The 115,343-nt window shown below is 71.9% G+C and carries 87 protein-coding genes and 1 pseudogene (1 of these 88 running past the window's edge); 43 read left to right on the top strand and 45 right to left on the bottom strand.

The genetic code is table 11. The features are described from left to right. On the top strand, positions 1 to 18 hold the end of the coding sequence (locus AB0K92_RS17470; RefSeq protein WP_365923731.1) for a PE-PGRS family protein. It extends 630 nt beyond the left edge of the window; 18 of the gene's 648 nt are visible here — the last part of the coding sequence; its start codon lies off the left edge, out of view; the stop codon is at positions 16 to 18. 77 nt (positions 19 to 95) lie between these two features. Here the strand turns inward: AB0K92_RS17470 and AB0K92_RS17465 are convergent, their stop codons facing one another. Beyond that, positions 96 to 629 (bottom strand): 2'-5' RNA ligase family protein, encoded by a 534-nt coding sequence (locus AB0K92_RS17465; RefSeq protein WP_365923729.1) that lies wholly within the window; start codon positions 627 to 629, stop codon positions 96 to 98. Between the two features lie 715 nt (positions 630 to 1,344). Here AB0K92_RS17465 and AB0K92_RS17460 point away from each other — a divergent pair. Further along, positions 1,345 to 2,307 (top strand): YihY/virulence factor BrkB family protein, encoded by a 963-nt coding sequence (locus tag AB0K92_RS17460; RefSeq protein WP_365923727.1) that lies wholly within the window; start codon positions 1,345 to 1,347, stop codon positions 2,305 to 2,307. A 93-nt stretch (positions 2,308 to 2,400) separates the two neighbouring features. Here AB0K92_RS17460 and AB0K92_RS17455 read toward each other — a convergent pair whose 3' ends face one another. Continuing rightward, a complete protein-coding gene (locus AB0K92_RS17455; RefSeq protein WP_365923725.1) occupies positions 2,401 to 3,744 on the bottom strand; it encodes a polysaccharide lyase family 1 protein in 1,344 nt (447 codons plus the stop codon). Positions 3,745 to 3,980: 236 nt separating this feature from the next. Between AB0K92_RS17455 and AB0K92_RS17450 the strand changes: the two genes are divergently transcribed. Then, the gene (locus tag AB0K92_RS17450) at positions 3,981 to 5,417 is read left to right on the top strand and encodes an amidase (protein WP_365923723.1); all 1,437 of its coding nucleotides are present in this window, start codon (positions 3,981 to 3,983) and stop codon (positions 5,415 to 5,417) included. On the opposite strand, the gene AB0K92_RS17445 is transcribed toward AB0K92_RS17450, so the two are convergent. The 6 genes from AB0K92_RS17445 to AB0K92_RS17420 all read right to left on the bottom strand — a co-directional run bounded on the left by AB0K92_RS17445 (position 5,414) and on the right by AB0K92_RS17420 (position 11,900). Beyond that, entirely contained in the window at positions 5,414 to 5,947 is a 534-nt protein-coding gene (locus AB0K92_RS17445) for a GNAT family N-acetyltransferase (RefSeq protein ID WP_365923721.1), read from the bottom strand. The genes AB0K92_RS17450 and AB0K92_RS17445 overlap by 4 nt on opposite strands. Before the next feature lie 57 nt (positions 5,948 to 6,004). Further along, positions 6,005 to 6,178 carry a hypothetical protein gene (locus tag AB0K92_RS17440; protein ID WP_166003736.1) on the bottom strand — a complete coding sequence of 58 codons (174 nt, stop codon included), beginning with the start codon at positions 6,176 to 6,178 and terminating at the stop codon, positions 6,005 to 6,007. 679 nt (positions 6,179 to 6,857) lie between these two features. Next, positions 6,858 to 8,351 carry an SDR family NAD(P)-dependent oxidoreductase gene (locus AB0K92_RS17435; protein ID WP_365923719.1) on the bottom strand — a complete coding sequence of 498 codons (1,494 nt, stop codon included), beginning with the start codon at positions 8,349 to 8,351 and terminating at the stop codon, positions 6,858 to 6,860. Between the two features lie 156 nt (positions 8,352 to 8,507). Continuing rightward, positions 8,508 to 9,728 (bottom strand): glucose-1-phosphate adenylyltransferase, encoded by a 1,221-nt coding sequence (gene glgC, locus AB0K92_RS17430; RefSeq protein ID WP_166003732.1) that lies wholly within the window; start codon positions 9,726 to 9,728, stop codon positions 8,508 to 8,510. Between the two features lie 181 nt (positions 9,729 to 9,909). Beyond that, positions 9,910 to 11,073 (bottom strand): glycogen synthase, encoded by a 1,164-nt coding sequence (glgA, locus tag AB0K92_RS17425; protein ID WP_365923741.1) that lies wholly within the window; start codon positions 11,071 to 11,073, stop codon positions 9,910 to 9,912. Between the two features lie 32 nt (positions 11,074 to 11,105). Further along, positions 11,106 to 11,900 (bottom strand): (2Fe-2S)-binding protein, encoded by a 795-nt coding sequence (locus AB0K92_RS17420; protein WP_365923717.1) that lies wholly within the window; start codon positions 11,898 to 11,900, stop codon positions 11,106 to 11,108. Positions 11,901 to 12,107: 207 nt separating this feature from the next. Here AB0K92_RS17420 and AB0K92_RS17415 point away from each other — a divergent pair, with 207 nt between their 5' ends. Continuing rightward, entirely contained in the window at positions 12,108 to 13,649 is a 1,542-nt protein-coding gene (locus tag AB0K92_RS17415) for a DMT family transporter (RefSeq protein WP_365923715.1), read from the top strand. Here the strand turns inward: AB0K92_RS17415 and AB0K92_RS17410 are convergent. Continuing rightward, entirely contained in the window at positions 13,639 to 14,817 is a 1,179-nt protein-coding gene (locus tag AB0K92_RS17410; RefSeq protein WP_365923713.1) for a transglycosylase family protein, read from the bottom strand. The genes AB0K92_RS17415 and AB0K92_RS17410 overlap by 11 nt on opposite strands. Positions 14,818 to 15,147: 330 nt before the next feature. Here AB0K92_RS17410 and gndA point away from each other — a divergent pair, with 330 nt between their 5' ends. Beyond that, a complete protein-coding gene (gene gndA / locus AB0K92_RS17405) occupies positions 15,148 to 16,587 on the top strand; it encodes an NADP-dependent phosphogluconate dehydrogenase (RefSeq protein ID WP_166003723.1) in 1,440 nt (479 codons plus the stop codon). 607 nt (positions 16,588 to 17,194) lie between these two features. On the opposite strand, the gene AB0K92_RS17400 is transcribed toward gndA, so the two are convergent. The 5 genes from AB0K92_RS17400 to drmA form a co-directional block, all read right to left on the bottom strand. Next, a complete protein-coding gene (locus tag AB0K92_RS17400) occupies positions 17,195 to 17,539 on the bottom strand; it encodes a GNAT family N-acetyltransferase (RefSeq protein ID WP_365923711.1) in 345 nt (114 codons plus the stop codon). A 22-nt stretch (positions 17,540 to 17,561) separates the two neighbouring features. Then, positions 17,562 to 17,981 (bottom strand): aspartate 1-decarboxylase, encoded by a 420-nt coding sequence (gene panD, locus AB0K92_RS17395; RefSeq protein ID WP_365923709.1) that lies wholly within the window; start codon positions 17,979 to 17,981, stop codon positions 17,562 to 17,564. 307 nt (positions 17,982 to 18,288) lie between these two features. Next, positions 18,289 to 19,080: a DISARM system phospholipase D-like protein DrmC gene (drmC, locus tag AB0K92_RS17390; protein WP_365923707.1), complete on the bottom strand. Its 792-nt coding sequence runs from the start codon at positions 19,078 to 19,080 to the stop codon at positions 18,289 to 18,291. After that, complete coding sequence (locus AB0K92_RS17385) at positions 19,077 to 20,972, bottom strand: DUF1998 domain-containing protein (RefSeq protein ID WP_365923705.1); 1,896 nt, start codon at positions 20,970 to 20,972, stop codon at positions 19,077 to 19,079. The genes drmC and AB0K92_RS17385 overlap by 4 nt, the downstream gene beginning before the upstream one ends. Further along, on the bottom strand, positions 20,969 to 24,799 hold the full coding sequence (gene drmA / locus AB0K92_RS17380; RefSeq protein ID WP_365923704.1) for a DISARM system helicase DrmA: 3,831 nt from the start codon (positions 24,797 to 24,799) through the stop codon (positions 20,969 to 20,971). Before drmA ends, AB0K92_RS17385 begins: the two co-directional genes overlap by 4 nt. Before the next feature lie 182 nt (positions 24,800 to 24,981). Here drmA and AB0K92_RS17375 point away from each other — a divergent pair, with 182 nt between their 5' ends. Next, positions 24,982 to 27,153, top strand: a complete 2,172-nt coding sequence (locus AB0K92_RS17375; RefSeq protein ID WP_365923702.1) for a UvrD-helicase domain-containing protein — start codon at positions 24,982 to 24,984, stop codon at positions 27,151 to 27,153. Positions 27,154 to 27,216: 63 nt separating this feature from the next. On the opposite strand, the gene AB0K92_RS17370 is transcribed toward AB0K92_RS17375, so the two are convergent. After that, on the bottom strand, positions 27,217 to 32,916 hold the full coding sequence (locus AB0K92_RS17370) for an AAA domain-containing protein (RefSeq protein WP_365923700.1): 5,700 nt from the start codon (positions 32,914 to 32,916) through the stop codon (positions 27,217 to 27,219). A 367-nt stretch (positions 32,917 to 33,283) separates the two neighbouring features. Between AB0K92_RS17370 and AB0K92_RS17365 the strand changes: the two genes are divergently transcribed. The 4 genes from AB0K92_RS17365 (at position 33,284) to AB0K92_RS17350 (ending at position 38,163) form a co-directional block, all read left to right on the top strand. Continuing rightward, entirely contained in the window at positions 33,284 to 34,123 is an 840-nt protein-coding gene (locus tag AB0K92_RS17365; RefSeq protein ID WP_365923698.1) for a hypothetical protein, read from the top strand. A 45-nt stretch (positions 34,124 to 34,168) separates the two neighbouring features. After that, positions 34,169 to 36,715 (top strand): DUF262 domain-containing protein, encoded by a 2,547-nt coding sequence (locus tag AB0K92_RS17360; protein ID WP_365923696.1) that lies wholly within the window; start codon positions 34,169 to 34,171, stop codon positions 36,713 to 36,715. Positions 36,716 to 36,754: 39 nt separating this feature from the next. Then, entirely contained in the window at positions 36,755 to 37,363 is a 609-nt protein-coding gene (locus AB0K92_RS17355; protein WP_365923694.1) for a hypothetical protein, read from the top strand. Between the two features lie 125 nt (positions 37,364 to 37,488). After that, positions 37,489 to 38,163 (top strand): hypothetical protein, encoded by a 675-nt coding sequence (locus tag AB0K92_RS17350; RefSeq protein WP_365923692.1) that lies wholly within the window; start codon positions 37,489 to 37,491, stop codon positions 38,161 to 38,163. Between the two features lie 36 nt (positions 38,164 to 38,199). Here AB0K92_RS17350 and AB0K92_RS17345 read toward each other — a convergent pair whose 3' ends face one another. Continuing rightward, a complete protein-coding gene (locus AB0K92_RS17345; protein WP_365923690.1) occupies positions 38,200 to 39,255 on the bottom strand; it encodes an EcsC family protein in 1,056 nt (351 codons plus the stop codon). Between the two features lie 170 nt (positions 39,256 to 39,425). Then, complete coding sequence (locus tag AB0K92_RS17340) at positions 39,426 to 41,075, bottom strand: hypothetical protein (RefSeq protein ID WP_365923688.1); 1,650 nt, start codon at positions 41,073 to 41,075, stop codon at positions 39,426 to 39,428. A gap of 192 nt (positions 41,076 to 41,267) precedes the next feature. Between AB0K92_RS17340 and AB0K92_RS17335 the strand changes: the two genes are divergently transcribed. Continuing rightward, the gene (locus tag AB0K92_RS17335; RefSeq protein WP_365923686.1) at positions 41,268 to 41,636 is read left to right on the top strand and encodes a hypothetical protein; all 369 of its coding nucleotides are present in this window, start codon (positions 41,268 to 41,270) and stop codon (positions 41,634 to 41,636) included. 9 nt (positions 41,637 to 41,645) lie between these two features. Here AB0K92_RS17335 and AB0K92_RS17330 read toward each other — a convergent pair whose 3' ends face one another. Then, complete coding sequence (locus AB0K92_RS17330) at positions 41,646 to 42,116, bottom strand: ATP-binding protein (RefSeq protein ID WP_365923684.1); 471 nt, start codon at positions 42,114 to 42,116, stop codon at positions 41,646 to 41,648. Positions 42,117 to 42,371: 255 nt separating this feature from the next. On the opposite strand from AB0K92_RS17330, the gene AB0K92_RS17325 reads away from it, so the two are divergent. Both AB0K92_RS17325 and AB0K92_RS17320 read left to right on the top strand, forming a co-directional pair. Further along, entirely contained in the window at positions 42,372 to 43,199 is an 828-nt protein-coding gene (locus AB0K92_RS17325; RefSeq protein WP_365923682.1) for a helix-turn-helix transcriptional regulator, read from the top strand. Beyond that, the gene (locus AB0K92_RS17320; protein ID WP_365923680.1) at positions 43,196 to 43,402 is read left to right on the top strand and encodes a DUF397 domain-containing protein; all 207 of its coding nucleotides are present in this window, start codon (positions 43,196 to 43,198) and stop codon (positions 43,400 to 43,402) included. Before AB0K92_RS17325 ends, AB0K92_RS17320 begins: the two co-directional genes overlap by 4 nt. A gap of 85 nt (positions 43,403 to 43,487) precedes the next feature. Here AB0K92_RS17320 and AB0K92_RS17315 read toward each other — a convergent pair whose 3' ends face one another. The 4 genes from AB0K92_RS17315 to AB0K92_RS17300 form a co-directional block, all read right to left on the bottom strand. Next, positions 43,488 to 47,807, bottom strand: a complete 4,320-nt coding sequence (locus AB0K92_RS17315) for a DNA methyltransferase (RefSeq protein ID WP_365923678.1) — start codon at positions 47,805 to 47,807, stop codon at positions 43,488 to 43,490. Continuing rightward, positions 47,804 to 51,046, bottom strand: a complete 3,243-nt coding sequence (gene drmD / locus AB0K92_RS17310; protein WP_365923676.1) for a DISARM system SNF2-like helicase DrmD — start codon at positions 51,044 to 51,046, stop codon at positions 47,804 to 47,806. Before drmD ends, AB0K92_RS17315 begins: the two co-directional genes overlap by 4 nt. A gap of 138 nt (positions 51,047 to 51,184) precedes the next feature. Next, the gene (locus AB0K92_RS17305; protein ID WP_365923674.1) at positions 51,185 to 52,447 is read right to left on the bottom strand and encodes a serine/threonine-protein kinase; all 1,263 of its coding nucleotides are present in this window, start codon (positions 52,445 to 52,447) and stop codon (positions 51,185 to 51,187) included. Between the two features lie 178 nt (positions 52,448 to 52,625). Then, the gene (locus AB0K92_RS17300; protein WP_365764091.1) at positions 52,626 to 53,555 is read right to left on the bottom strand and encodes a serine/threonine-protein kinase; all 930 of its coding nucleotides are present in this window, start codon (positions 53,553 to 53,555) and stop codon (positions 52,626 to 52,628) included. 153 nt (positions 53,556 to 53,708) lie between these two features. Between AB0K92_RS17300 and AB0K92_RS17295 the strand changes: the two genes are divergently transcribed. After that, positions 53,709 to 55,694 carry an N-6 DNA methylase gene (locus AB0K92_RS17295; protein ID WP_365923672.1) on the top strand — a complete coding sequence of 662 codons (1,986 nt, stop codon included), beginning with the start codon at positions 53,709 to 53,711 and terminating at the stop codon, positions 55,692 to 55,694. Positions 55,695 to 56,075: 381 nt separating this feature from the next. On the opposite strand, the gene AB0K92_RS17290 is transcribed toward AB0K92_RS17295, so the two are convergent. The 7 genes from AB0K92_RS17290 to AB0K92_RS17260 all read right to left on the bottom strand — a co-directional run bounded on the left by AB0K92_RS17290 (position 56,076) and on the right by AB0K92_RS17260 (position 63,080). Continuing rightward, positions 56,076 to 56,993, bottom strand: coding sequence for an LLM class F420-dependent oxidoreductase (locus tag AB0K92_RS17290; RefSeq protein ID WP_365923670.1), 918 nt, complete (start codon positions 56,991 to 56,993; stop codon positions 56,076 to 56,078). Between the two features lie 304 nt (positions 56,994 to 57,297). Next, positions 57,298 to 58,467, bottom strand: a complete 1,170-nt coding sequence (locus AB0K92_RS17285) for an LLM class flavin-dependent oxidoreductase (RefSeq protein WP_365923668.1) — start codon at positions 58,465 to 58,467, stop codon at positions 57,298 to 57,300. Between the two features lie 27 nt (positions 58,468 to 58,494). After that, on the bottom strand, positions 58,495 to 59,691 hold the full coding sequence (locus AB0K92_RS17280) for an SfnB family sulfur acquisition oxidoreductase (RefSeq protein ID WP_365923666.1): 1,197 nt from the start codon (positions 59,689 to 59,691) through the stop codon (positions 58,495 to 58,497). Further along, positions 59,688 to 60,245, bottom strand: coding sequence for an NADPH-dependent FMN reductase (ssuE, locus tag AB0K92_RS17275; RefSeq protein WP_365923664.1), 558 nt, complete (start codon positions 60,243 to 60,245; stop codon positions 59,688 to 59,690). Before ssuE ends, AB0K92_RS17280 begins: the two co-directional genes overlap by 4 nt. Before the next feature lie 15 nt (positions 60,246 to 60,260). Then, positions 60,261 to 61,478: an acyl-CoA dehydrogenase family protein gene (locus tag AB0K92_RS17270; RefSeq protein ID WP_365923662.1), complete on the bottom strand. Its 1,218-nt coding sequence runs from the start codon at positions 61,476 to 61,478 to the stop codon at positions 60,261 to 60,263. Positions 61,479 to 61,661: 183 nt separating this feature from the next. Continuing rightward, a complete protein-coding gene (gene sfnG / locus AB0K92_RS17265) occupies positions 61,662 to 62,789 on the bottom strand; it encodes a dimethylsulfone monooxygenase SfnG (protein WP_365923660.1) in 1,128 nt (375 codons plus the stop codon). Between the two features lie 210 nt (positions 62,790 to 62,999). Continuing rightward, a complete protein-coding gene (locus AB0K92_RS17260; protein ID WP_365765822.1) occupies positions 63,000 to 63,080 on the bottom strand; it encodes a putative leader peptide in 81 nt (26 codons plus the stop codon). 138 nt (positions 63,081 to 63,218) lie between these two features. Here AB0K92_RS17260 and AB0K92_RS17255 point away from each other — a divergent pair, with 138 nt between their 5' ends. The 6 genes from AB0K92_RS17255 to AB0K92_RS17230 all read left to right on the top strand — a co-directional run bounded on the left by AB0K92_RS17255 (position 63,219) and on the right by AB0K92_RS17230 (position 68,574). Then, positions 63,219 to 64,127: a LysR family transcriptional regulator gene (locus AB0K92_RS17255; RefSeq protein ID WP_365923658.1), complete on the top strand. Its 909-nt coding sequence runs from the start codon at positions 63,219 to 63,221 to the stop codon at positions 64,125 to 64,127. 380 nt (positions 64,128 to 64,507) lie between these two features. Continuing rightward, entirely contained in the window at positions 64,508 to 65,368 is an 861-nt protein-coding gene (locus tag AB0K92_RS17250; RefSeq protein WP_365923739.1) for an ABC transporter permease, read from the top strand. An 86-nt stretch (positions 65,369 to 65,454) separates the two neighbouring features. Next, positions 65,455 to 66,507 (top strand): ABC transporter substrate-binding protein, encoded by a 1,053-nt coding sequence (locus tag AB0K92_RS17245; RefSeq protein ID WP_365923656.1) that lies wholly within the window; start codon positions 65,455 to 65,457, stop codon positions 66,505 to 66,507. Further along, the gene (locus tag AB0K92_RS17240) at positions 66,494 to 67,312 is read left to right on the top strand and encodes an ABC transporter ATP-binding protein (RefSeq protein WP_365923654.1); all 819 of its coding nucleotides are present in this window, start codon (positions 66,494 to 66,496) and stop codon (positions 67,310 to 67,312) included. The genes AB0K92_RS17245 and AB0K92_RS17240 overlap by 14 nt, the downstream gene beginning before the upstream one ends. Positions 67,313 to 67,377: 65 nt before the next feature. Further along, complete coding sequence (locus AB0K92_RS17235; RefSeq protein WP_365923652.1) at positions 67,378 to 68,262, top strand: TauD/TfdA family dioxygenase; 885 nt, start codon at positions 67,378 to 67,380, stop codon at positions 68,260 to 68,262. Positions 68,263 to 68,385: 123 nt separating this feature from the next. Beyond that, the gene (locus AB0K92_RS17230; RefSeq protein ID WP_365923650.1) at positions 68,386 to 68,574 is read left to right on the top strand and encodes a hypothetical protein; all 189 of its coding nucleotides are present in this window, start codon (positions 68,386 to 68,388) and stop codon (positions 68,572 to 68,574) included. Positions 68,575 to 68,610: 36 nt separating this feature from the next. Here AB0K92_RS17230 and AB0K92_RS17225 read toward each other — a convergent pair whose 3' ends face one another. From AB0K92_RS17225 to AB0K92_RS17210, 4 genes are all read right to left on the bottom strand, one after another. Next, complete coding sequence (locus AB0K92_RS17225; protein ID WP_166003697.1) at positions 68,611 to 69,060, bottom strand: response regulator; 450 nt, start codon at positions 69,058 to 69,060, stop codon at positions 68,611 to 68,613. After that, entirely contained in the window at positions 69,057 to 70,601 is a 1,545-nt protein-coding gene (locus tag AB0K92_RS17220) for an ATP-binding protein (RefSeq protein WP_365923737.1), read from the bottom strand. Before AB0K92_RS17220 ends, AB0K92_RS17225 begins: the two co-directional genes overlap by 4 nt. Positions 70,602 to 70,719: 118 nt before the next feature. Beyond that, a complete protein-coding gene (locus AB0K92_RS17215) occupies positions 70,720 to 71,943 on the bottom strand; it encodes a fused response regulator/phosphatase (RefSeq protein ID WP_365923648.1) in 1,224 nt (407 codons plus the stop codon). Positions 71,944 to 72,207: 264 nt separating this feature from the next. Beyond that, positions 72,208 to 73,041 (bottom strand): SigB/SigF/SigG family RNA polymerase sigma factor, encoded by an 834-nt coding sequence (locus AB0K92_RS17210; RefSeq protein WP_365923646.1) that lies wholly within the window; start codon positions 73,039 to 73,041, stop codon positions 72,208 to 72,210. Between the two features lie 269 nt (positions 73,042 to 73,310). Between AB0K92_RS17210 and AB0K92_RS17205 the strand changes: the two genes are divergently transcribed. The 3 genes from AB0K92_RS17205 to AB0K92_RS17195 all read left to right on the top strand — a co-directional run bounded on the left by AB0K92_RS17205 (position 73,311) and on the right by AB0K92_RS17195 (position 74,708). After that, positions 73,311 to 73,769: an ATP-binding protein gene (locus AB0K92_RS17205; RefSeq protein ID WP_365923644.1), complete on the top strand. Its 459-nt coding sequence runs from the start codon at positions 73,311 to 73,313 to the stop codon at positions 73,767 to 73,769. 200 nt (positions 73,770 to 73,969) lie between these two features. After that, entirely contained in the window at positions 73,970 to 74,383 is a 414-nt protein-coding gene (locus AB0K92_RS17200) for an SRPBCC family protein (RefSeq protein ID WP_365923642.1), read from the top strand. Positions 74,384 to 74,399: 16 nt separating this feature from the next. After that, on the top strand, positions 74,400 to 74,708 hold the full coding sequence (locus AB0K92_RS17195; protein ID WP_166003687.1) for a hypothetical protein: 309 nt from the start codon (positions 74,400 to 74,402) through the stop codon (positions 74,706 to 74,708). Between the two features lie 287 nt (positions 74,709 to 74,995). On the opposite strand, the gene AB0K92_RS17190 is transcribed toward AB0K92_RS17195, so the two are convergent. Together AB0K92_RS17190 and AB0K92_RS17185 are read right to left on the bottom strand one after the other, a co-directional pair. Continuing rightward, a complete protein-coding gene (locus AB0K92_RS17190) occupies positions 74,996 to 77,137 on the bottom strand; it encodes a SpoIIE family protein phosphatase (protein WP_365923640.1) in 2,142 nt (713 codons plus the stop codon). Between the two features lie 348 nt (positions 77,138 to 77,485). Further along, positions 77,486 to 79,588, bottom strand: coding sequence for an ABC transporter ATP-binding protein (locus tag AB0K92_RS17185; protein WP_365923638.1), 2,103 nt, complete (start codon positions 79,586 to 79,588; stop codon positions 77,486 to 77,488). 119 nt (positions 79,589 to 79,707) lie between these two features. Here AB0K92_RS17185 and AB0K92_RS17180 point away from each other — a divergent pair, with 119 nt between their 5' ends. Continuing rightward, positions 79,708 to 80,682 carry a lysylphosphatidylglycerol synthase transmembrane domain-containing protein gene (locus AB0K92_RS17180; RefSeq protein ID WP_365923636.1) on the top strand — a complete coding sequence of 325 codons (975 nt, stop codon included), beginning with the start codon at positions 79,708 to 79,710 and terminating at the stop codon, positions 80,680 to 80,682. Between the two features lie 837 nt (positions 80,683 to 81,519). Here the strand turns inward: AB0K92_RS17180 and AB0K92_RS17175 are convergent. Beyond that, positions 81,520 to 82,431 carry a ScbA/BarX family gamma-butyrolactone biosynthesis protein gene (locus AB0K92_RS17175; protein ID WP_365923634.1) on the bottom strand — a complete coding sequence of 304 codons (912 nt, stop codon included), beginning with the start codon at positions 82,429 to 82,431 and terminating at the stop codon, positions 81,520 to 81,522. Between the two features lie 137 nt (positions 82,432 to 82,568). Here AB0K92_RS17175 and AB0K92_RS17170 point away from each other — a divergent pair, with 137 nt between their 5' ends. Together AB0K92_RS17170 and AB0K92_RS17165 are read left to right on the top strand one after the other, a co-directional pair. Next, the gene (locus AB0K92_RS17170) at positions 82,569 to 83,189 is read left to right on the top strand and encodes a ScbR family autoregulator-binding transcription factor (RefSeq protein WP_365923632.1); all 621 of its coding nucleotides are present in this window, start codon (positions 82,569 to 82,571) and stop codon (positions 83,187 to 83,189) included. Positions 83,190 to 83,528: 339 nt separating this feature from the next. Continuing rightward, positions 83,529 to 84,338 (top strand): response regulator transcription factor, encoded by an 810-nt coding sequence (locus AB0K92_RS17165; RefSeq protein WP_365923630.1) that lies wholly within the window; start codon positions 83,529 to 83,531, stop codon positions 84,336 to 84,338. Between the two features lie 257 nt (positions 84,339 to 84,595). Here AB0K92_RS17165 and AB0K92_RS17160 read toward each other — a convergent pair whose 3' ends face one another. Together AB0K92_RS17160 and AB0K92_RS17155 are read right to left on the bottom strand one after the other, a co-directional pair. Then, positions 84,596 to 85,831: an acyl-CoA dehydrogenase family protein gene (locus AB0K92_RS17160; RefSeq protein ID WP_365923628.1), complete on the bottom strand. Its 1,236-nt coding sequence runs from the start codon at positions 85,829 to 85,831 to the stop codon at positions 84,596 to 84,598. A 191-nt stretch (positions 85,832 to 86,022) separates the two neighbouring features. After that, positions 86,023 to 87,198 (bottom strand): acyl-CoA dehydrogenase family protein, encoded by a 1,176-nt coding sequence (locus AB0K92_RS17155; RefSeq protein ID WP_365923627.1) that lies wholly within the window; start codon positions 87,196 to 87,198, stop codon positions 86,023 to 86,025. Between the two features lie 240 nt (positions 87,199 to 87,438). Between AB0K92_RS17155 and AB0K92_RS17150 the strand changes: the two genes are divergently transcribed. From AB0K92_RS17150 to AB0K92_RS17105, 10 genes are all read left to right on the top strand, one after another. After that, positions 87,439 to 88,593 carry an isopropylmalate synthase gene (locus tag AB0K92_RS17150; RefSeq protein ID WP_365923625.1) on the top strand — a complete coding sequence of 385 codons (1,155 nt, stop codon included), beginning with the start codon at positions 87,439 to 87,441 and terminating at the stop codon, positions 88,591 to 88,593. Between the two features lie 99 nt (positions 88,594 to 88,692). Beyond that, positions 88,693 to 88,881 (top strand): lysine biosynthesis protein LysW, encoded by a 189-nt coding sequence (locus AB0K92_RS17145; protein ID WP_351842288.1) that lies wholly within the window; start codon positions 88,693 to 88,695, stop codon positions 88,879 to 88,881. A 45-nt stretch (positions 88,882 to 88,926) separates the two neighbouring features. After that, complete coding sequence (locus tag AB0K92_RS17140; RefSeq protein WP_166003670.1) at positions 88,927 to 89,775, top strand: RimK family alpha-L-glutamate ligase; 849 nt, start codon at positions 88,927 to 88,929, stop codon at positions 89,773 to 89,775. Beyond that, positions 89,772 to 90,839: an N-acetyl-gamma-glutamyl-phosphate reductase gene (argC, locus tag AB0K92_RS17135; protein WP_365923622.1), complete on the top strand. Its 1,068-nt coding sequence runs from the start codon at positions 89,772 to 89,774 to the stop codon at positions 90,837 to 90,839. The genes AB0K92_RS17140 and argC overlap by 4 nt, the downstream gene beginning before the upstream one ends. Then, positions 90,836 to 91,639: an acetylglutamate kinase gene (locus AB0K92_RS17130; RefSeq protein WP_365923620.1), complete on the top strand. Its 804-nt coding sequence runs from the start codon at positions 90,836 to 90,838 to the stop codon at positions 91,637 to 91,639. Before argC ends, AB0K92_RS17130 begins: the two co-directional genes overlap by 4 nt. A gap of 11 nt (positions 91,640 to 91,650) precedes the next feature. Next, positions 91,651 to 92,214, top strand: a complete 564-nt coding sequence (locus tag AB0K92_RS17125) for a gamma-glutamyl-gamma-aminobutyrate hydrolase family protein (protein ID WP_166003663.1) — start codon at positions 91,651 to 91,653, stop codon at positions 92,212 to 92,214. 120 nt (positions 92,215 to 92,334) lie between these two features. Beyond that, complete coding sequence (locus AB0K92_RS17120) at positions 92,335 to 93,450, top strand: Glu/Leu/Phe/Val dehydrogenase (RefSeq protein WP_166003661.1); 1,116 nt, start codon at positions 92,335 to 92,337, stop codon at positions 93,448 to 93,450. After that, entirely contained in the window at positions 93,450 to 95,105 is a 1,656-nt protein-coding gene (locus AB0K92_RS17115; RefSeq protein ID WP_365923618.1) for an AMP-binding protein, read from the top strand. Before AB0K92_RS17120 ends, AB0K92_RS17115 begins: the two co-directional genes overlap by 1 nt. A gap of 49 nt (positions 95,106 to 95,154) precedes the next feature. Further along, positions 95,155 to 96,558 carry a pyridoxal phosphate-dependent aminotransferase gene (locus tag AB0K92_RS17110; RefSeq protein WP_365923616.1) on the top strand — a complete coding sequence of 468 codons (1,404 nt, stop codon included), beginning with the start codon at positions 95,155 to 95,157 and terminating at the stop codon, positions 96,556 to 96,558. 13 nt (positions 96,559 to 96,571) lie between these two features. After that, positions 96,572 to 97,465, top strand: coding sequence for a fumarylacetoacetate (FAA) hydrolase (locus tag AB0K92_RS17105; protein ID WP_365923614.1), 894 nt, complete (start codon positions 96,572 to 96,574; stop codon positions 97,463 to 97,465). Here the strand turns inward: AB0K92_RS17105 and AB0K92_RS17100 are convergent. Beyond that, a complete protein-coding gene (locus AB0K92_RS17100) occupies positions 97,444 to 97,872 on the bottom strand; it encodes a MerR family transcriptional regulator (RefSeq protein WP_166003653.1) in 429 nt (142 codons plus the stop codon). The genes AB0K92_RS17105 and AB0K92_RS17100 overlap by 22 nt on opposite strands. Before the next feature lie 64 nt (positions 97,873 to 97,936). Here AB0K92_RS17100 and AB0K92_RS17095 point away from each other — a divergent pair, with 64 nt between their 5' ends. Beyond that, complete coding sequence (locus AB0K92_RS17095; RefSeq protein ID WP_166003650.1) at positions 97,937 to 99,145, top strand: MFS transporter; 1,209 nt, start codon at positions 97,937 to 97,939, stop codon at positions 99,143 to 99,145. A gap of 129 nt (positions 99,146 to 99,274) precedes the next feature. On the opposite strand, the gene AB0K92_RS17090 is transcribed toward AB0K92_RS17095, so the two are convergent. From AB0K92_RS17090 to AB0K92_RS17080, 3 genes are read right to left on the bottom strand one after another with little or no spacing between them, the layout of a single operon-like run. Next, on the bottom strand, positions 99,275 to 100,492 hold the full coding sequence (locus AB0K92_RS17090; protein WP_365923611.1) for an FAD-dependent oxidoreductase: 1,218 nt from the start codon (positions 100,490 to 100,492) through the stop codon (positions 99,275 to 99,277). After that, complete coding sequence (locus AB0K92_RS17085) at positions 100,489 to 101,892, bottom strand: FAD-dependent oxidoreductase (RefSeq protein WP_365923609.1); 1,404 nt, start codon at positions 101,890 to 101,892, stop codon at positions 100,489 to 100,491. Before AB0K92_RS17085 ends, AB0K92_RS17090 begins: the two co-directional genes overlap by 4 nt. Then, the gene (locus tag AB0K92_RS17080) at positions 101,889 to 103,328 is read right to left on the bottom strand and encodes an FGGY family carbohydrate kinase (RefSeq protein WP_365923607.1); all 1,440 of its coding nucleotides are present in this window, start codon (positions 103,326 to 103,328) and stop codon (positions 101,889 to 101,891) included. Before AB0K92_RS17080 ends, AB0K92_RS17085 begins: the two co-directional genes overlap by 4 nt. A 259-nt stretch (positions 103,329 to 103,587) precedes the next feature. Between AB0K92_RS17080 and AB0K92_RS17075 the strand changes: the two genes are divergently transcribed. The 5 genes from AB0K92_RS17075 (at position 103,588) to AB0K92_RS17055 (ending at position 111,552) form a co-directional block, all read left to right on the top strand. Beyond that, positions 103,588 to 104,580 (top strand): hypothetical protein, encoded by a 993-nt coding sequence (locus tag AB0K92_RS17075; protein ID WP_365923605.1) that lies wholly within the window; start codon positions 103,588 to 103,590, stop codon positions 104,578 to 104,580. A gap of 32 nt (positions 104,581 to 104,612) precedes the next feature. Further along, on the top strand, positions 104,613 to 106,130 hold the full coding sequence (locus AB0K92_RS17070; protein WP_166003640.1) for an amino acid permease: 1,518 nt from the start codon (positions 104,613 to 104,615) through the stop codon (positions 106,128 to 106,130). Between the two features lie 907 nt (positions 106,131 to 107,037). Beyond that, positions 107,038 to 108,135 carry a mechanosensitive ion channel family protein gene (locus AB0K92_RS17065; protein WP_365923602.1) on the top strand — a complete coding sequence of 366 codons (1,098 nt, stop codon included), beginning with the start codon at positions 107,038 to 107,040 and terminating at the stop codon, positions 108,133 to 108,135. 303 nt (positions 108,136 to 108,438) lie between these two features. Further along, complete coding sequence (locus tag AB0K92_RS17060; RefSeq protein WP_365923600.1) at positions 108,439 to 110,658, top strand: NADP-dependent isocitrate dehydrogenase; 2,220 nt, start codon at positions 108,439 to 108,441, stop codon at positions 110,656 to 110,658. Between the two features lie 108 nt (positions 110,659 to 110,766). Continuing rightward, positions 110,767 to 111,552, top strand: coding sequence for an N-formylglutamate amidohydrolase (locus AB0K92_RS17055; protein WP_365923598.1), 786 nt, complete (start codon positions 110,767 to 110,769; stop codon positions 111,550 to 111,552). 18 nt (positions 111,553 to 111,570) lie between these two features. On the opposite strand, the gene AB0K92_RS17050 is transcribed toward AB0K92_RS17055, so the two are convergent. Genes AB0K92_RS17050 through AB0K92_RS17040 form a run of 3 tightly spaced genes read right to left on the bottom strand, consistent with a single transcriptional unit; the run spans position 111,571 to position 114,160 of the window. After that, positions 111,571 to 112,089, bottom strand: coding sequence for a hypothetical protein (locus tag AB0K92_RS17050; protein WP_365923596.1), 519 nt, complete (start codon positions 112,087 to 112,089; stop codon positions 111,571 to 111,573). A 5-nt stretch (positions 112,090 to 112,094) separates the two neighbouring features. Next, the gene (locus tag AB0K92_RS17045; RefSeq protein ID WP_206313174.1) at positions 112,095 to 112,733 is read right to left on the bottom strand and encodes a sigma-70 family RNA polymerase sigma factor; all 639 of its coding nucleotides are present in this window, start codon (positions 112,731 to 112,733) and stop codon (positions 112,095 to 112,097) included. Further along, a complete protein-coding gene (locus tag AB0K92_RS17040) occupies positions 112,730 to 114,160 on the bottom strand; it encodes a S8/S53 family peptidase (RefSeq protein WP_365923594.1) in 1,431 nt (476 codons plus the stop codon). Before AB0K92_RS17040 ends, AB0K92_RS17045 begins: the two co-directional genes overlap by 4 nt. Before the next feature lie 118 nt (positions 114,161 to 114,278). On the opposite strand from AB0K92_RS17040, the pseudogene AB0K92_RS17035 reads away from it, so the two are divergent. Then, positions 114,279 to 115,343 (top strand): annotated as a pseudogene (locus AB0K92_RS17035) (CHAT domain-containing protein); the annotation flags it as partial.

Below are 115,343 nucleotides of genomic sequence, written 5' to 3'. Positions count from 1 at the left end.
ACCCGCCTCCTTCAGTGAGCGGGGTGTCGTCCGGGTCCGGCTCACGGCGTTCGTGAGGGCGGGCAGCGCCGGGGGCGGACGAGGGTGGGGGCGTGTCAGGAGCGGGGTCCCAGTACCTCCAGGGCGCCGGTTTCGGTGTCGTAGCTGCGCAGGGTGGTGAGCCAGACCGACAGCGGCGGCGCCGGCAGCACCTCGCAGACCCGCCGGCCGGCGAAGGCACCGGCCCGCCGGGTCCGGCCGAGGGTGATGTGCGGGCTCCAGCGCCCGGGTGCGTGGAAGGGATTGAGGGTCTCGGGCGGGCTGTTCGAGGCCACCGCCTCCCACGCCCGGCGGTGCAGACCGGCCAGCGCCTCGTCGAGGTCCAGCGCCCAGGCCAGTACCGAGGTGGGCCGTGCGAAGCGGACCACGCCCGTACACCGCGCCGGCAGCGGCAGGGCGGCGGCCACATCGGCGAGTGCCCAGCGGATCGGGGCGGTCAGTTCCGGGCAGGCGGCCAAGGTGAGGTGCGGGCTGTTGGTCGGTGAGCGGTGGCGCGCCTGGCTGGGCAGCCCCGCGTCCGCCAGCCGTCGCCAGGCCTCCCGGACCGCCGCGTCCGCCGCCTCGTCCAGCAGGAGCTCGACCGTGCGCACCATGCCGAGCCTAGCCGCGATCGCCCGCGGTTTCGCCTCGGCGGTGGAGGGCCCACAGCGGCGGAGCGCCGTGCGGGCGGCGATACCGAGGGGACCGGTTCGGCCGGGGCGCGCAGCAGAGCAGCGGCGGCGGGCCGGACGGGGTCCGGCATACCGCCCGGTACGGCATCCCAGCGTGCCGACCGGACCGGCCGCGCCGGGCAGCCGGCCACGCAGGTACGCCGGAGCCGTGACGAGGAAGCCTTTCCGGCTGGGTTCCGGGGCGGACATACGGTCCCTGCGCAGGACGCCGGCATCGGTGCCGAGCAGGCGGTCCGCGGCACCGGCGGCCCTGACCAGCGGGGCCGCGGACGGGGACGGCATGGCGTTGACGCGGGGCAGGTCGGGAAAGCCGGGCGCGCCGCCAGCCGCGGAGCCGGCGCTGCGCTGGGCACCGCGGCGGTCCGGGGGGCGGGCAAGGCAGCGTCGAGTCGGGCCGTGGCGCTGTGGTCCGGCCGCAGGCGGGGCGCCGCGCGGTGCTCCTTCCCGGCTCGGGGCGACCGCAGGCGCGGGTGAAGGCCCGTCCCCGCCTGGTCGGCCGGTCCTCCGGGGCGCAACCGGAGCCGGGTCCCGGCGGCGGGGGCCGCCCCGGTGGGGCGCGCCGCGTCGTACGCCTGCGACCGGCGCGGCCGGGCACACGGTATCCCGGGGCCAGGCCGCGAGGGAGACGCAGACGATGGGGACAGTCGTACACGTTCCGCAGACACGGGACATGATCGGGGAGGAACTCTCCGGCGACGAGGCATTCACCGCGCTGCGCCGCTACGGCGGCGTGCAACTGCTGGTCGACGCGTTCGCGCGGTTCCGGTACGCCGACGGCTTCACCAACGCGCGCGGACTCGGTTTCCAGATCGTGCTCGGCATGCTGCCCTTCACCATCGCCCTGGTAGGGGTCGCCACCGCCGCGCACACGGAGAGTATCGGGCGGATCATCGAGCTGACCCTCGGCCGGATCGTGCCCGGAGCCAGCACCGAGGTGGTCGAGGAGGCACTGGCCGGGACCCGGCGCAACGCCCACTCCGATGTGTGGAGCACGGTCGCGCTCTGGCTCGGCCTCGGGTTCTCGGTGCTCAATCTGGCCTCCGCCATGGGGCAGGTGGAACGCGGCGCCAACCGCATCTACGGCATCGAACGCGACCGTCCCTTCCCGCTCAAGTACGGCAGGGCCCTGCTGCTCGCCTTCGCCGCGGGCGTCCCCATGGTGCTCGGCTTCCTCGTCCTGGTGGCGGGCGAGGCGGTGGGCGAGTCGACCGCCGAGGCCTTCGGCTGGTCACGGATGCCGGCGTGGTGGGCCGCCGTGCGCTTCCCGGTCGGCGCGGTACTCGCCTGGATCGCCTCCGCGGTCATCTTCCGCTGGTCACCGCGCCGCGATCAGCCCGGTTACACCTGGCTTGCCTTCGGTTCGGCCGTGCACCTCGTGCTGTGGGTCGGCGCCACCTGGCTGCTGACCCTGTACGTCGCCAGGAGCGGTTCCTTCGGCGCCGTGTACGGTCCCCTCACGGCGTTCGTGGCCCTGCTGCTGTGGGCCAATCTCACCGGCATCGCGCTGTTCCTCGGCATGGCCTTCGCCGCCCAGCTCGAGGCGGCGAGGGCCGGACTGACCGACCCGGTCCACCCCGACCCCGGATCGGGCCCTTGACGCCACACGCACCGTGGCGCCGCGGACGGCGGCGGGCAGCAGTACGCGAGGGCCGGGGGCTCGTGGTCTCCCGGCCCTCGCGTGTCCCGGGTGCTACTTGAGCACGCCCGCCCCCGTCGTCGCCGCCAGCGACGCCGGCAGGTCGCCCGCCGAGGCCTCCAGGCCCGCCGTGAGGGTCGGGGCCCAGTTGACCGTGGTCTTCAGGTCCTTGGACGAGGCGGCGTTGTAGGCGGCGACGAGGTCGGTCACGGTGCCGTTGACGAGGTTGCCGGAGCCCTTGACCGAGCCGGTGCCGTCACCGCTGAGGAGCTTGGCGGCCTTCGCGCCGGACGGCAGCTTCCAGTAGTTGTTCTCCGCGACGACCTGAGCCTTGGCACGGGAGTTGATGCTGTACTGCGGCGTGTACCCGTTGAGGGGCGTCACGTCGTAGTGGTTGTTGTAGATGTGGATCTGGCCGATGCGGGCCAGCGGGGCACGCTGCGTGATGCCCTTCCACACGTTGTGGTGGATGGAGACGCGCAGCTTGCCGACGCTGTCGGTGTCGCTGCTGCCGATCAGCATCGTCTTGTCGTGGTTGGTGAACTGGTTGCGCGAGACGGTCACCAGGTCGGATCCCTTGGTGATGTCGAGGGCGCCGTCGTGGATCTGGTACTCGCGGCCGAAGTACGCCGGGTTGGCGCTGTCGAAGTGCGGCGCGTCGGTGAACGTGTTGTGGTCCGCCCACACGTGGGTCGCGCCGCGCAGGGACACCGAGTCATAGTTGGAGTTCCAGTTGCCGTCGTCGCCGTCGGTCGGGTCCCACTGCGGGAAGCAGTCCTCGGTGGCGGCGAAGGTCAGGTTGCGGATGATGACGTTGTCCACGTTCTGGATCTGCAGCATGGCACCGGTGAGGCCCGCATTCGTGCCGGGGACTCCCACAATGGTCGTGTTGGCAGGCACCTTGAAGACGATGTTCCTGCCCTGCTTGGCCTGGGCGGCGGCGCGCGCCGTCTCCTGGGTGCCCGAGGGCAGCTTGGAGCGGCCGTAGGTGGCCGGGTCGTAGGCCTTGAGATAGGCCGACAGCGAGTAGCCGGTTCCGAGGGCGTAGTCGGCGCAGGTCAGCTTCTTGCCGCTGTCATCGGTATTCGCGTCGATCATGCCGTTGATCTTGATGATGCGGGGCGTGGTATCGGAGACCGAGCCCAGCGCCTTCACGAGCTGCGCGCGGGTGGAGACGGTGAAGGTGTGGGCGGCGTCGGCCTTCGTGCCACCGGTGGTCCCCGCACCGGAGGACGCCCAGCCGTCCTTCGCGGCGAGCGTCTGGTGGTACAGGTCGACGGTCCCGGCGTTGGCGTTCATCACGAGAACACCAGCGCCGACGCCCGCGGTCACGACGGCCGCGCAGACGACGGCGGCACGACGGGAGCGGAGGGACCGGCGGTGGGAGCGAGCAGCCACAGGGCTTCCTTACGGAGGAGGATCGAGGTTACGCCCTGACAGTGGCCGCCGACCCGTGAGAGGTTGCCGCGTGCCGGCACTTTTTCCGCTCCCGCCTTCGCCACGCGATGTCGTCCGTCCGCCTGCACGCCGCGACAGCCGGCCCGGGCGCCGCGCACCCTCGACAGGGCGCGGCGGGCCGGGGCAGAGTGCTCCCGTACTCGCCAGTAGGCCCACTCATCCGCCGAGGAGCGCCCGTGACCAACTGGGTCGGACGGACCGCCGTCGAGATCGCCGCCGCCGTGCGGGACAAGCAGGTCACGCCTCGGGAGGTGGTGGCGGAGCATCTGGCGCGCATCGAGCGGCTGGACGGACGGGTCGGCGCCTTCCGGACGGTGCGGACGGAGGCGGCGCTGCGGGAGGCCGACGAGGTGGGGGCGCGCGGGAATCTGGCCGGGCTGCCGCTCGCCGGGGTGCCCGTGGCCGTCAAGGACAATCTGGCGGTGCGCGGCGAGGCCACCAGGAACGGCTCGGCCGCGACCCCGGACACACCCGCCGAGCGGGACCACGTCACCGTGGCCCGGCTGCGCGCGGCGGGCGCGGTGGTCGTGGGGCTGACGAACGTGCCGGAGCTGTGCGTCTTCGGTACGACGGAGGGCGTGCACGGCACCGCCCGCAACCCCTGGGACCTGTCCCGCACCGCGGGTGGCTCGTCGGGCGGCAGCGCCGCCGCCGTGGCCGCCGGGATGGTGCCGATCGCGCTCGGCAACGACGGCATGGGGTCCCTGCGCATCCCGGCGGCCAACTGCGGCGTGGTCACCATCAAGCCGGGCCACGGCGTGATCCCGGCGGAGATCGGCCAGGGCGACTGGTTCGGCATGGCGGAGAACGGCCCGCTCGCCACGACCGTCGCGGACGCGCGGCTGATGCTGTCCGTCCTCGCGGACGGCGGCTTCGACGGCGTGCGCGTACGACCGGACGCGCGTGACACGCAGGACACCCAGGGCACGCCTACCACGGCGGCCACGGCGGCCACGGCGGCCACGGCGGCCACGGCGGCCACGGCGGCCACGTGCAGGGTCGCGCTGTCGCTGCGCGCCCCGATCGCCGGGGCCGTCGTCACCAAGCCGTACACCGCCGCCGCGCGGGAGGCGGCCGGACTGCTGATGAAGGCGGGGCACCAGGTGCGGCGCGCGGACCCGCCGTATCCGCGCTCGCTCGCCCTCACCGCGCTGGCGCACTGGACGGCCGGCACGTCGGTCGACGCCCAGGGGCTGGACGCCCGGCTGCTGACCCGGCGCACCCGCGTCCACGCGGCCGTCGGGAGGCGGTTCGCGGGGCGGGTGCGCGCCGGGTCGGCCCGGGAGGCGCTGCGCCGGCGGCTGGAGCCGTTCTTCGAGGAGTACGACGTGCTGCTCACCCCCTCGCTCGCCCGCCGCTCCCCGCGGGCGGTGCCGTGGCACGAGCGGGGCTGGCTGCGCAACCTCGTGGCCAACTCGACCTACGCGCCGATGACTCCGCCGTGGAACCTCACGGGACTGCCCGCGATGGCCGTGCCGCTCGGCACGCTGCCCTCGGGCGCCCCGTGCGCCGTCCAGCTGGTGGGCCGGCCGGGCGCGGAGGCACAACTGCTGCAGCTGGCAGAGCAGTTGGAGCGGCTGCGGCCGTGGGAGCGGACCGCGCCGCTCGGTTAGGTGCCCGGGGTGGCCCGCTCGTCCGGCCGGGGTGCCGGGCCGGCCGGCTGGAGGGCCTTGTACATGATGTGCAGGCCGACGAGCCCGTGCCGGGGGTGGTCGAAGGCCTCCGGCACCGTGCCGAGGATGGTGAAGCCGAGGGACGTCCACAGCGCGACCGCCGGGTTGGTCTCGACGACCGCGTTGAACACCATGCCCCGGAAGCCGTGCGCGGCGGCCGCGGCGAGGACGTGCTCGGCGAGGGCGCGGCCGATGCCCCGGCCGCCCTGGTCGGGGTCGACCATGAAGCCGGCGTTGGCGATGCCCGCGGCGGGGCCGCCGTAGTTGGGCGTCAGGTAGGCGGAGCCGACGACGGCTCCGGAGGGGTCCTCGGCGACGTAGACGCGCTTGGCCGGGCTCATCCAGAGCGCGCGGGCCGCTTCCTCGCCGGTGTCGGGATCCCAGCTGTAGGTCTCGCCGGCGGCGACGATGCGGTGCCAGAAGGGCCAGATGCGCGGCCAGTCGTCGGCGGTGGCTTCTCTGATCAGCATGGGCGTGAGTCTCGCACGCCCAGCTGACCGGTGATCGCGGCAGCACCGCCCAGGGTGTCAGTCCACGCTGGGCAGGATGTGCGGCTCGGCGAGGTCGTCCTCGTAGCCCGCCAGGCGGATCGGGGCCGAACGGGCCCACACGTCGAGGCTGCCGATCTCTCCGGGCCGGCGGCCCGCACGCTCGGTGCGTTCCTTGGGCCGCTGCTCGCGATTCTTCTTCTCCGGTGTCACCGCGCACTCCTTATGTGTCGGGTCACCCTCGGGCTCGCCGGCCGGTCCGCTGTCCGCGGCGCGACGCGCACTCAGGTCTGGGTCCAATGCGTCCGGACGCGGTGGCGTCGACAACTCACGGGAGGGCAGACCGCTGTGCGCCGGCTGGTCCCGGGACGGACGATGGGTGTGGGTAGGGACCCGTGCTGCTGTCCGCCGGCTTCAGATTAACCAAATGAGCAGGCTCGCGCTCGATGGCGTACGAAACTTGGGGAAGAACAGGGGGACTCCGCCAAGTCGCCCCGCATATACCGCACTACCCCTTGCACCCGTTTGCTCCACGATGCGCCGTTCGCGCTTCACCCGCTCGGCCTACTCGGCTGAACGGATGTGGGGGCCTGGACCCGGCCCACCCGGTTGTCACGGCCGCCGCCCGGTTGTCACGGCCGCCGCCCGGCTGTCACGGTCAGCGCCCGACCGTTGCCCGGCTGCTGGAGCAGAGTGGCCGGGGCAGGGGGCCGGGGCAGGGTGACCGGGGCAGGGTGACCGGGGCAGGACGGCCGGGCAGGGCGGTCGACGCCCCGGCAGGGGCCCGCGCCGCGCGGTGGCTCCGCCGGAACGGGCGACGGCGCGCCGGGCCCGCCGCGGATCGCGGGCTGACGCGCCGTCAACTACAGGCGACGAAGGGGGAGACGACGGGCTACCACTTGCCGGGCGCGTAGTCCTTCAGGAAGACGCCGTACAGGTCCTCGCCCGCCTCGCCGCGCACGATCGGGTCGTAGACCCGGGCCGCGCCGTCGACCAGGTCGAGCGGGGCGTGGAAGCCCTCCTCGGCGAGGCGCAGCTTGTCGAAATGCGGGCGTTCGTCGGTGATCCAGCCGGTGTCGACCGAGGTCATGAGGATGCGGTCGGTGTCGTACATCTCCTGGGCGCTGGTCCGCGTCACCATGTTCATCGCGGCCTTGGCGGCGTTGGTGTTCGGGTGTCCCGCGCCCTTGTAGCCGCGGTTGAAGACGCCCTCCATCGCGGAGACGTTGACGATGTAGGAGCGTCCGCTGGGCGCCTTCCGGGCGGCCTCGGCCATCACCGAGCGCAACTTGCTGATCAGGATGAACGGCGCGGTGTAGTTGCACAGCTGGGTCTCGAGCAGCTCCACCGGGGAGATCTGTTCGATGGTCTGGACCCAGGTGTTGGTGTCGACGACGTCCGGCACCAGGCCGCCGGCGTCGATGGCGGTGCCGTCGAGGTGGCGGGCGATGCTGGCGTTGCCCGCGACCAGGGCGAGGTCGGTGACCTGCTGGGCGTCGAGGCCGCTGGTCCCGAGGGGCAGCGCGGCGAGCCCGTCGACGGCGCCGGAGTTGAAGGCGCCGATGACGTGGTGGGCGGGGAGTTCCCCGGCGGGCAGCGGGGCGCTCTCGCCCTCGACCAGGGCGGCGTAGGCGGAGGGCAGGCGGCGCACGGTCTGCGTCGCGTTGTTGATCAGGATGTCGAGCGGACCGGCCTCGGCGACCTGGTCGGCGAGGGCCACGGCCTGGGCGGGGTCGCGCAGGTCGATGCCGACGACCTCCAGGCGGTGGATCCAGTCCGCGGAGTCCTCCATGGCCTTGAAACGGCGGATGGCGTCCTTGGGGAACCGGGTGGTGATCGTCGTGTGAGCACCGTCACGCAGCAGCCGCAGCGCGATGTACATGCCGATCTTGGCGCGGCCGCCGGTGAGCAGCGCCCGCCGGCCGGTGAGGTCGGCGCGGGCGTCGCGCTTGGCCCGGTTCTCGGCGGCGCACTTCTGGCAGAGCTGGTGGTAGAAGTAGTCGACCTCGACGTACCGCGCCTTGCAGACGTAGCAGGAGCGCGGGCGCTGGAGTATCCCGGCGATGCGGCCCGGCTCGATCTTGGAGGAGGGCAGGACGCCCTCGGTCTCGTCGTCGATGCGCTCGGCGGAGCCGGTCGCGGTGGCCTCGGTGACCTGCCGGTCGTGGGCGGTCTTGGCGGCCCGGCGCTCCTGGCGGCGGCGCTGCTTCACCGTCCGGTAGATGTGCGAGGTGGCCCGACGCACCTTGATCGCGTCGGGGTGGTCGACCTCCAGCTTGTCGAGCTCTTCGAGCACGCTGAGGCAGATCGCCAGGCGCTCGGGGTCGATGCCGGGCCCGTAGACCACCTCGTCCGGGGTCTGGGTGCCGTCCTCTGTGACCGTCATCGCCGCTGCGTTCCCTGTTTCTGCCCTGGCGGCGCTCCGACTCGCGCCCGCATTCGAACGGCAGATTTTACGGAGCACCGGGCCGCCTCGCCAAACCCGTCTTGATCAGGGCGTACGGGCCATGATCACGGGGCGGGGACCCGGCTCGCCGGGGCGCTACGGCACGCGCTGGCCCTTCCCGAGGGCGATCACCCCGTTCTTGGAGACGGTGTACAGCTCGGCGTCGCGCTCCGGGTTGACGCCGATGGTGGCGCCCGGCGGCACCTCGACGTTCTTGTCCAGTACGGCGCCCCGCACCACCGCGCCCCGGCCGATGTGCACGTTGTCGTGCAGCACCGACCCCTGCACCACCGCGCCGGGGTCGACCACCACCCCGGGCGAGAGCACGGACCGGGTGACCTGCCCCCGGATCAGGCACCCGGCGCTGATGATCGACTCGCCGGCGATGCCGCCCGCGTTGAAGCGGGCCGGGGAGAGCTGGCCGGAGTGGGTGTAGATGGGCCAGCTGCGGTTGTAGAGGTTGAAGGCGGGGCGCTCGGCGATGAGGTCCATGTGGGCGTCGTAGTACGCGTCGAGGGTGCCGACGTCCCGCCAGTACCCCTGGTCGCGGCTGGTCTCGCCGGGCACGTGGTTGTCGCCGAAGTCGTACAGCTGCGCCTCGCCGCGGTCGGTGAGCTGGGGCAGGATCGAACCGCCCATGTCGTGCGCGGAGTTCTCGTCCTCGGCGTCCCGGTGCAGGGCCTCGATCAGGGCCTTGGTGGTGAAGATGTAATTGCCCATCGAGGCGAAGACGCAGTCGGGCCGGTCCGGCAGTCCGGGAGGGTCGGCCGGCTTCTCCAGGAAGCGTTCCACCGTCCGGCCGTCCGAGCCGGGGGTGATCACGCCGAAGGACGACGACTCGGCGCGCGGGACCCGGATCCCGGCGACGGTGACCCCGGCGCCGGACTCGATGTGCTGGGCGAGCATCTGCCGCGGGTCCATGCGGTACACGTGGTCGGCGCCGAACACCGCGACGTACTCGGGCCGTTCGTCGTAGATCAGGTTCAGGGACTGGAGGATGGCGTCCGCGCTGCCCAGGTACCAGCGCGGGCCGAGGCGCTGCTGGGCCGGGACCGGGGTGACGTAGTTGCCGAGCAGGCTGGACATCCGCCAGGTGGTGGTGATGTGCCGGTCCAGGGAGTGCGACTTGTACTGGGTCAGCACGCAGATGCGCAGGATGTCGGCGTTGACCAGGTTGGACAGGACGAAGTCGACGAGGCGGTAGGTGCCGCCGAAGGTGACCGCGGGTTTCGCGCGGTCGGCGGTCAGGGGCATCAGGCGTTTGCCCTCGCCTCCCGCCAGGACGATTCCGAGCACCGAAGGACCCCCACGACGCATGGCCGCTCCCCTCACGCTGGTTGCCGAAGAACCTGCCCGTGCATCGGCGGAACATTCCTGTTCGAGGACCGCGACGGTGTGCGACCCGCCGCACGGCTCGTGGTGCCGCCTCGGTGCGCGGCCCGCCGCACAGCTGTCGTGGTGCCGCCCCGGTGTGCCGCCCGCCGCGCGGCTCGCTGCGCTACGTCCCCTTGACGACGTGTTCGTACAGCCGGACCGTCCGCCGGGCGACCGTGTCCCAGCCGAACTCGCCGACCGCCCGCTCGCGTCCCGCCTCCCCCATCCGCCGGGCGCCCTCCGGGTCCCCGAGCAGCGCGTCCAGGGCCTGGGCGAGGCCGCGTTCGAAGTCGTCGCCCACGGGCACCAGGAGGCCCGTCCTGCCGTCCGCCACGACCTCCGGGATGCCGCCGACCCGCGAGGCCACGACGGGCGTGCCGCAGGCCATCGCCTCCAGGTTGACGATGCCGAGCGGCTCGTACACCGACGGGCAGACGAACACGGCCGCGTGCGTGAGGAGTTGGACCACCTCGGGACGCGGCAGCATCCGCGGGATCCAGTGCACGCCCTCGCGCACCCGGCTCAGCTCCTGGTACAGCTCGCGGAACTCCCGGTCGATCTCCGGGGTGTCGGGCGCGCCCGCGCACAGTACGACCTGGGCGGCCGGGTCGATGTGCCGGGCCGCGCGCAGCAGATGGGGCACGCCCTTCTGGCGGGTGATGCGGCCGACGAAGAGCACGTAGGGGCGGTCCGGGTCGACGCCGAGGCGGTGCAGGACGTCGGTGGCCGGATCGGGCCGGTACAGCTCGGTGTCGATGCCGTTGTGGACGACATGCACGCGGGCCGGGTCCAGCGCCGGATAGCAGGCGAGGATGTCCTCGCGCATGGCGCCGGAGACGGCGATCACCGCGTCGGCCGCCTCGACGGCGGTGCGCTCCGCCCAGCCCGACAGGGCGTAGCCGCCGCCCAGTTGCTCGGCCTTCCACGGCCGCAGCGGCTCCAGCGAGTGGGCGGTGAGCACGTGCGGGACGCCGTACAGCAGCTTGGCGAGGTGGCCGGCCAGGTTGGCGTACCAGGTGTGGGAATGGACGAGGTCGCGGCCCTCCAGGGCCGCGGCCATGGCGAGGTCCACGGAGAAGGTGCGCAGCGCGTCGTTGGCGCCGTCCAGGGCGGACCAGGGGCGGTGGCGTACGACGCCCGCGGCGCGCTCGGCCGAGGAGACCTCGCCCCAGCAGTGCACCCGGAGGTCGACCAGGGAGCGCAACTCCCGGGCCAGGAACTCCACATGGACCCCCGCGCCGCCGTACACGTCCGGCGGGTACTCCCGGGTCAGCAGTCCCACGCGCACCCGCGGCTCCCTGTTCTCGGTGACTGATCTCCTCATGGTCCCCCGGATGCGGCGCGCGGGGAAGACCGCGGGGGGCGGGTGAAGCAGCAGTCGCCGCACACTCCCCCGCCGGGCACCCGGTAGTAGAGGCAGCAGCTGCGGCGCCGGAACGCGGTGCCGGTGAGGGTGCCGGTGTCCGCGAGGAGCGGGTGGGCGAGCAGGGCGGCGGTCAGGGAGCGGGCCCGGCCGGCGACGTCCGGGCGGCCGTGCGTCCGCGCCCAGGTGTCCAGGGTGCGCGCGGTGCCGGCCAGCGCGGAGGCGGCGTTGCCGCGCAGCAGACCGGGCGCGAGGCGGTAGCGGGCGCGCAGGGCGGCGGCCAGCGGGACGAGGTGGCCGTGCAGCACGGTGCCGGCGAGGGCCGCCGCGTCGCCCTCCCGGCCCGGCGGGCGCACCGCGGTCAGCCACAGGTCGTCGGGGGCGCTCCCGTCGGGGTCCCAGCACAGCAGTCCCGGATCGAGGTCGGGGACACGGCCGTACAGCACGGCGCAGCCCAGGGCGGCGGACCACAGCCGGGCGGCGAGGCCCAGGTGGGCCACGGAGGCGGCGATCCGCGGCTCGGGGGCGCGCAGGGCGTCCGTGACCTTTCGGACCCGGACGTCCAGCGGGTCGGCGCCGGACGCCTCCATCGGGTCGCCGCCGGACGCCTCCCGCGCGTGACCGGCGTACACGTGTGCGAGAGTCGGCAGGGGGCCGCGCGGCGGCGCACCCGTGCGCAGCGGGAAGAAGCCGCCGAGCGGGCGGAGCGCGGCGAGTTCGGGGTCGAGGTCCACGAAGAGCAGTAGTACCAAGCCCCCTAGGGGACGGTCGGGGGGCCGGGCGGGCCGGCGCCCGCCTTGGGGATGACCCCGTCCCTGCCGTACTCCATCGGCAGTAGGACGCAGTGTGTGCTCAAGGACGACGACGGGGAACAGGTCGGCGGGGGATCGTGTTGGCATGGAAGCCGACCGCTTGCCCCGCCGGGCCGCGCGCCCCCGCCTCACGCAGAGGAGCAGCCGATGAGCGCCCTCGCGTTGTCCGTCCTCCTGTCCCTCGTGTCCGCCGTCGCGTACGCCGGCGGGGCGATCGTGCAGGAGCGCGTCGCGGTGTCCTCGCCGGACGGCCGGCAGTACGCGCCGCTGCGCCGGCCGGGCTGGTGGGCGGCGGTGGCGCTGAACGGCCTGGGCGGACTGCTGCACGTGGTCGCGCTGGCCTACGGCCCGCTGAGCCTGGTCCAGCCGCTCGGCGCCCTCACCATCGTCTTCGCCCTGCCCATGGCCGCGCTGTTCGTGCGCCGCAAGGCCGGGGCGGCCGCCTGGCGGGGCGCGCTCATGGCGACCGTGGGCCTGGCCGGACTGCTGTCGCTCGTCGGCGCGGCCGACACCCAGTCGCTGCGCGGACCGCAGCAGATCACCGTCTTCCTGGTCACGGCCTGCGCGGTGACCGCCCTGATGATCGCGGGCCGCGCCGCCCACCGGCACCCGGCGGTGCGCGCCCTGCTGCTGGCCACCGCGTCCGGGATCGCGTTCGGCATGTCCTCCGTCTTCACCAAGACGGTCGCGGCCGACTGGACCGGCGGGGTGTCGGCGGCCGATCTGCCGCCCCTGGCCGCCATCGGCGTCCTCGCCACGGCCGGGCTGATGCTGTCCCAGGCCTCCTACCGGGGCGCCGGGCTCGCCGCCCCGCTGGCCACGCTCACGGTGGCCAACCCGGTGGTCGCGGCGGCCGTCGGCATCACGATGTTCGGCGAGAGCTTCCGCTACGGCACCACCGGCACCGTCCTCGCGCTGGGCTGCGCGGTGGTCGCGGCGGGCGGCCTGATCCTGCTGACCACGGAGCGCATCGCCCGCGACGAGACCCGGACGCGGCCGGAGCCGGCTCAGCCGGGACTCCCCGCCCCGGCGGCGGGCTCCGGAGTGCCGGTGCCGGTGCCGGTCACGGTGCCTGCCCGTGCCGGGTCCGGGACGGCCGTACTCGCCCCTGCCCCGTCGGTGAAGGCCGCGCCGGTCTCCGCCTCGTCCGGGGCGGCGCTGGCGGTGGCCGCCGGCCCCTCTCGGGCAGCCGTCGCGGTGGCCGCAGGCCCACCTCGGACGGCCGTCGCAGTGACCGACGGCCCACCTCGGACAGCCGTCGCAGTGACCGACGGCCCACCTCGGACAGCCGTCGCAGTGACCGACGGCCCTCCTCGGGCGGCCGTCGCGGTGGCCGCTGCCCCGGCCGCCGGCCCGGCGAACCCGGACCTGGTCACCGCCCGCGGCGCGGTCCCCGCATCCGGCCGGACGGCCGCCGTGCTCGCCGCCCGGCGGCGGGAACCGGTCCCCGTGACCGCCGCGCCGTCCGCGCGCGCAACGCCGTCCACGCAGTCCACGCCGTCCACGCAGTCCACGCCGTCCGTGCCCTCCGCGCCGGAGGCCGGCCCGGACGACGCGTACGAGAACCGGGTGGCGCCGGCCGGCGCGGGCCCGCTGCACCGGACGCCGTACCGGAACCTCCTGTGCGGCGTGTCCTACGTACCGCTGCCGGCCCTCGCCGACCGGCACCGGACACGCCTCACATCCTGACCCCGCCGGCCCGGAGATAGGCGATCGGGTCGACGTCCGTGCCGAACCCGGGCCCGGTCCGCACCTCGAAGTGGAGGTGCGGGCCCGAGCTGTTCCCGGTGGAGCCCGCGCGGCCGATGCGCTGACCGGCGCCCACCGTCTGCCCGGCCTTCACGGAGATCGCGGACAGGTGCGCGTACTGGGTGAAGCGGCCGTCGCCGTGCCGGATGACCACCTCGTAGCCGAAGGAGCCGCCCCAGCCCGCGCTCACCACCCGGCCCGCCCCGACGGCCTGCACCGAGGTCCCGGTCGGCACCGGGAAGTCGACGCCGGTGTGGTAGCCCTTCGACCAGCTGGAACCCGTCGCCCGGTACGGCGTGCCGAGCGCGCCGCTCACGGGGGCGACGAGGGAGCCGGAGGTCTTCTTCTCCGGCGACGCCTCCCTGGTCCGCTCCCGGGACTGCCTCTCGGGCTCCCTCTTCGGTGCCTTCCGCGCCTGCTCCTTCGGCCGGGGCGCGGCCGTCGCCGGGGCGCCGGACGCCTTGGCGCGCAGGCTGAGGCGCTGGCCGGGGACGATGAGGTCGGGGTCGGCGCCGATGGTCGAGCGGTTCGCGGCGTACAGGCCCTGCCAGCCGCCCCGGACGCGCTGTTCGTCGGCGATGGCGGAGAGCGTGTCGCCGCGCACCACGGTGTACATCTCGGCGCGGCCCGCCCGGGATTGGGGCGTGGTCTGCGGACGGACGTCCGCCACCGGCCGCGTGGCGGGCCGTGCCGACGTGCCGCCGTCGGGCCGGATGTCCGGGCTCCCGCCGCCGCGCGTCAGCCCGGCCTCCCGCGAGCAGGTGGGCCAGGCGCCGGGGCCCTGCCCGTCGAGCACCTTCTCGGCGACGGCGATCTGCTGGTCCTTGGTGGCCAGATCGGCGCGCGCCGCGTACGCCGTGCCGCCGTAGGCCTCCCAGGTGGACTGGCTGAACTGGAGTCCGCCGTAGTAGCCGTTGCCGGAGTTGATGTTCCAGTCGTTGCTCGACTCGCAGGCGGCGACCTTGTCCCAGGTCCCCACGTCGGCGGCCTGAGCGGCGCCGGCACCCACGAACGGGAGGGCCATCCCGGCCCCGCCCGCCGTGACGGTGAGTGAGGCGCGGTTGATCCTGTTCGGCTGATACCGGCGGTGCCGGCCGCGTACGGCCATGGAGTGCCCCCTCGACGAGCGTCAGGAGGGCCAAAAGTAGGCGGCCGTAACAGGCCATGACAAGACAGCTATCGGCCGCCTTGCGCACGCCTCGTCACCGCGTGGCGGAATCGGTTGACGACCCGTCACGCGGGAGTGGCCGGCGCGACCTGCCGGGTGGACTGAGTACCCCGGCCGCCGCATCCGTATCAGCCGACGCCCCCGCGAAAGGAGCCCGGTGTGCGCTCGGGGAACGGGCGCGTCAGGATGGCCCGAGGCAGCACACCGAGCGCGGAAGCACGTCGAGCACGACCGGCACCACCCGATACCGGACAGCTAGGAGCCCAGCGTATGAGCACGTCAGCCCAGATCGGCGTCACGGGACTCGCGGTCATGGGCCGCAACCTCGCCCGCAACTTCGCACGCAACGGCTACACGGTCGCCGTGCACAACCGGACGGCGGCGCGCACGCGCGCGCTGGTGGAGGAGTTCGGACACGAGGGCGAGTTCGTGGCGGCCGAGACGGCGAAGGAGTTCGTGGCGGCGCTGGAGCGGCCCCGCCGGCTCGTCGTCATGGTGAAGGCCGGAGAGCCGACCGACGCCGTGATCCACGAGTTCGCCCCGCTGCTGGAGCCGGGCGACATGATCATCGACGGCGGCAACGCGCACTTCGCCGACACCCGGCGCCGGGAGCGCGAACTGCGGGAGAAGGGCATCCACTTCGTCGGCACCGGCATCTCCGGCGGCGAGGAGGGCGCGCTCAACGGCCCGAGCATCATGCCGGGCGGCTCGAAGGAGTCGTACGAGTCGCTGGGCCCGATGCTGGAGCGGATCTCCGCGAAGGCGGCCGACGGGACGCCTTGTGTGACGCACGTCGGCCCCGACGGCGCCGGGCACTTCGTGAAGATGGTGCACAACGGCATCGAGTACGCAGACATGCAGCTGATCGGTGAGGCGTACCAGCTGCTGCGCGACGTCGCCGGGTACGAGCCCGCGCGGATCGCGGAGATCTTCCGCACGTGGAACACCGGCCGCCTCGACTCGTACCTGATCGAGATCACCGCCGAGGTGCTGTCCCACGTGGACGCCGCGACGGGCGAGCCGTTCGTGGACGTGGTCGTGGACCGGGCGGAGCAGAAGGGCACCGGCCGCTGGACCGTCCAGATCGCCCTCGACCTGGGCGTCCCGGTGTCGGGCATCGCGGAGGCGGTGTTCGCGCGGTCCCTGTCCGGGCACGCCGCGCTGCGTGAGGCCTCGCGCGGGCTGGCGGGCCCGGCGCCGTCACCGCTGGGCGAGGCGGAGGCGGCGGCCTTCGCCGACCGGGTGGAGCAGGCGCTGTACGCCTCGAAGATCGTGTCGTACACGCAGGGCTTCCACGAGATCGCGGCGGGCAGCGAGGAGTACGGCTGGGACATCGACCTCGGCGGGGTCGCGTCCCTGTGGCGCGGCGGCTGCATCATCCGCGCGGCGTTCCTCGACCGGATCCGCGCCGCCTACGACGCCCGTCCCGACCTGCCGAGCCTGCTCTCCGACGAGACGTTCGCGCGGGAGATCGCGGCGGCGCAGGACGACTGGCGGGACGTGCTGGTCGCGGCGGTGCGGCAGGGCGTGCCGACGCCGGGGTTCGCGGCGGCGCTGGCGTACTACGACGCGCTGCGCGCCGAGCGGCTGCCGGCGGCGCTGACGCAGGGGCAGCGGGACTTCTTCGGGGCGCACACGTACCGGCGGACCGACCGGGACGGGTCGTTCCACACGCTGTGGGGCGGGGACCGGTCGGAGGTGACCGCCTGAGCCTCGCGCCCCGGACACGAAGGCGGTGGGCGTGCCCCGCGGGACACGCCCACCGCCTTCCGTTATGCCGCTCGTCGCTCGTCGCTCGCCTCTGCCCTCTCAGCTCAGGGGCGGGCCGGGCTCCGGGTTCGGGACCGGCTCGGGGCCCGGCGGAATGGGCGACGGGTCGGGGCCCGGCGGGACCGGTGACGGGTCGGGCCCGGGACCGTAAGGCCCGGGGTGCGGGGGCGGCGGGGTCGGCTCGGGACCCGGCGGGGTCGGCTCGGGAGCCGGGGGCTCCGGCGTCGGCACCGGGTTCGGGGGCGGCTCGGGGTGCGCCGGGTCGGGGCCCGGGGTCGGTGGCGGCTGTACGGGATCCGGGTAGGGATTGGTCACGGTGTCCTCCGGCCAGTCGGTGAACGGTGGCTCTGGACTACTCCCCCGCGTACCCGGCGTCCCGTCCGGCACTCACCCGCGGGCGCCAATACGGCGGTCCAGGTGGCCTCACCCGGCGAGCGCGCCGCGCCCACCGCCGCTGCGCGCCCGCGGTGGCGTCGGCGCCCGGCCGCGGCGGGCTGGACCGCACCGGCACCCGGGTCGTGGTGACCGTCCGGCCCCGCGGTCCGGCTCAGAACCGGTCGGGGTGCGCGACCAGCCACTGCTTCGCCGCGCGCAGCAGCTCGGGGTCGGCCGCGGGTGCCTCGTCGGGGTGGCGTTCGGCCCACTTGACGACGTACGGGCACAGCGGGGCGACGGGGACGTCCTCACGGGCGGCGAGGGTGTACAGCTCACGGGCCAGGGAGCCCGCGATGCCCTTCCCCTCGTGGGCCGGCTCCACGATCGTGTGGACGGGGACCAGGGCGTGCGCCGGGGCGGCGAGGACGAAGTACTCGATGTGTCCGACGACCTCGCCCTCCGCGAGGGCTTCCAGGCGGCCCGCCGCCCGGTCGTCGCGGATCTCGATCTCGCTCATGGGCACGCTCCTGGTCCGTCGGTCAGGCCCGTACGGCCTGCGGGCTGCGCTGCTGGTCCGAGCCCGGCACCGGCTCCCCGGGGTCGCTGCCGAGGTCCACGATCCGGTTGTCGCGGTCCACGTGCACCACCCGGGGCCTGAGCACCCGCGCCTCGGCGTCGGTCACCTGAGCGTAACTGATGATGATCACCAGGTCTCCGGGGTGCACGAGATGCGCGGCCGCCCCGTTGATCCCGACGACCCCGGACCCGCGCTCCCCCTCGATGACGTACGTCTCCAGCCGGGCGCCGTTGGTGATGTCGACGACGTGCACCAGCTCACCGGGCAGCAGATCGGCGGCGTCGAGCAGATCCGCGTCGATGGTCACCGATCCCACGTAGTGCAGGTCGGCTTGGGTGACGGTGGCGCGGTGGATCTTGGATTTGAACATGGTACGGAACACGGAGGAACTCCCCATTTGTCTGCTCCCTGCCTGCCGTTGCAGGTCAAGGGCTGTCTCTGGAGACTACAACTACTCGCGTCTTCGGTCAGGTGTCGCCCGGTGTTTCAGGGCTCACACTCACCGATCTTCCAACGAAGCAACGAATCGACACGGCTCAGCGGCCTACCGCGCATCCTGCGCCGCTGACGACGGTAATCGCCGAGCGACGTTGATCACGGCGGCGAAAACGTTGCGCCGCCGGAAGACGATCAACAACCCGATACCGACCCCAAGGCCGTCGTCCCGGCGGCCGTAGGCAGGCAGCCGATCACCGGCGAAAAGGCTCAGCCGCCCGTTCATGCCGGAAAGGCCTCAGTGTCCCGAGACGCTGCAACTCCACGATGTGCTCTGCCACGCGCCGTGGTGCTTCCCCGCCTGTCACCAGCACACCGGCCTCAATGTTGCGCCGGACCGCAGACTCGGTCAGGTTGGCGCTGCCGAGGAAGAGGGTGCGGCGGTCGGCGACCGCCAGCTTGGCGTGCTGGCGTGAGCCGGCGTGTTCGGACGGGTTCCGGGCCCATTCCCACAGCAGCAGCCCGGGCACGGAGGCGAACGCGTCGGCGGGCTCTCTTCCCGAAAGAAGTCCGCCCGAGCCCGCCAGGGTCTCGACCACGACGTGCATCTCCACGCCCCTGTCCGCGGCCTTCCTGAGCGCTCGGGTCAGCGCCGGATACGGACGGGCCGCGTACGTCATGGCCAGCAGTTCGTGTTTCGCCCCGTTGATGACCTCGACAAGCACCTGGGCTGTGGCACGCACCGGTACAGCCGGTGTCGAAGGGCCGCTCCACACCGTGCGGACCCGGACCGTGTCCCGGGCCTGTCGTTGGGCGGCAACATAGCCGCGCACATAGGCGGCCGCCTCGGCGGGCGGCACCGACTCCGACTGCATCGCGTCGCAGAGTCGCGCAACGGCCTCGCCGACTCCCGGGGTCGCCAGTTCGGTCAGTATCCGTTCCCTGGAACGTGCCTGGGCCAACAGGCCGGCGAGGTCCTTGCTTCGGGAGAGTCCGAGAGCCGCGACCGCGGGCCCGACCGCGGCCTCGAACGCGGGGCGGCTCACGGCAGCAGACCGACCGGTGTCAGCACCGCTTCCTTGTCCCCGGCCAGCGGGACGAGGAAACGACGGTCCAGGAAGCGGTTGCCGCGTTCGCAGGTCGTCTCTGACACGAACAGGCAGACATGGCACGCGGCTCCGTGGAGGAAGTCGGCCGGGTCGTGCGGCAGGCGCTCAGCGCACAGCGGATCAGCCGAGCAGTGACCGGCATCGGTCAGGGCCCGACGCACGATCCGGTCGAACTCGCGCTCCTCGGCGAGGGAGACCAGACCGCCCAGGGTGCCCTCCGAGTCCGGGACCGCGGTGTAGATGAGGATGCCCGTCCTCGGGTTCTGCTCGTCTCCCGCGTAGATCCGCTCGGCGAGCGAGGCGGAGTTGTAGCCGCATTCCAGGGCGATGGTGCGGATCAGCAGGTGGGAGAGGGTGTGCAGGGCGATGTAGCGGGCTCCGGGCCAGCCGGAATAGGGGTCGAAGTCGCTCGTCTTGCGGTCCGACTTCCGGTTGGCGCGGAACCGCGCGTACGCCTCTCTGTGTGCCTCCATCTGCGGGGACTTCTCCATACGGGCGACCCACTCGCCCATCAAGCCGTCCCGCACCCGCAGGAAGACGCCCTCGCCGCGCACCTCACTCGCGGGCACCCAGTTGCGGGCCCCGCGGGACAGTTCGACGCGTGTGGCGATCTCCGGCGATTCCGGGTCCGGTGCGTCGAGCCGGGTGAAGCCGATCAGTGCCCGGGCCTCGCGCAGCCGCTCGACCTGCCTGATGTCGCCGAAGAACTCGCTGAGACGGGTCGGCACCGGGACCTGCCGCAGCGCGAAGTCGTCGCTGGGGGTGGGGACGGGCCCGGAAAGCGCGTCCCATTCCGGTCCGAAAAGGTCCGCCTGGACGTCGGGCGCGGAGGGAGCCGGGCCGGCCGCCCCCTGCTTGCGCGCTGTGATCGCCGCAACCACCGCGTCGGCGTCGAACTCCTTCAGGAAAGCGAACTTGGGCATGCGCGCCATGAAATCGAATTGCCCTCGATCCTCGATGAGTTCGAGGTCGGGCCAGTGATCGTCGAGGAGCTTGTCGATGTCTCCGCCCTGTGCCTTCGGCAGGGCCAGGGCGCTGAGGGTGAGCGGGAACCACTGGTTGGAGGCCCCCGCCACCATCAGGACCGGCTCCTGTACGCAGCCGTTCGGCTCGTAGGTCCCCAGGTGCGGGTGGCGTCCGCGGCACGCGGGCAGGTTGCGACGGCCCCGCTCGCCCATGGCCTCCCGGATGTTGCGCTTCACACCACAGGCGACGCACTCGATGGTGACGTTGGCGGCCTGGTTGCCGCCGTGATCCTTCATGCGCAGCTTCGGGCGCGGCGTCTTGCCGCAGGCCTGCCCGTGGTGGACGTACGCGGTGTACGGGAACTCGTCGAGATGGCCGGCGGTGCAGACCAGGGTGAAGCGCGCGGCCACGGCGAGCGGCTTGCCTCGCTTGCAGTCGTGGACGAACTTCGCCTCGTGCGGTGTCCGTGCGTTGGAGTTGACGAAGGCGAACTCACCGGAGTCGACGGCGGCCAGCACGTTGCAGGCCGTACAGCGCAACCACTGCGGAAAGGGCGTGACGGGCACGCCCACTCCCTGGGCCGCCCAGCCCTTCGGGTCAGCGTCGGCGCCCTCGAGCCACGGAGCGGCTCGCAGTTGTTCGATCTGTCCGCGTCCATAGCGCTGGAGTGAGCGGTTGACGGCGGCGCGGAGGCGGGGCTCGTCGATGTCGTAGTCGGTGACACCAGAGTGGCTCCAGGAGTCGATGCCCCGGATGAGCACCGAAAAGTTCGGCAGGTCGACAAGGGCACCGACACCGGCGGTGAACATGAGGTGGCTCGGTCGTACGGCACCGACCCTGCGGTTGCTGCCATGGGTGCTCATCTCTGTGCCTTCCTGACCGTGTTGGCCGTAACGGGCCCGTACTCGTCGCTGTCCACGGTGGTCGCCGTGTCGGGGTCGGGGTCGGAGTCGGTCGCGGACGTGCCGAAGTTCCAGTCAGGACCGCTGCTCGAGGGCTCTTCCAGGAACACCCCGCCGCCGGGCAGGAGCAGATTGATCTCGTTCTCCGTCTCACGCATCGACATGCCGACGGTGAGCTCGGTCCACCGGGATCCGTCCGCCCGCCTGAGCAGTCCGTTCACGACGGTCGTCTTGTGCTTCTCCTTGCGGTAACCGAGTGTCGATGTGCTCTCGTCCCGCTTCCGGCGCCATTCGTCCTTCAGCCGGTCCAGGCGTTCACTCAGGTACTGGCGGGGTCGGTCACCTCCCACTCGTTCCGCCCTTTCCAGCAATCGCCGTTCGACGTCCTGGGCGAGCGGGCCGTCGAGGTCGACGCGGTGGGCGTCAAGGTTGCGGGAAGTCTCGTACGCCGCGTGCCGCAGTGCGGCGACGTAGGTGGCGGCGACGCCCCGGTCGAGTGCGCGGCGGGTGTACGGGGTGACGGAGAGGGCCTCCACCTGGCGGTAGAACGTCGCGTGATAGTGCTCGAAGTCCTCGTAGTGCGCGAGGTCGCGGGGGCGAGACCAGTTGTAGAGGGTCACCACAAGGCCTGGACGCTTGGCGTCGCGGCCGACCCGGGAGGACGCCTGGATGTACTCGGCGGTGTTCTTGGGCTGGCCGACGACCAGCATCAGGCCGAAGCGAGAGACATCTACACCGACCTGCAGCATGGAGGTGGCGAGGACGACGTCCACGGCCTGCCGAACGGTCGGCGTCATGGAGGCGCGAGGTTCGCGCTTCTCCTTCACCGCGGCCGCGTACTCGCGCAGGAAAGCTCGCCGTCGTACCGAGGTGTCGCGCTCGGGGTCGAACTCGATCTCCAGCCGCTTCAGAGCGGCGCCGATGTCCGTCGAGGAGATGCGCGAGGTCAGCTCCTGGATGCTGAGCATCCCCGCCTTGCTCACGATGCGGTCCGAAAGCGTGTCCTGGCCCTTGCGACTGCCGTTGGCCCGAACTCGGGTGGTGATGTCGTCGTCCATATAGCGTCGCATACCGGCGAGTTCGCGGGTGGCGTTGAAGTAGCCCACGAGTGTCATGTACGGGTCCGCAGGCTTGCCATAGTCGTCGAAGAGCTGCTGTCCCGCGAGCAGGAGGATCTCCGCGACGCGGATCTCAGCGGCCTTCAGCCGTGTGCCGTGCGCGCACACGCCCAGGTAGCGGCGGCCGGGGTTCTCCCGGCTGAGGTCCACCTGCCGGGAAAAGAAGGTGTCGCCGACGTCCAGCACCTGGGGTGGGAAGACGGCGACCTCGCGGCCGAAGACACCGCGCACCTGGTCGGCGGCCCGCTTGGTGGTCGCGGTGGACGCGACGATCTTGGGACCGGTTTCCTGGCGCCGTCCGTGGGCGTCGGTGAAACTCCACGTGCACAACTGGTCGACGGCGGCTTCGAAGAGGCCCACGGTGGTGCCGAGCGCTCCGGAGATCAGGTGCAGCTCGTCCTGGATGATCAGATCCGGGGGCCGCAGGCGGGTGACGGGCTGGGCGGTGACGCCGGGCAGATCGCCTCTGGCGTTGTGCCGTCCCCCGCAGCCGGTCTTGGCGTCCAGGTCGTCATGGCGGTAGCCGTGGCGGGGGCACAGCTCGGTGACCCTGCCGAACAGCAGGCCCGCGTAGCCGTTCCACGGGAGCTGGGCGAACTTGTCGACCGTGGCGATCAGCATCGAGGGCGCAAGCCGGTAGATCTCCTCGTCGACCGTGAGGACGGGGATGCCCTCGCCGAGCGCTGCGCGACGGGAGAAGGGGCAGGAGTCCTCCCCTTCCCCGCGCGGGCAGTACAGCAGGATCCGCCGGCGCCCTTCGTCGTACTCCATGTTCGAGCGGGCGGTCAGTCCGCTGCCGCACCAGGGGCAGGTGAGGACCTGTAGGACGCGGGCGTGCTTGTCGCTGGCGCTCTCCTTGGCCTCTGCGATCTGGTCCTTCGCCTCCTCGAACCAGTTCGGCGAGACGGAGGTTCCCACCCAGAGTCCGATGCGGAACGGCGTGGAGCCCCAGCGCCGGTCCCGCGCGAACTCCTCGCGGCGCAGCACCTCACAGGCGCTCACCAGAGCGGCGGCGCGCTGGAACTGTTGGGCGGTCAGCAACCGCAGGGTGTAGCGCATGAGCACGCCCACTCCCGCCTCGCCGCTGCGGGCCTCGGTTCCCGAACCGATCGTCCCCTGAAGGCGCCTGAGCGCGAAGGTGTAGGCGGCAAGGCCCAGGTACGCCTCGGTTTTGCCACCGCCGGTCGGGAAGAACAGCAGGTCGACGAGGGCTTGACGGCCGGTGCCGCGGTGCGGGTGGCCGGGCTGGGTGAGGGAAGCGATGTTGAGCAGGACGAAGGCGAGCTGGAACGGACGCCAGCTAGCCCCAGCCTTACCCCTCCCGTGGACCGCTTCCCGGGCTTCCCGGTAGGAGAGGGGGTCGTTCTCACGACCGGCGCGAGCGGCGGCGATGGCGGTGTTGCGCCGCTGCAGGGACATGGCCCGGTTGGCGAACCGGAAGGCCGTGAGGGCCGTGTCGTCGGCCACGAGCCGGTCGATGCCCAGTGTGATGCGGTCGCAGACCTCGAGCGCCTGCTCGATCGCGACCTCGGCCGATTCCCGCAGGTCGTCGGGGAGCGAGCGAGCGGCCCTGCGCTGCTGTTCCAACCAGGTGCCGTACCCGTCGGCCAGCGGGGCCAAGGCGGCGCTGAGTTCGGCGCGACGGTCGGGCACGGCGAGTGCGGCCAGTTCGTCCATGCCCAACTCCAGTCCCCGGAGCAGCTCCTGCTCCTCGAGTGCTGGCGCGGTGGTGGCCCGCACGTCGTACTCGGGGAGCCAGACGGTGGTCAGACGGTGGGCGTTGCGTTCGCCGTCGCGGACGTGAGCGTGAACGGCGACATTGCGGCCCTTGGCGTGGCTGAGGCTGTTCCGGTAGAGGAGGCGCAGCCGCCGCTCCTCGGCGTCCTCAGGCGCGTTGCCGTGGCTTGCCGCGTCGAGAGGATCGTCGACGGGCAGGAAAACGGCGGCCTGGTCGTCAGGAAAGGCGGTGACGTCGATCTCGGTCTGGAAGAGCCAGTGGGCGTCGCGAGCATCCCGGCTGTCCGGCTGCCGGTTCACCAGGGCCAGCTCGACTATGCGGAGGTCCTCGGTGCCCGCGCGACCGGTGTGCCTGCGTACCTGTACGTCCAGAACCACGGCTTCGCCGTCGAGTTCGACGACCCGGTCGTTCCCGCCGGTCACGTCGATGTCCACCAGGTGTTCGACGGGCTCACGCGACCAGACCCTGCGGGTCGCCCCGCGGTCGGTGGCTTCCTCCGACTGCGTGTAGCGCCCCCAGCGCACGGTGGCGCTGAGTGTGCCCACGGAGGCCGGGACGGTGAAGGCCAATCCCATCGAGGACGCCCAGATGTGCCCGGCGGCCTGCGGGCTGAGCCGGTCCTGCAAGTCGCTGTCGTCGCCTTCCTGCTCGTCACCCGACTCACCGTCCGCGCTCTGGGCGGCCGCGCGGGCGATCCGGTCCGCGGTGACGGCCTCGGGGCGCGGGCCGAGCATCCCGACGAGGTAGCGGTCGCGTGGTCCGGAGGAGGCGATCGGCAGGGTTTCCGTCTCACCGTCCCAGGGACCCAGCAGATCCCGGCGGATGTAGGTGACGAGTGCGTCCCGGACCGCGTAGGAGTCCCCCGCACGGAAGGTCTGGGGAACCTCGTCGAGCGGGTGCGGGACAGCGGCCTGGGCAGGCTGGGCCGGCATGCGGTGGGTCCTTTCGGACAGATCCGTTGGAGCACGGTCGTGCGCCGATGGAGTGGCAGCGACAAAAATATAGATCGTTGACTCAGTTCACACAACGATTATGGGAAGCTCCGTCACACGGCGTCCCGATCAGTCTCTAGGCTGATGCTCGTCCACCGCCCGCCCACGACCCGAGGACGCCCATGCCCCGTCTCGCCCTCTCCGACGACTTCGTCGAGGATCTGATCTCCCTGCAGAGGCCTGTTCAGAAGGAGGTCAACGACGCCATCCAGATGTTCCGCAGCCTGACCGTACCTCAGCTGCATGCCAGTAAGGGAATGCACCTGGAGAAGCTCGAAGGGGCGCGCGACCCCCGGATCCGTACTATCCGGATCACCAGGTTCTACCGGGGAGTGCTCCTCGCCCCGGACGACGGAAGCGAGCTGTACACGCTGCTGCGGGTCGCTGCGCACGACGAGGCCATCAACTGGGCCTGCAAGCGCGCCTACTCGGTCAACGGCGCCACCGGCGGCCTGGAGGTCCGCAACGTCGAGGCCCTCGAGCAGATGGAGACCTATTTCGAGACGAAGGCGGTCGAAACCCCGGCGCGGCTCTTCGCCGGGCACTCCGACACCGTGCTGCGGGATCTGGGCATCGATGAACAGGTCTTGCGGCTGGCACGAGTGTGCGTCACGACCGAGGACCTGACGGTCATGGCGCCTCCCATGATGCCCGCCGACCAGTACGAGGTGCTGGAGTACCTGGCGGCCGGCTACTCGCCCGAGGACGTCTGGGAGCAGCTGATCGCCCCGCGCGGGCAGACGGTGCGCACGGCTGAGGACCGGCCGGCCGTCACGCTCAGCGAGGCGATCCTCAACACGCCCGACCGCATCGTGGAGGTCACCGGTCCCGGTGAGCTGGAGCGGATCCTCACCGAGGACTTCACCCGCTGGCGCGTCTTCCTGCACCCCGCCCAGCGGCGGTACGCCTACCACCCGGGCTTCAACGGTCCGGCCCAGGTGACGGGCGGCCCCGGCACCGGAAAGACCGTCGTCGCCCTGCACCGAGTGCGACATCTGCTGCGTACCGGAGGCGAGGGCGACCGGATCCTGCTCACCACCTTCACCAACGCCATGGCGGCCGCCCTGCGCGACAGCCTGGCCGTGCTGCTCGGCGACGCCGACGCCCACCTGCTCGACCGGGTCGACGTCACGACGGTGGACTCGCTCGCCGCCCGGGTCATACGGGAGGCGCGGGGCAGCTCGCCGAAGCCGTTGTCGGCGGCAGCCGAGAAGAGCGCCTGGACCCGTGCAGCCGCACGCGAGAACCTGCCCTGGTCGGAGCGCTTTCTCGCGCAGGAGTTCCGGAACGTCGTCCTCGCCCAGGGGCTGCGGACGCCCGAGGAGTACCTGCGGTGTGTGCGCAGGGGGCGCGGCACGCAGGTCGGACGGGTGCAACGGGCGCGGCTGTGGCGGGTCATGGAGCGGTTCACGGCGGACCTGGCCTCGCGCGACTCGGCGACGTACACCATGCTCTGTGACCAGGCCGCCCGGATCCTTGCGGAGCAGGGGCCGCGTTACCGTCACGTCGTGGTGGACGAGGCACAGGACCTGCACCCGGCCCAGTGGCGGGTGCTGCGCGCCTGCGTCGCCGAGCAGTCCGACGACCTGTTCCTCGTCGGCGACCCCCACCAGCGCATCTACGACTCCCGGGTTTCGCTTCGCTCGCTGGGTGTGGACGTGCGGGGGCGCACGTCCCGGCTGCGCGTCAACTACCGGAGCACGGAGGAGATCCTGCGTTGGTCGGCGTCACTCCTGGACGGTCAGCCGGTGGGCCGGCTCGGCGAGGACGACGACGATGACGGCGGCCGGGACTCGCTACGGGGCTACCGGTCGGAGTTGCATGGCCGCGTGCCGGTGGCCCGGGGCCACGCAAGTCAGGACGACGAACTGCGCGCGCTCGTGGAACAGATCCGGGTCTGGGTGGACCAGGACGGGGTCAAACCGTCCGAAGTGGCGGTGTGCGCCCGATTCAACACGCTGGTCGACGCCGTCATCGCACGTCTGCGCCGGGAGGGCGTCCCGGCGGTCGCCGTCAAGGACAACCCGGGGCCGGAGGTGTCGGGTGTGCGTGTGGCGACGATGCACGGGATGAAGGGACTGGAGTTCCGCTGCGTCGCCGTCGTGGGCGTGACGTCGAGCGTGCTTCCCTTCGCTCCGCAGGTGACGCCGGCCGACGAGGACGCCGTGCAGCACCGATCGGATCTGCTGGCCGAGCACTGTCTGCTCTTCGTGGCGTGCACGCGGGCGCGTGACGCACTGGCGATCTCCTGGAGCGGTGAGCGGAGCCGCCTGCTGGACCCGGTGGCCGGCTGAGACGCACAGGCCCTGTCACCCGGACCCGGCGGTACGGGGTGACAGGGCCGGTTGCCGGAGTGATCAGACCCGGATTTTCCGCACGACGACCGAGCGCGCCTTGCCCTGCGACGCGTCGTACGAGATCTCCCGTCCGGCAGGCTGCCACATCAGCGCATGGCCGAGGGGAGACGACGGGGAGACGATGTCCGCCTCCTCGGTGGGCAGTTCGGCGACGGTGTACAACGTGTCCTCGTCAAGCTCACCGTCGAACTCCAGGACCAGCAATGCGCCCGGGATCACGACGTCCGGCACGACCGGTTCCCGCCCTACGCTGACGGCGTCGAGGAACGTCCGCAGGAAGGCGAGGCGCTTCGTACGCCGGTCGCGCTGGTCGGCATGGGTCTTCCTGAGGAACACGAGCTGCGCCGCATCCGCCCCATCGGGGATCTCGTGGGGAGCGTCCAGGGCTGCCTGCAGTTGCTGCACCTCGCGGACCAGCCGCTGGAAGGCGGCGACAGGGATTTCCCGGACCGGCAGTGAGCCCCGAGCGATCGGGGCCGGCGCCGCCTCGGGCTCCGACGACCGTGTGGTGCCCGCACATGCTCCGGTGACGGGACGGTGTTCCGGAGGAACCGAGGACGGCGGCACGGTCACCGCGCCAGGAACGGCGGCAGTGTCGGCCACCGCTTCTGGGGTGTCCGTCAGCTCCCTACTGCGCGGCTCGGCCTCCTTCCTCATCGGCTCGATGCCCAGGCGATCCAGTTCGGCCCAGAGCGGCTCCAGCGCCTGCTCACGGTCGAGGTGGAACCGACTGCCCCGGATCCGGACGAACGTCCAGTCGACCCGTTCCAAGTCGCGTTGTCTGGCCGCCGCGGTGGAGGCGTCCTCGCCTTCGGTAAAGGCGTCTCCGTCGCAGGCGACCGCGAGCCGACGCGTGCCGCCTTCCACGACCAGGTCGAGGGTGTGACGGCCCACCTTGTATCCCGGACGGACTCGGAAATCCCGCGTCCTCAGTTCCAGGTACACCTGCTGCTGAAACAGACTGTCGAACGCTTGGTGCCTGACGTCGGGCAGGACGTCGCCTTCGACCGCGGCGGTGTCCTCCTCCACGGGCCTGGTGAGGTGATCGAGCCACCGTCGGCGCAGATCGTTCTCATGGAATTGCTCGGCGCGCGCGCTGTGGAACACCCACACCTGGTCCTGGGCGCGGGAGGCCGCCACGTTGATCCGCTGCTCGTAGGTCTTGCCGTTGAAGCCACCCGGGACGGAGCCGGCAGCGGTGGACGGCGAGTTGACGCAGGAGATGAACATGACGTGCCGCTCGTCGCCCTGGAAGTCCTCGGCGTCACCGACCCGGATGCGCCGCTCCTCGCGCTGCTCGTAGTCGAGACGCTCGGCGAGCAGGTTCTCCAGCTCCGTCAGATGTCCCTTGCTGGCGCGGAGACTGATGACGCCCATGGTCTTCCCGTCATAGTCGGGGTCGGCGCAGCAGCGCACGATCGCATCGACGAGGGCCTCGGCCTCGGCGGGGTTGGTCAGCCGGGAGTTCGCACCCAGAGCTTCGCCGTGCTCGACGAGGACGGTGCGGACCGGGGGCAGCCGGTCGGCACCGTACTGCCGTAGGGGCAGCAGATCACGGTTGTAGCAGAGGTCGTTGGAGAAGGAGATGATCTCCGGCATGCACCGGAAGTGCTCCTTGAGCATGAGCGTGCCACGGCCCGCCGAGAGCGCTTCGGTGAGGTCGAAGAAGCTCGAGTCGGGGCCGAACAGGCTGCGCACGTCCGGTTCCAGCGCGGTGAGCAGCCGGTCCCTGAGGTGGAAGTACTCGTCCTGCTTGAGGCCGACGTTGGACGGGCTGACCTGCTTGCTGTCACCGACGACGACCATCCGGTCGGCGAGCCAGCTCAGCAGCATGGCCTCCAGGCCGGACTGGCTGGCCTCGTCGACGATGACGACGTCGAACATGCCGGGCCGGTCCATGGGCACCGTTTCGGCGACCTGGTGCAGCGGCATGATCCAGGCCGGCACCGCCGTCTGCGCCTTGCGCAGGGCTGCCTGCGCGTCGCGCCGATAGCGGTGCTGGTACTTGCCCTTGATGCGCCGGGCGGCCTGCTGGTAGGCGCTGAGCGCCCGGGACTGGTCGCCGGTGAGCAGACCGAGGCAGCGGTGCCAGGCTCGGGCGGCGGCGAGCCGCGCGAGCATGATGCGGGCTTCGTCGTCGGCCTCCGTCAGCCGCTTGCGCAGGGTGCGCTCGGCCTCTGGGTCGGTCAGCCGTTCCATGCGCTCGCGCCACGCGGACCAGGCCCAGGCCTGGGCGAGCGAGGGCAGCCGGGTGTCCCAGGCGGTGTCCTGGTGCGTACCGGTGATCCGCTCGGCGAGGACCGGAAAGGCCTCGCGGACACGGGTGAGCGCCGCGTCCCGTTCGGCCCGCAGCCGGGCGGCCTCGCGCACCTCGGCCATCTCGTCGCTGAACGAGCGGTAACCGTCGGGGTCCCGTTCGCGTACGGCGTCCAGGGCGCGCAGAACCGCGGGCGCGACACCTGACCGGTCGCTCCAGGCCCGCAGCAGTTCCTCGGTGTCAGCGACGGCCTTACGGGACTGTTCGGCCGCGCGCAGTGTGGTCGCCGCGCGCAACAGGGTGCGTACGGCGTTCTCGACGGACGGGTCGTGCCAGGTGGCGACGGCGAGTGCCGGTGAGGTGGCCGCGGCGGCCAGGACGTCGGTACGCGCGGCGGCGACGGCGAGCAGCGCGTCGAGCACCTCGGCGTCCTGACGCAGCCGGGCAAGGCGCGGCCCGTGTCCGTGCCAGGCCGCGACGGGGGTGCCCCATTCGGACTCCACCTGTGCCAGGCGCAGTTCGAGCTGTACACGGGCGAGAAGGACGGCCGTCGTCGCGGTGTCCTCCGGTGCCCGCCCGTCCACCCGTACGGTCTCCACGAACGCGCCGACCGTTTTCGCCAGCTTAGAGCGCATGCCGAGGGGACCGCGCAGCTTCTCGCCCTGGCTGAGTCCGTCGTGCAGGGTGGTGGCCTGGGCGAACGCTGTGGCAGGGTCGTACTGCTCCAGGCCGCTGACCATGGACGTGCCCAGCGTGGCCAGTGAGGCGTCGACGGCTGCCAGGGTCTCGGTGACGGCGGCCCGACGGCTGCGTGCCTGCCAGTCCTGCCCCTCGGTCACCTCCTTCAGGAGTGCCGCGGCCCAGGCGCCGGCCGGGGCGGCGAGGGACGCGGCACGGGCGCGGGCGGCGGAGAACGCGTCCAGCGCCGAGGACAGCCGGTGCTGTTCGACCTCGTTGAGGCTCCGCACGGCCGTGTCGTACTCCTCGCACCGGGGGTCCTGGCGCGCGGCGGCGTGCGCTTCCTCGGCCGACCGTACGACCCGCACGGCCTCCTCGAAGTCACCGGGGCCCGGCAGTTCGGTGGGTCCGGGTACCTCAGCGGCCAGGGCCTGGTGGTGCGGGGTGTAGGCACGGGTGGTGTGCAGCAGGCGCAGGGCCTCGTCGGCACTCAGGCCGGGCTGTTCCTGCGGGACCGGACCGAGCCAGTCGTGTCGTCCCGCCTCCGCGGTGAGGCGCTCGGCGATCTCCTGCAAACTGCCGCTGTAGTCGCCGATCTCGGCGTCGAAGCGGTGGGTCTCCTGCTCACGCAGTACGGCGAGGTCGCGCAGCATAGCCTGCTGGGCGGCGCGCGCCTTGGCGAGGCGGGACTGGAGCGTCTCGATCTGCTTCCGGGAGGCCTTCTCGTCGTAGCCGGCGTACTCGCTGAGGATCCTGTGCACGGACGCCTCGAGCTCGCGCTGGGCGGCGGCGCCGTCCTCGGTGCGACTCACGCAAAGGTCACGGATCGACTCCGGCAGCTTGTCCCGCAGCACGCGCAGGGCGCGCGGGGTGTGGCTGGTGATGAGGACCCTTTTACCTTGTGCGAGCAGGTCCGTGACCAGGTTGGCGATGGTGTGCGTCTTGCCGGTGCCGGGCGGCCCCTGGACGACGACGAGCCGGTTCGCGCGCAGGCGTTCGGCGATGGTGCGCTGTTCCTCGTTGGCGGGCAGCGCGAAGTACATCTCGCCGCTGCCGTGCGCCGTGCCGTCCTCCTCCGCTGCGAGGTCGGCCGCGGTGAGCGCGCCGTCCCGGCCCGCGATGTAACGGAGCAGTTCGGTGGGCGGGGTGCCTGCGTCGATCTGCCGGGCGATGGCCTTGAGGGCGTCCATGGTCGAGCGGCGGCTGCGCTCACGCAGTACGAGTGCAGGCGTGAGCCCCACCTGCGGAACCTCGAGGCTGCGCGGCTTGGCGCGCTCCACGGCCGGCGTGTAGCTCCCCGCGCTGTGTGCGGCGTTCACCCAGCTGCGCAGGGCGGTGTGGACGGCGTCGAGGTGTTCGGGGTCCGTCACGTCCGAGGCGCCTTCCAGTACCTCGACGATCTCCTCCCGCACGGGGCCCGGCACGTGCTGGGCCCCTTCGAGCATGCCCTCTTCGAGTTCCAGGCCCGCGCCGGTCGGGTCCGGGGCGGCGGTGAGCGTGCCGGTGGACGGGTCGAGCCGGAGGGTGGCCCGGTGGGTGACCAGGTGCCGTTCCACCCGCTGGGCCGAGGTCGTCTGCCAGGTCAGTCGGCCCAGGCCGAGGACGAGTTCGTAGGCTTCGCCGAGGTTGGCGGCGTCCTCATGCATCTTGTGCAGCCGGTCGTACAGCCTGACGACGGGATCGATCGCGCGCCGCCGCTCCGCCCAGGCGAGCCATTCCTGTTCCCAGGCGGCGTACAGCTTCTCGATCTTCTCGCGCTGGGGGTGCTGGTCCAGCTCGTGGTAGGTCTTGTCGAGCGGGATGCCCTGCGACCAGTCGGGAAACTCGGGTTCGATGCGCCGGCGCAGGTGCGGGGCGCGGGTCTGCTTGAAGTCGCGGATGCGGGTGTCGTCCACCCAGGGGGCGAGCAGGGGCTCGGGGTGCGGCGTGTCCTCGCGTTCGGGGCGGGCGACGGTCAGCCAGGCCGGCTCGTCGGTGGCGAGTACGCCGTCGATCATCACGTCGACGCCGTCGTCGTCCGGCAGCTCGTCGAACCACACGGTGCCGGCCGCGCCGTCGAGCGTGCGCACGGGGCGGGTCTTGGACTCCTCCGCCTCGGCGAGGAAGCGGAAGATCTGCCGCACGCGTGCGGCGTCGAGCTCGTCCGCGGAGGGCTGCGGCAAGGGTTTCGGCGTGGCCTGCCGCCAGGGGCCGGCCGGCTGGGCGGGGACGGTGTCGAGCGTGCTGTCGGCGGTGCCGCCGAGGTCGCCCAAGGGCTCGGCCTCCAAGCCCTCGTCCACGGACAGGGGCGCGGCGCCGGTGCCGGTGCCGGCGCTCGTGGTGAGGGCGGCCGGCGCAGCGGCCGCAGCCGTGGTGAAGGTGACACTCTCCCGGTCGTGCGCGTACCGGAAACGGACCTCGATGTCGAGATCGCCGGCGGTGCCGGCCGGGATGCTGTAAGCCCACGTGGCGGAGAGCCTGCGTCCCGCGCGCAAGGTGCCCTCCAGTTCGTCGTCGAGCACGTCACTGCGGTAATCCTGTACCTGGCGTGCCGTCTTGCCGTACGGGCCGCCGCGCACCAGCAGAGTGATGCCATCGACGTCGATGGGCACTCCGGTGCCGTTGCTCAGCTGCAGGGTGCAGCGCACCAGGTCGTCGCCCGGCCGGTACCCGTGACTGTCGTCGGCGTCGGCCAGTTCGTATGGCACGACGTCGTCCACGCGCACATACAGGCCGTCGTCGTACTGGTAGACCGAACCGACCGGCCGCACACCGTCGACCTGCACGCTCTCATCCTGACTCACACGCCACCCCCACTGCTGCTGAGGGCCATCTGGTGGCCCGTTCCAGTGACATCGCGCCCGGCCGCCTCAAGCCGGCCACAAGGCGCCCCCCGGCGCGCGAACTTGAGTGTGAACTGAGCACACGCGGCGAGCGTATCAGTAAACCCGATACTTCACCCCGCCCGGGAGACCCGCCGACACATACCGCCTCCGATGAGTGATTCAGAAGCTCCTCCGATCCGCCATGGACGTCGCCATGGAGGCCACCATAAAGAGAAAAGCTGTTGACTCAGTTCACAAGGACACGGCAGGATGCTCATCGCGTCACCGCGCATCTCGTGACGCCACTCCGGAGGAAGGTACTCGCACCATGCACATGCAAGTGGTAGACGTCTCACCCCAGTTGGCGGCACAGTGGCTCACTCGCAACACCAACAACCGGCCGCTCAGCAAGAGCACGGTGCAGCAACTTGCCGCCCAGATCCAGCGCGGCGAATGGCAATTGACCCACCAGGGCATCGCCTTCGACGAGGACGGTGTTCTCATCGACGGGCAGCACCGCCTGGCGGCTGTCGTCAAGGCGGGCGTCACCGTGCAGATGACCGTCGCACACGGGGTGCCGCGCACGGCGTTCACCGTGATGGACACGGGCCGCAAGCGCACCGGCCGCGACGCGCTCGCCCTCGCAGGTGAGACCAACGCGACCCATTTGGCGGCCGCCCTGCGGGGACTGCACCTGTACCGAAACGCCCCCAACTCCTCATGGAGCGGCGGATCGTCGGTCACCAGCAACGACCAGCTGCTGGATCTGCTCGCCAAGCACCCCGGTATCCGCGAAGCCCTGCACCACGGCATCGCGCTGAACCGCGGGTGCCGCATCACCGTCACGGCGGCGACGATCGGCTGGTACGTCACCACCGAGGCCCGGCCCGACGTCGACCAGTCCGCATGGGAGGAAGGAGTCGTCACCGGCGCGCGCCTGGAGCCGGGCGACCCGCGTCTCACTCTGCGCAACACCATGCTCAACCTGGCCCTGGGCAACGCACACCGGCGCCGCGACGACTCACGCGAGCACCTTCTCTACTACCTCAAGGCGTGGAACGCCTGGGTCGAGGGCCGCAGCATCAAGTTGCTGCGTCGCTCCCCCAACGAGACGATGCCGCGCATCTCCAGCCGCTCACCCTTGACTTCGGCGGACAACACTGCCTGAAGAGGCATAGATTCAACGGACGGCCGCTCCTAGGAAAGGAGGCGCATGCGCGCCCAGGAGATCACCTTCCTCAAACTGGTCCAGGGGGACAAGCAGTTCCAGGTACCGCTCTACCAGCGCACGTACAGCTGGGGCAGGGAGCAGCTCCAGCGACTGTGGGAGGACGTCGGGGAACTCGTCGAGCAGCACCTGGCCGGTGAGACGGCGGCCCCGCACTTCCTCGGTTCGGTGGTGCTCGCACCGGGCCAGATCCAGGCGGGCGGGGTGCAGAGGTGGCTGGTGGTGGACGGACAGCAGCGACTGACCACGCTGATGCTGGCTTTCACGGCGCTTCGTGACCATTTGAAGGAGACCGGTAACGCGCGCGGTGTTGACCGGGTACACCGTCAGATACTGGTCAACGAGTTTCACGAGGGTGCGGACCACTACCGGTTGCTGCCCACGCAGGCGGACCGCGAGGCGTTCACCGCCTGTGTCCAGTCCCGCGCCGACGCAGGCGGAGGCGACAACATCGGTGCCGCCTACCGGTTCTTCCGCGGTGCGCTCGCCGAGGGCTGTGAGGGGGGTGACGAGCGCTGGACCGCCGCGGTCGAGACGGTCCTCAAGGATCTGCTGTCCATCGTGGAGATCACCGCCGAGCCCGGTGACAACGTCTACCGGATCTTCGAGTCCATCAACAACACCGGTGTCGGGCTCAGTCAGAGCGACCTGTTGCGCAACTACGTGTTCATGCTGCTGCCCAAGCGAGGCGAGCGGATCTACCAGGAACTCTGGCTGCCCATGCAGCAGAGCCTCGGTCCGAAGAACCTCGAGCTGCTGGTCTGGCTGGATCTGGTGGTGCGTGGCCACTACAAGACCAAGCAGAGCGAGATCTACCGCGAGCAGCAGAAACGGCTGCAGCCGCTGGCCGGTGACGAGGACGCGCTGCAGCGCGAGATCGAGCAGTTGGCCGAACGGGCCGGGAGGTTCCTGCGCATCGTCGACCCCGCCCGTGAGCAGTCCCCCGCTCTTCGCGCGGTCCTGGAGCGCCTTGCCTCCTGGGGCGGCCAGACGCACTATCCGCTCGCGCTGCACCTGCTCGACCTTCTCGCTGCCGGCCGGACGACGCCTGAGGACGCGGCGCAGGCGCTGGGCTACGTCGAGTCCTATCTGGTGCGGCGCCTGATCTGCCAGACCCCGACGACCGGCCTCAACCGCATTTTCATGGAGGCTCCGAAGGAGTTGGAGACCGACCGGCCTGCCGCCGAGGCGGTACGGCGGTTCCTTTCCGGCCGGCGCCGTCGCTGGCCCAGCGACGAGGAACTCCGCGAGGCGATCCGCACCAAGCCCTTCTACTGGAGCGGCCGTCCTCAGCAGAGAAGCTACATCCTGCGCCGCCTGGAGGAGAGTTACCGCTCGTCCGAGCCCGTTGACTTCGCCAAGGCGTCCCTCAGTGTGGAGCACGTCCTGCCACAGCGCCCCGCTCCGGCGTGGTTCGACCTCCTCGCCGAGGAGACGGAGCCGAACCAGACACCGCAGGAACTGCACGACCTGCTGGTGCACACGCTCGGCAATCTGACGTTGACCGGTGACAACGCCAAACTGTCCAATCACCCCTTCGAGCGCAAGCAGCAGATCCTCGACTCAAGCGCGCTGCGCATGAACCTCGAGATCTCCTCGGCACAGCGCTGGGGCAAGGCGGAGATCCTGCAGCGGGCCGACCGTCTGGCCGAGCGCGCGGTCGAGCTGTGGCCGGGGCCCATCGGCGGGGTCAAGCCGACCGGTGAGGAGTCCCCGGGCTGGGCCGAGCTGCGCGCCGCACTCGTGGTGATGCCGAGCGGGACATGGACCACGTACGGCGATGTCGCCGAGCTGATCGGCAGCCACCCGGTGGCCGTAGGCGCTTACCTGGGCGCCAACCCGACGGTGATCGGCGCGTACCGGGTACTCACCGCGGAGGGCAAGATCTCGCCTGCCTTCCGCTGGGCGGACGGCGACGACCGGCCACCACCGCAGAACCTGCTGACGAGTGAAGGAGTGCGCTTCGACTCCTGGGGCCGGGCGCATCGCTCGCAACGCCTGTCCGCCGCGGAGCTGGCGACGCTGCTGGGCAAGGACGTCGCACAGCAGGTGTCGTACGACCCTCTGCCCGAGGGCGAGGACTCGGCGGCGGCCGAGCGCTTCCGATCGCAGTTGCGGGATCACTGGCCGGACGCGTATCCAGGCGTCATGGCGGCCCTCGACTTCTGGCGCCGGCAGGGTGGTTACGTCAACTACGGCCGGTACGAGGAAACCAGTTGCTTCCCGATGCTGGACGCCGGGACCAGTCGTAGCCCCCATCTGCTCTGGCCGGTCGGCATCTACCCGGTGAGCGGGACGGTCGAGGTGGTTTTTCAGTACCTGAAGTCCCGCACCCCCTTCGATGACACGGAACAGCGCCGGGAGCTGCTGAACCGTCTGAACAAGATCGACGGCATCGACCTGCCCGAGGCGAAGTTGGAGCTGCGTCCTTCCTTCCCGGTGAATGTCTTCGCGGAGCACGGTGAGGAGATCTGCGAGGTGCTGGACTGGTTCGTAGGGGTGGCGGCGCTGGACCTGGCGCGGCGAGACTGAATGCGGTTGGGCATGTCGAAAAAACGGGGGAGATGAGTCGTGCAACTTTTGACCGATCTTGTATTGGTTCGCAACGAGGGAACGCGCAGAGACAAGACAGGCACAACTTGTTCCGGCGTGATGTCCCGAGCGAGCGCCATCGAGTGGGAGCTACGGCTCCCCGAGCAACCCACGCTGACGGTGCACGACAACCGTTGGGTGAACGGCGAGCGGGATCTGGTGCTCTACAAGCCCACGGTTGTCCCGGAAATGCCCTCCGCCCTCTCAAATCTGCACAACAGGCTGCGCTCGGGCATCTCCGACGGCGCAAAGCATGGGGAACGGCGCGTCATGGTGTACCCCACGTACGTCGACGCGCATGACAGGCCACGGATCAAGAAGTCGCTGACGATAGCAGACATCGCGGACCAAGTGGGGCTACGCCATCTCAGGGAGCTGACCTCCCGAGAGGGGGTCAGGCTGGAAAGCGCGTTCGACCGACCCGATCTACCTCCGGTGGACCTGGACGACCCACAGGACGAGAAATCCCTTCAGCACGCCTTGTTTTTTCCCGCCGCGGATGATGAGACACCGGTGGTCGCCTTCGTCTGCTTCCGGATCGTGCCCGTGCTGCGGCACATCGGCTGGCTGTCTCCGGACGACGACTGAGGGAGGGGGCAGCTTTACCAGACCGACTCTGCACAGGGACAGTTCGAGGGCTCAAGGGCTAGGTGTTCCGTCTTGGGAGGTTGGATACAGCGTTGCGGAACATTCGGAGCCTGACGGCGGCCAGGATGAACTTCGCGCCCACCGGGACTCCAGTCCCTGACCGTGACGAGGTGCTCGGGCAAGCGATTACGTTCGACCGGGCCCGTTGGCTGTCTCTTCTGCCCAGCGCCGACTGGTGGCCGCCGGAGCTCGACGACTGCCCGATGGTGGCCGGTCGGCGGCGAGTCGATCGCAGGACGGTCTTCGGTGTCGCCCGCCGATCGGGCACCGTCGAAGGCCGTCGCCGCTTGCTGACCGTCGCGCTCGTGTGGGGCACAGGAACAAGAGGCCGTTCGGTCACACGTCGCGCACGTATCTTCGCGGCCGCCTCCGGCGGGGACATCGACGCGCGCCTGGAGGCAGGATTGGTCACGCTCCGGGAGGAGGGGCCCGTCGCGGCGTACTACGCCTTCAACAACGACCAGCACATCAAGCACCTGGGTCCGGCGTTCTTCACGAAGGTGCTCTACTTCGCCGGTCCCGAGCAGGGCGAGGGAGCGTGGCGTCCGCTGATCCTGGACCGTTTCGTCGCCCTGGCGCTGCGGGCCGCCGACGCCGGCGAGACGTGGCCCACAAGCGGTTGGACGACGCGGTGGTACCGCCGGTATTTGCTCCTCACCCACGAGCACGCGCAGAAAGCGGGTGTCTTCCCGGACCAGATCGAAGCCGCGTTGTTCGCCCGCGGCAAGCAACTTGCGTGATCTCCAGGAAGTGCCTCTTGCGGTAATACACCGAGTTCAGTTGTCCGGCTGCTCCGCGGAGTCGGACGGGGTGGACCTCGGCAGCGCATCCTCCTCCCGGAGCAGTTCGATCACGCCGATCGCGTCATCGTCCTGCGCGAGGTCTGCGTCGCCGTAGTCGAGGTCACCGGTCAGGTCGCCACCCGATTTCTCGATCAGGAAACGTTCGCGATACGCGTCGCGCGCCGAAACGGCAATCCGATCGATGAGCAGGTAGCTCAGCCCCGCGCCGACAGCCATGCCGGCGACGGGCACGAACTGCCCGAGCTTTTTCTTCGGTAGCTGCTGCGTGAACTTCGCCGCGAAGGCCTGGGCGATCTTGGTGAGGACCTTTTCGTTCAACTTGGCCCATGGAGCGTTCCTCACCAGCAACTGGGTGAGTTGAGACAGTTCGACGTAAGCGGCCGTCTTCGCCGATGTTCCCGTGGACATCCCGAGAGCGATCACGGACATCACGAAGATTTCCTCTTCGGGATCGCTCGGGTCGTAGCCGTAGTGGAGAGCTGTGGCGGCGACGGTTCGAGTGGAGAGGGCGAGCATCATTGCGGTGTCGGCGGCCATCGCCCCGGCCACGGTTCCGAACCCGGGTGCGGCACCCGCGCCTGCGCCGGCGATCGTTCCGGCGCTGGCGAGCACCTCGCCGCCCGTCACGGCCGCGGCGGAGCCGAGGCCGGTTGCTGCTGCCGAGAGCGCGTGGCCGTACCGAAGCAGGTTGTGCCTGGTGACCTCATCGACGACACGCAGGTCGAGCTCTCGGATCCCGTCCAACCCGGCGACGTCGTGTCCGGCTCGTCGATACTGTTCGACGACACGTTTCTTGCTCACGGTCCGGCTTGCGGTGTCTCCCACAGCCTTGCCGAGACCCCGTGCCGCTCCGCCGTAGGCGGCAGCCACTTTGTCGGCGCCCGGGGCGCTCTTCACCTTCTGGCCGAGCGAAGCGAGTCGGTCCCGGGCCGACTGCGGAAGGATATTCCTCGCCTCCTTGCCGAGGGAAGCCGCCTTTCGCTTCTGGAGTTTGTCCCACTCCTGCTGTTCGTAAGCAGAGAGAGTCATGTCATAGCCCCCGTTGCCAGAGTGTTTGAAAGCAGTAGCACATGATCGCGGCCATGAGGCAGCGCCGTTGGGCGAGAAAATTCTTACAGCTTCCTGCCGTGACCTCAGCCGGATTCGCCGGCCGCACAGCTTCGGAGCCCCGGAGCCAGCGGTTCGGCCGGGTACGGCGCTCACTTCGGCCTCTTCTTCGGTCCCCCGTCGCCGACTCCGGGCAGGGGACGTGCACCTTGCAGAGGGTTCTTCGTCTTCTTGCCCCGCCGCGTCTTCTGTATCAGATCCAACTTCTTCGTGGCCGCCGTCCTCTTCGCGTCCCCCGCTTTCTTGGCACGCCGGCTCTTCCTCGGCTTCCGCGCCGGCGTGTCCGGTCGGCTGTCCAGCCAACGGCGGGTGGCGGCCATCTCTGCGACAAGTTCGGTGCGTTGCGGTTCCGGCAGCCTCGTCAGCGCCTCCTCCGCCCGTGCCATGAGAGCCGCGGCATACCGGGGCCTGGGGCCGCGTCGCTGCCGTGCGCTGCGCAGGGCGTGCCGAATCTCCGTGTCGCGGAGGAGGGGGACACCGACGTGCCCCTTCGACTCCGGCTTCGGCCGGGCCGTGGACTGTCGGACCGGGCCGCCCTGGACATGCACGATGGTCTGGTGCTGGGCGGGCTCGGCACTGTGCTGTGGGGCGAGCTGACCGTCCGCGGTGAGCGGCAGCCGCGGCGGGGCCGTGCGGGACGGTACCCCGTGCACGGCGAACGCCCGGTCCGCCTCACGCTGGCACCACCGCTTGAGCACCGCCGCCGTCGCAGGAACCCCGCAACCGGCAGCGGCGACCACGTTCCCCACGTAGGCCGGCGGGTCGCTCTCCCCTGTTCTGATCAACGCCGACAGCAGCGGACCCCCCTCACCGCCCCCGGCACGCTCCACGGCGACCAGCAGACCGACGCGGTCCGGGACGGACAGCCCGAGCAGGTCGCTTCCGGCGGTTCGGGCCAGCGCCTCCCAGGTGGGCCGGGTCCGGAACCTCGCGGCGCTCACCAGTGCCTCCCTCAGCGCGAGCACCTGCTCCTCCCGGGACCGCCGCACCGGCACCGCACCGCGTCCGTCTCCCGCCTCGGCGGCCGGGCCGGCACCCGAACGGCGGCGCGGCTCTACTCCCGGGACCCGGAGCCCCGCAGGGGTCATCGCGCAGGCGTCCAGGGGCACCCAGTCGGTGCTGCGCCGGGGGTCCTCCGCCCTGAGTCGGATGCGCCGTACCGCGCCGTGTGTCTCGAAGCGGAAGCGGAGCAGGTATCCGTACTCGTCGTACAGCTCCTCCATGGTCTCCGGTTGGGCCGTGCCCGGACCGAAGACCCAGTCGAGGGTGGCCGATTCACTGGAGAGCCGCCGGCGGGCTTGCTGCCACTCGGCGTGCGCGAGCCTGCTGAACTGGAAACGCACGTGCTGCTGCCTGGTGGTGCCGACCCTGAAATCGACGGCGTCACCGGGGCCGGATCCGAGGTTGCGTGCAACGGCCCGCCCCTTCAGCCTGTTGCGTCCGGCCCATGCGGCGAGGTCGTCCTTGATGAAGAGGTGGTCCGCGCTCGCCGCACCGGTGGCCGTGCGGTGGCAGGAGGTGTGGGGCCGGTGAGCGAAGTGGCAGACCTTGTCGCGGTACAGACGGTCCGACAGCTCATTGCCGCAACCACCGAGCTGGGTGCCGCACCAGTAGGTGTAGGCGGGGTGACGCTTGCGCCAGCGGGTCAGTTCGTCCGCGTCCGCCGGCAGGATGATCGCGCGTCCGGAGTTCGGGCCCCCGATCACCGCCGTCTGCACGAGACGGCCGTCTGAACCGTTCACGAATACTCCCCGCCCCTGGGCCACGCGCGCCTGCCTGCCGAAGAGCGGGCGGGTGGCGATTGATCGACACCAGTATGTTCTCCGTGCACTGAGTTCACAAGAGGTGAAGGCAATCTTCGGACTTTCGGGCCGCAGCCGCGCCGTCGGTGGCATAGGTTCAGCAGTCGTCGGGGTCCGAGAACGGGAGGGCACATGCAGAAGGGCACACAGGAGTACGAAGAGGCTCTGGAGGCCGTGATCGAGATTCTGCGCTCACGGGCACGCCAGGGCGCGGCGCCGATTTCGTACGGCGACCTCAGCGGCGAACTGGCGCGGCGCGGTCATCACGTCCCCGCCCACGACGGCCCCATGCCTTACCTCTTGGAGGACGCCTCGGTCCGGGAAAGCCCGGACGGATCGCTGCCCCTGCTGTCGGCCCTCGTGGTGCTGAAGGACACCGGCTGGCCGTCCGGCGGCTTCTTCAAGCTGGCCCGGCGCGCACCGTACAAGCGGCTAGGCGACGACGTAGTGCTGTGGACCCGGGAGATCGAGAAGCTGGCGGAGCACTACGCCACTCGTTGACCGTCTCCTTCAGCCCGTGGGGTGGGTCTGCACTTCCGCCCAGACCGTCTTCGTGTAGGCGTCGCGGACCGTGCATCCCCAGCGGTCGGCGTAGGCCTGGACGAGGAGCAGTCCCCGGCCCGACGCGTCGTCGACGGCCTGGGGTGTCGTGCGCGCTGGCAGGCGCTCGGGGCGGGTGTCCGTCACCTCGATACGGAGGGCGTGCGGCAGGAGCAGCAGCGCGAGGCGGAAGTCGCGGCCGGGAAGGCTGCCGTGGCGGATGGCGTTGGCCGCGAGTTCGGCCGTGACGAGGGCGACGGTTCGGGCGGCGTCGGAGTCGTGCGGGAGGCCCGTCCACTCGGTGAACTGCTGGACGGCGAGTCGGCGGGCCAGGCGGGCACCGCGTCTGGTGCTGCTGAAGCGCAGGGTCAGGTGATGGGTGGGGTCGGGGGTGGGAGTGTGGGGCGGTCGCGCCTCGTCGGTGAGCTGATGCTGTGTCACGGCTCCACGTTGGGGCGGCGAGCGGTCCGCCGACCAGGTACGACGGCCGTACGTCGGTGACGTCGTACGGGGTGGAGGCCGGTCCTCTGCTTCGTTGTACGGGTCCTGTACGGGGGTTGTACGGGTTCTGCTCGTGTCCCCCTCGCGACGGGCCGCGTTGAACACGGCCCAGTGGGTGGATGGTGCAGCGGGGTGCGCTTCGGGACGGAAGGGCGTGGGCGCGTGAAGACGGTACGGGACGGGCGGAGCGGGCGGGTGTCGTCGAAGAACGAGGAGGAGGCACCGGACCGGCCTGGCGTGTGGGTGGCGTACGGCGTGCTCCTCCAGCATCTGCGGAAGCGGGCCGGGCTGAATCAGCAGCAGCTCGGGGACGCCATCGGTTACTCGCTGGAGCAGGTCGCCTCGGTCGAGCAGGGGCGGCGGCCGGCGAAGGCGGCGTTCACGGCTGCGGCGGACCGGGTGCTGGATGCGGGTGGGGCCCTGCTGGTGCTCCAGGACGAGGTGGACCGGGCGAAACTGCCGCGCTTCTTCCGCAACTTCGCGCTCATCGAGGCGGAGGTCGTCAGCCGCTTCTCGTACGATCCGCTGCTGGTGCCGGGACTGTTGCAGACGGAGGGGTACGCCCGTGCGGTGTTCGCGGGGCACTGCCCGCCGCTGAGCGAGGAGATCATCGACCAGCACACGGAAGCGCGGTTGAGTCGGCAGAAGCTGCTGACCAGGGTGCCGCTGGCGGAGCTGTCGTTCATCGTGAGTGAGGAGGCGTTGCGCGATCCGGTGGGCGGCCCGGAGGTCATGGGCGAGCAGTGGCAACGTCTGATGGAGGTCAGCACGTTGCGGAACGTGGAGGTACAGGTCATGCCCGCCGGGCGGGGTTTCCACCCAGGCAAGAACGGTCCGTTCGTGGTGGTGGAGTCACACGAACACCGGCTCCTCGGGTACTTCGAGTCTCAGGGGGTCGGGTGCGTCGTCACGGATCCCGCCGAGGTCAGCGCATTCTCATTGCGATATGGCAAGCTGCGATCGCAGGCCCTGAACGTCGAGGAGTCTGCACGACTCATCGAGCGGATGGTGGGAGAAACGTGAGCGTGGAGCGGGTGACCGACAACGTGGACGGGCTGCACTGGTTCAAGAGCAGCTACAGCGGATCGGACGGCGGCGACTGCGTGGAGGTGGCTACCGGCCTCGACGCCGTATACATACGGGACTCTAAGACCATGGGCGACGGGCCGGTGCTGCGGGTCAGCCGGGGCGAATGGGCGGCGTTCGTCGCACTCACTGCGGGATAGCGTCGCTCAATATTCCTAAACGGAACGACGGGCTGGTTCGCGTCATCTGCGGTGACGCGAACCAGCCCGTCGTCATGCCATCGGCTCAGAACAGGGCGCCCTCAGCGCCCTCCCCGAAATCCGACCCACCTCGCGCAGCCAGCTGCTCCTTGCGCTTCCGGATGACTTCGGGAGAGGGAGGGGGGAGATCGGGGTGCTTCTCCCTCACATTCTTTTCGGTCACTCCCTTGTGCAGCCCGAGGTGGACCTCGTCAGCATATGCCTGATGATTCAGTTGCCGCAGACGATCAATGATTTCTGTTCGGGCCAGGAGGCCGATTGTGTAGCGAGGGCCCTGGTCGGTCTCATGGAAGCCGTTGTCGAGCGGCACGGTCTTATAAGTCGGATCCGTGGCCGGGTTCTGCCCGGAGCCGTCCAACAAGTCATGCCAACCGTAGGCTTCGATAGTGGCCTTATCGATATCCTGATGGATTCGGCGCAGCTCGACAATATCTTCGTCGCAGCACTCAGAGTCGTGAAGGAGATTATACGTAGCGGTAAGCCCTATACCGCGAGTGAGCATCAGTTGGCGACGATAGGCATGAAGTCGAGCACCAGTAGCTCGAAGTGAATCAGTCAATGGCGGACGAACCAAAGTTTCGAAAACGTCAGTGGGGCTATAGTTGAGATCCGCCTTCATCGTCGAACTACGATCAAGGGCCCACCAATAATGCACTGAGCTTGAAAGTACCGCTAGAAGAGCCGGGTCTTCAGAAGCGAAGACGCCCAGCTTGTGCGCAAAGACAGGACCTGTCGGCACCATCACAGGCATGACAGCTTTGCTAACCAGAGTGATCACAATGCAAGAATTCAGCGGCGCCAGGGCCTCAACCATGCTAGACCCCTTTGAAGCGTAACGCCACCAGTATTCACGATAAGCCTTAATATTCTTCCGTTCCCGTTCAGGCTTAACTTCCCGAACCACTCGATCAAAGGCCTTGGGATACGCTTGCGCCTTTACTAGGTCCCAGTCATGGAAGTTGATAACCCAGCGATCAGTACTGTGGTCCGGGCGACCGTTGACGTCTTGCCCGATCAAGTAAGGGAAAAGGACTTCCGCATACCGTGAATCCTCATCAATCCAGGACCGCGCCTCCGCCTCAGAGAGAGTGAACCCCAAACCCAGAACATTCGATCCCATGAACGCAATCTTGCGATTTCTGAACAGCGACTCTGCCCAGGAAGTGACCCTGGACGCGGGATTCAGGGATGTGGAAATTCCATTTGGCACGGGAACTCCGCTAAGCACCCTCACTGCCGACTTTGCCGTCGGCAGGCCACTGGTCCACACGGCACAATATTCAAGCTGAGCTGACCTTGACGGCCACGGCTCGCTTTTCACGGCGCGACGGATTTCCACGCCACTGCGCTCCAATTGATCGAGGCTTACCTCCCTTGTATCCCCCTGCGCAAGTGTGTTAGTCGCGATCAGTCCGGACTGACCCTTCGAATTCAAAAGCGCGTGAACCCGAAGCTCGAAATACGCCACCAAGTCGGCATTTCCACGCTGGCCTGCCGAGACATAATCTACCAAGTGCTCTCTATATGAGGAGCCCATTGCGAGGGACACCTTTTTCGCCCCCAAAAAGGGGGGGTTACCAACAATTGCATCGAACCCGCCTCGCAGAGAGAATACCTCTGGAAAAACCAACGGCCAATGCACCGGCCGCCGTTCCAGCGCCCCCTCCGGCAGCTCAATCGCCAGCCACTCTTCTGCAGTAGCCCGCGCTTCCTTCACCACTTCGGAGTCGTCCTCAACCCCCTCCTCCACGATCTGCCGCACGATCCACGCAGCCCGCGGAAACAGGTCCCTGACCCTCTCCCCGCCCTCCTCCTCATACCAAGGCACCCGCCCCGAAGCACACGTAGCCAGCGCCGCCCCCGCGATCAAGTCCCCCACCAGCCGCAGCCGCCGCGAATGCCGGTTGACGGCCTCCAACCGCTCCCGCTTCTTCTGCAGCGCCGGCAGATCAACACCCTTGATCGCAGTAATTGCCAACCGCTCACGCGTCAGCTGGTCCACCAATTCCCGTGCCTGCTCGGCCAGGATGTCGGTCTGCCGGCCCGGCTTCATGTGCACGGACTGGATCTGCTCCATGCTGTGCACGCCCAGCAGCGAGTCCCCGCACACCAACCGGTCGTCCAGGAACGTGAACGGTCGCCCCGGGTCCATCGACACCAGCCACAGTGACAGCTTGGCCATCTCCACGGCCATGGGGTTGATGTCGACGCCGTACAGGCAGTGCTCGATGATCTGGCGCCGCGCCTCGACGACCACCGGGTCCTGCTCCGCGTCCGCCGCGGTCACCGCGTCCACGGCACGCCCCGCGCGGTACGTCATCGCGTCCGCGCGGCCCTCGGACTCCCACGCCTCGATCAGGCGGTCCGCCAGGTAGCGGCAGGCCGCCACCAGGAACGCCGCCGAGCCCATCGCGATGTCCGCGACCTTCAGGTCGAGGATCTGCTCGGAGGACTTCAGCCGCCACTCCTCCGTGTTCGCCGTCTGGAGCGGACCCGGCTCGTACACCAGCGGCTCCAGCGCGTGCAGCACGACCTCTTCCGCCAGGAAGCGGGGCGTGTAGTGCGTGCCCGTGTTCTTCCTCAGGGAGGACTCCGTCACGTACAGCGCGCCGTTCGGGATGACCGTCGGCAGGCCCCGCAGGTCCTCCCGGATGATGCCGACGAACGGCAGCAGCCGCTCCGTGAGCGCCGGGTCCTTCGTCACCGCGTTCAGCCGGCGGCGCGCCTCGGCCGCGTCCTCCGCGCCCAGCGGGGCGAGCCTCTTCTCCAGCTGGCCGGCCGTCGCGGGAGGCTTGGGATCCTTCCACTTCTCGTGGATGGACTTCGCCAACGTCTTCAGCGAGCCTCCCGCCTTCGCCGCCAGGGACTCCAGCTCGCGCAGCGGGACCTCGTGTTCCAGGCCCTCCGGGCCGATCAGGCCCACCATGTGCTCGGTCGCCCTGCGCCCGTCGTACGACAGCAGGCCCTCGTACACGTAGCCGATCTGCTCGACGTCCAGCGCCCGGAAGCTGAGCGTGCGGACCTCGCGGTCCTTGCCCTTGCCGACCCGGACCTCCTGCACCGCCTGGAGCATGTGCAGGACCGTGCGGTCGTCGATGGGGAGGAGCGGGGTGGTGCGCTCCAGCCACGGGTACTTGTCCGGGTCGAAGATCGAACCGTCGTACGCCGGGAGGTGGAAGCCCGAACCCGGGTGGTCCACTCCCCCGTGCACCGCGTGGAACAGGGCGATCAGGCGGTGCCAGGCCGACGTCGTGTGCTCCAGCGACGTCTCGCCCTCCTCGTCCGCCCGCGCCTTCAGCTCGTCCCTGAGGAAGCGGGCCGAGTAGGAGCGCGCGTACACCTCGTTGTCCGCCGGCAGCAGGCCCCGTTCCTCCGCGAACAGCAGGAAGACGATGCGCATCATCACGGCCACCGCGCCCCGGTAGACCTCCCCCGCGCTCACGCCGGACGCGTGCAGACCCGGCGCTCCGTGCTCGACCGCCCGGACGTCCGCCCGCCCGATGGCGTCCACGAGGAGCTCGACCGCCTGCCGGACCTGGACGCCCAGCGCCTCGGTGACGTCCTCGCCCGCCGCCAGGCTGGCCTTCAGCAGGCCCACCAGCGTCTCGGCGTCGTCGTACTCGAAGAACCGGCGGCGGCGCAGCAGTGAGACGAACGCGCGCACGACGTTGCGCTCCGCGGCCTCGTTCCAGCCGATCGCGTCGAACACGGCCGTGGTCGTGACACCGCCCAGTGGCGCCCAGACCAGGCACCACCAGCGGCCGTCGGTCACCAGGCCCAGCGGTACGCCGTGGTGGCGCAGGAGGCGGGCCAGGCGGTCGGCGGGGGCCGCGGACCAGTCGCCGCCACCGCCGACGCGGGCCGTGGGCGCCGTACCGGCCGGGACCGTCATGCCCAGCAGCCGTACCCGCTTCGCCGCGGACTCCGCGTCCGGCTCGGCCGCCAGGTCCGTGCCCGGTTCGACCAGGGCGAAGTCGGGGCGGACCTCGGTGTTGTGCTCCGCCACCCGCAGGGTCAGGCGGTCCAGGCCGTCGTGCTCCGACTCGCCCTGGCGGAACACCAGCGCGTCGCCCCACTCCAGCAGGCGGCCCAGGACGTACGCCACCCACTCGTCGCGGCCCGCCGTCGTGTCCGTCTGCCAGTCGGCGTGCCGGGCGCGCAGCCTTGCCCGCTCGTCCTTCTCCAGGGTGTCCAGCTGGGGCCAGGCGCGCAGCAGGACCGGCATGGTCAGGAACGGGCCCGAGACCTCGGTCAGGTCCAGCCACTCCTGGTGCTGCCGGCGGCCGTCGGTGGCCTGGGCCTTGGCGGCGGCTGCTCCACGGCTCATGGTGCGGCGGGGGCTCATCGGCGGGCTTCCTTTGCGGGGATCACGAAGACGACGGCGGCGGGGAAGAGATGGGAGCGGGGCTCGCGGTAGCGGGCGGCGATGGCGGCGAGTTCGCGTTCGCGCTCGGCGGGGAGGCCGTCGAGGCGCTCCTGCCAGCGTCGGCGGTCGTCCTCGAACTGGCGGCGCTCGTGGCCGGTCAGCTCGTGGGTCGACAGCAGGGCCAGCTGCTCGCCCTCCCCCTCTCCCTCTTCCTTGAGCTTGGCGCGCAGGGTGGCCTCGAAGCGGTCGAGGGTGGCCGTGATGCGGCGCTCCTCCTCCGCCCGGCGGTCGGCGAGCCTGCTCTCCAGCTGGCGGCCGAGTTCACCGGCCCGGGCCTCCAGGGAGCGGTAGAGGGGGTCGCGGAGCCTCGGCCAGGCCTCCGTCAGCTCCTTGCGGAGGTGCGGGGCCGCCTCGACGCCCTCGGTGAGCGCCTGGGACAAGACCCTGCCCTGCTCACCCACGGACTCCCAGCGGCGGAAGCGGCCCGTGTCGCCGAACCAGCCGCCCGCGTACAGGACTTCCTCGTGCAGACGGGTGCCGTCGGTGCCGACGAGGACATAGCGCGCGTACGCGGAGACCAGGGTCGTCGTCACCGCCGGGTCGTCCGAGACGACCGCCGTGACGCGGCTGAGGCCGATCGAGTCCGCGTTCCACACGGCTGCCGTCAGCAGACGCGTCGAGAGGGCCACCAGCGGGTGCTTGAGGTGGGCGAGGACCACGTCGTCCTTGGCCTGCGCGGCCACCGACGGGGAGAAGGTGAGCGGGCGCTGCTCGCCCTCGCGGAGCTTGTGCGCGAGGCCGCGGGTCGCCCGCTCCCAGCTGCCCGACAGGGGCTGGACCTCGAACAGGTCGCCCGGTTCGAAGTCCTCGGCCCGGAAGGTGGAGGGCAGGAGCGGCGGCTGGTTGTCCAGGGCCAGGGCCGTGTCGACGACCCGCTTGACGTTCGCCGGCGTCAGACCCAGCGTGGTCACCGTCTCGTCGTACTGGTCGGCGAGCCGCTTCGTCTGCGCGGTGACGTTCTGTTCCGGCGCCACCTCGCCACCGGTGCGGCGGCCCTTGATCGGCTTGGGCCTGGCGTTCTCGATGTCGACCGGTGCGGTGTCGCCCGTCATGCGGCGCTGTACGGCGTCGGCGAGGACGGCGTTGACGGAGCCGAGGTCGTGCTCCATGCGCGCGACCTTCTTGGCCACGCGGGAGAGGAACTCCAGGTCGGCCTCGTAGGAGCCGGCCTGGGCCTGCTGCCAGCCGGCACCGATGAAGTGGGTGATCTCGGGGTCGTGCTTCTGGCCCCAGCGGTCGATGCGGCCGATGCGCTGTTCAAGCTTGTTGGGGTTGAAGGGGATGTCGTAGTTGATCAGGCGGTGGCAGTGGTTCTGGAGGTCGATGCCCTCGCCGGCGGCGTCGGTGGCCAGGAGGATGCGGACCTTGCCCTCTTCGCGGGACGGGTCGGTCTGGAAGCCGAGGCGGATGCGCTCGCGTTCTTCCGCCGACAGGCCGCCGTGCAGGCGCTCGACACGGCCGCCGTCGGTGAGTTCTTCCTGCTGGAGGAGGTCGTACAGCCACTCCTGTGTGTCGCGGTACTCGGTGAACACCACGACGCGTTCGTTGGTCCACCTCTTGCCGTCGGGGCGGCAGATGGCCTTGAGTTCGCGGATCAGCGTCTCCGCCTTGGAGTCGGGTGCCGCCTCGTGCGTGAGGGCCCAGCGCTCCATCTGCTGGAGGAGGTCCAGTTCCCGGCCGTCCTCCGCCGGGGTGAGCGAGGTGGAGCGGGTCAGCGCGTCGTCCTCGGCGTCGACCAGCCCGGTGTCGTCGAGGTCGGCGACCAGGTCGGCGAACTCCTCCAGCCACTCGGGGACCTCGGCGGCCGCGGAGCGGCCCCGTGCGGGGCCGGTGTCCTCCAGGTGGGACAGGTAGACCCGGACGGTGTGCAGGAAGGCCGCCGGGGAGGAGAACAGGCGCTTCTTCAACAGCAGGGTCACCAGGTCGGCGGCGCGGCGTCCGCCCCGAGCCTTGGGTGTCAGCTTCTTGCGGCGCAGCTCGGCGAACTCACCGAGCAGACCGTGGATCTCGCGTTCCTGGGGGGTGTACTCGACGGGGAGTTCGAGGGTCTTGCGGGTGCGGAAGCGGGGCGTGCCGTCCGCGTTGGTCACCGTCGACTTCAGGCGTCGTACGACGGTGTCCTTGAGCGCTTCCTTGTCGGGGTCGACTCCGCGTGCGAAACGCTGGTCGTCGATCAGTTCCAGGAGCGCCGTGTAGGACTCGGGGTAGCCGTTGTGCGGGGTGGCGGAGAGGAAGAGGCGGTGCTCGAAGTGCGGGACGAGGCGCCGGATCAGCTTCGTCTGCTGGGAGTCGACGGCGTACACCTGCTTGGGCGCGGCCGGCGCCACGTGGTGGGCCTCGTCGAGGACGAGCAGGTCGAAGAAGCGCTTGTGCTCGCCGTCGGGGCTCTCCTCGGGGGCGCCGATGACCTCGTCGAGGAGGCGCTGGGCCTTCTGTCCGCGCAGCCAGGGCAGGGAGACGATCGTGAGCGGGTGGACGCGGAAGGGATTCGCCGCCGTGCCGTGAGTGCGGCGCAGGCGGGCGCAGTGCTCGGAGTCGACGATGGTGAACTCCAGGCCGAACTTCTCGGCCATCTCGTCGCGCCACTTGAGGGTGAGGCCGGCCGGACAGACGACCATGGTGCGGCGGGCCCGGCCGCGCAGCAGCAGTTCCTGCACCACGAGGCCGGCCTCGATGGTCTTGCCGAGGCCGACGTCGTCGGCGAGGAGCAGGTTGACGCGGGGCGCGCCGACGGCGCGGGAGACCGGCTCCAGCTGGTACGGCTCGACGGCGACGCCGGAGCGGAAGGGGGCCTGGAGGGTCTTGGCGTCTGCGGAGGCTACGGCGGACCAGCGCACGGCGTCGAGGAACGCGGCGAGGCGGTTCGGGGAGTCGTAGGTGCCGGTGGAGGCGTCGGGGAGGGAGCCGGCGGGCAGCACGCGACGGCCGGGCTCGACCTCCCAGATCACGGACAGGGTGTCGCCGAAGCGACCGTCGGCCACGGACTGGAGGTGGACCAGGGTGGCCGGGCGGCGGTTCCGGTGGCCGTCGGGGGCAGGCGGGGACGGCTCGACGCGGGCGACCACCCAGGACTGACCGCGCACCTCGACCAGGTTGCCTTCCTCGGGGAGTGTCTCCGATCCGGTCCGCTCGGTGTCGCGCTGAGCTGCTGGCGTCATGGGTGCTGTTCCCCTCGCTGTTCTCCGCCGCCGTCCGTAGACAGTTTCCTGTCTCCCCTCCGGAACGACGCGACCGCAGGCTAACACGAGCCATTAAGTGTGAACACAGATCACAAAACATCGACCGAAGGCTCCGCCTCAGCCCATCCGGCGCAGCCGCTCAAGCAGTGCCCGGCTGCGCCCGTGCCCGGTGTCCCTGTCGGACAGGATGCGGTCTTCTTCGTCGATGAGGCGACGCAACAGCTCCTCGGCAGCACGTCGCTCCCCGGCGCGGATCAGCAGGACGGCGATCTCGTAGCGGGTGTCCAGCACGGCCGGGTGCCCCGGCCCGAGCAGACTGCGCTGTTCGGCGAGGACCGACCTCAGTTCGTCCAGGGCATCCCGGGTGCGCCCGAGCGCGCCGATGCACAGGGCGGCTCCGGCCCTGGCGGTGAGGGCGCTCGCGCGGTCGAGGCCACCGACGGCCATCAGCTCCTGGTACTCCTCCAGGGCGCGGGCTGGACGGCCCGCCCGGCGCAGGGCCTCGATCTCGGCCAGACGGGGATGAGCGGGCATGTCCTCGGCGACGGGAGCCGGCCCAGGCGCCCATGCGGCGAGCAGGGCGGCCACCTCCGCGGCGGAGGCGGGCCGGTCCTCGGGCTTCTTCTCCAGCAGCCGCTCGACCAGCGTCCGCAGGCCGTCCGGTACGTCGGGGCGGCGGTCGGCGAGCGGCGGGACGGGTTCGTTGGCGTGCCGGTGGTAGAGCATGAAAGGGCTGCCGTCGGTGAAGGGCGGTGCTCCGGTGAGCAGCTCGTACAGGACGCAGCCCAGCGAGTAGAGGTCGCTGGCGGGCACGGTCCGGCCGACGGCCTGTTCGGGCGCCATGTAGACGACGGTGCCAGGGGTGGCGTTGGAGGCGGTGAAGCGGGTTTCTCCTGGATGGGGCTCGAGCGCGGCGGCGACCCCGAAGTCGAGGACCTTGATCCCACCGTCCGGGGTGATCATCAGATTGGACGGTTTGAGGTCGCGGTGCACCACGCCCTGAGCATGGGCGTAGGACAGCACCTCGGCCGTGCGGCGGGCGACGTCCGCCGCCTGCTCGATGGTGAGCGGGCCGTCGTTCTTGAGGACGGCGTCCAGTGCGCGGCCCGGGACGAGGTCCATGACCAGGTACAACTCGCCCTCGTGGGTGCCGTGGTCGTGAACGGTGGGGACACCGGGGTGGCGCAGGCGGCCGGTCAGGCGGGCCTCGCGCAGGAAACGGCGTTCCAGGGTGGTGAGTTCGGTCCCGCGGCCGCGGGGTGCGAGCACCTTGACGGCCACCTCTCGATGGTGGTCGCGGTCGTGGGCCGCCCAGACGACCCCCATGCCGCCCCGGCCCAGTTCGTGCGTGAGCTCGTACCGTCCAAGGCTTCGCCGCATCGCGCCCCGTCCCCAGTTCCAGCGCCTGCCGCGCCCGCCACCTCTTGACGGCCGGGAACGCACGGCCCCCAGCCGACGAGACCATTTTGTCACTGACACGGCATGCCTGTGCTCCATGCGACCAGAAAGATGGGCGTTGCAACCACCTCCCGTCTCCAACCAGGTCGCGCGGGAGAGATCACAGGGGAAGCGGACCGTGGGGGACGAGGAAGGGGCGTCGGGGGTCCTCGGGCACAGTACGCCTGACAGCCAGCTCAGGGCGCGGGTCCGGCAGGTGGGGTGCGAGGGCCGCGTACACCTCTGCAGCAGAGGAGGGGCGGTCTTCCGGCCGCTTGGCCAGCAGGGCCGTGATCAGGTCCTGGAGGTCGCCGGGCACGTCCACCCCCGCGTCGGCGACCACGGGCGGGGGTGTGGCGAGATGGTGTGAGGCGAGGAGTGCCGGCTGGTGGGTCGGGAAGGGGGGCGCACCCGTGAGCATGTGGTGTAGCAGGCAGCCCACGGCGTACAGGTCGCTGCGGCCGTCGAGCCGGTCCCGGTCGGCCAGGAGCTCGGGAGAGGCACAGAGAAGGTTGCCGATACCCTCGCCGGTCGCCGTGAGTCGCGGATCCACGTCACTGAGCAGCTTAACGAGCCCGAAGTCCAGAATCTTCACGATCCCGTCGCGCCGGATCATGATGTTCTGCGTCTTCAGATCACGGTGGACGAAACCGGCCGCATGGACCGCGGACAGTCCCGCGCAGATCTGTGCACCGACGGCAGCCGCGGAGGGGACGTCGAACCGCCCGTTGTCGTACTGATCGAAGAGGTACTCGAGGGTGGTGCCTTCGATCAGCTCCATCACCAGGCAATAGGTGTCATCCGTGAGCGACGCATCGAAAACGGTGGCAACGTTGGCGTGGTTCAGACGCGCGGCCGCCCTCGTCTCACGGTGGAACCGCGCCAGGGCCGCATCGCGGCCGCCCGCCACGGCCAGCAGTTCCGTGGCGACGGTCTTCACCGCGACGGGCCGGTCGAGGGGCAGGTCACGCCCCCGCCACACCTGCCCCATCACGCCCCGACCCAGGACCGACTCCAGTCGATAACGGTCACAGAGCACGATCCCCGGCATCGGACTCGACATATTCCTTGACCTCCACACTTTCTGCACATCATGGTGGAACGCGGGCTCTGTGAACAAAGTCAATAAGCGTAGTAGCCTCTCAGCACTACGGCCGCTGGGACGCCGACCAGCCCAGCCGCCAAGTACCTCGGAGACTGATCGATGAGCAATCCGGACGTCGTACCCGTCAGCCTGGCCGAGATCGCCCGGATCGCCGGCGTCGGGCGAGCCGCGGTGAGCAACTGGCGGCGCCGCCACGACTCCTTCCCCACCCGGATCGGGGGAACCGACGTCAGCCCGCAGTTCTCGCTCGCGGAGGTCGAACAGTGGCTTCGGGAGAACGGCAAGCTCAACGACATCGGCCGCAAGGAGCTTCTCTGGCCACGTTTCGAGGTACTCGGCAGCCGGAACGAGTCGGGTCTGGCCGTGGCCGAGGCCGCCCGCCGGATGCGTTCCCCCAAAGCCCGGATCGCCCATCCAGAACTGTCCGCACAGGCTCGTGACCTGGTGGCCCAGGCGGCGAGGCTGGGACGGGAGGAGGGACCGCGCGAGACCTTCGAGTTCCTGCTCCAACGGTGGCTGGAAACCCATGTCCGGCAGCTCAGCACCACGCCACCGCCACTCGCCGCACTGATGGTCCGGATCGCCCTCGCAGTCCGTCTCGGTTCCAAGGACGGCGGACTGACATTCCTCGATCCGGCCTGTGGCACGGGGCACCTGGCCGCCGCAGCCGCGCAGGAGTACGACGGTACGGGGCTCGAACTGTTCGCGTGCGAGCGGGACAAGGCGCTGGCCGCGCTGGCGTCCGCCCGGCTCGACTTCATCGCGGAGGACCGTGACATCCGTACGCGGATCGCCATGGCCGACGCACTGCGGGAGGATCCCTTCGGCGACATACGAGCCGACATCGCGGTGTGCAACCCGCCCTTCAACGAACGGGATTGGGGATACGAGGAGCTCGCCACCGACCAGCGTTGGACCCATGGTCTGCCTCCGCGGACCGAACCCGAGCTGGCCTGGGTGCAGCACCTCCTTGCTCACCTCAAGCCCGGCGGTGCCGCCGTGGTCGTCCTTCCCCCGGCGGTCGCGTCACGCAAGGCGGGCCGCCGCATCCGTGGCTCCCTGCTGCGCACCGGGGCGCTTCGGGCGGTCGTGTCCCTGCCCCCGGGCAGCGCGCAGCCGCACAGCGTGTCCCTGCAGTTGTGGATCCTCAGAGCGGCGACGGACAGCCCGACGGCCGCTCCCCCGGGCCAGGACGCCCTCCTGGTGGACGCCACACGCTTCGCACGACCGGGAACGCGCGAGCCGAGCCCCGACTGGGATGCTCTCGGTTCGTTCGTCCTCACCGCGCTGGCGACCCTCGACCATCCCGGCAAGGGGTCACCGGAGGGAGCCGTTCGCGTTCCCCTGCTCGACCTCCTGGACGACGAGGTGGATGTCACCCCGGGACGCTATACCGCCTCCGTGTCGGAGCCCTCCCCGAAGGAAATCGCGGCGAGGTGGGATGAGTTCAAGTCACTGCTGACCGATCTGGCCGATCAGGCGCGGCATCTGTCCCTTCTCGAGGTCGAGGCCGGTACCCAGCAGGCCATGACGACCCTCGGAGACCTGGTCAAGGCGGGCGCGCTGACGCTGCGCGCCGGCCAACAGCCCCCGGAAGCGACGGTACCGACCCGTGGGGCCACCGTGCCGCTCCTCACCATCGCAGACCTCCTGCACGACGGCAGGCCGGGCCAGGTCCTGTCCACCGACTCGGCGCATGCCCTCGCCGAGGAGGGTGATGTCGTGGTCGCCGGAGTGATCCGGGCCTTCCGAGCCTGGGTCCACCAAGGACCTCCGATGGCCGTCGGTCCGCAGCTCTACGTCCTGCGGGTGGACTCCGAGAAGCTGGACGCCCACTTCCTCGCTGGTTGTCTGCGTGCGCCGGCCAACGGGCGCCAGGCAGGCACCCACGCCTCCAGCTCATCCCGGGTCGACATCCGGCGTCTCCAGGTGCTCCAGCTTCCCCTGGAGAAGCAGGTGGCGTATGCCGAGACGTTTCGCCGCCTCAGCGCATTCGAGACACTGCTCACCATGGCTGCCGGTCTGGGTAAGGGGCTGGCTGGCGACATGAACGACCATGCGGCAGCAGGAGGGCTGACCACCTGACGTGCCAACGATGTCCAGTCGCGGATCAATGCTGCAGCGCATCGCAGTTGACGTGGTTCCGCCTCCCGAACAGGACGCCGGGCAGCGCGGCCCTGCCATGGGTCCAGGTCACCAAACCGGGAACCGTGCGGCCCCACGCTGACCCGTATTCCAATCATCAGGGTTCTGACGAGGGGAAACACCCAGATACTAGATCCTGTAGTTGCACATGGTACGGAACACGGAGTCTCCCGAAGTGTCTGCTCCCTGCCTGCTTAGGCCAGGTCAAGGGCGGTCCTCGGCAGGGTTTCAACCGTGGGCGCGTCCGGTCAGCGCTCGCCCGGTGTCTCGCGGCTCACGCCGGCCGGAGACCGCGGATCGCGCCGGCCGGACGCCCCCGGCTCAGCCGGTCGCCAGTTCTCCGAGGAGTTTCCAGGTGCGGCGCCGGTCGGCGTCGCCGGTCAGGTCGGTCGTCGTGAACACCACGTCCGTCGCCCCGGCCGCCCGGTAGCGCGCGACCTCGGCGGCGACGGTCTCCTCGTCGCCGATCACCGCCAGGTCGGCGGCGCGGGTGCCGCCGGACAGGCGGATGACCCGCTCGTAGGAGGGGAACCGCTCGTAGAACCCGAGTGCCTCGACGGCCTTCTCCCGGGCGGCTTCGACGTCGGCGGTGACCACGCCGGGCACGAACGCCACGATGCGGGGTGCCGGCCGGCCCGCCGCCTCGGCGGCCGCGGTGACGGCCGGGACGATGTGTTCGGCCAGGGCACGCGGGCCGGCCAGGTAGGGAAGGATGCCGTCCGCGAGTTCACCGGAGACGCGCAGCGCCTGCGGTCCCATGGCGGCGACCAGGATCGGCACGGGCGGTACGGCGCCCGGGACCGCGGCGGGCAACGGCGTGTGGGCGGTGAGCAGTTCGCCGCGGAAGTCGGCGCTGCCGGTCTCGACGAGTTGGCGCAGGGCGGTGAGGAATTCGCGGAGCAGCCGGACGGGGCGCTCGTGCGGAATGCCGAAAGCCGTCTCCGTGACGTACTTGGTGCCCAGGGCGAGTCCGAGGTGGTACCGGCCGCCGGTCGCCGCCTGCGCGGTCTGCGCCTGGCTGGAGACGAGCAGCGGATGGCGGCCGAAGACGGGGATCGCGGCGGTCCCGACGTGCAGCCCGGGGACCTCACGGCCGACGACCGCGGCGAGCGTGGGAGAGTCGTAGGAGAGGGTCTGCCCGAACCAGACGGAGCGCAGTCCGGTGTCGTGGGCCTCCCGTGCCAGCAGCACCGTGCGGTCGATGTCCTGTTCGAGGGCGAGCGCTAATCCGAGAGTCATACCCACACCAACCGGCGTGCCCGGGACCGGCATTCCGGGTGGTGTATGACGAGTTCGTGGCGGGCGTGTGACGGGCTTCGGCGCGACCGCCCCGCTTCAGGCTTCGGGGCCTACCGCGTCCCGGCGTCCGGCTTCGGGGCCTACCGCGTCCCGGCGTCCGGCTTCGGGGCCCACCGCGTCCCCGCGTCCGGCTTCGGGGCCCACCGCGCCCCGCGTCCGGCTTCGGGGCCCACCGCGTCCCCGCGTCCGGCTTTGGGGCCCACCGAGTCCCCGCGTCCGGCTTCGGCGCGACCGCGTCCCCGCGTCAGTGCCGGGGGGTGCCGCCGGTGCCGGCGAAGGGGACCTGGGCGGCGGGGCGTGCGTCGGCGGGGTCGCGGAACGGGTGGGTCCACAGTCCTCGCGCTTCGAGCCTGGGCAGGACTCCCTCGCCGAACCAGTACGCCTCCTCCAGGTGCGGGTAGCCGGAGAGGACGAACTCGTCGATGCCGAGCGCGTGGTACTCGGCGATCCGGTCGGCGACCTCCTCATGGCTGCCGACCAGGGCCGTGCCCGCGCCGCCGCGCACCAGTCCGATGCCGGCCCACAGGTTGGGGTGGATCTCCAGGTTGTCGCGGCTGCCGCCGTGCAGGGCGAGCATGCGGCGCTGGCCCTCGGACTCGCTGCGGGCCAGGCCCGCCTGGACGGCCTTGACGGCCTCGGGGTCGAAGCCGTCGAGCAGCCGCCGTGCCTCGGCCCAGGCCTGCTCGGCGGTGTCGCGGGTGATGACGTGCAGCCGGACGCCGAAGCGGAGGGTGCGCCCCTCCTTCTCGGCCAGCGCGCGGATCCACGCGATCTTCTCGGCGACGGCGGCGGGCGGTTCGCCCCAGGTGAGGTAGACGTCCGCGTGGCGGGCGGCGACCTCGCCTGCGATCGGCGACGAGCCGCCGAAGTACACCTCCGGGACCGGGTCGGGGACGCGGGCCAGCGTGGCGCCCTCGACCCGCAGGTGCTCGCCGGTCAGGTCCACGGTCTCGCCGTGCCACAACCGCCGCACCACCTCCAGGAACTCGCCGGTGCGGCGGTAGCGGGCGTCCTTGTCGAGGAAGTCGCCGTAGGCGCGCTGTTCGTGGCTCTCCCCGCCGGTGACGACGTTGAGCAGCAGCCGTCCGCCGCTGTGCCGCTGGAAGGTGGACGCCATCTGCGCGGCCAGCGTCGGGGAGACGAAGCCGGGCCGGAAGGCGACCAGGAACTTCAGCCGCTCGGTGTGGCGGCTGACCATCGCGGTGGTCAGCCAGGCGTCCTCGCACCAGGCGCCGGTCGGGGTGAGGGCGCCCGTGAAGCCCAGGTCCTCGGCGGCGCGGGCGATCTGGCTCAGGTAGGCGACCGTCGGGGGCCGGTCGCGGCCGGCGGCGCCGGCGGGGGTGCCGTGGCCGCCGCCGACGACGTGCCGGCTGTCGCCGTTGGTGGGCAGGAACCAGTGGAAGGTGAGGGACATGGGGGGTCTCCGTTCGGGGGCGGGCGTCTACAGCAGTCCGTGCCGGGGCGGGCGGGTGCCGTTGAGGGTGTACCGGCCGATGTGCTGCACCTTCCAGCGGGCCGGGTCGTGCAGGGTGTGGGTGCGGGCGTCCCGCCAGTGGCGGTGCAGGTTCAGGGAGTCGAGCGCGGCGCGGGTGCCGGCCACCTCGAAGAGGGCGCTGCCCGCCTCCACCGCGGCCTCGGCCGCCGTCACCTTGGCCGCGGCGACCGCGATCGAGGCCTCGGCGGCCGTGTCGTCGGTCAGGTCGGCACGGGCGGTGTCCACGGACCGCGCCGCCGTGGCGAGCAGCGCCTCGGCGGCCCGCACCCTGATCGCCAGTTCGCCGAACCGCTGGATCAGCAGCGGGTCGTCGGCGGCGGTCGGGTGTCCCTCGTCGACGCTCTCGAACCAGGGGCGGCTTCTGGTGCGGACGAAGTCGGCCGCCTCCGCCAGTGCGCCGGAGGCGATCCCGGCGTCGATGGCGGCGTGCAGCAACTGGGCGACGGCGCCGTGGAGTTGCGGTCCGCGGAAGGTGAGGTGGTGCGGTACGACCCGGTCGGCGGGGACGGGCACCGACTCCAGGCGGACGGTCCCGCTGGCGGTGGTGCGCTGGCCCATGCCGTCCCAGTCGTCGACGACCGTGAGCCCCGGCGCCTCCCGCGGGACGAACGCCACGTGCAGGTTGTCGTCGTCGGCGCGGGCGAGGACGGGGATCCAGTGGGCGAAGAGGGCGCCGGTGGAGTAGTGCTTGACGCCGTCGAGGAGGTACGAGCCGTCCGGCCGGCGGGTGAGGCGGGTGCGGATGTCCTGCACGTGCCGGGTCCCCGCCTCGGACTGGGCGTTGCCGAAGCGCTTGCCGCGCAGCACCTCGCCGAAGAGGAACCGCTGCTGGTCGGGGGTTCCCTGCCGGCGCAGGACGTTGACGTACACGAAGTGGCTCTGCGGGATCTGGGCGAGGCTGGCGTCGGCGGCGGCCAGCCGCCGGAAGATCTCGGCGAGGGTCTCGGTGCGGACGTCGGCGCCGCCGAACCCGGCGGGCACCGTCACCCCGAGCAGCCCGGAGGCGGACAGCCGTTCCAGTTCCGCGCGCGGCAGCCGGCGCAGCGCGTCCCGCTCCGCGGCGCCCTTGCGGAAGTCCTCGGCCAGCTCGCCGGCGACGTCGAGGGCCTCGGCGTCGCCGGCGATCACGTGCGGGGCGCTCATCCGGTGGCCGCCAGCAGGGTCGTACGGCCGCCCAGGGCGAGTGAGAACTGGTCCGTGACCTGGGCGAGGGCCTCGGCGGAGGCGGGCGCGACGGTCAGCGAGCCGTCGTCGGTGACCGTGATGTCCTTGTCGAGGGTGAACCAGCCAGGGGTGATGTGCGCGGCTCCCAGGGAGGCGAGGACCGGGCGCAGGGCGTAGTCGATGGCCAGGACGTGGGCGGTGGTGCCGCCCGTGGCGAGCGGCAGCACGGTCTTGCCGGCCAGGGCGTACTGCGGGAGGAGGTCGAGCAGTGACTTCAGCAGCCCGGAGTAGGCGGCCTTGTAGACCGGGGTGCCGATCACGACGCCGTCCGCCTGGGCGAAGAGCGCGGTGGCCTCGGCGATCGCCGGGTGGCCGAGGTGCGCGTGCAGCAGGGCCTCGGGCGGGAGGGTGCGGACGTCGAGGGGGACGACCTGGTGCCCCTGGGCGACGAGCCGGTCGTCCAGGTGGCGCAGCAGGCGGGCGGTGCGGGAGGTGGCGGAAGGGCTGCCGGAGACGGAGAGGACGGTGGCCATCGGAGCGTGGACCTTTCAGGAGTACCAGGTGGGCTGCGGCAGTTCGCCGGTGAGGACGTGGCGGCCGACCTCGCGCCGTTTGTAGGCGACCGGGTCGTGCAGGGTGTGGGTGCGGATGTTGCGCCAGAAGCGGTCGAGGCCCTCCGCGGAGGCGGTGGCCCGTGCGCCGGTCACCTCGAAGATGCGGTTGGTGACCTCCAGGGCCACGTCGGTGGCGCGGGCCTTCACGGCGGCCACCCGGACCTCGAACTCGCCGCGGGTCTTCTCGGTGACGGCGTCGGGGTCGTCGTGCAGCTTCTGGCCCTCGGCGGCCACGGCGTCGGCGAGTGCCTCGACGGCCCAGAGCTTGGCGGTGAGGTCGCCGTAGATGTCGATGACGTACGGCTCGTCCACGGCGCGCTCGTGGCCGCCGTGCAGCCAGGGCCGGGACTTGGTGCGGGTGTAGGCCGCGGCGGTCTCCAGGGCGCCGGCGGCGATGCCGAGGTAGAAGTTGACGAAGACCAGCTGGATGGTCGGCACGTTGAGGGTGTTGTAGACGCGCGGCCGGAACCGCTTGTCGACGTAGCCGGCCGCGGCCGACCAGGGGACGCGGACGGCGTCGAGGGTGACGCCGCCGCTCTCGGTGAGGCGCTGGCCGATGTTGTCCCAGTCGTCGTGGAAGGTGAGGCCTTCGCTGTCGGACGGGACGATGGCGAAGACGTGGTCGTCGGTGCCCTCCAGGACGCCTTCCAGCACGGTGACGTCGGAGACCTTGCTGCCGGTGGAGAACGACTTGCGGCCGGTGAAGGTGAGGGTGTCGCCCTCGTCGCGCACCACCACGTCGTCGTCGCGGGGGTTGACCGCGCCGCCGAAGAACCACTGGTTGCGGGCGGCCTCGGCCTCGACGTGTTCCCACTGTTCGCGGGTGCCGACCAGCCGGGCGGCCCAGTTCCACAGGTAGTGGTAGCCGAGCAGCTGGCCGATCGAGCCGTCGGCCTTGGCGACCTCGCGGACGACGCGGTAGGCGGTGGTCCAGTCCTGGCCGGCGCCGCCGTGCTCGACGGGCCCGAGGAGGGTGACCAGGCCGGCCTCCTTCAGCAGCCGGACCTCGGCGTACGGGGTGGCGCCCGCCTTGTCGCGGGCCGCGGCGTCGGAGGCGAGGACGGCGGCGACCTCGGCGGCGCGGGCGATCCAGCCCTCGGCGTCGCTCGGGGCGGGGACGGACTTCCAGTCGGCCGGTGCGGTGATGCTCATGGGGATTCCTCTCGGTGCGGTTCACGCCGCGTGCGGGTGCGGTTCACGCCGCGTGCGGGTGCGGTCGCGTGCGGGGTGCGGGTGTGGTGCGACGGTGGTGACGGTGGGGACGCGTGCGCCGGCACGTCGCGGGCGGAGGCGCGTTGCGGGCGGAGGCGCGTCGCGGGCGTACGGGCCGGCCGGTCAGGAGTGGGCGGGGACGGGCTCGGACTGCGGCTGCTGCGCCTCCAGTTCGCGGACGAGAGGCAGCACGCGCTTGCCGAAGTACTCGACCTCCTCCAGGTAGTGCAGGAAGCCGAGGAGGAAGAGATCCACGCCGAGCCGCTTGTAGGCGACGATCCGCTCGGCGATCTGCTCGGGGGTGCCGATCAGGCCGGTGCGGAAGCCGTCGTTGTACTGGACGAGGTCCTCGAAGCTCGAGTCCTGCCACATGCCCTTGCCGTCGGCGGTGGACGGGCCGGCCTGCTGGACGGCGTCCCGGAAGCCGTGGACGGCCGGGGTGTCGGCCTTGGCGACGATCTCGCGGAGCGTGTCGCGGGCCTCGGCCTCGGTGTCGCGGGCGATGAGGAAGCCGTTGAGGCCGAACTTCGGCGGCGTGCGGCCGGCCCGGGCGGCGGACGCGCGGATGTCGCCGAGCTGTTCGGTGACGCCGTCGAAGTCCTTGCCGTTGCTGAAGTACCAGTCGGAGACGCGGCCGGCCATGGCGCGGGCGGCGGTGGAGTTGCCGCCCTGGAAGATCTCCGGGTGCGGGCGCCCGGGGACGGCGACGGGCTTGGGCTTGAGCGTGAAGTCACGCAACCGGTAGAAGTCCCCGGCGAGTTCGGTGTGGTCCTCGGTCCAGATCTGACGCAGGGCGCGGATGAACTCCTCGGAGCGGCGGTAGCGCTCGTCGTGCTCGAGCCAGGGTTCCCCGAGGGCGGTGAACTCGCCCTTGAACCAGCCGCTGACGACGTTGACGGCGAACCGGCCGCCGGACAGGTGGTCGGCGGTGGCGCCGAGTTTCGCGAGGACTCCGGGGTGCCACAGACCGGGGTGGACGGCGGCGATCACCTTCAGCCGCTGGGTGGCCAGCAGCAGGGCCAGGCTGAAACTGGTCGACTCGTGCTGGAACTCGGCGCCGTAGCTGGCCATGTAGCGGACCTGGCTGAGGGCGTAGTCGAAGCCGCTGTTCTCGGCGAGGACGGCCAGTTCGCGGTTGTAGTCGTAGCTCCAGTCGGTGCGCTGCTCGATGGTGCTGGTGACCAGGCCGCCGCTGACGTTCGGCACCCAGTAGGCGAAGCGGACGGGATCGGATCCGGGCGGTACGGACATGGGGAACTCCTGGCATGAGAACGCCCGCGGAAAAAGGCACGCAGGCGTGCGGGGAAAGTGTGCGGTGGCCGGGACGCGGGCGTGCGGGGACGGCGTTCCCGGGAAAGCCGCGAGCGTTACGGCAGACGGCTCGCGGGAGAATTCACAAGGGCGGACTCGAAAGGAGACCGGTGCGAGTGCGAGGGTTTCCCTCGGGTGAGCTCGGTGGCCTCAGACCCGGCGGCGACAGCAGGAGCTGGAGACACGCGCGAGGTCGACGTGGCGTCGCCGCGTGAGATCCTGTCGCTTCATGTCATCGATCAAAGCAGCGGCACGTCGGGCGGGTCAAGATTGCCCGGAGCCGTTTCCGCGTACTGACAGAAGTTATTCACGAGGTTGTGACAGGGATTCCCTTGAACCCGCCCGGCGGCCGGCGGCAGTCTCACGGTCGTGCGTATCGAACAGCTCGAATACATCGCGGCCGTCACGCGCTCGGGTTCGCTGCGGCGGGCCGCCGAGGAGCTGCACCTGTCTCAGCCGGCGCTGAGCGAGACCGTGCGCAATCTGGAGCGGGAGCTGGGCGTGGACCTGCTGGAGCGCAAGCGGTCCGGGGCGAAGGTCAGCGACGAGGGCCGGGAGCTGCTGCCGTACATCATGAGCGTGCTGGACGCCGTCGACCGGCTGCGCGGCGCGGCCGGTGACCAGCATCGCATCAGCCGTATGGTCCGGCTCGGCACGGTCAACACCGCCACGGTGCCGCTGGTGATCCCGACCGTGCGGGAGTTCCGGTCCGCCCACCCGCGCACCCAGGTGGAACTGGTCGGCGCGCAGCAGTCCGAGATCCACCGGGGGCTGCTGGAGGGCGCGTTCGACCTGGGGCTGGTGAACTACCTCGGGGGCGACGACATGCCGCCCGGCTTCGAGACGACGGAACTGCTGCGCGGCCGCCCGGTGGTGTGCGTGCGCGCGGACAGTCCGCTCGCCGCCCGGGAGGCGGTGGACGTGGACGATCTCCTGGCCCAGCCGCTGATCGTGATGCGGTCCGGCTATGTGATGCACCGGTTCGTGCACCGGCTGCTGGGCGGCCGTACGCCGTCCTTCTCGTACTCCACCGACGGCGCCGAGATGGGCAAGCTGATGGTCGCCGAAGGACTGGGGGCGACCGTGCTGCCCGACTTCAGCGTCATCGGTGACCCGCTGGAGCGCCGCGGCGCGATCACCGTACGGCCGCTCGCGGGCGACGCGACCGATGTGCTGCTGGTCCTGCAGAGCCGCCCCTCCGGGCGGGTTCCCCGGGCCGTCCGGGCGCTGCACACCCTGTTCGTGCGCAACGCCCGCGCGTACGGCGGCGTCGCGTGAGCACGCCGGGCCGGCGCGCCGCGTTCCGGAGAGTGGACGCCCATTGGTGCGGAGCCGGGACTGAGGTAGAAATAGGACTCATGAATTCCGAGCCCTTGGTGCGACGCCTGGTCATCGACCTGTGCCGGCGCCCGGGTTCGTGTTGTCGCTGACCCCTTTCTCCTGACGCGCCCTGCCGTGCGGTGACATCACCCGCACCGGGCGGTCGGCCCGCGCCCTCTCACCACGGCGCGCGCTTCCCCCCTTTCTTGCTTCGGCTTTCCCCTTCCCCTTCGGCTTTCCCCGGCCTCTCCGGCCGGCATGACTTCCGGCCGGGACCGGCCGCCCTCTGATCGCGGCGGCCGCTCACGTTCCGGCGCCCCTGGAGGACGTCCGTGTCCCTGACTCCCACCCTGCTCGAATCCGCCGACCCGGCCGGCGCGCCGCCCGAACCCCGGCGGCGGGCCCGGAAGGCGGCGGCGCGCGTGCGCCGTGCCGCGCTGCCGCTGGGCTCGCTCCTGTGCTTCCTCGTCCTGTGGCAGCTGCTGGCGGCGAGCGGGACGTGGAGCGAGACCCTGGTCCCGCCGCCGGCCGCGGTGTGGGACGCGTTCGTCGACGTGTCCACCACGCACGACGGCGTACGGGGCTACAACGGCACCACGCTCGTCGAGCACCTGGGCATCAGCCTGCGGCGCATCGCCATCGGCGCCGGCATCGGTGTCGCCGCCGGGGTGGTGTTCGGGCTGCTCATGGGCACCGTCGGCCGGCTGCGCGCCCTGTTCGAGCCGTGGATCACGTTCCTGCGGACCCTGCCGCCGCTGGCGTATTTTTCGCTGCTGATCATCTGGCTGGGCATCGACGAGGCGCCGAAGGTCACGCTGCTGGCCGTGGCCGCGTTCCCGCCGGTGGCGGTGTCCACCACCACGGCCGTCACCGCCGTACCGAAGAGCCTGATCGAGGCCGCCCGCGCGCTCGGCGGCTCGCGGTGGGACGTCGTCCGGGACGTCGTCGTGCCGTCCGCGCTGCCGGAGACGCTCACCGGGATCCGGCTGGCCGTCGGTGTGGCCTACTCCTCCCTGGTCGCCGCCGAGCTGGTCAACGGTCTGCCCGGGATCGGCGGCATGGTCAAGGACGCCGCCAACTACAACAACACGCCGGTGGTGCTCGTCGGCATCATCGCCATCGGCGTCTCCGGGCTGATCATCGACGGCTTGCTGCTGCGGCTGGAACGCGCGGTCGTTCCGTGGCGCGGTCGCGCGTAGCCCGCACCCCGACCTCTCCCGTTCCCTCTCCTCCCATCCCCTCTTGCCTCACCCCTTTCCCTCCCCTGCACAGAAACGGTTCCACCATGTCCCCTGCCTCACGAGGCCCGTCCCGTCGTCTCCTCCTCGCCGGCGCCCTGGCGACCGTGTCCGCGGCCGTCACCGGCTGCTCGTCCGACGGCGAGGGGTCGGCGTCCGGCGGCTCCAAGCGGCTGCGCATCGGCTACTTCGCCTTCCCCAGCGGCGACCTGCTCGTGAAGCACGGGAAGCTGCTGGAGAAGGCCCTGCCGGACCACGAGATCACCTGGATCAAGTTCGACTCCGGTGCCGGGGTCAACCAGGCCTTCATCGGCGGGTCCCTCGACATCGCCGCGCTCGGCTCCAGTCCGTTCGCCCGCGGGGTGTCCGGCGACTCGCCCATCCCGTACAAGGTCGCGTGGATCCTCGACGTCGCGGGCGAGAACGAGGCCCTGGTGGTGCGCAAGGCCACCGGCATCACCGACGTCGCCGGGCTGAAGGGCAGGAAGATAGCCACGCCCTTCGCCTCCACCTCCCACTACAGCCTGCTGGCGGCGCTGGAGAAGGCGGGCCTGCGGCCGTCGGACGTGCAGCTCATCGACCTGCAGCCGCAGCCGATCCTCGCCGCGTGGCAGCGCGGGGACATCGACGCCACGTACGTCTGGCTGCCGACCCTCGACGAACTGCGCGCGACCGGCACCCAGCTCACCAGCAGCAAGGAGATCGGCGCGGCGGGCCGGCCGACCCTCGACCTGGCCGTCGTGTCGGACGACCTGATCGCGCGGGACCCGAAGGCCATCGACGTCTGGCGCAAGACGCAGGCCGAGGCGCTGCGCCTGCTCAAGTCCGACCCGGACGGCGCGGTGCGGGCGGTCGCGGCGGAACTCGGCATCGGCGCGGCGGACGCCAGGGCGCAGCTGTCGCAGGGCGTGTTCCTCACGCCGGAGCAGGTGGTCTCCGCCGACTGGCTGGGCAGCGAGGGCCGTCCGGGCAAGCTGCTCGGCTACGTCACCGACACCGGCCGGTTCCTGGCCGGCCAGCGGCAGATCGCCGCCGCGCCGTCCGAGGACGTCGTCCGCAAGGCGTTCTACCTCAAGGGGCTGCCCGATGTCGTCCAGTGAGACCGTGGTGGCCCCCGCCGGAGCGGGCGCGGCGGCCGAGGGATCCGTCCGCCTCGACGACGTCGTCCACCGCTACGGCCGGGGCGGCGAGACCTTCACCGCCGTCGGGCCGGTCGACCTGACCGTACCGGCCGGGGAGTTCCTGGTCCTCGTGGGTGCCTCCGGCTGCGGCAAGAGCACCCTGCTGCGGCTGATCGCCGGTTTCGAGCGGCCCACGCGCGGATCGGTGCGGGTGTCCGGCGCGGAGCCGCGGCCCGGCCGGGCAGCGGGGGTGGTGTTCCAGACTCCGCGGCTGTTCCCGTGGCGGACCGTGGGAGGCAACATCGACCTGGCGCTGCGGTACGCGGGAGTGGACCGCGCCCGCCGGCCGGAGCGGCGCGCGGAGCTGCTGGCCCGGGTCGGTCTGGAAGGCGCGGAGAAGCGGCGCGTCTGGGAGATCTCCGGCGGCCAGCAGCAACGTGTCGCGATCGCCCGCGCGCTCGCGGCCGAGAATCCGCTTCTCCTGCTCGACGAGCCGTTCGCGGCGCTGGACGCGCTGACCCGGGAGCGGCTCCAGCAGGACCTGCGCCGCATGACCGACCGGACCGGGCGGACGGCGGTGTTCGTGACGCACTCCGCGGACGAGGCGGTGTTCCTCGGCTCCCGCATCGTGGTGCTGACCAAGGGCCCCGGGACCGTGGCCCTCGACCTGCCGGTTCCGCTGCCGCGCGGCGAGACGGACCCCGAGGAGCTGCGTCGCTCCGAGCGGTTCGCCGAGTTGCGCGCGCAGGTGTCCCACGCGGTCAAGGCCGCCGCGGCGGCCTGACCCCTCACCCCCACCTCACCCACCCAACCTCACCCCCACCCGCACACCCAGGAAAGGAAATTCACGTGAGCGTTCTCAGCGAGCGGCCCGCCCTGACCCGGCTGCCCCTCACCCCACTCGGCCCCCGCTTCGGCGCGGAGATCGACGGTCTGGACCTCGGGCGCCTCGACGACGACCAGGTCCTCGCGCTGCGCGAGGCACTGGTGACGTACAAGGTGCTCTTCGTGCGCGGTCAGCACGGCCTCGACGACGCGGCGCAGATCGAGTTCGGCAGGCGCCTGGGCGAAGTGACCGTCGGGCATCCCGTGCACGACTCCGGTGACGTGGCACCCGAGGTGTACTCCCTGGACAGCCAGGACAACGGGTTCGCCGACGTCTGGCACACCGACGTGACGTTCGTACGGCGCCCGCCGGCCATCTCGGTCCTGCGTGCCGTGGTGCTGCCGCCCAACGGCGGCGACACCAGCTGGGCCGACAGCCAGCTCGCCTACGAGTCGCTGTCGCCGGGCCTGCGCGCCCACGTCGACACGCTCACCGCCGTCCACGACGGCAGCCGGGAGTTCGGCTACTACCTCGCCCAGCGCCGGCAGGGCCGGGGCAACGTGTGGGAGGGCGAGGTGTTCACGGAGCTGAAGCCGGTGGAGCACCCGGTGGTGCGGGTGCACCCGGAGACCGGCCGCAGGGGCCTGTTCGTGAACCCCGGCTTCACCTCCCACATCGTGGGTGTCTCGGAGCACGAGAGCCGGGGCCTCCTCGACATCCTGTACGCCCACCTCACCAAGCCGGAGCACGTCGTACGGCACCGGTGGCGGCCGGGTGACGTCGCGCTGTGGGACAACCGCAGCACGGCCCACTACGCCAACCGCGACTACGGCGACCAGCACCGTGTCATGCACCGCATCACGCTGCGCGGGGACGTCCCGGTCGGCCCGGCGAGCGCTCACGACTGAAGGGCCGCGCGCCCGCATCCGCCGGTCAAGCTCTGAAGTCGCTCAAGTGAGGATTGGCGAGGTGATCATTAGGGGCATCCCCCACGCACATGCACATCGGCACGGCAAACGGGGGTGCGGACCATGGAGTTCCTGACGATCGCGGTCGTCGTCCTGATCGCGGTGATCGCCGTCTCCGGCCGGGGCGGGCGCCGGTCCTCGCGGCGGGGCGGGTCCTGGTGGGACGGCGGCCACGGCGGGAGCGGCGGTGGCTGGTCCTGCGGAGGCGGATCGTCCTGCGGCGGGTCCTCCTGCGGGGGCGGGGGCGACTGAGGCGTCCCCGCCCCCGCCCCCGCCTGAGGCGCCGGGTCAGCCGGTGCGGCCGGGCAGCCGGACGACCTGGACGAAGAAGTCGTCGATCTGACGGACCGCGGCGATGAACTGGTCCAGGTCCACCGGCTTGGTGACATAGGCGTTGGCGTGCAGCTTGTAGCTGCGCAGGATGTCCTCCTCGGCCGCGGAGGTGGTGAGGACGACCACGGGGATGAGGGACAGATCGGGGTCGGACTTGATCCGCTCCAGGACCTGACGGCCGTCGTACTTCGGCAGGTTCAGGTCGAGCAGGATCAGGTCGGGCCGCGGCGCGTCGGTGTGGTCGCCGCGGCGGTAGAGGAAGTCCAGTGCCTCCTCGCCGTCGCGGACCACGTGCAGCGTGTTGCCGATCTTGTTGTCCTCGAACGCCTCACGGGTCATCAGCTCGTCGCCCGGGTCGTCCTCGACGAGGAGGACGTCGATGGGGGTGGCGGCGGGGGTGCTCATGTCAGGGCCTTTTCCTCGGTGCGCGTGCCGGCCGGAACCGGCGTGTCGGCGGTGACCCGCAGAGTCAAGCAGAAGCGGGTACCGCCCGTGTAGGCGGTGTCGATCCAGATCCTGCCACCATGGTGTTCGGCGATCTTCTTGCACAGGGCCAGACCGATGCCCGTACCACCGTAGGCGTCCCGGCTGTGCAGCCGCTGGAAGATGACGAAGACCTTCTCGGCGAACTCCTCCGGGATGCCGATGCCGTTGTCCGTGACGGTCAGCCGCAGGCTGTCCTCCTCCTCCGGGTCGGGATCGCAGGTGACGGTCACGTGCGGGGCCGTCTCGGGGCGGCGGAACTTCAGGGCGTTGCCCACCAGGTTCTGCCAGAGCATGGTGAGCAGGGTCGGGTCCCCGACGATCTCGGGCATCCGCTCGGGGCGGTCGACGCGGGCGCCGGTGTCCTCCACGGCGCCGGCCAGGTTCGCCAGGGCCTTGTCCAGCGCCTGGTCCAGGGAGACGGGCACGCGCGCGTCGTTGAGGCGGCCGACCCGGGAGAAGGTCAGCAGGTCGTTGATGAGCACCTGCATCCGCTTCGCGCCGTCGACGGCGAAGTCGATGTACTGCCGTCCGCGCTCGTCCAGTTGGTCCCCGTACCGCTTCTCCAGCAGCTGGCAGAACGACGCGACCTTGCGCAGCGGCTCCTGGAGGTCGTGGGAGGCGACGTAGGCGAACTGTTCCAGTTCCACGTTGGAGCGGCGCAGTTCGACGGCCTGCGCGTTGAGGTCGGCGGCCTGCCGGGTGAGCACCTGCTGCTGCTGGCGGGAGGCGTCGAGTTCGGTGACGATGCGCCGGCGCATGCCCTCGACGTCGCCGGCCAGCGCCGTCACGTCGACGGGGCCGCCGCCGGTGATGACGTACGAGAACTCGCCGCCGGCCACGCGGCGCGACGCGGTGCGCAGCGCCTCCAGGGGACGGGTCACGAGGAGCCTGACCAGGACGGCGAGCGCCACTCCGGTCAGCAGGAAGACGACCACCATGCCGGCCAGCACGGAGTCGCGGACCGTGCGCTCGTGGGCGAGGCGGTCCCGGTCGTCACGGACCGTCTCGGCCAGCCGGGCGCTCTGTTCGGCCAGCCGGGCGCGCACCTCGTCGAACTGCTGCTTGCCGCGCTCGGCCGCCCGCGGGTCGATCCGCCGGGGCTCGCCGGGCCGGACGGAGTCGGCGAGGGGGTCGGCGTAGCCGCGGCGCCAGGCGGCCGCCTGCCGTTCCACGGCGCGCAGGTCGGCGAGGAGTTCGGGCCGGTCGCCGAGGAGCGTGCGCAGCCGGGCGGCGGCGGCCGCCTCGTCCCGCTTGCCCTCGGTGTACGGGAGGAGGAACTGCTCGTCGGCGGTGATGGCGTAGCCGCGGATGCCGCTCTCCTGGTCGACGAGGGCGGCCTGCAGCCGGTAGGCCTCGGTCTGGGCCGGCTGGACGCGCTGGAGCAGCCGGTCGGACACGTCGGCGGTGCGGTCCAGCAGGTTCGTGCCGACCACGGTGCCGAGCACGACCAGCAGCGCCATGAGGGCCAGCACCAGGTAGAACCAGCCCTGCACCGTCAGTTTGCGGCCGCTCCACACATCGGCTCTGCGTTCCGTCACCGTGTTCCAGGTCGACACTCGTCCCACTCGTCTCACTTGTTCAGTTCCAGCTCAGATGGACAACGGCCACGTCGTCGGCCAGACCGCCCTGCTCCTCGGCGAGCTCCTCGGCCTTGCCGATCAGACGGTCCACGAAGGCCTCGGGGGGCAGGCCGGCCGCGCTGCGGGCGAGCGCCAGCAGGCCCTCCTCGCCCAGGCGCTGCGGGCCGCGGCTGACGTGTCCCTCGAACAGCCCGTCGGTGAACAGGACCACCGAGTCGCCCTTGGGCACCGGCAGTTCCGCGATCGGCCAGGTCGCGCCGCCGGGGAGCATGCCGAGCGCCGGCCCGCCGGGTACCTCGATCCACTCGACGTGCTCACGGCCGCGCCGGAGCAGCCCGTGGTGGCCGGCGCGGACGACGTGGGCCCGCTGTTCGCCCGGTACGACGGCCAGGCTCACGAGGGTGGCGAAGACCTCCTCGCGGGCCCGTTCGGCGACCAGCAGTTCCTCCAGCCGGCTCATCTGCTCGGAGCCGGCGACACCGCTGAGCACCAGGGTGCGCCAGGCGATCCGCAGGGCGACGCCGAGCGCCGCCTCGTCGGGGCCGTGTCCGGAGACGTCGCCGACGATCGCGTGCACGGTGCCGTCCGAGTCCTGGACGATGTCGTAGAAGTCGCCGCCGAGCAGCGCCTGGGCCCGGCCGGGGCGGTAGCGGGCCACGACGTGGACGCCCTCGCCGCGCAGCAGCGGGCGGGGCAGCAGGCCGCGTTCCAGACGGGCGTTCTCCTGGGCCTGCATCTGGCTGGCCTGGAGGGCGACGGCCGCCTGCTCCGCCTGCTTGCGCTGGATCGCGTACCGGACCGCCCGGCCGAAGAGTTCGGGCTCGACGCGGCCCTTGACCAGGTAGTCCTGTGCGCCGGCCGCGACCGCGGCGAGGCCGGTCTCCTCCTCGGCGAGCCCGGTGAGGACGACGATCGCGACCTGCTCGGCGCGGGCCCGCAGCAGGGAGACGGCCTCCAGGCCGCGGGCGTCCGACAGATGCAGGTCGAGCAGGACGCAGTCGGGCGTCTCGGTGGCGAGCACCTCGGCGGCCTCGGTCAGCGACCGGACCCAGCGCAGCCGTATCTTCAGGGCGCTGTCGGCGACCAGTTCCTCGACGAGCAGCGCGTCACCCGGGTCGTCCTCCACGAGGAGGACGGACGGCTCGGGCCGTTCCCATTCCGCCTCGGCTCCCACCCGGGCCGCTCTGATCAGCTCGGCAGCGCGAGCCTGCGACGTCACCATCGTTCCGACCTTCCCCGCCCCGTATCCGCCGTCCGCCGTCCGCGCGTCACCGCGCCACGGCGGCCGGCCGTGGGTGCGACGGCTTCCGGATCTTCACCATTCACCCGCAGGATGCCCCAAGGGCCCCCACATGTTCGCAGCCGGGGTCCGGGCGACGAGGTCGCGGACCCGGCCGGGGCCGGCGGCGGGGATCCCGGCGTACCCCTCTGTGCGGCGGCGGCCCGCCGGAGCCGGCGGGCCGCCCGGGCCGGGCGGGCGCGTCCGTCACGGTGCGGGCAGCAGGTCCGCGCGCAGCCGCGCGAGCAGCCTGCTGAGCAGACGTGAGACGTGCATCTGGGAGACGCCCAAGCGCTCGCCGATCTCCGCCTGCGTCCGTTCCTCCACGAAGCGCAGGTGCAGCAGGAGACGTTCACGTTCGTCCAGTTCGGTGATGCGCGGTGCCAGGGCGTGCAGGTCCTCCACGAGGTCGAAGGCCGCGTCCTCGCTGCCGACGAAGTCGGCCAGGGCGGACTCCCCGTCCTCGCTCTGGCCTATGGCCGCGTCGAGCGAGGCGGAGGTGTGGCCGTTGGAGGCCAGCATCGCCTCGACGACCTCGTCCTCGGACAGGCTCATCAGCTGGGCGAGTTCCCGGACCGTGGGGGTGCGGCCCAGCCGGCCGGTGAGCTCCTCGGTGGCGCGCGCGAGGTGGACGCGGGCCTCCTGCAGGCGGCGGGGCACGTGCACGGCCCAGGTGGTGTCGCGGAAGAACCGCTTGATCTCGCCGACGATGTAGGGGATCGCGAAGGTGGTGAACTCGACCTCGCGGGAGACCTCGAAGCGGTCGATGGCCTTGATGAGCCCGATGACGCCGACCTGGACGATGTCCTCCATGTCGTCCTTGGCGCGCCCGCGGAACCGGCCGGCCGCGAACCGCACGAGCGACAGGTTCATCTCGATGAGCGTGTTGCGCGCGTACTGGTACTCGGCGGTGCCTTCCTCTAGTACGGCCAGCCGCTGCAGGAACAGCCGGGTGAGCTGCCTGGCGTCCCCCGGCGCCACCTGGGCGGGGTCGTCCAGCTCCGGAAGCGTGGTCGCATCCGTACCCGTGTCAGTCGTCACCGACGTCGTCATCGTCCGCCCATTCCCGTGATACCGGCAGTCCTCGTCGGCGCTTACCCGCAACTTCCCGAGCCATGCCTCCGACTTTTCCGGCCGTGCCGTCCGGCCCCCGCGGTGCCGTCCGGCCCCCGCCGTGCCGCCCGGACGGGGGAGACGAGGCACGATTCCCCGCCCGGTACCTGTGGGTCGCGCAGTCCTGGGTATGCGGATAGGACGGCACAGCGATCGCGCAGACGAACGAGCCATCACCCGCACACGAGGAACCCTGCATGGAGAACTCGCTCAAGTACCAGGCGAGGGACATCCGGACGGCGGACCACAGCACCCGCTCCTGCCTGACCCGCACCTGGGATCCCACGGTCCCCGACATCGCAGAGGCACGCCGTGCCGTCATCGACCTGCTGGAACGTCTCGACCAGCCGCCGTGCGGCCGGTCGGTCCAGGACGCCTGCCTGGTCGTCAGCGAACTCGTCACCAACGCCGTCCGGCACGCCCCCGGCCCCTGCACCCTGGAGCTGGACGCCGGCCCCGACGGCCGGGCGCTGCGGATCACCGTGCGGGACACCTCCCGCCGGCTGCCCCGGCTGCAGCCCCGCGATCCGGCCCGGATCGGCGGACACGGACTGCATCTGGTGCGGTCCCTGAGCCTGCGGCTGGAGGTTACCCCGCGGGCGAGGGGGAAGGACGTCACCGCGACGGTTCCGCTGGAGCCCGCGGACGGTCGCTGAGCCGCCCTCCGCCACTGGGTCCTCCCCCGCTGGAGCCTTGCCCGCCGCGGCCTCCCCCGCTGCGACCTTCCCTCGCCGCGTTCGGGGACCGGGCCCGGATGCGCGCCTTCGGTCCGCTCGGCGCCCGGTCGCACGCTTATTCACGGGCAACCCGGGCACGCGGTGGGCTGTACCACCCCGAGCCGAGGACGGTGCCGCCGATGACCGAGTACGAACGTTCCCGCACGATGCCCGCGCAGCCGGAGCAGGTGTTCGACCAGGCCGCCAACATCGGTCAGCTCGACACCTGGCTGCCGTCCGAGCTGCATGTCCGGGCGGAGGAGCTGCCCGCCGTCACGGTCCATGAGGACCGCACCGACGAGGACACCTCCGCCCTGCTGCGGAAGCGGCCGGAACAGATGCGGCTGGAGTGGGGCACCCGGGACCAGGGCAGCTACGCGGGCTGGCTACAGGTCGCGGGGATCGGCAGCGGGGCCAGCGAGGTGACCGTGCACCTGTCGTTCTTCGACGACAGCCACGACCCCGGCGAGCAGGCCGTGGCCGACGCCCTAGACGGCAGCCTGCGGCGGCTGGAGGAGCAGGTGCGGCTGCGGGTCGACAACCCCGCCGGCTGATCGGAGGACCGTCGTCATGCCACGCGCCACGTCGTACGCCGTCGCCGCCTCCGGTCAGTGGACGGACGAGGAGGAGGGCCGCCGCCGGCTGCCGGCCGGGGAGGTCCACGCCTGGGAGCCCGGCCGCAACGAGACGGTGTGCGGGCTGTCGCTCAGCCGGTCCCGGCTGGGCCGTTTCCCGCACGTCACCTGGCCGGACGTCCTCCCGGAGTCCGGCGGGGCGGCCGACGAGGTACGGCGGGTGTGCCCGCGCTGCGCGTCCGTGGCGGGGCGGCGTGGCGGTGACGCGCGCCCGCGGTGGCGGCGGGTGAATCCGCGTCCGTGAGCGGGTGGCCGGCCGGCGGTCTGCGATCCGCGATCGGCGGCCTGTGGTCCGCGGCCTGGAGTCACCGGTCGGCGGCCCGTGGTTCGCGGCCCGAAGTCGGCGGTCTGCGGTCGGCGGTCTGTGGTCTGCGGTCGTCGGCGGTCTGTGGTCTGTGGTCTGCGGTCGTCGGCGGTCTGTGGTCTGTGGTCTGTGGTCTGTGGTCTGCGGTCGTCGGCGGTCTGTGGTCTGCGGTCAGCGGTCAGCGGTCAACGGTCAACGGTCAACGGTCAGCGGTCAGCGGTCAGCGGTCAACGGTCAACGGGATGGTGGCCGGGGTCGTGCCGCAGGGCCAGGAGGGCGATGTCGTCGGCCCGCTGGCCGGTGGTGCCCTCTCTGCGCAGCAGCTCGTCGATGAGGCCGTCCAGGTCCTGGTCCTCGGCCTCCGCCTCGGCGAGATGGCGGGCGAGGCGAGCGATGGCGTCGTCGAGGTCGGTGCCGGGCGTCTCGATGAGGCCGTCGGTGTAGAAGAGCAGGGTCAGACCGGGGGTGAACGGGATCTCGGTCACCGGGTAGACGGCGTCGGGGTCGATGCCGAGCAGCGGTCCGGGCCGGACGACGACGGGGCGGGTGGTGCGGTCGGGCAGGCGCAGCAGCGGGGGCGGGTGGCCCGCGGCGGCCAGGGTGACCCGCCCGGCGGCCAGGTCGAGGTGGGCGTAGAGGCAGCTGGTGAACAGGTCGGGGGCGAGGTCGATGAGGAGCCGGTTGGTTCCGGCGAGGACCTGGTCGGGGGCGCTGCCGGCGGCCGCGTGGGCGTGGACGGCGGTGCGGACCTGGCCCATGAGCGCGGCGGCGGCGACGTTGTGGCCCTGGACGTCCCCGATGACGGCGGCCGCGGAGGTCTCGCCGAGCCGGATCAGGTCGTAGAAGTCGCCGCCGATGTCCATGCCGCGGGTGGTGGGCAGATAGCGGGCGGCCACCCCCAGGCCTCGCACCGTGGGCAGGGTGCGCGGCAGCAGCGCCTGCTGGAGGCCGTGGGCGAGTTCCTGCTTGGTGTCGTACAGGCGGGCCCGGTCGAGGGCGTGGGCGACGAGTCCGGCGAGTGAGGTCATGACGGCGCGTTCCTCGGCCGTGAACTCGTGCGGATCGTCGTACGACAGCACCCAGCAGCCGACCGGCCGGCCGGAGATCACCAGCGGCAGGAAGGCCCAGGCGTTCTTGCCGCTGATCATGGGGGCGTCGGGGTAGATCCGCCGCATCTCCTGCTGGCTGGCGAAGAAGGCGGGGATGCCGGAGGCGATGGCCCGCCCGGCCGGGGTCAGCCGGGTGTCGAGGGGCAGCGCGTCGAGCTGCCGGATCGCCTCCGGGGTGTAGCCGCGGTAGCCGGTGATGCGCAGCCGGCCCGCGTCGGCGGCGGACAGCACCAGGCCCTGGGCGCCGAAGGCGGGCATGATCTGGTCGGCGATCAGGTCGATGACGTCCTGGACGCCCACGACCTCGGTAAGCGCGGCGGCGAGGTGCATCAGCTGGTACAGCCGGCCGGCGCGGGTCGGATTCACGCTGCGGGTGGAGCCACGCGGCGCCGGGGCGGGCGGGGGCTGGGCGCCGCTGGGCACGATCCGGACGCTGATGCCGCTGGCGTCCGGGTAGAGGTGCAGTTCCAGCCAGGTGTCGGGTGGGCGGCAGGCGGTGAAGGAGACGGGTTCGCGGCTGAGCACGGCAGCCCGGTAGCGGTCCTCGTAGGTGGGGTCGTCGAGCCAGCGCAGGGACTGCCAGGGCCGGGTGCCGAGGAGCTGGTCGGCGCTGCGGCCCAGCAGTTCGCAGGCGCCGGAGCTGAGGTAGGTGAAGCGCCCCTCGAGGTCGAGGGAGCAGCTGCCGCCGGGCAGCCGTTCGATGAAGTCGGCGGCGGCCATGGTGGGGCCGGCGGAGTCGCGGCCCACGACGGCGGGCACGACGTGGGGGCCGCCGTCGCGCGCCGGGGCCCGGCCGTGCGCGCCCCCTTCGTCCAGCAGGCGGGCCAGCCGGCGGCAGCTGGACTGGATGTACCGGCGCTCCCGGCCGGTCATGAACGCGGGCCGGTTGGCGGGCCACATCAGCAGCAGGGCCCCCCAGCGGCGGACGCCGTCGACCGGCGCGGCGGCGAGCGCCAGGGGGTAGGGCAGGGCCATCGCGGTGCGCGGGTAGGAGTGGGTCATCTCCTCCTGGCTGCCGATCCACACCAGGCGGTGCAGGCGGACGGCGTCGGCGACGGGGGCGGGCGCGGCGAGCGCCACCCGTGCCCACGGGGCGGCCAGCTCCGCCGACGCCCCGGACAGCAGCTCCAGGCAGAGCACCTCCTCGCCGGGTTCGAGGAGGTAGAGGGCGCCGATGGACGCGCCGATGTGGCGCACCGTCTCCGCGAACGCGGTATCCAGTTCGTCGCGCGTGGCCGGTTCGTCCGTGCTGCCGCCCATACCGGGACGTTACGCCCGCGGACCGGGATCGGCACGTGTTGCGGGCGGGCGGGGGTGGCTCCGCCGGTGTGACTGCGCGGAGGACGCCTGTCGCGGGCCGACGGGAGACGCCCGCGAGGAATTGGCGCGAGACACCCGCCGCGAGCCGGCGGCAGACGCCCGCGAGGGATCGGCGCGAGACACCCGCCGCGAGCCGGCGGCAGACGCCCGTGACGGGCCACGGATGATCACCGCGGCCGCTCGGCGGCCGCTCCCCCGGCCCGCGACGGTTCCCCGCCCGCGACGGCTCTCCTGCCGCCGCGACGCCCCCCACCCCCGGCCGTTCGTGACGGCGCGCCGGTGTCCCGTTCAGGCTGTTGCCGCGCCGACCGGGCCGCGTTCCCCGGCCTCCGTAGGGCCCTCGGACCCGGCGCGACCCTCGGACGCCGTGCCACCCTCGGACCCCGTGCCACCCTCGGATCCGGTACGTTCCTCCAGCCCGGCGCGTCCCCCGAACCCGGTGCCACCCTCGGACCCGGTACGTTCCTCCAGCCCGGCGCGTCCCCCGATCCCGGCGCTTTCCTCGCCGGGGCGGTGCTCGTCGAACCGGTGGCGTTCCTCGAACTGGGTGCGGTACAGCTCGGCGTACCGGCCGTCCGCCGCGATCAGCTCCTCGTGGGTGCCCTGCTCGACGATCCGGCCGTCCTCCAGGACGAGGATCCGGTCGGCGGCGCGGACCGTGGAGAGCCGGTGGGCGATCACGAGGGCGGTGCGGTCGCGCAGCGCCTCGGTCAGCGCCTCCTGGACGGCCGCCTCGGAGGTGTTGTCGAGGTGGGCGGTGGCCTCGTCGAGGACGACGACCCGCTGGCGGGCCAGCAGCAGCCGGGCGATGGTCATGCGCTGGCGTTCGCCGCCGGACAGGCGGTAGCCGCGTTCGCCGACGACCGTGTCCAGGCCGTCGGGCAGGGCGCGCACGAGGGAGTCGAGGCGGGCGCGGCGCAGGGCGTCCCACAGGTCGTCGTCGGTGGCGTCGGGGCGGGCGAGCAGGAGGTTGGCGCGGACCGTGTCGTGGAAGAGGTGGCCGTCCTGGGTGACCATGCCGACGGTGGCGCGCAGCGAGGCGGCGCTCAGGTCGCGTACGTCGACGCCGCCGACGCGCACGGCGCCCGCGTCGACGTCGTACAGCCGCGGCAGGAGCTGCGCGATGGTGGACTTGCCGGCGCCGGAGGAGCCGACGAGCGCGATGGTCCGGCCGGGTTCGGCGCGGAAGGAGATGCCGTGCAGGACCTCGGCGCCGCCCCGGGTGTCGAGGGTGGCCACCTCCTCCAGGGAGGCGAGGGAGACCTTGTCGGCGGCCGGGTAGCCGAAGCGGACGTCGTCGAACTCGACCGCGACGGGGCCGTCGGGCACGGGCCGGGCGTCGGGGCGGTCCTCGATGAGGGGTTTCAGGTCCAGCACCTCGAAGACCCGCTCGAAGCTGACGAGGGCGCTCATCACCTCCACCCGGGCGCCCGCGAGCGCGGTGAGGGGGGCGTAGAGCCGGGTGAGGAGCAGCGCGAGGGCGACGACGGCGCCGGGTTCCAGGGTGCCGCGCAGGGCGAGGGCGCCGCCGAGGCCGTAGACGAGGGCGAGGGCGAGGGCGGAGACCAGGGTGAGGGCGGTGATGAACGCGGACTGTGCGGTCGCGGTGCGGATGCCGATGGCCGCGACCCGGCGGGCCCGTTCGGCGAACTCGCGGGACTCCTCCTCGGGGCGGCCGAACAGTTTGACGAGGGTGGCGCCGGGCGCGGAGAACCGCTCGGTCATGCGGGTGCCCATCGCCGCGTTGAGCGTGGCGGCCTCGCGCTGCATCCGGGCCATCCGGCGGCCCATCCGGCGCGCCGGGATCACGAACACCGGCAGCAGCACCAGCGCGAGGAGGGTGACCTGCCAGGACAGGGTGAGCATGACGGCGAGGGTGAGCACCAGGGTGACCAGGTTGCTGACCACGCCGGAGAGGGTGTTGCTGAACGCCCGCTGCGCGCCGATGACGTCGTTGTTGAGCCGGCTGACGAGCGCTCCGGTGCGCGTGCGGGTGAAGAACGCGACCGGCATGCGCTGCACATGGTCGAAGACGGCCGTGCGCAGGTCCAGGATCAGGCCCTCGCCGAGCGTCGCCGACAGCCGGCGGGCGAGGATGCCGAGCCCTGCCTCGACGACGGCGATGACCGCGATGAGCAGGGCGAGCCTCACGACGGTGGCCCGGTCGCCGCCCGACACGATCGCGTCGACGACCCGGCCGGCGAGCAGCGGGGTGGCGACGGCGAGCAGTGCGGTGGCCACGCCGAGCAGCACGAACAGCGCGATCCTGCGGCGGTGCGGGCGGGCGAAGGCGCCGATGCGGCGCAGGGTGGCGCGGGCGAAGGGGCGGCGTTCTTCTTGGGCGTTGAGGACGCTGTGCAGCTGCGTCCAGGCCGTGGTCTCCATGCTCATGTGCCGACCGTAGAACCTCGACCAATATTGAGGTCAAAGGTCGCCGGTCGGGTGTCCGTCATCCGGCGTCCCCGCGTGCGCAACCCCCGGTTGGGGCGGCGCGGCGACTCTCTGCGGGTGTGACAGCGATACGGCTTCCCCGGCGCGTCCCGCTACGGCTCCCCCGGCGCGTCCCGCTCCGCACGGCTGTGTGCCTGCTTCCGCTCGCGTTGGTCGCCGTGGCGGCGGTGCGCCACCGGGAGGTGCTCGCCGAGGGGTTCGGGCACCTGGCGACGGCCCGGCCGGCCTGGCTGCTGGCGGCCGCCGGCGCGACATGTCTGACCTGGGTGGCGGCGGCCCTCACCCGGCAGGGCGCGGTCGTCGAGCGGCTGCCCGCGCGCCGCTTGCTCGCCACCCAGTTCGCGGCGGGCGCGGCCAACCACCTGCTGCCCGGCGGGCTGGGGGCGAGCGCGGTGAATCTGCGGTTCATGACGGTGTGCGGGCTGCCGCTCGCCCGCTCCTCCGCCGCGCTGGCGCTCTACCTGCTGGCGGAGGGCGTCGGCCGGGTGGGCCTGCTGGCCGCCCTGCTGCTCGCCTTCCCGGGGGCGCTGCGGCTCGGACCGCTGCTGCCCGCGGGGGTCGCCGGGCCGCTGCTGCTCGCCACCTGCGCGGCGGCCGTCGGGGTGGCGGCGGCCCTGCTGTGCGTACGGCGACTGCGGGCGGCCGTGGGTTCGTTCCTGCGCACCGCGCTCGGCGAGGCCCGCTCGGTCCACCGCCGGCCGGCGCGGGCGCTCGCGCTGTGGGGTGGCTCGTTCGCCTTTCCCGCGCTGCAGGCGTCCGTCCTGGTCGCGGTGGGGCGGGCGCTGGGGCTGGGGGTGCCGCCGTGGCACATGGCGGTCGCGTATCTGGCGGCGACCGTCGCCGTCGCGCTGATCCCCACGCCGGGCGGGGTCGGCTCGGTCGAGGCCGCGCTGATCGTGGCCCTGGTGGCAGCGGGCGGACCGGCCGCGGTGGCGACGGCGGTGGTGCTGGCCTTCCGCATCCTCACGGTGTGGCTGCCGCTGCTGCCGGGGGCGCTGACGCTGGGGGTGCTGGTGCGGCTGAAGGTGATCTGAGGAGGGCCGGCCGTGTCCGCCTTGCCGCTCTTCCGGCCGGTGTGCGCCTTGCAGGGCGTCCGGCCGGTGGTCGTTTGCCGGCCGTTCGGCCGTGGCCGTCTGCCGGCCCTCCGGTCGGCGGCCGCTTGCCGGTCGTTCGGCCGGAGCCCTCTGCTGTACGTCTGCCCGGTGGTCGTCTGCCGGCCCTCCGACCGATGGTCGTCTGCCGGCCCTCCGGCCGGTGGCGCTCCGCCAGTCGTCCGGCCGGTGGCCGTCTACCGGTCCCCGGCCGGTGCTCGCCTGCCGGTCCTCCGGCCGGTGGCGCTCCGCCAGTCGTCCGGCCGATGGCCCTCGGTCGTACGTCCGGCCGGTGGCCGTCTACCGGTCCCCGGCCGGTGGCCGTCTACCGGTCCCCGGCCGGTGGTCGCCGACCGGTCCTCCGGCCGGTGCTCGCCTGCCGGTCCTCCGGCCGGTGGCGCTCCGCCAGTCGTCCGGCCGATGGCCTTCGGTCGTACGTCCGGCCGGAAACCCTCCGCCCTTCAGCTGGCCGGGCCAGGGGCCCTCTGCCGTACGTCCGGCCGGTGGCCGTCTACCGGTCGCCCGGCCGGTGGTCGTCTGCTGGTCGTCCGGCCGGTGGCGCTCTGCGGGTCGCCCGGCTGGTGGCGCTCTGCCGTACGTCCGGCCGGTGGCCGACTACCGGTCGCCCGGCCGGTGGTCGCCTGCCGGTCCTCCGGCCGATGGTCGTCTGCCGGTCGTCCGGCCGGTGGCGCTCTGCCGTATGTGCGGTCGGTTGCCCGGCGGCGGGGGGCTCGACTTCTGGGAGTCGGGGATGCGCCGCCGCCGGGTGACCGGTGCGTGCTACGCCCGGTGGCGCAGGCCGCGCAGCCGGGCCCGGAAGGCGGGTTCGTCGCGCTGTGAGCCGGTGATCTCGAAGGCGAGCCAGCCGGGCAGCAGGGTGGGCAGCGGCTGGGCCTGGATCAGGCAGGGCTCGTCGAACTCCACATACCGCTGGAAGCTGATGCTCAGGTCGGTGATCTCGACGGGCTGGGAGCCGGAGGCGGCCCGTGCCGCCTGCTCGGCGGCTTCGAGCAGCACCAGGCCCGGCACGTGGTCGACCGGGTGGTCGAAGAGGAGGATGTTCGAGATGTCGCAGCGCAGCCGCCAGCGGTTCCCGGCGCCGTCGGGGGCGAGGAGTACGTCGTTGTCCTCGCGTCTGCCGACCAGGTGCGGGGCGACGGGTCGCGCGAGCGGCCACCTGCCCCAGTCGGAGTCGTGGAACGTACGGCCGCGCAGCCGGCGGTACGCCACGGGCGACACCCAGCCGAACTCGGTGTCGGCCAGGCACACGGTCTCCTCGCCCCGCCGGATGCGGAACTCCATGCCGAGGCTGGCGGCGCGCCCGCCGGTCCGGGTGACGGCGACGTCCACCTGGAGGTCGGCGCCGGCCCGCGCCTCGAAACCGGGTTCCACCGTGATGTTCAGTGTGTTGAGCAGGGTCTGATGCCGCGTCGGGACGTCGTACGCCGCGTGCGCGACGAGGAGGCCGGACTGACGGATGGTCTGCGTCAGCAGCCGGGGGTCGTACGGGTGGGCACCGCCGCGGGCAGGCCACTGGACCCGGACGGTGAAGGCGTTGGCGCTCTCCTGGCGCCAGTCCCGCACGAGGACCGACTCGTCGTGCCGGAGATGGGTGTACTCGCCCAACCGTGCCGGAAGGGAGGTGCCGGCGTCGTCGCGGTGGGCATGGGAGGGCTGAGTGGTCCTGGGCAAGGCTTCCCCCGGTTGAACCGTTACTCGGACGTCTGTTCGCTGTGCCGCAGATTGATAACATACCGACTCTTCAGTCACTTGCAAGGGGCTTTTGTGAGAGTTCAACTGCGGGGAATCGAACGGGCGGGAGGTGCGTCATGGTGAGGCAGGATCGTGCGATTCGCACTCGCAAGCACATTCTTGAGTCAATGGCCGGTCTCTTCAACGAAGTCGGGTACGACGCCGCGACCATCGCCGCGCTCGTCGAGCGCACGGGCCTGACACGCGGCGCCCTGTACTTCCATTTCGCTTCCAAGGAAGACATGGCGCGGGCGGTGCTGGACGAGGCCGTGACCCTCGAGGGCATCACCCCACAGCAGTTCAAGATGCAGGAGTGGGTGGACCTGGGTCTCGTCCTCGCCTACCGGGTGCCCCGGGAGCCGATACTGCGCGCGGCCATCCGGCTCTCCGTCGACCCCAAGGCGCGCCGGCTGTTCGGAACACGCTGGGGGGACTGGGTGAGCGTGGGGCGTGACCTGCTCACCGAGGCGCAGAAGCGCGGCGAACTGCTCCAGCACGCCAGCCCGTCCGCCGTCTCCCGTGCCGTCGTGGGCTCCTGGACCGGCGTCCAGCTGCTGACGGAGAGCCTCGGGGAGGGACTCGACCTCACCGAGGAGGTCTCGTCCCTCTATCAGATGCTGCTGCCCAGCATCGTCAGCCCCGGCGTACTGGCCAAGATCGACATGTCCCCCTACCGGGCCGAGCGACTGCTGGCGTGACACCGGGAGGGACATCCCGACTCCGGGCTCACCCCCCGGAGTCTTTGCGTTTTGGAAGTCATGGGCAACGAGCGAGGCGCGCCGGACGCCTGCTCGGCCGTCCGGGGCGGCCAGAAATACGGAATGCATTATTCCCTTACGGAGCCGCAACACTCGGTGGACATGACAGGTTCTGTTTACACAGCGTTCGGTTTTTTTGAAGATCGCCCATCTCAAGTAGTGGTCTCGATGTCAAGTTTCCTTCAAGAGTGCTGCGCTGTAGCGGTGGTTTGCCCTTGTTTGCCTGACTCTTGGCACTCGTTTCCGGCTGTACAAAAAACAGGACGTGTGTTTCTTTAGGTGGCGCAGGCGATAGGGGGAGCGATGACACTGCATGCCACAGAGGCAGCTGGGGGTATCACCGCACGGACGAGAGACTTCACTGTGGTGCGCGTCCCGCCGCCGGCGGCCCGCGCACACTTCACCCGACTGAGCGAGATCGGCACGATCCGCGTCCTGGTGGTCGAGGACGATCCCACCGCCGCGGAGGCACGCGTCTCCGAGCTGCGCCGACACGGATACGTGGCGCACTGCGTGGACACCGGCGCGGCCGCGCTGAAGTCCCATCGGAACGCCGATCTGGTCCTGCTCGACCTGAGCCTTCCGGACATCGACGGTCTGGAGGTGTGCCGGCGGATGAGGGCGGCCGGGAACAAGCCGATCATCTCCGTCACCGCCCGCGACGCGGAAGAGGTGGACCGGGTGCTCGCCCTGCAGGCGGGCGCGGACGACTGCGTCGTCGCCTCCTGCGGTGTGCGGGAGATGACGGCCCGTATAGAGGCATTACTGCGGCGGGCCTATCCGCAACCGGAATCGGCCCGCACCATCACGCGCGGGCCGCTCCATATCGACGGCCGGACCCGGGAGGTCCGGGTGCACGACGAGCCGGTGAATCTCACCGCCAAGGAATTCGAGTTGCTGCACCTGCTGGCCGCGAATCCGGAAAGTGTCATTTCTCGCCGGGAATTGATGGCCCGGGTCTGGGACACTCAGTGGACGGATTCCAGCCGGACCATCGACACCCATGTGAGCAGCCTGCGGGCGAAACTGGGTGCCCCCGGCTGGATCATCACGGTCAGGGGTGTCGGCTACCGCATCGGCCACGGCTGACGTTCCGCTCCCGGCCCCCGTGCACTGTGCATCGCGCCCCGCGCACGACTGACCGGCCGCCCTCGGACCCCGCGTCCCGCAGGACTCACGTACACACGACTCACGTACACCCACGCACACACGAAACACACGCACGCACAGACGACGGACGGGCCCGCCTCGGGCCCGTCCGTCGTGCGCGGGTCGAACGGCCGGCCTCCCGCGCCGGGCGGCGGCGGGGCGGCCCGCGCCACCGCCCGGCACCGGGGGCCGGAGGGTCAGGACGGGGAGCCGGCCGGCTCCCGGAGCCCGTCGAAGCCCACCGGGACCTTGCCGAGCCCGGTCGGCTTCAGCCAGTCGAAGGGGCTGTAGACCGCCGGCCCCAGCCCCAGCCCTTCCGCGACCACCTCGCGCAGGCGGTTGGAGGTGAAGCCGCCGATGACGTTCATCTGCGCGTCCCGGTAGAGGCGTTCGACCTCATGGCCCTGGGTCACCCCACTCGCCCCGTGGATCTGCACGGCCGCGGCGGTGACGTCCACGGCCATCTCGGTGGCGTAGATCTTCAGCATGGCGATCAGGTCCCGGGCGGGCCGGCCGGCCGCCTTCTCGACCAGGGCCCGCCGGGCCAGCGTCCGGGCCGCGTCGATCCGTACCCGGGCGTCGGCGAGCTGGGCCTGGACGCCCTCCATGTGCATCAGCGGACGGCCGAAGGAGACCCGCTCGCGGGCGTGCCGCACCGAGGCGTCCAGCGCGGACTCGGCGATGCCGACGGCCGCGACCGCGATCAGCAGCCAGCCCCACGCCATGCTCTCGGACAGCTCCCCGCCCAGCTCGCCGAACGGCACCGGCACGACGTCGGTCTCGGCGACATGGGCGTCGGTGAAGACGATGCCGCCCCACGGCATGCCGCGCAGGCCCATCCGCGGGATGTCGTAACGGCGCACCCCGGGCCCGTGCAGGTCCACGAAGGCCAGGCACCACTCCGGGCCGCCCTCCTCGGCGGGCCGGTGGCGCCTGACGACCGTGACCGCCAGATCGGCCTCGGCGGCGTTGGCGATCCTGCTCTTCTCGCCGCTGATCAGGTACCCCTCCCCTGGTGCCCCCGCCGGGCGCACCAGGGTCTGCAGGGTGGCCGCGTCGCTGCCCGCGCCGCGCTCCACGATCGCGAAGCAGGCCAGCTTCTCCCCGGACAGCACCGGCTCCAGCAGCCGGGCGTGTTCGCTCGCGGGGCTGTAGCGGGCGATGAGCTTGGCGCACAGCAGCGCCGAGACGGTGGCCGTCCAGTAGGTGGCCGGGCAGGCCCGGGCCAGGGATTCCATGGCCTCCAGCTGGGCGAGGACATCGGCGCCGGTGCCGCCCAGTTCGGGGGCGTGGAACATTCTCAGGTAGCCGCTGTCGGCGGTCTCCTGCCAGCTGGCCGGATGGATCCGGCCGGCCGCGTCGGTCTCGTGGGCCCGGGCGGCCACGCCCGGGAAGCTCGGTGCGGTGCCGGTGCCACGCTGGGTGCCGGTCATGTCGGTTGCACTCCTCACGTTCAGCCGAGTTCAGGAAGTCACGTTCAGCCGAGGTCCGGACGTCGCCTTCGGCCGAGGCCCGGACGTCGCCTTCGGCGGCCGAGGTCCGGACGTCGCCTTCGGCCGCGGTCCGGACGGCAAGCTCAGCCGAGGTCCGGACGGCACCTTCGGCCGAGGTCCGGACGGCATGCTCAGCCGACGCCCAGCAGGGACGCCGCGACCACCGGCCGCAGCACCCCACTGCCGCCGCCGGTCTCGGCGAAGAACAGCGCGTCGCGGTGCGCCCGCTCGATCAGGTGGTCGCCGGTCAGGGCGAACGGCCCGGACAGCCGCGCCGCCTCCTCGGTGACCGCCCGGGCGGCGCTCGCCGTGAACAGCCGGGCGGCGGCCGCGTCCCGGGGCGCGGGCCCGCCGGCGCCGTCGAACCGCTCGGCGGCCCGGTACAGCAGCCCGGCCGCCAGTTCGCAGCGGGCCGCGAGGTCGGCCAGCGTGAACCGGGCCGACTGGTCGTGGGCGACCGGCCGCCCGAAGAGCAGCCGCTCGCGAGCCTCGCCGACGGCGTCCCGGGTCAGCGCGCGCATGACGCCCAGCCAGGGCGCGCTGGTGAACACCCAGTCCAGCCCGGCCAGCAGCGGCTCCACCTCGTCGGCGGCGCCGCCGACGGTGCCGAGCACGGCAGTCTCCGGCACCGGGCAGCCGTGCAGCACCAGCCGCCCCCACGGGCAGGTGGCCATCGCGGCCGGACCGGCGTCGGTGATCTGCAGACCCGGCGTCTCACGGTCGACGAAGAACGCGGTGCGTCCGCCGCGCCCGTCGTGCCCGGCGACGACCAGGAAGTGGTGCGCTTCGGGGGCGACCGCCACCAGGTCGAGTTCACCGGTGAGCACCCATCCGTCGCCGTCCACCGGGGCGGGCCGGGCGGTGACAGTGGGGGCGAGGCCGGTGTGCTGGGTCTGGCGCAGCGACAGGGCGCCCAGCCGGCTGCCGTCGGCCATCCCGGGCAGGTAGCGCTCCCGCTGCGCCGCGGTGCCGAAGGCGCGCAGCGGTACGGCGGTGAGGACCGCGTGCACTGTGACGGCGAGGGCGAGGCCGGGGTCGCGGGCGCCCTCGCCCAGCCCTTCGAGCAGCGCGAACGTCTCCCGGGCGGTCAGACCGGCGCCGCCCAGTTCGGGGGGTATCAGTGCGCCGGCGAGCCCGGCCTCGGCGAGTTCCCGGAACAGTTCCGGATCCCACCGGCGCTCGCGGTCGCGTGCGGGGGCGGTCGGCCGTACCAGCCGGTCGGCGAGCTTGCGGACGCGTTCGGCCACGGACCGCTCGTCCCCTTCGGCGCCGAGACCGGCGCCGGCGAGGGAATTCGACATCACCATGGGATTTCCCTTCTCCCCAATTCATCGGGTCCTGCGCACCTTAGCCGCCCCATTTTCGGGCGGGCCGGATCGGGCAGAAATTTGTCGGTGGATTCGAGGGAAATTCGCGCTCTCGACGTTCCATGACGTTGCGCCACACTCCTTGACAATCCTCTGACACAGGCGTCGTTGTTCCCTGACAGAGGGTCGGCCAGCATATTCCGCAGCGCTCCACCGGAATTCGACGAGGAAGGAACGCAAATGTCAGCAGCAGTGCAGGGGTCCGAGCCCGTGACGGGGCTGCCCCGCCTGTCCGACGCCACCCTGCGGGACTCCGCGCACATGGCGGGCGTCGAGTTCGGCCCCAAGGACGCGGCCCGTATCGCGGAGCTGCTGGTCAAAACCGGGATCGAACTGGTCGAGGTCGGCATGGTGTCCGGTCCGAACTCCAAGGACGCCGACCTCGTCCTCGCCACCCACGAGGCCGTCGGCCCCGAGCGCAGCATGACCCTCCTGGTCGTGCGGGACCGCCAGCAGGTGGCCACGGCGCTCGACGAGGCCGAGCGGCTGGGCGTGCGCCACATCATGTACTCGATCCCGACGTCCGAGCAGCACGCCAAGCTGAAGCTCGGCTCGCCCAGCGCCAAGTTCCTGCACACGCTGGCCCGTTCCGCGATCCAGCAGGCCAAGGAGCGGGGTTTCCACGTCACCTTCAGCGGCGAGGACGGCGCCCGCACCCCCAAGGAGCGGCTCGTCCCGTACGTCACCGCGGGCTTCGAGGCCGGCGCGGACCGGTTCCGCCTCGCGGAGACCGTCGCCTACCTCTCGCCCTGGCAGATGGAGGAGGTGATCGGCGACCTCACCGCGATCGACGGTTCGGAGATCGAGATCCACTCCCACAACATGCTGGGCATGGCCGTGGCGAACTCGCTCGCGGCGGTCCGGGCCGGCGCGCAGTGGATCTCGGCGACGGTCGGCGGGATCGGCGAGCGCGGCGGCAACGCCCCGCTGGCGGAGCTGCTCACCTCGCTGCGGGTCATCCACGGTGACACCCGCTTCGACCTCTCCCACCTCACCGAGCTGTCCAGGATCGCCCTGAAGGGCGCCGGCCTGGGCGAGGCCTTCCAGTCCGGCCCGACCACGCCGCACGCCTTCGCGTACGAGCTGCCCGGCCAGCTGACCCACCCCGAGGCCTACGAGACGCTGCCCGCCGAACTCGTCGGCAACTCCCGCGAGCTGCGGGTCCGCACCCGGCTGACGCCGGCCCTGGTCACCTGGGCGCTCGCCGAGTCGGGTGTGTTCGTCGACGTCGAGGCCTTCACCCCGTGGCTCATCGAGCGCCAGGAGCGGAACGGCGCGCCGCTGCTCGACCGGGACGCCATCCGCAAGGCCGCCATCGACTTCCAGTCCGAGTGAGTCCGGGCACGCCGACAGCCTGCTCTCACCGAAGTCACACCACTGCGATCCACAGCACTGCGATCAATCAACACCACTGCACTAGAACGGAGTTACCTCATGTCCACCGCCGCCACTCTGACCGGTGCCTGCCCCGAGTGCGAGACCGACCTGACCGTGCCCCCGGTCGTCCAGGGCGAGACCCTCTCCTGCCCCGAGTGCATGCTCACCCTCCGCGTCGAGGACATCCAGGACGGCCGGCTGGTCCTGCAGATGGTCCAGGTGCAGCTCCGTGACTGGGGCCAGTGACAGCCGCCCCTCCCCCGGAGCCTCTCTTCTAAGGAGACACCCCTCATGGGCAACACCGTTGCCGTCATCGCGGACCGGATCAGCTGGGAGGAACGCCGGCTGATCGAGACCGCACCCGACTTCGGTCTGCGGATCGAGTGGGTCAACGACGAGTCGCTGTGCCTCGGCGGGGCCGGCGCGCCCTCCCTCAAGGGCCTGGACGCCGTGCTGGTGCGCAGCCGCAGCTACACCCGCGGCGGGCTGGTCGCCACGCTCGCCGAGGAGGCGGGCGTGCTCACCATCAACTCCGCCGCGGCCATCCACGCCTGCGAGAACAAGGCCGAGCTGCGCGCCCGGCTGCGCGCCGCCGGCGTCCCCGTGCCGGACTTCCGGCTGGTCCTCTCCCGCAAGGACTTCGAGAAGGCGCTGGAGGAACTGCCGGCGCCGCTGGTCCTCAAGCCGGTCTTCGGCGGCATGGGCAAGCGGGTCACGCTGCTGCGCCACCCCGACACGGCCCACTCCGTGTACGACTACGTCGAGGACCTGGGGCACGCCTTCGAGCAGGCCTGCCTGGTGGAGCCGTATCTGGGCGGCAGCTCCGTGCGCTGCCTGGTGGTCGGCGAACAGCTGGTGGGCGCCGCCGAGTTCGAGAGCGCCGGCACCGACTGGCGCAACAACGCGGCGCTCGGCAACAAGAACCGCGCCGTCGACCACGACCCCGAGACGCTGAAGATCATCGACGCGGTCCTGGGTGTCCTCGGTCCCGGCATCTACGGAGTAGACCTCTTCCGCACCGAGGACGGCTACGTCGTCAACGAGGTGAACCACGCGCCCGCCTTCCGGGCGGTGTCCTCGGCGACCGGTGCGGACGTCCCCTCGGCCATCGGCCGCCATCTGCAGGAGCTGCTCGCATGATCCGTGCAGGAGTCGTCGGCGCCTCGGGCATCGCCGGCGGAGAACTCATCCGTCTGATCACCCAGCACCCCGAGCTGGAACTCACCTACCTGGGCGGCTCGTCCAGCGCCGGCCGCCGCCCGGCCGAGCTGCACCCCGGCCTGCGCCTGGACCTGGGCGGGCTGACCGTCCAGCCGGTCACCGAGGACATCGCCGACCGCGTGGACGTCCTCTTCCTGGCCACTCCGGCGCCGGTGTCGGCCGAGCTGGCGGAGATGTTCGCCGACCGGGTCGCGGCCGTCGTCGACCTCAGCGGCGCCTTCCGCATCCGCACCCCGGAGCTGCACGACCGCTGGTACCCGAAGGTCAGGCGGCGCACCGAGCTGGCCGACCGCTTCGTCTACGGCGTACCGGAGCTGATCGGCGACCAGCTGAAGGACGCGGCGCTGATCTCGCTCCCCGGCTGCTACGCCACCGCCATCACCGTGGGCCTCGCGCCGCTCACCCTGGGCCTCGGTCTGAACCTGAAGACGGTCGTGGTGGACGGCAAGAGCGGTTCGAGCGGCGGCGGTCTGCAGCTGCGCACCGCCGACCTGCACCCGTTCCGCAGCGGGGCGATCGCCCCGTACGCGCCGACCGGGCACCGGCACGCCGCCGAGGTCAAGGACTTCCTGGAGCGCGGCAAGCCCGGCACGGTCGAGTCGCTGAGCATGTCCGCCTACGGCGTCTCGCATGTGCGCGGTCTGCTCACCAGCAGCTACGTCTTCACCGACGAGCAGCTCGACCAGCGTGAGCTGCAGCGCGCCTACCTGCGCTTCTACAAGGGGCACCGGTTCGTGCGGGTGCGCCGGCACACCGAGACGCTGATCCCGGTGCCGGACCCGCAGGCCGTGCTCGGCTCCAACTACGTCGATGTGACGGTCCTGCTGGACGAGGAGCCGGACGCGCGCGGACGGATCGTCGTCCTCGCCGCCCTGGACAACATCGTCAAGGGCGCGGCGGGCCAGGCCCTTCAGGCGGCCAACCTGCGGTTCGGCCTGCCCGAGGAGACGGGGCTGACGATGCAGCCGGTGGTGCCCGCATGAGCGCCTTCGCGAACGAGGCGGCCCCGACCGTCGTCAAGCTCGGCGGCAGCTGCCTGGACGACCTCGCCGGTGACTGGTGGGACGACCTGGCCCGGCACGGCCGGGAACACCCGCTGGTCCTGGTGCACGGCTGGTCCAAGCCGCTCAAGAAGCTCCGCCCCCGCTACAGCGAACCGTCGGCGATCCTGCGCGACCGGTACGGCAACCAGAGCCGCTGGACCACGCCGGAGGTCATCGCCGACATCAAGACCGTCAGCGCCCAGCTGGCCGAGGACGTGTTCGAGCGGCTGAGCCGGCGCGGCATCACCGCCGAACGGCTGCTCGGCAGCGACGGCCTGGTCAGCGCGGGCGAGGCCGAGCGCTGGTGGTGGCAGGGCAAGCAGCTGGTCGAGCTGGAGAACCTGGTCGGCCCGATCACCGGGGTGGACCCGGCCCCGCTGAAGAACCTCCAGCCGGGCCACGCCTACCTGGTCACCCCGCTGGCCAGGAACGGCGCGGGCCGGGAGGTGAACACCGACGCCGACCGGGCCGCGGCGGCCATCGCGGGCGCCACCGGGGCCCGGGACCTGGTCCTGGTCACCGACGTGGCCCACCTGCTGATCGACGGCGAGCCGGTGCCCCGGATCACGGCCGAGGCGGCCGCCCGGTTCCGGGACAACGGCGCCACCGGCGGCATGCGCAAGAAGCTGCGCGCGGCCGGCGAGGCGCTGGACCAGGGCGTGGCGCGGGTCGTCATCGGCAGCGCGCCCGTCAGTGAGCTGCTCGCCGCCCGCACCGGCACCGTCATCACGCGAGACTGAGGAGCGAACACGTGGCGAAATCCCGTGTCCTGGTGGTCAACAACGGAACCCTGTCGCTGAGGCAACTGCGGGCGCGGTTCGAACAGCTGGGCTCCGAGACCGACGCGGTGGACGCCGCCTCGGTGCCCGCCCGGCTCGACGGCCGCTACCAGGCCGTCGTGCTGAGCGGCACCAAGGTGCGGGCGTACGACCGCGACTACTACAAGCCGCTCGTCGATCTGGTGATGAACGCCGACGTCCCGGTGTTCGGGATCTGCGGCGGTATGCAGATCCTCGCGGTGTCGGCCGGCGGGCGCCTCGCGGAGGGCCCGCAGCGGGTCGGCGGCTACGAGGTCCAGGTGGACAAGGAAGAGGCCCTGTTCACCCACGTCAAGCCGACGGTGACCGTGTTCCACCGGCACACCCTGTATCTGCAGGAGGCCCCGAAGGGCTTCCGCTCCATCGGCCGCTCCGAGCACGCGCCCGTGGAGTTCCTGCGCTCCGACGACGGCCGCATCTTCGGCGCGCAGGCCCACCTGGAGTTCCGCAGCGACGGTCTGGAGATCCTGCGCGGCTTCGCGCAGCTCTACCAGTGACCGCCCTCCCCTCACCCCACCCCTCCACGCTCGACCACCCCACCATTCGACCACTCCACCGCTCGACCACTCCACCGCTCCACCGACCCACCGACTCACCGACCCACTGAGGAATTGACCATGAGCGTTCTGGAAGAACCGCAGGACCCGGCGTTCGTCACCCATCTGTACGGCAGCGGCGGCGCCGTCAAGGGCTGGGTCGTCGTCGACTCCCTCGTCGACGGGCTGGCGATGGGCGGCGTCCGCATGACCCCCGGGGTCACCGAGGAGGAAGTGCGCGGGCTGGCCCGCGACATGACCCACAAGTTCACCCTCGCCGGCCTGCGCATCGGCGGCGCCAAGGGCGGCATCGTCTCCGACGGCACCAACCGTGAGGAGACGTTCCGCACCTTCGGCCGGACCGTCAAGCCGCTGCTGCACGGCGGTATCCACCTCGGCATCGACATGGGCGTCACCCCGGCCGACCGGGCCGTCTTCTTCGCCGAGGCCGGCTACGACCCGCGCTACCGGCTGGGCGCCCCCGACATGCCCATCGACTGGCGCACCTACTACGAGCCGCTGATCGACGCCACCGGTCACGGCGTGGGCGTCGCCGCGGTCACCGCGCTGGAGGCCAGGGGGCACACCGGGCCGGCCCGGGTGGTGGTGCAGGGCTTCGGCGCGGTGGGCCGCGCGGTCGCCCGGTTCCTGGAGGACCGCGGCCATGTCGTGGTGGGCGTCGCCGACGTGCGCGGCACCATCAGCGCCGACCGCCTCCCGGTGGCCGACCTGATCGCCGTCACCGACGAGTTCGGGCACATCGACCGCACCCGGCTGCCGCAGCACGTCACGCTCTCGTCCGAGCCGGACGCCTGGCTGGACGTCGACGCCGACCTGCTGATCCTCGCCGCGCAGAAGCACGCCCTGAACACCGAGAACGCGCACCGGCTGCGGGCCCGGCTGGTCGTCGAGGGCGCCAACCTCGCCTCCACCGACGAAGCCCGCGAGAAGGTAGCCGCCTCCGGCGCGGACCTGGTGCCGGGCGTGATCGCCAACATCGGCGGGGCCGGCTCGGCCGCGCTCGCGGTCACCCGCGTCGTCCCCTTCGAGCTGCCGGCGGACGCCCGCAAGCAGTGGGTCTTCGACTGGGTCGCCGACCGGGTCCGGCAGAACACCCGGGACCTGCTGGAGATCTCCGCCGCCCGCGCCGGCAACCCGCTGCCCGAACTGCTGGCCGCCCGCCGAAAGGAGCTGTGATGACCACGGCCACGCACACCGGCCTGGCCACCGCCTCCGCCGACGACCGGGCGGCGGAGTACCGGCGCCGCGGCTGGTGGCGGGACGAGACCTTCCTGGACGACCTGCGCCGGCAGGCCCGCGAGCGGCCGCACAAGCTGGCGATCGCCGGGCGCCGGCTGCGCGAGGCGCGTACCGACACCCTCGGCTACGCGGACCTGGCCCGGCTCACCGAGCGGTTCGCCGGCGCGCTGCGCGAACTGGGCGTCGGGCACGGTGACTTCGTCGCCGTGCAGCTCCCCAACCGGTGGGAGATGGTGCCGCTGATGTTCGCCTGCATCCGGGTCGGCGCGGTGATCTGCCCGATCGCCCCCGACTGCCGGGAGGACGAGCTGCGGCACCGCCTCGCGCTGACGGAAGCGCGCGTGTGTGTCACGGTGCCGGAGTGGGACGGCTACCCGCTCGCCGGCACGGTCGCCGCGCTGCGGTCCGAACTGCCGCTGGAGCACGTGGTGGTGGTCGACGGACACCGCCCCGAGGGCACGCTGGGCTTCCACGACCACTTCGTCGCCCAGCCCTGGGAGGAGCGGCTCGCGGACGACCCGGAGGTCCGTGAACTCGGCCCGGACGACCCGTTCGTGGTGCTGTTCACCTCCGGGACCACGGGCGAGTCCAAGGGTGTCCTGCACAGCCAGAACACGGTGCACTCGGCGGTGCGGGGCTATGTCGACCACTTCCTGCTGGACGACGGTCTCGTCGCCGCCGTCACCACCCCGCTGGTCCACTACTCCGGCTTCGCCCAGGGCGTGCTCGCCGGGGTGATGCTCGGTGGCACGGTGGCCTTCCAGGACGTGAAGGACAACGCCACGCTGCTGGACCTGGTGGAACGCTACGGCGCGAACCTGCTGTACGGGCCGCCGCCGACGCTGACCGACGTCGCCGCCTCCCAGCGGGCCGTCCCGCGCGACGTCACGACCCTGCGGCACGTGGTCACCGGCTCCGCGCCCGTACTCCAGCCGCTGGTCGACGAGTTGCGCGAGACGCTCGGCGCGCGCACCTACTCGGTGTGGGGCATGTCCGAGTACGGGCCCGTCACGATCACCCGCCTCGACTACAACCAGGACTGGGCGGCGCACAGCAACGGGCAGGCGATCGACTCCATGGAGATCCGCATCGACGCCTGCCACGACCCGGGCAAGCGGGCCGCGGTGGGCCGGCTGCGGGTGCGCGGCGCCTCCCAGGCGCTCGGCTACTACAAGCGCGAGGACGTCTTCGCGGCCGAACTGACCGCCGACGGCTGGTTCGACACCGGTGACGTGGCCCGCGAGGACGGACGCGGCGGCATCCGCATCCTGGGCCGCGCCAAGGACGCCATCATGCGCGACGGCATCGTCGTGCCGATGACCGAGCTGGAGGCGATCATCGCGAGCCACCCGCTGGTCACCGAGGCGGCGCTGATCGGACCGAGCGGGCAGGTCGACGACGTGATCGTCGCGGTCGTCGTGCCCAGCGGCGACGCCCGCCCGACGCTGGAGGACGTACGCGCCCAGCTGCGCGCGGCCGACCAGGACCCGCGGTTCTGGCCCGAGCGTGTGGAGGTCATCGAGGCGCTGCCGAAGACGCTCACCGGCAAGGTCCGCAAGGCCGAACTGCGGCGGCGTTACGCCGAGGCGTGACCCCGCCGCGCACCACCGAACCACCGTCCTCCGACCCGTGGAGCCCCCCATGCCCGTTCCCGCACAGGTGACCGCGTCGGCGACGCTCGCCGCCGACGAAGCCCTCGCCCGCAGACGCCAGGCCGGCGAACAGGTCCTGTCCATGGCCAGCGGCGAGATCGGCCTGCCCGTCCCCGAGGGGATGCGGGTCTGGCTCGCCGAGGCCGCGCACGAGGGGGCCTACGGCTCCGTGGCCGGCGGTGCGCCGCTGCGCGAGGCGGCGGCCGGCTACTGGCAGCGGCGCGGTCTCGCGGCCGACCCGGAGCTGGTGGTCGCCGGGCCGGGCAGCAAGCCGCTGCTGTTCGCCCTGCTCATGGCGGTCGGCGGGGACGTCGTCATCCCCCGGCCCAGCTGGGTCAGTTACGCCGCGCAGGCCCGGCTCGTCGGTGCGCGGGCCATCGACGTGCCGGTCCTGCCCGGGCAGGGCGGGGTGCCCGATCCGGACCGGCTGCGGCAGGCCGTCGGCGCGGCGCGGGCCGCGGGGCGCGACCCGCGCGCGGTCGTGGTGACGGTGCCGGACAACCCCACCGGCACCGTCGCCTCGCCCGACACGGTCCGGCGGCTCGGCGAGGCCGCGCGTGAGCTGGATCTCTTCATCATCTCCGACGAGATCTACTGCGACCTCGTCTTCGACCCGGCCACGCCCGTGGTCTCCCCGGCGGTGTTCGCCCCCGAGCGGACGGTGGTGACGACCGGGCTGACCAAGAACCTGGCCGTGGGCGGCTGGCGCACCGGTGTCGCCCGGCTGCCCGACAGCCCGGCCGGGCGGGAGCTGCACACCCGGCTGGTGGCCGTCGCCAGCCAGATCTGGTCCAGCCCGCCCGCGCCCATCCAGGCGGCGGCGGCCCGCGCCTTCGCCGAGCCACCGGAGATCACCGCCTATGTGGTCGCCGCGCGGCGGCTGCACGCGACGGTCGCCCGGGCGGTCGCGGAGCGGTTCACCGCGGCCGGCGCCCTGCTGGCTCCGGTGGTGGCCACCTGCTACCTGTACCCGGACTTCGAGCCGCTGCGGGACCGGCTCGCCCTCACGCACGGTGTGCGCACCGGGGACGAGCTGGCCCGGCTGTTCACCGACCGGTACGGCGTGGGCGTGCTGCCCGCCTCCGCCTTCGGCGAGTCGCCGGACCCGCTGCGGCTGCGGGCGGCCACCAGTCGCCTGTACGGCGACACCGACGAGCAGCGCGCCGCCGCGCTCGCCACCGCCGACCCGCTCGGACTGCCCTGGATCCGCGCGGCCGTCGACCGGATCCACGACGTCCTGACCGACCTCGTCCACCCGACCGGCAGCCAGCCGACCGGCAGCCAGCCGTCCGGCATCCACCCGAGCGACGCCCGGCCGACCGACATCCACCCGACCGACGTCCACCCGTCCGATGCCCCGGTCGCGTCGGACCGACCCCGATCACGGGCCTAGGAGGGCCCCAGCCATGACCATCCTCTTCGAATGCGAGTACCAGGACGCCCGGTGGGTGGGCTTCGAGAAGCCCGAGCCCGGCCGGCCCGTGACGCTGTACAAGGTCTCCGACGGCCGTCTCCAGGCCGAGTTCATCGCCGCCGAGCGGCCCGAGCAGGTCGTCGACGCCATCAAGGCCGACGCCGAGTCGGTCACGGTGGAGGGCGGCGAGGAGGAACTGCGCTACCTGCCGCCGCTGCTGCCCCAGGCCACCGGCAACGCCCTGCTGAGCGGCTTCATGCGCACCCACAAGTCCAAGTTCGAGGGACAGCCGACCGAGGGCGAGGAGTTCGTCCCGCCGAACTGGTTCTTCAAAGGCTTCGGCTCCTGGCTGCGCATGCCCGGCGACCCGCTGGTCGTCCCGCAGAACGTCCGCGCCCTGATCGAGGAGCCGGAGGTCGCGCTCGTCTACGTCAACGACGCCGACGGCAACCCGCACTACGCGGGCTACACCATCGCCAACGACCTGTGCGACATCGGCCTGCACATCGAGAACCCGGGCTGGAACCCGTACTGCAAGCTGTGCGACACCTCGATCGCGCCGTGGCTGTTCCTCGGCGCGCCGCCGGCTTCGGTGACCGGCCGCGTCACCATCGAGCGCGACGGCGTCACCGCGTGGGAAGGCCCCTTCGACTGCGGTGAGGACGCCCTCTACTTCACCGTCCGGGACATGATGGACCACCTGTTCACCTTCCCGGCGGTGCGGCGGCCCGAGATGGTCAACTACGTGTTGCTGGGCGCGGACAAGGCCAGCTACCACGACGGGTTCCGCATCGCCGACGGCGACCGCATCGTCATCGACGTCAAGAGCCACGGCATCGTCCTCGACAACGCCGTGCAGTACGTTCAGACGCCCGCGGTCTCGTAACGCGGGGCCGCGCCGGAGCCGGCCGCCGCCACGGCGGCCGGCTGCTGGGAACGGCGGGTGGTCTCGAGGTAGTCGGCGATGGCGTCCCGGCTGCGGACCAGGCACTGGATCCGCTCGGAAATGCGCTCGAGTTCACGCTCCAGCGTGGCGATCGTCTCCGGGGTGGGATCGGTGATGTGGATCGCCCGGGGCTTGCTGTGCAGGCACGGCAGCAGCTGCTTGATGACCCGGGTCGGCAGTCCGGAGTCGAGCAGGCCCCGGATCTGCAACACCCGGTCCACGTAACCCTCGTGGTAGTCGCGGTAGCCGTTCGGCGAACGGCTGGGGACGATCAGCCCCTGCTCCTCGTAGTAACGCAGCAGTCTGCGGGGCGTTCCGGTACGGTCCGCCAGCTCCCCGATCCGCATATGACCCACCTCACAACTCAGCGCCTTGACCTTCACATCAATGTGACCCTTTGAGGATACAAGCATGTCAACGTCTACGTCCCCGACTCACCTGCCGGAAGAGTCAGTTCCGGCAGCGGAAGACCGCAAGCTCCCCCTCTCCCCCCTGCTCGCGCTCGCCACCGCGGCCTTCATGATGGTCCTGACCGAGGCGCTGCCCGCGGGTGTGCTGCCCGAGATGGCCCGCGACCTCTCGGTCAGTGAGTCCGCTGCGGGGCAGACACTGACCGTCTACGCGATCGCCACCGGTGTGGCCGCCGTCCCGCTGGCCGCAGCGACCGCGACCTGGCAGCGCAAGCGGCTGATGGTGGTGTCCGTGCTGGCGTTCGTCGTCGCCAACCTGGTGACGGCCGTCTCCTCCAACTACGCCCTCACGATGACGTTCCGGCTGATCGCCGGTGTCGCCGCGGCCGCGGTGTGGGGCGAACTCGTCATCTACGCCCGCCGGCTGGCGCCGCCTCACCTCGCGGGCCGGGCGATCGCGATCGCCATGTTCGGTATTCCGCTCGCCCTGTCCCTGGGCATCCCGGCGGGCACCTTCCTCGGTTCGCTGTTCGGCTGGCGGCTGACGTTCGGTCTGATCGCGCTGGTCTCGCTGCTGCTGGTGGTGTGGATCCTCGCGTCGGTCCCGGACCACCCCGGCCAGAAGCCGGGCCACCGTGAGCCGATCCTCCAGGCCTTCCGCCTCCCCGGCGTCGCCGCGATCCTGTTCGTGGTCGCCGCGTACGTCCTGGCCCACAACACCTTCTACACCTACATCGCCACCTTCCTCGACGAGTACGACATGGGCGGCGACCGCGACACCGTGCTGCTGGTGTTCGGCATCGCCTCCATGGTCAGCATCTTCATCACCGGCGCCCTGATCGACCGCAAGCTGCGCCAGCTGACCATCGCCAGCGCCGTGCTGTTCCTCGTGGCGTCGGTCCTGCTGGCCCTGCTCGCCGACAGCTCGTTCGCGGTCTACGGCGCCATGGTCCTGTGGGGTCTCGGCTGGGGCGGTCTGGCCACCCTGCTGCAGACGGCCGTCACCGACGCCGGCGGCGACCGCGGACAGGCCCTGCTGGTGACGATCTGGAACAGCTTCATGGCCGCCGGCGGTGTGGCCGGCGGTGTCCTCCTCGACGCCCTCGGCCCCACGTCCTTCCCGTGGAGCGTCGTGATCCTCCTGGTCCCGGTCCTGCTCGTGGTCGTGGGCGCCCGCGCCCACGCCTTCCCGGCCAAGCGCGGCTCCTGACCGCACGGCACCCGCGAAACCCCGGTCCGGCACGACGTCCCCCGCGTGCCGGACCGGTTCCGCGTTCCCGCGCGTTCCGTGCCCGGAGGCGTGATCGGGTGTCCGGTTGCGGCCCTCCCGCGCGGTGGGTCAGACGACCCTCACCCGCACCGGCCCTCCGTCCGGGTCGACCCGGTGGGTCCAGCGGGCCGTCAGCGTCAGGGACCGCCCGGCGGCGGCGCCGCGCACCCGCTCCCGGTGCAGGACACGGCCGTCCTGGCCGACCTCGACGAGCGGGCGGGTCAGGCGGGCCGCCGTGCGCAGGGTGTACGGCAGGGCGTCGGCCGGGGTGACGCGGCCGGGGGTGATCCAGCGCAGCGGCGGATCCACGGTCAGCGGCACCCCGGCGGGCCAGTCGCCTCCGGCGAGCGACGCGGCCACCGATGCGGCCACGTGCGCCCCTTCCCGGGCCGCCGTCGCCGCCCGTTCCACCGCGTGCAGCACGTTGCCGGCGGCGAACACGCCGGGGCGGGAGGTGCGCAGGGCGCCGTCGACGGCGGGGCCGCGGGTGCGGGGGTCGAGGGCGAGGGCGCCGCGCCGGGCCAGTTCGTGGTCGGGGACGAAGTCGCCGGTGAACACGACGGTGTCGCAGGGCAGGACGGCCGTACGGCCGTCGTGATGACGGACGCGGACGCCCGACAGGCGGCCGTGGCCGAGGAGTTCGGTGACGGTGGTGCCGGTGAGCAGCGGGACGCCGCGGCGCAGCCGGGTGTCGAGGGCTCGCGCGGGTGCGGTGCGGTGGCCGGGCAGGTCGGTGACCAGGGCGACGACCGCGGTGCCGGCGCGGCGCAGGGTGCCGGCGGCGGCGTACGAGACGTCCTCCGCGCCGACGATCACCGCGCGGGTGCCGACCGGCTGCCCGTAGAGGTGGACGGCCTGCTGGAGTTCGCCGGTGGTGTAGACGCCGGCGGGGCGGGTGCCGGGCACGAGGCGGGCCGCGCGGGGGCGTTCGCGGGCGCCGGTGGCCAGCACGACGGCCCGCGCGCGGATCGTCCGAGGCCCCTCGGGGCCGACCGTGGCCAGGTCGAGCGGGCCCGTCCAGTCGAGTGCGGTCACGCCGGTGCGCAGGACCGCCCCCGCGCGGGCGGCGGCCTCCACCAGGTCGCGGGCGTAGCGCGGGCCGGTGAGCGGGCGGCGCCAGGTGCCGAAGCCGCCGTGCGCGCAGCTGCGGGGCACTCCTCCGGGCGTCCGCTCCCGTTCCAGCACCTCCACCCGGCCGGCGCCGCTCGCGGCCAGGGCCTTGGCGGCGGTGAGTCCGGCGGGTCCGGCGCCGACGACGAGCACGTCGACGTGTCGTACGGCCGTCATGGGCGGGCCTCCTCGAACAGCGCGCGGACGGCGGCCCCGCAGTGGAAGCCCTGGCAGCGGCCCGCGCGGGCGCGGGTGCGGCGGCGCAGCCCGTCGAGGGAGCGCGGCGGGAGGGTGGAGGTGAGGGCGTCGTGGATCTCGCCGAGGGTGACGCGTTCGCAGTGGCAGACGAGGGTGCCGTAGCGGGGGTCGGCGGCGATGAGGTCGGGCCGCTGGTAGGGGCGTGGGAAGGCTTCGCCGAGGTTGGGCATGCGCACCGGTTCGAGGTCGCGGGCGGGGCCGGGGTCGAGTCCGGTCTCGGTGAGCAGGCCGAGGACGTGTTCGGCGAGGGCGAGGGAGGAGGTGAGTCCGGTGGAGCGGATGCCGCCGACGGTGACGTATCCCTGTCCGGGGTGGGCGCGGACCTGGTAGTCGTCGTGCTCGGTGGCGGCGCGCAGCCCGGCGTAGACGGCGGTGACCTCCTCGTCGAGCAGGGCGGGCAGGACGCGGCGGCCCTGGGCGCGCAGGGTGCGCAGGCCGTCGGCGGTGGAGCCGGTGGCGTGTCTGTCGTCCAGGTCCTCGGCGGTGGGGCCGAGCAGGACGTTGCCGTGGACGGTGGGGGCGACCAGGACGCCCTTGCCGAGCGCGGTGGGGACGGGCAGCAGGATGTGCCGGACGAGGGGGCGGGCGAACTTGTCGTAGACGAGGAGCTGGCCGCGGCGCGGGGTGACGGTGAAGTCGTCGTGGCCGAGCAGGCGGTCGAGGGTGTCGGCGTGCAGCCCGGCGGCGTTGACGAGGCGGCGGGCGCGCAGGGTGCCGCGGGTGGTGGTCAGCTCGTGCAGGCCGTCCCGTCGGCCGGCCTGTCCGACCCGGCAGTTCAGGTGCAGGTGGACGCCGTGGCGGACGGCCTGGGTGGCGTAGGCGAGGGGGGTCGTCCAGGGGCAGATGACGCTCTCGCCGGGGATGTGCAGGGCGCCGAGCGCGCCGGGGCCGAGGTGCGGTTCGCGGGCGTACAGTTCGGCGGCGTCGAGGAGGCGGGTGTCGTGGCAGTCGTTCGCGGCGGCCTTCGCGGCGAGCCGGGGCAGGGCGGCGAGCTGGTCCTCGTCCCAGGCGACGAGGAGGGCGCCGACCCGTTCGACGGGGATGCCGGACTCGGCGGCGTACGCGGCGAGCAGCCGGGCGCCCTCGCGGACCAGCCGGGCCTCCAGGGAGCCGGGCACGGCGTCGAAACCGGTGTGCAGGATGGCGGTGTTGGCCTTGGAGGTGCCCTGGCCGACGTCGTCCTGCGCCTCGACCAGCGCCACCCGCAGCCGGGGGTGGCGGGCGAGCGCGCGGGCGATCGCGGCGCCGACCACTCCCGCGCCGACCACGGCCACGTCGTACGGTTCGCCGGGCAGGGGTCCTTCGAAGGTGACCGTCACGCCGGCTCACCGTGCAGCAGCGCGGCGACCGCCGTGCGGAAGTTCGCCCGGCGTTCGGCCGCCTCGTCCGGGGTGACGCGGGGCTCGTAGACGGCGGACGGTTTCCCGTCGGGCAGGGCGTCCGCGAGGGTGAGGCCGGGGGTGGCGCCGAGGCGGGCCAGGGCGCCCGCGCCGAGGGCGGTGGCGTCGGCCAGGGCGGACACCTCGACGGGGCGTTGCAGGAGGTCGGCCTGGGTCTGCATGAGGAGGGCGGAGCGGGTGAGGCCGCCGTCGACGCGCAGGGTGCCGAGCGGGGTGCCGAGGTCGTCGGCGGCGGCGTCGGCGAGTTCGGCGACCTGGGCGGCCAGGCCCTCGCACAGGGCGCGCACGAGGTGTCCGGGGCCGGTGTCGAGGCCGAGCCCGGTGAGCGAGCCGCGCAGGTCGCCGCGCCACCAGGGGGCGGCGAGCCCGGCGAGGGCGGGGACGAAGGTGACGCCGCCGCTGTCGGGCACGGCCGCGCCGACGGTGTCGAGGTCGGCGGCGCCCTGGATGACGCCGAGGCCGGTGAGCCAGCGGACGGCGGACGCGGCGGTGTAGACCTGGCCGTCGAGGCAGTAGCTGGTGTGTCCGGCGAGCCGCCAGGCGACACAGCTGACCAGGCCGGAGGCGGAGCGGCGCGGGCGGTCGCCGGTGTGGGCGAGGAGGAAGGCGCCGGTGCCGTAGGTGCACTTGGCGCCGCCGGGGGCGGTGACGCGCTGGGCGAGCAGGGCGGCCTGCTGGTCGACGACGAGGCCGGTGAGGGGGATCTCGGGGCCGAAGGCGGTGGTGGTGCCGACGGGGCCGGCGGTGTCGACGACCTCGGGGAGCCGTTCGCCGGAGAGGCCGTACAGGTCCAGTGCCCGCGGTGACCAGGCCGCGCTGTCGAGGTCGAGGAGCTGGGTGCGGCCGGCGGTGGCGGCGTCGGTGACCAGGGCGCCGGTGAGCCGGTGGACCAGCCAGGCGTCGCTGGTCGTCACCACCCCCTCGGTGGTCAAGTTCCGTCGTATCCAGGCCATTTTCGGTGCGGCGAAGTACGGGTCCAGCGGCAGGCCGGTCAGTTCGCGTAATTCCTCGGCGTGCTCGGCGAGTTCCGCGCAGATGGTCTCGGCGCGGCGGTCCTGCCAGACGAGGGCGTCGGTGAGCGGGCGGCCGGTGGCCGGGTCCCAGGCCAGGACGGTCTCGCCCTGGTTGGCGAGCCCGAGGGCGGTGATCGGTTCGCCGGCCTCGGCGAGCGCCCGGCGTCCGGCGTCGACCACCGAGTCGTACAGCTCGGCGGGGTCCACTTCGACCAGGCCGCCGGGCAGGAAGCGGGGGCGCACGGGCGTGAAACCGGTGCCGAGGACGCCGCGCTCAGGGCAGATCACCAGCGCCTTGGTGCCGGAAGTGCCCTGGTCGACGGCGAGTACCGGTCCTGTCATCGCGCCTCCCGGGCCGTGGTGATCACGGACGGACAGCCTGCCGTCGACGGCCACACGACGTCAAGCGCCGCTGACCCGCTGTCAACCCTGCTGCGGGCACGGTTGGTTTCCCGGATGGCGAAACAGACGACTCGTCCGGATCACACGCCTCTATAGTGACGGCCGACCGAACACGATCTCCTCAACCGCCGCTCGGGGGAGGGCTGTTGTCACACCACCCTGCCGTCATGTCCCGCCCGTTGACCGGGGCGGGAGGGTGATGGCCAAAGACGGAGCACGCCCCGCCTACGATCCCGCCGGACCCGACACCGCGCTGCGCGCCGCCCTCCAGGAGCTGCGCGCCGGTCGCTGGATGTCGATGCGCGCCCTGCTCGCCGAGACCGCCTCGTGGGGGCAGTGGACGCAGCGCACCCAGGTGCTCGCCGCCGCCGCGGCCGGCACCGACGTGGTGCGGGCCTGGCTCGCCGAGGAGCCGCACAGCGGGCCGGCCGCCCTGATGCACGCCCGGGTGGCCGTCGAGCGTGCCCTGCGCGCGCACCGGGAACGGCACGGGAGGACCGTGGAGTTGTGGCACGAGGCGTGGCGGGCGTGCGACGCGCTCACGCGTGCCGCGCCCAACGACCCGGTGCCCTGGGTGTGCCTGCTGGCGCTGGCCCGGCTGGACGAGGACCAGCGCTGGACGGAACACCGCGTGGCGCCCCCGGAGCCGATGCTTCCGCCGGGGCCCTGGGGTCTGCTCGCCGAGGCCGACAAGCGCGACCCGTGCAACCGCGAGGCCTACCACCGCATGCTCCAGTTCCTGTACGGCCGTTCGGCGTCCGGGCGGCTGGCCGAGGCGGTCGGCTTCGCGCACTGGGCGGCCGACGCGGCGCCGCCGGGCTCACCGCTGCATCTGCTGCCGCTGTACGTCCGGGTGGAGCGCTACCGGCGCGGCGGCGGACGCGAGGCCGCGCTCGATCTGCACTGGGTCGCCGAGGACGCCTGCCGGGAGGCCCGGCGCGCGTTCCACGGCTGGTTCGAGCACACCACGGCCGCCGAGCGCGCTCCGCTCGACCTGAACCACCTCGCCCACGCCCTGTGGGGCGCGCTCCAGTTCACCGAGGCGGACCGGGTGTTCGACGCGCTCGGCCCGTACTGGACACCGCTGCCCTGGGCGCACCGCACCGCCACGCCGGGCGACCACGCCCAGGCCGTGGAGGTGTTCCTGCTGGCCCGCGCCCGCAGCAGGTCCGGAGCGCACCGCCACCCCTGACGTCCCCCGTTCCGTCTCCCAGGAGGTCCCGCATGCCCCGCACCCCCCAAGGCGCCCCGCTCCCGGACGAGGAGCAACGCCTGCGCGAACTGGGCTACCGGCCGGTGCTCGCCCGCCGGATGGGCGGCTTCGGCAACTTCGCGATCAGCTTCTCCGTGATCTCGATCCTGTCCGGCTGCATGACGCTGTACGGCTTCGGCATGGGCGCGGGCGGCCCCGCGGTGATGCTGTGGGGCTGGGCCGGCGTCGGCCTGTTCGTGCTGTGCGTGGGGCTCGCGCTGGCGGAGGTCACCAGCGCGTACCCCACCTCCGGCGCGCTGTACTACATGGCCGACCGGCTCGGCGGGCGCCGCTGGGGCTGGTACACGGGCTGGCTGAACCTGCTCGGTCTGCTCGGCGCCATCGCCGGCATCGACTACGGCGCGGCCCTGTTCACCGGGGCGTTCCTGAACCTGCAGTGGGGCTTCCAGCCGACGCCGGAGAAGACGATGCTGATCTTCGTCGTCATCCTGCTGCTGCACGCCGTGCTGAACCTGTTCGGCGTGCGCCTGGTCAGCGTGCTCAACTCCATCAGCGTGTGGTGGCACCTCGGCGGTGTCGCGCTGATCGTCGGCGCGCTGGCGATCGTCCCCGACCACCACCAGTCGCCGTCCTTCGTCTTCACCGAGTTCGTCAACGACACCGGCTGGTCCAACCCGCTGTACGTCGCCGCGATCGGCCTGCTGCTCGCCCAGTACACGTTCTCCGGCTACGACGCCTCCGCGCACCTGTCCGAGGAGACCGCGGGCGCCTCGGTGGCGGCGGCACGCGGCATCGTGCGCGCCATCTGGGTGTCGTGGGTCGCCGGTTTCGTACTGCTCGCCGGTCTGACCTTCGCCATCCGGGACTACGACGCGACGCGCGCCAGCGAGACCGGGGTGCCGCCCGCGCAGATCCTGCTCGACGGGCTCGGCACCGACGGCGCGAGCGCGCTGCTGCTGGTGGTCATCGTGGCCCAGCTGTTCTGCGGCAACGCCGAGGTCGCCGCCGCGAGCCGGATGGTGTTCGCGTTCAGCCGGGACCGGGCGCTGCCCGGCTCACAGCTGTGGCGCAAGGTGAGCGTGCGCACCCAGACCCCGGTCGCCGCCGTCTGGCTGTCGGTGGCGGTGGCCTGCGTCCTGGCCCTGCCGTCCCTGTACTCGGCGACGGCGTACGGCGCGGTCACCGCGATCAACGTCATCGGCATCACCCCCGCGTACGCCATCCCCGTCTACCTGCGTCTGCGCGCCGGTGACCGCTTCACGCCGGGCCCCTGGCACCTGGGCCGCTGGAGCAGGCCGATCGGCTGGATCGCGGTGGTGTGGGTGGCGTTCGTGACCGTGCTGTTCTGTCTGCCGCAGTCCTCGCCGGTGACGGTCGACACGATGAACTACGCGTCCGTCGCGCTCGCCGTCGTCCTCGTCCTGGCCACCGTGTGGTGGTTCGTCGCCCGCCGCTCGTACGGCACCCCGACGACCGCCGCGTACGGCACCGACCACGAACAGGCGGAACTGGCCGAGGGCATCGTCTGAGCCGTGCGCGCGCCACGGCGCCCGCGGCACCTGCCCGCGCTGCGGTGCCTGCGGGACCTGCCCCCGCTGCGGTGACTGCCGGGCCCGCCGGTGCCGCCGTGCCGGCCGGACCTGCCCGCGCCACGGCGCCCGCCGGGCCCGCCGGTGCCGCGGGGTCGCGGGTGCCGCGGGGTCGGCCGGACCTGCCCGCGCCAGGGCGCCCGCCGGTGCCGCGGGGTCGGCCGGTGCCGCGGTGCCGGCCGGAACTTCCCGGGTCCGGCCGCCGGGTCGGTCCGGCAGGGGGCGGTGTCCGGCGGGCCGGCGTCCGGCGGGCCGGTTGCCCCGCTCCCCCGGCGCGGTGCCTCACCGCCGAGCGTGGCGGACCCCCAGCCGGCCCAAACCCACGGCCCCCGAGACGGCCGGAACCCATGGCTCCCGAGACGGCCGGAACCCATGGCCCCCGAGACGCGGGTCTCCGGCCCGCCGGGGCGGGAAGGCCGCCGGGCCTTGCAGCGCAGGTCCCTCCATCCCGCCCTTCAGGTCCCACGGGAGCGCCACGCGCCGCGCCATTCGATCCGTCCGCCGACGGCGGCGATCGTCGCAGCGTTGTCCGGGGGCGTTCCCGCAAGCGCGGCCGGCGCCGGCGCCAGGTCGCCGCGCGTCGTGGCGCTGAGCGCCCACGCCGCGGGCGCTCGTCCGACTCCGCGTGTGCGACGCCGGACCGGCGGCCGGGAACGCGTCGGCTGCACTCCACCGCCCCCGCCCGGCAGCGGCCGAGACTCCGCCTCCCGGTGCGAACACGCGTGCCGGATACGGCAGGATGAGCGCTCGCACATCCCGGAATTCGAGCAGGTGACAACGTGACGACACTTCACATCCGGCCGCCGGCGGCCCCGTTTGCCGCGGATCGTCCCTCCGGAGGTGACCGATGACCCGCGCGCTGACCCTGGACGACTTCATGCTCGCCGGCATCGCGCTGGCCGCGGGCCTGCTGGCGGCGTTCGCGCTGCGGCTGCTGCTGCGCTGGCTGGGCAAGCAGGCCGACCGCACCCGCTGGAGCGGCGACGACGTCATCGTGGACGCGCTGCGCACGGTGGTGCCGTGGGCGGCGGTCGTCGGCGGCGCGGCGGCCGCGGCGGCGGTGCTGCCGCTGACCCGGACCGTGCAGCACCACACCAACCAGGCCCTCACGGTCCTGCTGATCTTCGTGGTGACGCTGGCGGCGGCGCGGGTCGTGGCCGATCTGGTCCGGTCGGTGGCCCAGTCCCGCTCGGGCGTCGCCGCCTCGGCCACGATCTTCGTGAACATCACCCGCGTGATGGTGCTGGCGCTCGGCTTCCTGGTGGTGCTCCAGACCCTGGGCATCTCCATAGCCCCGATGCTCACCGCGCTCGGCGTGGGCGGTCTGGCGGTCGCGCTGGCCCTCCAGGACACCCTCGCCAACCTCTTCGCGGGCATTCACATCCTCGCCTCGAAGACCGTGCAGCCGGGCGACTACATCCGGCTGAGCAGCGGCGAGGAGGGCTACGTCACCGACATCAACTGGCGGCAGACCACCATCCGCAACCTCTCCAACAACCTGGTCATCATCCCCAACGGCCAGCTCGCGGGGACGAACATGACCAACTACAACCGGCCCGAGCAGGAGCTGACCATCATGGTCCAGGCCGGGGTCGGCTACGACAGCGACCTGGAGCACGTGGAGCGGGTGACCTGCGAGGTGGTCACCGAGGTGATGACCGACGTCACCGGCGCCGTCCCGGACCACGAGCCCGCCGTCCGCTTCCACACCTTCGGCGACTCGCGGATCGGTTTCACGGTGATCCTGGGCGTCGGCGAGTTCAGCGACCAGTACCGGATCAAGCACGAGTTCATCAAGCGCCTGCACCGCCGCTACCGCGCGGAGGGCATCAGCATCCCGGCCCCGGCCCGCACGGTCACCCTGCGCCCGGGAGCGGCGGTGATCCCGCAGCAGCGGAGCACGGAGAGCGAGCCGGCCGAAGCCCCGGCCGCGGGGGTGGAGTAGTCACCCGCCGTAGTCACTCGGGCCGGCCGGCGCCCTGGTCGGCGCGGAGGCCGCCCGGTATGCCGACACCCCCCACATGACCTGACCGCCCCCCCCACACACATGACCTGACCGGCGCGCCCCGCCCGCCCCACCCGCAGCCGGGCGGCTGACGGACCGGCCACGGACACCGGCACGCGGCGTGACCGACGGACACGGGCACGCGATGTGGCCGAGAACCGTGGCCGGACCCCTGTCGAGACGGGGGCGATCACGAGATATCTTGATGTCGAGCAATGTTGCAGACGTGGAGCGGAGCACCCGGTGACTGACTCGACCATCATCTATACGCACACTGACGAGGCCCCGGCCCTGGCGACGTATTCCTTCCTGCCGGTGGTCAAGGCGTACGCCTCGCAGGCGGGTGTCGCCGTGGAGACGCGGGACATCTCGCTGGCCGGCCGCATCATCGCCGTGTTCCCGGAGTACCTGACCGAGGACCAGCGCATCCCGGACGCCCTCGCCGAGCTGGGCGAGCTGGCCAAGACGCCCGCGGCCAACATCATCAAGCTGCCGAACATCTCGGCGTCCATCCCGCAGCTGAAGGCCGCCGTCGCCGAGCTCCAGGGCCAGGGCTACGCGCTGCCGGACTACCCGGACGACCCGAAGACCGACGAGGAGCGGGAGATCAAGGCCCGCTACGACAAGGTCAAGGGCTCCGCCGTGAACCCGGTCCTGCGGGAGGGCAACTCCGACCGCCGCGCCCCGGCCTCGGTGAAGAACTACGCCAAGACCCACCCGCACCGCATGGGCGCCTGGTCCGCCGACTCCAAGACCGATGTGGCCACCATGGGCCAGAACGACTTCCGCTCCACCGAGAAGTCGGTCGTCATCGCCGAGGACGGCACGCTGAAGATCGAGCTGGCCGCCGAGGACGGCACGACCACCGTGCTGCGCGAGTCCGTACCGGTCGTCGCCGGTGAGGTCGTCGACGCCTCCGTGATGCGCGTCGCCCACCTGCGCGAGTTCCTGGCCTCCCAGGTCGCCCGCGCCAAGGCGGAGGGCGTGCTGTTCTCCGTGCACCTGAAGGCGACGATGATGAAGGTCTCCGACCCGATCATCTTCGGCCACGTGGTCCGCGCCTTCTTCCCGAAGACCTTCGAGCGCTACGGCGCGACGCTGGCGGCCGCGGGCCTGTCCCCGAACGACGGCCTCGGCGGCATCTTCAAGGGCCTGGAGTCCCTGCCGGAGGGCGCCGAGATCAAGGCCTCCTTCGACGCCGAGCTGGCCGAGGGCCCGGCCCTGGCGATGGTCGACTCCGACAAGGGCATCACCAACCTGCACGTGCCGTCGGACGTCATCGTCGACGCCTCCATGCCGGCCATGATCCGCACCTCGGGCCACATGTGGGGCCCGGACGGCCAGGAGGCCGACACCATCGCGGTCATCCCGGACTCCTCCTACGCGGGCGTCTACCAGACCGTCATCGAGGACTGCAAGGCCAACGGCGCCTACGACCCGGCCACCATGGGCTCGGTGCCGAACGTCGGCCTGATGGCGCAGAAGGCCGAGGAGTACGGCTCCCACGACAAGACCTTCGAGATCCCGGCCGCGGGCACCGTCCGCCTGGTCGACCAGGCCGGCAACGTCCTGATCGAGCAGCCGGTCTCGCAGGGCGACATCTTCCGCGCCTGCCAGACCAAGGACGCCGCGATCCGCGACTGGGTCAAGCTGGCCGTCACCCGCGCCCGCGCCACCGGCGACCCGGCCGTGTTCTGGCTGGACGAGACCCGCGCCCACGACGCCAACCTGATCGCGAAGGTGAAGCAGTACCTGCCGGAGCACGACACCGAGGGCCTGGACATCCGGATCCTCAGCCCGGTCGAGGCCACCAAGCTGTCGGTGGAGCGCATCCGCCGCGGCGAGAACACCATTTCGGTGACCGGCAACGTGCTGCGTGACTACCTGACCGACCTCTTCCCGATCCTGGAGCTGGGCACCAGCGCCAAGATGCTGTCGGTCGTCCCGCTGATGGCGGGCGGCGGCCTGTTCGAGACGGGCGCCGGCGGCTCCGCGCCCAAGCACGTCCAGCAGCTGGTCAAGGAGAACTACCTGCGCTGGGACTCCCTGGGCGAGTTCTTCGCCCTGGTCCCGTCGCTGGAGCAGTACGCGACGGCCACCGGCAACGCGAAGGCTAAGGTCCTCGCCGACACCCTCGACCGCGCCACGGCGACCTTCCTCAACGAGGACAAGTCCCCGACCCGTCGCGTCGGCGGCATCGACAACCGCGGCAGCCACTTCTACCTGTCCCTGTACTGGGCGCAGGAGCTGGCCAGGCAGACCGACGACGCCGAGCTGGCCAAGGCCTTCCAGCCGCTGGCCGAGACGCTCGCCGCGAACGAGCAGAAGATCGTCGACGAGCTGAACGCCGTCCAGGGCAAGCCGGTCGACATCGGCGGCTACTACCAGCCCGACCCGGCCAAGGCCGCCGCGGTGATGCGTCCCTCCGCCACCTGGAACGAGGCCCTGGCCTCCCTGAGCTGACGCTCACCCCGTCCAGGGGTTCCCCGTATCCGCCCCGGTCGGCACACTGCCCGACCGGGGCGGACCCGTCTCGTCCGTTCCCGCGTCCCACGCCCTTCGGAGCCGCCCGTGTCCCGTCCGTCCTTCGACCTGCTGCCCGGCGACGACGACTCGCCGGTGATCCTCCATGTCCCGCACTCCTCGCGGGAGATACCGGCGGACGTCCGCGCCGGCATCGTGCTGGACGACGAGGCGCTCCGGCGGGAGCTGGACCACATCGTCGACGCCCACACCGACCGGATCGCCGCCGAGGCGGCCGAACTCGCGCCCGTCACGCCCTGGAGGTTCGTGAACCGGCTGTCGCGGCTGGTCGTGGATCCGGAGCGGTTCCCCGACGAGCGGGAGGAGATGCTCGCCGTCGGCATGGGGGCGGTGTACACGCGGACCACGCACCGGGAGGTGCTGCGGCCCGCCGACAGCGACCCCGAGCCGCTGATCGAGCGCTACTTCCGGCCGTACGCGCGGGCCATGACGGAGGCCGTGGCGGCGCGGCTGGCCGCGACCGGGCGGGCGGTGATCATCGACGTGCACTCGTACCCCACCGAGCGGCTGCCGTACGAGCTGCACGGGGACGGTCCCCGGCCGCCCGTGTGCCTGGGCACCGACGCCTTCCACACGCCGCCGGAGCTGCTCGCCGCCGCCCGCGCCGCGTTCGGCGAGCAGACCGGGCTGGACAGCCCGTTCAGCGGGACGTACGTGCCGCTGGAGTTCCACGGGACGGACCCGCGGGTGTCCGCGCTGATGGTGGAGATCCGCCGGGACACCTACATGGCCGAGCCGGGCGGCCCGGCGGGGCCGGGGCTGGGGCGGCTGGCGGAAGCGCTCGCCGCGCTGGTCTCCGCCGTGTCGCGCTGACGCCCCCGCCCCGCGCGGTCAGGCCCGCAGCCACTCCGTCACGACCACCTCCCCACCGGTCCGCAGCCGCAGGGCGAACGGGCCGGTGGGCGGCAGATCGCTGGTGAAGCGGCCCATGGCGTCGGCGGTGAGGGTGTCGGGGACGGCCGGGTGCGGACCGCCGAGGACCTCGATACGGGCGGGCTGCGGCGGCAGCACCTGCCCGATCAGCCCGTGCGCGGTCACCTCGACGTCCACGCTCAGCTCACCGGTGCTGAAGGTCAGCATCCGCGGTACGTCTCCGGCGCCGCGCACCGGGATGGCGTCCACCAGCGAGTCGAAGGTCAGCTCGGCGAGGCGGGCGTCGAGGTCGTGCAGGGCGTAGGCGTCCACCGCGATCCGCCACAGCTCCGGCGGGACCGGGTCGAGGATCGCGGCGGCCTGCCGCAGCTCCTCCTCCAGCAGCCCGGCGCCGAACTCCGCGTCGTCCAGGGCGGTTTCGTCACCGCTGTCGTGGGGGCCGAAGCCGTCGTCGGCGCCGCCGGCGCCGTTGGTCATGTCGTTCACGATGCTCCCCGTGCGTCGAGTCGGGCGCGCAGCCGGCGCAGACAGCGCTGGCGCAGCGGTCCGATGCTGCCGACGGCGATGCCCAGAGCGGCGGACACCTCCTGATAACTGGGCGGCGGCGAGGCCATCAGCACCCGCAGCAGCTGCCGGCACCGCTCCCCCAGTGCCTCGAACTCCTGCCACAGCCGCCGGACCCGCTCGCTCTGCGCGGCCGCCTCCTCGGAGTCGAGCAGGGACTGCTCCGGCGTGCGGTCCTCGCTGACCCGGTCCAGGAGTTGCGGGTCGTCGGTCGGCGTCAGCCGCTGCCAGCCGCGGATCACCTTCAGCGACTCGTTCCGCGCGGTGGTCGCGAGCCAGGATCCCGCCTTGTGCGGTTCGCGGATCCGCCCGAGGTGCTGGGCGAAGCGGAACCAGACCGTCTGGTAGACCTCGTGGGCGTCGGCGTCGGAGAGCCGGTGCGCGCGCACCACGGACCACACCAGGGGGCTCAGCCCTTCCACGAGCGCCTTCCAGGCCGCCGCGTCACCGTCGACGGCGGACTGGACGAGCGCGCCGACATCTGCACGGTCCACGGCCCCACCCCTCGTGTACGGCAAGTCATCGTACGCCGTGGCGGGGACTGCTCCGGCGCTCATACGGCGGCGAGCGGCGCGGCGACCGGGACGGGGCGCCAGGTGGGCGGCACCAGCGCCGGTACGTGCGCCCCGCGCACCTCCGCGAACTCGGTGTTGTCCGCGAGGAGCCGGCGGGCGGCGGCGCGCGGGTCGCGCTCCTTGTGCGCCGTCATGTAGGCGGCGACCAGCCCGGCGACCACGGGGGCGGCGAACGAGGTGCCGCTCCACTGCGCGAGCCCCTGGAACATCACCTGGTCCGGCTTGCCCTCGGTGCTGTCCTCGCTGAGCAGGCCGGTGTGGCGGGGGAACTGGCAGGTGCAGCCGTAGCCGAAGCCGTAGCGGCAGGCGTCGTAGGTGGAGTGCTGGTAGACGTACGGCACGGGGGCGCCCCAGCCGGTCAGGGCGCTGGTGAGGCGCTCGCCGGGGGCGTAGACCTTTACCCAGGCGCCGTGGTTGGAGAAGCAGGCGCCGAACTCGCCGTCGCCGCGCAGCGCGCCGACCGAGAGCACGCTGTCGCCCCAGTCGGGCAGGTCGGCGTAGGCGGCGGGCCAGAAGGGGGTGGCGCTGGCGTTGTTGCCGGCGCAGGCGACCAGCAGGGTGCGCTGCTCGCGCAGTTCCTCCATGAACGCCTGGACGCCGAGGAGTCCGTCGGTGCGGCCGTTGGAGGTGCCCGCGGAGAGGCTGAGGATGTCGGGCCAGCCGCTCGCGTCGACCGCCTCGAACAGCCGCTCGCCGAACTCGGACTCCAGGACGGCACCGGCGTCGTTGAGCGAGTTGCGTACGGTGACGTCGGTGTTGGGGGCGACGGCGGCGACGAGGCCGGCGATGAACGTGCCGTGCCCGACGTACTGCTGGAGGACGCCCGCCTCGTCGGTCTCCCGGAGCTGGAGGTCGCCGCGGGTGTGGGCGAGCAGCGGGTAGGCCCGGTAGTCGCTCATGAGGCCGGTGTCGACGACGAGGACGCCGACGGAGGTCTCCGGGTCGTAGCGGCCCTCGGCGGCGGCCGGGTTCGGCGGCTCGTTCTGCGGGGCGGGCGCGGGTTCGTCGCCGGGGCAGGCGTTGACCGCGATCGACACCACGTGGTTGCGGCTGACCAGCCGGCGGCCCGCGCGTCCCTCCGTCTGCCGCAGCGCCCGCAGCGCGCTCGCGACCGCGCGGTCCGCGCCGGGCGCGCCCTCGCCGGGGTCGCCGACCTGGATGCGGGTGATGCCGGAGCGGTTGCGCGGCGGGCTCGCCCGCCGCACCGTGTCGGGGGTGAGGTCGGGCGCCTCGGTGAAGAAGGTGCGGACGGTGTCCTCGACGACCTGGGCCTCCTCGCCGTCGCGGGCGAGGACGACTCCCTTCTCGTACAGGAACTCGGCGGAGTCGTCCGGTCCCATGGCGAGCGGGACGTCGGGCATCGCGCGCTGGATCTGGTCGAACTGCTCGCGGAATCGGTGTGGAGCCATGGTGTGTCCTCCCCCTCGAGGCGACGGTCGTCAAGTAGAGCCGTGCTGCCGCTGATTGATACAGAGACGAATCGGTGGCCCGTGGTTCCGCGGGACGGCGGCCACTACCATCCGTGGGGTGAGAGCGGGAAGCGACTCGGTTCTCGAACTGCTGCCGATGGTGTTCGCCGCCCCGAACGAGGCGCTGGACCGGGCGCGGGAGGTGCTCGCCGCCGACCCGTCACCGCTGCACGCCTCCGTGGCGCACCAGGTGATCGGCATCTGGCAGCGGGATTTCGGCGATCTGCGGATCGCCCTGCACCACCTGCGGCGTGCCCGCGATCTGGCGGCGCGCGCGGACTCGGCGGAGCGGGAGGCGGACGTCCTCGGCACGCTCGGGGTCGCGCTGGTGCACGCGGGGCGCACCCGACAGGGGCTCGCGGCGTTCGAGCGCGGGGTGGCGCGCGGTACGGGGCATACCCGGGCGCGGGTGCGGTACCGCAGGGCGTACGTCTGGTGGGTGCTCGGCCATCACCGCGAGGCGCTGGAGGACGTGCGCCGGGCGATTCCCGTGCTGCGGCAGGCGGACGACGTGATCTGGACGGCGCGGGCGCTGACGCTGCGGGCGACGGTCCATCTGGCGCTGGGCGCGGTGGAGCGGGCGGACGCCGACTTCACGGCGGCGGAGAAGCTGTGGGAGACCACCGGCCAGGAGCACGACAAGGCGGACGCGGTGGAGAGCCGGGGGCTGGCGGCGTTCCGGTCCGGGGACATCCCGGCGGCGCTGCGGCTGCTGGACGAGGCGGAGGAGCGGTACGCCAAGCTGGGCACGCCGACGTTCATGCTGAACATCCGCCGCTGCGAGGTGCTGATGGCGGCCGGCCTGGCACCGGAGGCGCTGGCGGAGGCGGACGCGGCGATAGCGGTGCTGGACGGGATGGGCGGGCAGTCCACCCGCAAGGCGGAGCTGCTGCTGGCGGCGGCGCGCGCGGCCCGGCTCGCGGGTGATCCGCACACCGCGATCGCCCGTGCGGCGGTGGCGGTGCGGCTGTTCTCGGGGCAGCGGCGCACCTGGTGGGAGGCGCATGCCCGGCTGGTGCTGATCGAGGCGCGGTTCCGGCTTCACGGCCCCTTGCGGGTAGGGCTGCGGCTCCGGCTCTACGGCCCCTTGCGGGTAGGGCTGCGGTTCCGGCTCTACGGCCCC

The organism is Streptomyces sp. NPDC052687 (genome assembly GCF_040678395.1).
GTDB lineage: Bacteria > Actinomycetota > Actinomycetes > Streptomycetales > Streptomycetaceae > Streptomyces.
The sequence above is the reverse complement of the archived record's forward strand: the minus strand, read 5'-3'. Positions and strand labels throughout refer to the sequence as shown.

Excerpts from the sequence above, each read along its gene's own strand:
- AB0K92_RS17375 (WP_365923702.1), top strand. The coding sequence starts at position 24,982 with ATGCCCCGTCTCGCCCTCTCCGACGACTTCGTCGAGGATCTGATCTCC.
- AB0K92_RS17045 (WP_206313174.1), bottom strand. The coding sequence starts at position 112,733 with ATGAGCGCCGGAGCAGTCCCCGCCACGGCGTACGATGACTTGCCGTAC.
- AB0K92_RS17065 (WP_365923602.1), top strand. The coding sequence starts at position 107,038 with ATGACCCGCGCGCTGACCCTGGACGACTTCATGCTCGCCGGCATCGCG.
- AB0K92_RS17305 (WP_365923674.1), bottom strand. The coding sequence starts at position 52,447 with ATGCGGCGAAGCCTTGGACGGTACGAGCTCACGCACGAACTGGGCCGG.
- AB0K92_RS17130 (WP_365923620.1), top strand. The coding sequence starts at position 90,836 with ATGAGCGCCTTCGCGAACGAGGCGGCCCCGACCGTCGTCAAGCTCGGC.
- sfnG (WP_365923660.1), bottom strand. The coding sequence starts at position 62,789 with ATGTCCGTACCGCCCGGATCCGATCCCGTCCGCTTCGCCTACTGGGTG.
- AB0K92_RS17120 (WP_166003661.1), top strand. The coding sequence starts at position 92,335 with ATGAGCGTTCTGGAAGAACCGCAGGACCCGGCGTTCGTCACCCATCTG.
- AB0K92_RS17345 (WP_365923690.1), bottom strand. The coding sequence starts at position 39,255 with ATGACTCTCTCTGCTTACGAACAGCAGGAGTGGGACAAACTCCAGAAG.
- AB0K92_RS17360 (WP_365923696.1), top strand. The coding sequence starts at position 34,169 with ATGCGCGCCCAGGAGATCACCTTCCTCAAACTGGTCCAGGGGGACAAG.
- AB0K92_RS17260 (WP_365765822.1), bottom strand. The coding sequence starts at position 63,080 with ATGAAGCGACAGGATCTCACGCGGCGACGCCACGTCGACCTCGCGCGT.
- AB0K92_RS17150 (WP_365923625.1), top strand. The coding sequence starts at position 87,439 with ATGTCAGCAGCAGTGCAGGGGTCCGAGCCCGTGACGGGGCTGCCCCGC.
- AB0K92_RS17070 (WP_166003640.1), top strand. The coding sequence starts at position 104,613 with ATGCCCCGCACCCCCCAAGGCGCCCCGCTCCCGGACGAGGAGCAACGC.
- AB0K92_RS17300 (WP_365764091.1), bottom strand. The coding sequence starts at position 53,555 with ATGCCGGGGATCGTGCTCTGTGACCGTTATCGACTGGAGTCGGTCCTG.
- AB0K92_RS17110 (WP_365923616.1), top strand. The coding sequence starts at position 95,155 with ATGCCCGTTCCCGCACAGGTGACCGCGTCGGCGACGCTCGCCGCCGAC.
- AB0K92_RS17075 (WP_365923605.1), top strand. The coding sequence starts at position 103,588 with ATGGCCAAAGACGGAGCACGCCCCGCCTACGATCCCGCCGGACCCGAC.
- glgC (WP_166003732.1), bottom strand. The coding sequence starts at position 9,728 with ATGCGTCGTGGGGGTCCTTCGGTGCTCGGAATCGTCCTGGCGGGAGGC.
- AB0K92_RS17215 (WP_365923648.1), bottom strand. The coding sequence starts at position 71,943 with ATGGTGACGTCGCAGGCTCGCGCTGCCGAGCTGATCAGAGCGGCCCGG.
- AB0K92_RS17270 (WP_365923662.1), bottom strand. The coding sequence starts at position 61,478 with ATGAGCATCACCGCACCGGCCGACTGGAAGTCCGTCCCCGCCCCGAGC.
- AB0K92_RS17095 (WP_166003650.1), top strand. The coding sequence starts at position 97,937 with ATGTCAACGTCTACGTCCCCGACTCACCTGCCGGAAGAGTCAGTTCCG.
- AB0K92_RS17155 (WP_365923627.1), bottom strand. The coding sequence starts at position 87,198 with ATGGTGATGTCGAATTCCCTCGCCGGCGCCGGTCTCGGCGCCGAAGGG.
- AB0K92_RS17090 (WP_365923611.1), bottom strand. The coding sequence starts at position 100,492 with ATGACGGCCGTACGACACGTCGACGTGCTCGTCGTCGGCGCCGGACCC.
- AB0K92_RS17225 (WP_166003697.1), bottom strand. The coding sequence starts at position 69,060 with ATGAGCACCCCCGCCGCCACCCCCATCGACGTCCTCCTCGTCGAGGAC.
- AB0K92_RS17435 (WP_365923719.1), bottom strand. The coding sequence starts at position 8,351 with ATGACGGTCACAGAGGACGGCACCCAGACCCCGGACGAGGTGGTCTAC.
- AB0K92_RS17170 (WP_365923632.1), top strand. The coding sequence starts at position 82,569 with ATGGTGAGGCAGGATCGTGCGATTCGCACTCGCAAGCACATTCTTGAG.
- AB0K92_RS17115 (WP_365923618.1), top strand. The coding sequence starts at position 93,450 with ATGACCACGGCCACGCACACCGGCCTGGCCACCGCCTCCGCCGACGAC.
- AB0K92_RS17280 (WP_365923666.1), bottom strand. The coding sequence starts at position 59,691 with ATGAGCGCCCCGCACGTGATCGCCGGCGACGCCGAGGCCCTCGACGTC.
- AB0K92_RS17050 (WP_365923596.1), bottom strand. The coding sequence starts at position 112,089 with ATGACCAACGGCGCCGGCGGCGCCGACGACGGCTTCGGCCCCCACGAC.
- drmA (WP_365923704.1), bottom strand. The coding sequence starts at position 24,799 with ATGCCGGCCCAGCCTGCCCAGGCCGCTGTCCCGCACCCGCTCGACGAG.
- AB0K92_RS17160 (WP_365923628.1), bottom strand. The coding sequence starts at position 85,831 with ATGACCGGCACCCAGCGTGGCACCGGCACCGCACCGAGCTTCCCGGGC.
- AB0K92_RS17190 (WP_365923640.1), bottom strand. The coding sequence starts at position 77,137 with ATGGGCGGCAGCACGGACGAACCGGCCACGCGCGACGAACTGGATACC.
- AB0K92_RS17350 (WP_365923692.1), top strand. The coding sequence starts at position 37,489 with ATGAACTTCGCGCCCACCGGGACTCCAGTCCCTGACCGTGACGAGGTG.
- AB0K92_RS17410 (WP_365923713.1), bottom strand. The coding sequence starts at position 14,817 with ATGGCCGTACGCGGCCGGCACCGCCGGTATCAGCCGAACAGGATCAAC.
- AB0K92_RS17460 (WP_365923727.1), top strand. The coding sequence starts at position 1,345 with ATGGGGACAGTCGTACACGTTCCGCAGACACGGGACATGATCGGGGAG.
- AB0K92_RS17445 (WP_365923721.1), bottom strand. The coding sequence starts at position 5,947 with ATGCTGATCAGAGAAGCCACCGCCGACGACTGGCCGCGCATCTGGCCC.
- drmD (WP_365923676.1), bottom strand. The coding sequence starts at position 51,046 with ATGACGCCAGCAGCTCAGCGCGACACCGAGCGGACCGGATCGGAGACA.
- AB0K92_RS17285 (WP_365923668.1), bottom strand. The coding sequence starts at position 58,467 with ATGTCCCTCACCTTCCACTGGTTCCTGCCCACCAACGGCGACAGCCGG.
- AB0K92_RS17230 (WP_365923650.1), top strand. The coding sequence starts at position 68,386 with ATGGAGTTCCTGACGATCGCGGTCGTCGTCCTGATCGCGGTGATCGCC.
- AB0K92_RS17415 (WP_365923715.1), top strand. The coding sequence starts at position 12,108 with ATGAGCGCCCTCGCGTTGTCCGTCCTCCTGTCCCTCGTGTCCGCCGTC.
- AB0K92_RS17240 (WP_365923654.1), top strand. The coding sequence starts at position 66,494 with ATGTCGTCCAGTGAGACCGTGGTGGCCCCCGCCGGAGCGGGCGCGGCG.
- AB0K92_RS17220 (WP_365923737.1), bottom strand. The coding sequence starts at position 70,601 with ATGGCGCTGCTGGTCGTGCTCGGCACCGTGGTCGGCACGAACCTGCTG.
- ssuE (WP_365923664.1), bottom strand. The coding sequence starts at position 60,245 with ATGGCCACCGTCCTCTCCGTCTCCGGCAGCCCTTCCGCCACCTCCCGC.
- AB0K92_RS17105 (WP_365923614.1), top strand. The coding sequence starts at position 96,572 with ATGACCATCCTCTTCGAATGCGAGTACCAGGACGCCCGGTGGGTGGGC.
- AB0K92_RS17295 (WP_365923672.1), top strand. The coding sequence starts at position 53,709 with ATGAGCAATCCGGACGTCGTACCCGTCAGCCTGGCCGAGATCGCCCGG.
- AB0K92_RS17365 (WP_365923698.1), top strand. The coding sequence starts at position 33,284 with ATGCACATGCAAGTGGTAGACGTCTCACCCCAGTTGGCGGCACAGTGG.
- AB0K92_RS17205 (WP_365923644.1), top strand. The coding sequence starts at position 73,311 with ATGGAGAACTCGCTCAAGTACCAGGCGAGGGACATCCGGACGGCGGAC.
- AB0K92_RS17140 (WP_166003670.1), top strand. The coding sequence starts at position 88,927 with ATGGGCAACACCGTTGCCGTCATCGCGGACCGGATCAGCTGGGAGGAA.
- AB0K92_RS17195 (WP_166003687.1), top strand. The coding sequence starts at position 74,400 with ATGCCACGCGCCACGTCGTACGCCGTCGCCGCCTCCGGTCAGTGGACG.
- AB0K92_RS17185 (WP_365923638.1), bottom strand. The coding sequence starts at position 79,588 with ATGAGCATGGAGACCACGGCCTGGACGCAGCTGCACAGCGTCCTCAAC.
- AB0K92_RS17315 (WP_365923678.1), bottom strand. The coding sequence starts at position 47,807 with ATGAGCCCCCGCCGCACCATGAGCCGTGGAGCAGCCGCCGCCAAGGCC.
- AB0K92_RS17145 (WP_351842288.1), top strand. The coding sequence starts at position 88,693 with ATGTCCACCGCCGCCACTCTGACCGGTGCCTGCCCCGAGTGCGAGACC.
- AB0K92_RS17040 (WP_365923594.1), bottom strand. The coding sequence starts at position 114,160 with ATGGCTCCACACCGATTCCGCGAGCAGTTCGACCAGATCCAGCGCGCG.
- argC (WP_365923622.1), top strand. The coding sequence starts at position 89,772 with ATGATCCGTGCAGGAGTCGTCGGCGCCTCGGGCATCGCCGGCGGAGAA.
- AB0K92_RS17335 (WP_365923686.1), top strand. The coding sequence starts at position 41,268 with ATGCAGAAGGGCACACAGGAGTACGAAGAGGCTCTGGAGGCCGTGATC.
- gndA (WP_166003723.1), top strand. The coding sequence starts at position 15,148 with ATGAGCACGTCAGCCCAGATCGGCGTCACGGGACTCGCGGTCATGGGC.
- AB0K92_RS17080 (WP_365923607.1), bottom strand. The coding sequence starts at position 103,328 with ATGACAGGACCGGTACTCGCCGTCGACCAGGGCACTTCCGGCACCAAG.
- AB0K92_RS17290 (WP_365923670.1), bottom strand. The coding sequence starts at position 56,993 with ATGACTCTCGGATTAGCGCTCGCCCTCGAACAGGACATCGACCGCACG.
- AB0K92_RS17245 (WP_365923656.1), top strand. The coding sequence starts at position 65,455 with ATGTCCCCTGCCTCACGAGGCCCGTCCCGTCGTCTCCTCCTCGCCGGC.
- AB0K92_RS17400 (WP_365923711.1), bottom strand. The coding sequence starts at position 17,539 with ATGAGCGAGATCGAGATCCGCGACGACCGGGCGGCGGGCCGCCTGGAA.
- AB0K92_RS17200 (WP_365923642.1), top strand. The coding sequence starts at position 73,970 with ATGACCGAGTACGAACGTTCCCGCACGATGCCCGCGCAGCCGGAGCAG.
- AB0K92_RS17385 (WP_365923705.1), bottom strand. The coding sequence starts at position 20,972 with ATGAGCACCCATGGCAGCAACCGCAGGGTCGGTGCCGTACGACCGAGC.
- AB0K92_RS17100 (WP_166003653.1), bottom strand. The coding sequence starts at position 97,872 with ATGCGGATCGGGGAGCTGGCGGACCGTACCGGAACGCCCCGCAGACTG.